General features: G+C 72.3%; 87 protein-coding genes and 3 pseudogenes. 42 read left to right on the top strand and 48 right to left on the bottom strand.

Annotated elements, in window-relative coordinates; genetic code table 11:
- Positions 1 to 107 precede the first annotated feature (107 nt).
- The 15 genes from rdgB to clpS all read right to left on the bottom strand — a co-directional run bounded on the left by rdgB (position 108) and on the right by clpS (position 10,513).
- Positions 108 to 698, bottom strand: coding sequence for an RdgB/HAM1 family non-canonical purine NTP pyrophosphatase (rdgB, locus tag HF577_RS06145; RefSeq protein ID WP_169394747.1), 591 nt, complete (start codon positions 696 to 698; stop codon positions 108 to 110).
- Positions 695 to 1,477, bottom strand: coding sequence for a ribonuclease PH (rph, locus tag HF577_RS06140; RefSeq protein ID WP_169394746.1), 783 nt, complete (start codon positions 1,475 to 1,477; stop codon positions 695 to 697). The genes rdgB and rph overlap by 4 nt, the downstream gene beginning before the upstream one ends.
- 53 nt (positions 1,478 to 1,530) lie before the next feature.
- Entirely contained in the window at positions 1,531 to 2,316 is a 786-nt protein-coding gene (locus HF577_RS06135) for an MBL fold metallo-hydrolase (protein WP_169394745.1), read from the bottom strand.
- Positions 2,317 to 2,326: 10 nt separating this feature from the next.
- Complete coding sequence (locus HF577_RS06130; protein ID WP_169394744.1) at positions 2,327 to 2,728, bottom strand: hypothetical protein; 402 nt, start codon at positions 2,726 to 2,728, stop codon at positions 2,327 to 2,329.
- Positions 2,721 to 3,083, bottom strand: a complete 363-nt coding sequence (locus tag HF577_RS06125) for a hypothetical protein (protein WP_169394743.1) — start codon at positions 3,081 to 3,083, stop codon at positions 2,721 to 2,723. Before HF577_RS06125 ends, HF577_RS06130 begins: the two co-directional genes overlap by 8 nt.
- 49 nt (positions 3,084 to 3,132) lie before the next feature.
- Positions 3,133 to 3,975, bottom strand: a complete 843-nt coding sequence (murI, locus tag HF577_RS06120) for a glutamate racemase (protein WP_312858968.1) — start codon at positions 3,973 to 3,975, stop codon at positions 3,133 to 3,135.
- A gap of 10 nt (positions 3,976 to 3,985) precedes the next feature.
- Positions 3,986 to 4,618 (bottom strand): rhomboid family intramembrane serine protease, encoded by a 633-nt coding sequence (locus HF577_RS06115; RefSeq protein WP_169394742.1) that lies wholly within the window; start codon positions 4,616 to 4,618, stop codon positions 3,986 to 3,988.
- Between the two features lie 167 nt (positions 4,619 to 4,785).
- Positions 4,786 to 5,610, bottom strand: coding sequence for an alpha/beta fold hydrolase (locus HF577_RS06110; RefSeq protein ID WP_169394741.1), 825 nt, complete (start codon positions 5,608 to 5,610; stop codon positions 4,786 to 4,788).
- 135 nt (positions 5,611 to 5,745) lie between these two features.
- Positions 5,746 to 6,603, bottom strand: a complete 858-nt coding sequence (locus HF577_RS06105; protein ID WP_169394740.1) for an alpha/beta hydrolase — start codon at positions 6,601 to 6,603, stop codon at positions 5,746 to 5,748.
- A 108-nt stretch (positions 6,604 to 6,711) separates the two neighbouring features.
- Complete coding sequence (locus HF577_RS39610) at positions 6,712 to 7,701, bottom strand: helix-turn-helix domain-containing protein (RefSeq protein WP_169394739.1); 990 nt, start codon at positions 7,699 to 7,701, stop codon at positions 6,712 to 6,714.
- A gap of 117 nt (positions 7,702 to 7,818) precedes the next feature.
- The gene (locus HF577_RS06095; protein WP_169394738.1) at positions 7,819 to 8,769 is read right to left on the bottom strand and encodes a PLP-dependent cysteine synthase family protein; all 951 of its coding nucleotides are present in this window, start codon (positions 8,767 to 8,769) and stop codon (positions 7,819 to 7,821) included.
- Positions 8,770 to 8,800: 31 nt separating this feature from the next.
- Positions 8,801 to 9,073: a MoaD/ThiS family protein gene (locus HF577_RS06090; RefSeq protein ID WP_169394737.1), complete on the bottom strand. Its 273-nt coding sequence runs from the start codon at positions 9,071 to 9,073 to the stop codon at positions 8,801 to 8,803.
- A gap of 49 nt (positions 9,074 to 9,122) precedes the next feature.
- Positions 9,123 to 9,602, bottom strand: coding sequence for a Mov34/MPN/PAD-1 family protein (locus HF577_RS06085; RefSeq protein ID WP_169394736.1), 480 nt, complete (start codon positions 9,600 to 9,602; stop codon positions 9,123 to 9,125).
- A 66-nt stretch (positions 9,603 to 9,668) separates the two neighbouring features.
- Positions 9,669 to 10,220, bottom strand: a complete 552-nt coding sequence (locus HF577_RS06080; protein ID WP_169394735.1) for a DUF2017 domain-containing protein — start codon at positions 10,218 to 10,220, stop codon at positions 9,669 to 9,671.
- Positions 10,217 to 10,513 carry an ATP-dependent Clp protease adapter ClpS gene (gene clpS, locus HF577_RS06075; protein WP_169394758.1) on the bottom strand — a complete coding sequence of 99 codons (297 nt, stop codon included), beginning with the start codon at positions 10,511 to 10,513 and terminating at the stop codon, positions 10,217 to 10,219. The genes HF577_RS06080 and clpS overlap by 4 nt, the downstream gene beginning before the upstream one ends.
- A gap of 155 nt (positions 10,514 to 10,668) precedes the next feature.
- On the opposite strand from clpS, the gene HF577_RS06070 reads away from it, so the two are divergent.
- Both HF577_RS06070 and HF577_RS06065 read left to right on the top strand, forming a co-directional pair.
- Positions 10,669 to 11,976 (top strand): nicotinate phosphoribosyltransferase, encoded by a 1,308-nt coding sequence (locus HF577_RS06070; RefSeq protein ID WP_169394734.1) that lies wholly within the window; start codon positions 10,669 to 10,671, stop codon positions 11,974 to 11,976.
- Complete coding sequence (locus HF577_RS06065) at positions 11,973 to 12,545, top strand: isochorismatase family protein (RefSeq protein WP_169394733.1); 573 nt, start codon at positions 11,973 to 11,975, stop codon at positions 12,543 to 12,545. The genes HF577_RS06070 and HF577_RS06065 overlap by 4 nt, the downstream gene beginning before the upstream one ends.
- A gap of 47 nt (positions 12,546 to 12,592) precedes the next feature.
- Here HF577_RS06065 and HF577_RS06060 read toward each other — a convergent pair whose 3' ends face one another.
- Entirely contained in the window at positions 12,593 to 13,498 is a 906-nt protein-coding gene (locus HF577_RS06060; protein ID WP_169394732.1) for an acyl-CoA thioesterase, read from the bottom strand.
- Between the two features lie 140 nt (positions 13,499 to 13,638).
- Between HF577_RS06060 and HF577_RS06055 the strand changes: the two genes are divergently transcribed.
- Positions 13,639 to 15,672, top strand: a complete 2,034-nt coding sequence (locus HF577_RS06055) for an ATP-dependent DNA helicase (protein ID WP_169394731.1) — start codon at positions 13,639 to 13,641, stop codon at positions 15,670 to 15,672.
- Positions 15,673 to 15,684: 12 nt separating this feature from the next.
- Here the strand turns inward: HF577_RS06055 and HF577_RS06050 are convergent, their stop codons facing one another.
- The 6 genes from HF577_RS06050 to HF577_RS06025 form a co-directional block, all read right to left on the bottom strand.
- Positions 15,685 to 16,422, bottom strand: a complete 738-nt coding sequence (locus tag HF577_RS06050) for a peptidyl-tRNA hydrolase (protein ID WP_169394730.1) — start codon at positions 16,420 to 16,422, stop codon at positions 15,685 to 15,687.
- Entirely contained in the window at positions 16,419 to 17,657 is a 1,239-nt protein-coding gene (gene serB, locus HF577_RS06045) for a phosphoserine phosphatase SerB (protein ID WP_169394729.1), read from the bottom strand. Before serB ends, HF577_RS06050 begins: the two co-directional genes overlap by 4 nt.
- A gap of 19 nt (positions 17,658 to 17,676) precedes the next feature.
- Positions 17,677 to 19,431: an aa3-type cytochrome oxidase subunit I gene (gene ctaD / locus HF577_RS06040; protein ID WP_169394728.1), complete on the bottom strand. Its 1,755-nt coding sequence runs from the start codon at positions 19,429 to 19,431 to the stop codon at positions 17,677 to 17,679.
- A 168-nt stretch (positions 19,432 to 19,599) separates the two neighbouring features.
- Complete coding sequence (locus tag HF577_RS06035; protein ID WP_169394727.1) at positions 19,600 to 20,409, bottom strand: PIG-L family deacetylase; 810 nt, start codon at positions 20,407 to 20,409, stop codon at positions 19,600 to 19,602.
- 147 nt (positions 20,410 to 20,556) lie between these two features.
- Positions 20,557 to 22,419 carry an AAA family ATPase gene (locus HF577_RS06030; protein WP_211173855.1) on the bottom strand — a complete coding sequence of 621 codons (1,863 nt, stop codon included), beginning with the start codon at positions 22,417 to 22,419 and terminating at the stop codon, positions 20,557 to 20,559.
- 91 nt (positions 22,420 to 22,510) lie between these two features.
- Entirely contained in the window at positions 22,511 to 23,632 is a 1,122-nt protein-coding gene (locus tag HF577_RS06025) for an NDMA-dependent alcohol dehydrogenase (RefSeq protein ID WP_169394725.1), read from the bottom strand.
- Positions 23,633 to 23,846: 214 nt separating this feature from the next.
- Here HF577_RS06025 and HF577_RS06020 point away from each other — a divergent pair, with 214 nt between their 5' ends.
- Both HF577_RS06020 and HF577_RS06015 read left to right on the top strand, forming a co-directional pair.
- Positions 23,847 to 25,451: a benzoate-CoA ligase family protein gene (locus tag HF577_RS06020; RefSeq protein ID WP_169394724.1), complete on the top strand. Its 1,605-nt coding sequence runs from the start codon at positions 23,847 to 23,849 to the stop codon at positions 25,449 to 25,451.
- Positions 25,448 to 25,867: a GNAT family N-acetyltransferase gene (locus HF577_RS06015; protein WP_169394723.1), complete on the top strand. Its 420-nt coding sequence runs from the start codon at positions 25,448 to 25,450 to the stop codon at positions 25,865 to 25,867. The genes HF577_RS06020 and HF577_RS06015 overlap by 4 nt, the downstream gene beginning before the upstream one ends.
- A gap of 20 nt (positions 25,868 to 25,887) precedes the next feature.
- On the opposite strand, the gene HF577_RS06010 is transcribed toward HF577_RS06015, so the two are convergent.
- From HF577_RS06010 to HF577_RS06000, 3 genes are read right to left on the bottom strand one after another with little or no spacing between them, the layout of a single operon-like run.
- A complete protein-coding gene (locus HF577_RS06010; RefSeq protein ID WP_169394722.1) occupies positions 25,888 to 26,121 on the bottom strand; it encodes a ferredoxin in 234 nt (77 codons plus the stop codon).
- Positions 26,121 to 27,425: an NADH-ubiquinone oxidoreductase-F iron-sulfur binding region domain-containing protein gene (locus HF577_RS06005; protein WP_312858967.1), complete on the bottom strand. Its 1,305-nt coding sequence runs from the start codon at positions 27,423 to 27,425 to the stop codon at positions 26,121 to 26,123. The genes HF577_RS06010 and HF577_RS06005 overlap by 1 nt, the downstream gene beginning before the upstream one ends.
- Positions 27,422 to 28,099 (bottom strand): ferric reductase-like transmembrane domain-containing protein, encoded by a 678-nt coding sequence (locus HF577_RS06000; protein ID WP_169394721.1) that lies wholly within the window; start codon positions 28,097 to 28,099, stop codon positions 27,422 to 27,424. The genes HF577_RS06005 and HF577_RS06000 overlap by 4 nt, the downstream gene beginning before the upstream one ends.
- Before the next feature lie 769 nt (positions 28,100 to 28,868).
- Here HF577_RS06000 and HF577_RS05995 point away from each other — a divergent pair.
- Genes HF577_RS05995 through HF577_RS05975 form a run of 5 tightly spaced genes read left to right on the top strand, consistent with a single transcriptional unit; the run spans position 28,869 to position 34,132 of the window.
- Positions 28,869 to 30,215 carry an ABC transporter substrate-binding protein gene (locus tag HF577_RS05995; RefSeq protein ID WP_169394720.1) on the top strand — a complete coding sequence of 449 codons (1,347 nt, stop codon included), beginning with the start codon at positions 28,869 to 28,871 and terminating at the stop codon, positions 30,213 to 30,215.
- Positions 30,212 to 31,198 carry a carbohydrate ABC transporter permease gene (locus HF577_RS05990; RefSeq protein ID WP_211173854.1) on the top strand — a complete coding sequence of 329 codons (987 nt, stop codon included), beginning with the start codon at positions 30,212 to 30,214 and terminating at the stop codon, positions 31,196 to 31,198. Before HF577_RS05995 ends, HF577_RS05990 begins: the two co-directional genes overlap by 4 nt.
- Positions 31,195 to 32,085, top strand: coding sequence for a carbohydrate ABC transporter permease (locus HF577_RS05985; protein ID WP_211173853.1), 891 nt, complete (start codon positions 31,195 to 31,197; stop codon positions 32,083 to 32,085). Before HF577_RS05990 ends, HF577_RS05985 begins: the two co-directional genes overlap by 4 nt.
- Positions 32,086 to 32,093: 8 nt before the next feature.
- A complete protein-coding gene (locus HF577_RS05980; protein WP_211173852.1) occupies positions 32,094 to 33,281 on the top strand; it encodes a Gfo/Idh/MocA family protein in 1,188 nt (395 codons plus the stop codon).
- A 23-nt stretch (positions 33,282 to 33,304) separates the two neighbouring features.
- A complete protein-coding gene (locus HF577_RS05975; RefSeq protein ID WP_169394718.1) occupies positions 33,305 to 34,132 on the top strand; it encodes a sugar phosphate isomerase/epimerase family protein in 828 nt (275 codons plus the stop codon).
- An 82-nt stretch (positions 34,133 to 34,214) separates the two neighbouring features.
- On the opposite strand, the gene HF577_RS05970 is transcribed toward HF577_RS05975, so the two are convergent.
- Positions 34,215 to 35,066 (bottom strand): sugar phosphate isomerase/epimerase family protein, encoded by an 852-nt coding sequence (locus HF577_RS05970; protein ID WP_169394717.1) that lies wholly within the window; start codon positions 35,064 to 35,066, stop codon positions 34,215 to 34,217.
- Positions 35,067 to 35,097: 31 nt separating this feature from the next.
- Complete coding sequence (locus tag HF577_RS05965) at positions 35,098 to 36,090, bottom strand: LacI family DNA-binding transcriptional regulator (RefSeq protein ID WP_169394716.1); 993 nt, start codon at positions 36,088 to 36,090, stop codon at positions 35,098 to 35,100.
- Between the two features lie 161 nt (positions 36,091 to 36,251).
- On the opposite strand from HF577_RS05965, the gene boxC reads away from it, so the two are divergent.
- Both boxC and boxB read left to right on the top strand, forming a co-directional pair.
- On the top strand, positions 36,252 to 37,949 hold the full coding sequence (gene boxC / locus HF577_RS05960) for a 2,3-epoxybenzoyl-CoA dihydrolase (RefSeq protein ID WP_169394715.1): 1,698 nt from the start codon (positions 36,252 to 36,254) through the stop codon (positions 37,947 to 37,949).
- 14 nt (positions 37,950 to 37,963) lie between these two features.
- Positions 37,964 to 39,376 carry a benzoyl-CoA 2,3-epoxidase subunit BoxB gene (gene boxB, locus HF577_RS05955; RefSeq protein ID WP_169394714.1) on the top strand — a complete coding sequence of 471 codons (1,413 nt, stop codon included), beginning with the start codon at positions 37,964 to 37,966 and terminating at the stop codon, positions 39,374 to 39,376.
- Between the two features lie 84 nt (positions 39,377 to 39,460).
- On the opposite strand, the gene HF577_RS05950 is transcribed toward boxB, so the two are convergent.
- Entirely contained in the window at positions 39,461 to 39,892 is a 432-nt protein-coding gene (locus tag HF577_RS05950) for a VOC family protein (RefSeq protein ID WP_169394713.1), read from the bottom strand.
- Positions 39,893 to 40,106: 214 nt separating this feature from the next.
- Here HF577_RS05950 and HF577_RS05945 point away from each other — a divergent pair, with 214 nt between their 5' ends.
- The 3 genes from HF577_RS05945 to HF577_RS05935 are packed head-to-tail and all read left to right on the top strand — an operon-like array spanning position 40,107 to position 41,319.
- Positions 40,107 to 40,640: an RNA polymerase sigma factor gene (locus HF577_RS05945; protein ID WP_312858966.1), complete on the top strand. Its 534-nt coding sequence runs from the start codon at positions 40,107 to 40,109 to the stop codon at positions 40,638 to 40,640.
- On the top strand, positions 40,637 to 41,134 hold the full coding sequence (locus HF577_RS05940; protein WP_169394711.1) for a transmembrane transport protein: 498 nt from the start codon (positions 40,637 to 40,639) through the stop codon (positions 41,132 to 41,134). Before HF577_RS05945 ends, HF577_RS05940 begins: the two co-directional genes overlap by 4 nt.
- Before the next feature lie 47 nt (positions 41,135 to 41,181).
- Entirely contained in the window at positions 41,182 to 41,319 is a 138-nt protein-coding gene (locus HF577_RS05935; RefSeq protein WP_169394710.1) for a hypothetical protein, read from the top strand.
- A gap of 95 nt (positions 41,320 to 41,414) precedes the next feature.
- Here HF577_RS05935 and HF577_RS05930 read toward each other — a convergent pair.
- A pseudogene (locus HF577_RS05930) lies at positions 41,415 to 41,558 on the bottom strand (transposase); the annotation flags it as partial.
- 1 nt (position 41,559) lies between these two features.
- On the opposite strand from HF577_RS05930, the pseudogene HF577_RS05925 reads away from it, so the two are divergent.
- Positions 41,560 to 41,915: pseudogene (locus HF577_RS05925) on the top strand (transposase); the annotation flags it as partial.
- A gap of 19 nt (positions 41,916 to 41,934) precedes the next feature.
- Here HF577_RS05925 and HF577_RS05920 read toward each other — a convergent pair.
- Together HF577_RS05920 and HF577_RS05915 are read right to left on the bottom strand one after the other, a co-directional pair.
- Entirely contained in the window at positions 41,935 to 43,503 is a 1,569-nt protein-coding gene (locus tag HF577_RS05920) for an alpha/beta hydrolase (protein WP_169394709.1), read from the bottom strand.
- A 278-nt stretch (positions 43,504 to 43,781) separates the two neighbouring features.
- Positions 43,782 to 44,534: a D-2-hydroxyacid dehydrogenase gene (locus HF577_RS05915; RefSeq protein WP_246265906.1), complete on the bottom strand. Its 753-nt coding sequence runs from the start codon at positions 44,532 to 44,534 to the stop codon at positions 43,782 to 43,784.
- Between the two features lie 424 nt (positions 44,535 to 44,958).
- Here HF577_RS05915 and HF577_RS05910 point away from each other — a divergent pair, with 424 nt between their 5' ends.
- The 7 genes from HF577_RS05910 to HF577_RS05880 all read left to right on the top strand — a co-directional run bounded on the left by HF577_RS05910 (position 44,959) and on the right by HF577_RS05880 (position 51,833).
- Positions 44,959 to 46,020 carry an alpha/beta fold hydrolase gene (locus HF577_RS05910; RefSeq protein ID WP_246265888.1) on the top strand — a complete coding sequence of 354 codons (1,062 nt, stop codon included), beginning with the start codon at positions 44,959 to 44,961 and terminating at the stop codon, positions 46,018 to 46,020.
- Positions 46,021 to 46,121: 101 nt separating this feature from the next.
- The gene (locus HF577_RS05905) at positions 46,122 to 46,655 is read left to right on the top strand and encodes an RNA polymerase sigma factor (protein WP_169394707.1); all 534 of its coding nucleotides are present in this window, start codon (positions 46,122 to 46,124) and stop codon (positions 46,653 to 46,655) included.
- Positions 46,652 to 47,980 (top strand): VOC family protein, encoded by a 1,329-nt coding sequence (locus tag HF577_RS05900; protein ID WP_169394706.1) that lies wholly within the window; start codon positions 46,652 to 46,654, stop codon positions 47,978 to 47,980. The genes HF577_RS05905 and HF577_RS05900 overlap by 4 nt, the downstream gene beginning before the upstream one ends.
- A 155-nt stretch (positions 47,981 to 48,135) precedes the next feature.
- A complete protein-coding gene (locus HF577_RS05895; RefSeq protein ID WP_169394705.1) occupies positions 48,136 to 48,501 on the top strand; it encodes a metalloregulator ArsR/SmtB family transcription factor in 366 nt (121 codons plus the stop codon).
- Positions 48,501 to 49,922, top strand: coding sequence for an ABC transporter substrate-binding protein (locus HF577_RS05890; protein ID WP_169394704.1), 1,422 nt, complete (start codon positions 48,501 to 48,503; stop codon positions 49,920 to 49,922). The genes HF577_RS05895 and HF577_RS05890 overlap by 1 nt, the downstream gene beginning before the upstream one ends.
- A gap of 105 nt (positions 49,923 to 50,027) precedes the next feature.
- Positions 50,028 to 51,575 carry an amidase gene (locus HF577_RS05885; protein ID WP_169394703.1) on the top strand — a complete coding sequence of 516 codons (1,548 nt, stop codon included), beginning with the start codon at positions 50,028 to 50,030 and terminating at the stop codon, positions 51,573 to 51,575.
- Between the two features lie 39 nt (positions 51,576 to 51,614).
- Positions 51,615 to 51,833 carry a hypothetical protein gene (locus HF577_RS05880; RefSeq protein WP_169394702.1) on the top strand — a complete coding sequence of 73 codons (219 nt, stop codon included), beginning with the start codon at positions 51,615 to 51,617 and terminating at the stop codon, positions 51,831 to 51,833.
- A 65-nt stretch (positions 51,834 to 51,898) separates the two neighbouring features.
- On the opposite strand, the gene HF577_RS05875 is transcribed toward HF577_RS05880, so the two are convergent.
- Entirely contained in the window at positions 51,899 to 52,372 is a 474-nt protein-coding gene (locus HF577_RS05875) for a GNAT family N-acetyltransferase (protein WP_169394701.1), read from the bottom strand.
- A 62-nt stretch (positions 52,373 to 52,434) separates the two neighbouring features.
- Between HF577_RS05875 and HF577_RS05870 the strand changes: the two genes are divergently transcribed.
- The 4 genes and pseudogenes from HF577_RS05870 (at position 52,435) to HF577_RS05855 (ending at position 54,859) form a co-directional block, all read left to right on the top strand.
- Complete coding sequence (locus HF577_RS05870) at positions 52,435 to 53,061, top strand: class I SAM-dependent methyltransferase (RefSeq protein WP_169394753.1); 627 nt, start codon at positions 52,435 to 52,437, stop codon at positions 53,059 to 53,061.
- A 10-nt stretch (positions 53,062 to 53,071) separates the two neighbouring features.
- Positions 53,072 to 53,899: an MOSC domain-containing protein gene (locus tag HF577_RS05865; RefSeq protein ID WP_169394700.1), complete on the top strand. Its 828-nt coding sequence runs from the start codon at positions 53,072 to 53,074 to the stop codon at positions 53,897 to 53,899.
- A gap of 29 nt (positions 53,900 to 53,928) precedes the next feature.
- Positions 53,929 to 54,228 (top strand): annotated as a pseudogene (locus HF577_RS40080) (hypothetical protein); the annotation flags it as partial.
- A 349-nt stretch (positions 54,229 to 54,577) separates the two neighbouring features.
- Positions 54,578 to 54,859, top strand: coding sequence for a hypothetical protein (locus tag HF577_RS05855; RefSeq protein WP_169394673.1), 282 nt, complete (start codon positions 54,578 to 54,580; stop codon positions 54,857 to 54,859).
- Between the two features lie 88 nt (positions 54,860 to 54,947).
- On the opposite strand, the gene HF577_RS05850 is transcribed toward HF577_RS05855, so the two are convergent.
- From HF577_RS05850 to HF577_RS05835, 4 genes are all read right to left on the bottom strand, one after another.
- Positions 54,948 to 55,577: a TetR/AcrR family transcriptional regulator gene (locus HF577_RS05850; RefSeq protein WP_169394699.1), complete on the bottom strand. Its 630-nt coding sequence runs from the start codon at positions 55,575 to 55,577 to the stop codon at positions 54,948 to 54,950.
- 92 nt (positions 55,578 to 55,669) lie between these two features.
- Positions 55,670 to 56,869, bottom strand: a complete 1,200-nt coding sequence (locus HF577_RS05845) for an alpha-D-ribose 1-methylphosphonate 5-triphosphate diphosphatase (protein WP_169394698.1) — start codon at positions 56,867 to 56,869, stop codon at positions 55,670 to 55,672.
- Entirely contained in the window at positions 56,866 to 57,030 is a 165-nt protein-coding gene (locus HF577_RS05840) for a hypothetical protein (RefSeq protein ID WP_169394697.1), read from the bottom strand. The genes HF577_RS05845 and HF577_RS05840 overlap by 4 nt, the downstream gene beginning before the upstream one ends.
- Positions 57,031 to 57,080: 50 nt before the next feature.
- A complete protein-coding gene (locus HF577_RS05835) occupies positions 57,081 to 57,818 on the bottom strand; it encodes a GntR family transcriptional regulator (RefSeq protein WP_312858965.1) in 738 nt (245 codons plus the stop codon).
- 308 nt (positions 57,819 to 58,126) lie between these two features.
- Here HF577_RS05835 and HF577_RS05830 point away from each other — a divergent pair, with 308 nt between their 5' ends.
- The 4 genes from HF577_RS05830 to HF577_RS05815 all read left to right on the top strand — a co-directional run bounded on the left by HF577_RS05830 (position 58,127) and on the right by HF577_RS05815 (position 60,182).
- Complete coding sequence (locus tag HF577_RS05830; protein WP_169394696.1) at positions 58,127 to 58,480, top strand: type 2 periplasmic-binding domain-containing protein; 354 nt, start codon at positions 58,127 to 58,129, stop codon at positions 58,478 to 58,480.
- On the top strand, positions 58,477 to 59,304 hold the full coding sequence (gene phnC / locus HF577_RS05825; RefSeq protein ID WP_312858964.1) for a phosphonate ABC transporter ATP-binding protein: 828 nt from the start codon (positions 58,477 to 58,479) through the stop codon (positions 59,302 to 59,304). Before HF577_RS05830 ends, phnC begins: the two co-directional genes overlap by 4 nt.
- Positions 59,305 to 59,439: 135 nt before the next feature.
- The gene (locus HF577_RS05820) at positions 59,440 to 59,634 is read left to right on the top strand and encodes a PhnE/PtxC family ABC transporter permease (RefSeq protein WP_246265886.1); all 195 of its coding nucleotides are present in this window, start codon (positions 59,440 to 59,442) and stop codon (positions 59,632 to 59,634) included.
- A 29-nt stretch (positions 59,635 to 59,663) separates the two neighbouring features.
- Positions 59,664 to 60,182 (top strand): HD domain-containing protein, encoded by a 519-nt coding sequence (locus tag HF577_RS05815; RefSeq protein ID WP_211173850.1) that lies wholly within the window; start codon positions 59,664 to 59,666, stop codon positions 60,180 to 60,182.
- Positions 60,183 to 60,188: 6 nt separating this feature from the next.
- On the opposite strand, the gene HF577_RS05810 is transcribed toward HF577_RS05815, so the two are convergent.
- From HF577_RS05810 to HF577_RS05785, 6 genes are all read right to left on the bottom strand, one after another.
- Positions 60,189 to 60,506, bottom strand: a complete 318-nt coding sequence (locus HF577_RS05810; RefSeq protein WP_169394695.1) for a hypothetical protein — start codon at positions 60,504 to 60,506, stop codon at positions 60,189 to 60,191.
- Positions 60,503 to 61,027, bottom strand: coding sequence for a DUF3291 domain-containing protein (locus HF577_RS05805; protein ID WP_169394694.1), 525 nt, complete (start codon positions 61,025 to 61,027; stop codon positions 60,503 to 60,505). Before HF577_RS05805 ends, HF577_RS05810 begins: the two co-directional genes overlap by 4 nt.
- 105 nt (positions 61,028 to 61,132) lie before the next feature.
- On the bottom strand, positions 61,133 to 61,891 hold the full coding sequence (locus HF577_RS05800; RefSeq protein WP_169394693.1) for a crotonase/enoyl-CoA hydratase family protein: 759 nt from the start codon (positions 61,889 to 61,891) through the stop codon (positions 61,133 to 61,135).
- Between the two features lie 710 nt (positions 61,892 to 62,601).
- Positions 62,602 to 63,462: an amino acid ABC transporter permease gene (locus HF577_RS05795; protein WP_169394692.1), complete on the bottom strand. Its 861-nt coding sequence runs from the start codon at positions 63,460 to 63,462 to the stop codon at positions 62,602 to 62,604.
- Positions 63,463 to 63,470: 8 nt separating this feature from the next.
- On the bottom strand, positions 63,471 to 64,118 hold the full coding sequence (locus HF577_RS05790) for an amino acid ABC transporter permease (protein ID WP_169394691.1): 648 nt from the start codon (positions 64,116 to 64,118) through the stop codon (positions 63,471 to 63,473).
- Positions 64,119 to 64,125: 7 nt separating this feature from the next.
- A complete protein-coding gene (locus HF577_RS05785) occupies positions 64,126 to 65,064 on the bottom strand; it encodes a glutamate ABC transporter substrate-binding protein (RefSeq protein WP_169394690.1) in 939 nt (312 codons plus the stop codon).
- 138 nt (positions 65,065 to 65,202) lie between these two features.
- On the opposite strand from HF577_RS05785, the gene HF577_RS05780 reads away from it, so the two are divergent.
- Positions 65,203 to 65,958 (top strand): SDR family NAD(P)-dependent oxidoreductase, encoded by a 756-nt coding sequence (locus HF577_RS05780; RefSeq protein ID WP_211173849.1) that lies wholly within the window; start codon positions 65,203 to 65,205, stop codon positions 65,956 to 65,958.
- Positions 65,959 to 65,974: 16 nt separating this feature from the next.
- Here the strand turns inward: HF577_RS05780 and HF577_RS05775 are convergent, their stop codons facing one another.
- Positions 65,975 to 67,675 (bottom strand): bifunctional metallophosphatase/5'-nucleotidase, encoded by a 1,701-nt coding sequence (locus HF577_RS05775; RefSeq protein ID WP_169394689.1) that lies wholly within the window; start codon positions 67,673 to 67,675, stop codon positions 65,975 to 65,977.
- A gap of 253 nt (positions 67,676 to 67,928) precedes the next feature.
- Between HF577_RS05775 and HF577_RS05770 the strand changes: the two genes are divergently transcribed.
- On the top strand, positions 67,929 to 68,552 hold the full coding sequence (locus HF577_RS05770) for a superoxide dismutase (protein ID WP_169394688.1): 624 nt from the start codon (positions 67,929 to 67,931) through the stop codon (positions 68,550 to 68,552).
- Positions 68,553 to 68,696: 144 nt separating this feature from the next.
- Here HF577_RS05770 and nicT read toward each other — a convergent pair whose 3' ends face one another.
- The gene (gene nicT / locus HF577_RS05765; protein ID WP_246265884.1) at positions 68,697 to 69,776 is read right to left on the bottom strand and encodes a Nickel transporter NicT; all 1,080 of its coding nucleotides are present in this window, start codon (positions 69,774 to 69,776) and stop codon (positions 68,697 to 68,699) included.
- 216 nt (positions 69,777 to 69,992) lie between these two features.
- Here nicT and HF577_RS05760 point away from each other — a divergent pair, with 216 nt between their 5' ends.
- The 7 genes from HF577_RS05760 (at position 69,993) to fdhD (ending at position 78,157) form a co-directional block, all read left to right on the top strand.
- Entirely contained in the window at positions 69,993 to 70,928 is a 936-nt protein-coding gene (locus HF577_RS05760; RefSeq protein WP_169394686.1) for a LysR family transcriptional regulator, read from the top strand.
- A gap of 69 nt (positions 70,929 to 70,997) precedes the next feature.
- On the top strand, positions 70,998 to 71,480 hold the full coding sequence (locus HF577_RS05755) for a formate dehydrogenase subunit gamma (RefSeq protein ID WP_169394685.1): 483 nt from the start codon (positions 70,998 to 71,000) through the stop codon (positions 71,478 to 71,480).
- Positions 71,477 to 73,054 (top strand): formate dehydrogenase beta subunit, encoded by a 1,578-nt coding sequence (locus HF577_RS05750; protein ID WP_169394684.1) that lies wholly within the window; start codon positions 71,477 to 71,479, stop codon positions 73,052 to 73,054. Before HF577_RS05755 ends, HF577_RS05750 begins: the two co-directional genes overlap by 4 nt.
- The gene (fdhF, locus tag HF577_RS05745) at positions 73,051 to 75,876 is read left to right on the top strand and encodes a formate dehydrogenase subunit alpha (protein WP_169394683.1); all 2,826 of its coding nucleotides are present in this window, start codon (positions 73,051 to 73,053) and stop codon (positions 75,874 to 75,876) included. The genes HF577_RS05750 and fdhF overlap by 4 nt, the downstream gene beginning before the upstream one ends.
- 3 nt (positions 75,877 to 75,879) lie before the next feature.
- Positions 75,880 to 76,104: a formate dehydrogenase subunit delta gene (locus HF577_RS05740; protein WP_169394682.1), complete on the top strand. Its 225-nt coding sequence runs from the start codon at positions 75,880 to 75,882 to the stop codon at positions 76,102 to 76,104.
- Positions 76,104 to 77,297 (top strand): molybdopterin molybdotransferase MoeA, encoded by a 1,194-nt coding sequence (locus HF577_RS05735; protein WP_169394681.1) that lies wholly within the window; start codon positions 76,104 to 76,106, stop codon positions 77,295 to 77,297. Before HF577_RS05740 ends, HF577_RS05735 begins: the two co-directional genes overlap by 1 nt.
- The gene (gene fdhD, locus HF577_RS05730) at positions 77,285 to 78,157 is read left to right on the top strand and encodes a formate dehydrogenase accessory sulfurtransferase FdhD (RefSeq protein WP_169394680.1); all 873 of its coding nucleotides are present in this window, start codon (positions 77,285 to 77,287) and stop codon (positions 78,155 to 78,157) included. The genes HF577_RS05735 and fdhD overlap by 13 nt, the downstream gene beginning before the upstream one ends.
- An 18-nt stretch (positions 78,158 to 78,175) precedes the next feature.
- Here the strand turns inward: fdhD and HF577_RS05725 are convergent, their stop codons facing one another.
- The 4 genes from HF577_RS05725 to HF577_RS05710 all read right to left on the bottom strand — a co-directional run bounded on the left by HF577_RS05725 (position 78,176) and on the right by HF577_RS05710 (position 83,850).
- Positions 78,176 to 79,624: an MFS transporter gene (locus HF577_RS05725; RefSeq protein ID WP_169394679.1), complete on the bottom strand. Its 1,449-nt coding sequence runs from the start codon at positions 79,622 to 79,624 to the stop codon at positions 78,176 to 78,178.
- Between the two features lie 81 nt (positions 79,625 to 79,705).
- The gene (locus HF577_RS05720; protein WP_169394678.1) at positions 79,706 to 81,430 is read right to left on the bottom strand and encodes an alpha-keto acid decarboxylase family protein; all 1,725 of its coding nucleotides are present in this window, start codon (positions 81,428 to 81,430) and stop codon (positions 79,706 to 79,708) included.
- 179 nt (positions 81,431 to 81,609) lie between these two features.
- Positions 81,610 to 82,806, bottom strand: a complete 1,197-nt coding sequence (locus HF577_RS05715; RefSeq protein ID WP_169394677.1) for an FAD-dependent oxidoreductase — start codon at positions 82,804 to 82,806, stop codon at positions 81,610 to 81,612.
- A 27-nt stretch (positions 82,807 to 82,833) separates the two neighbouring features.
- Entirely contained in the window at positions 82,834 to 83,850 is a 1,017-nt protein-coding gene (locus HF577_RS05710; RefSeq protein ID WP_246265883.1) for a hydroxymethylglutaryl-CoA lyase, read from the bottom strand.
- A gap of 119 nt (positions 83,851 to 83,969) precedes the next feature.
- Here HF577_RS05710 and HF577_RS05705 point away from each other — a divergent pair, with 119 nt between their 5' ends.
- Positions 83,970 to 84,806, top strand: a complete 837-nt coding sequence (locus tag HF577_RS05705; protein ID WP_169394676.1) for an IclR family transcriptional regulator — start codon at positions 83,970 to 83,972, stop codon at positions 84,804 to 84,806.
- 243 nt (positions 84,807 to 85,049) lie between these two features.
- Positions 85,050 to 85,874 (top strand): MFS transporter, encoded by an 825-nt coding sequence (locus HF577_RS05700; protein WP_246265881.1) that lies wholly within the window; start codon positions 85,050 to 85,052, stop codon positions 85,872 to 85,874.
- Positions 85,875 to 85,901: the final 27 nt, after the last annotated feature.

Genomic DNA, 85,901 nt, shown 5'->3' with positions numbered 1-85,901 from the left:
TTCCCGCCCCGCGAGTCGCCCACTCCCACCCCGCGAGTCGCCCGTTCCCGCCGCGCGAGTCGCCCGTTCTCGGTCCGCGAGTCGGCCCCGCCGACCGGGTGCGGGTCTCAGGTGAGGTCGCGCAGGTGCGGGATCAGGGCGCGCAGGGCGCGGCCGCGGTGTGAGGCCGCGTCCTTCTCCTGGGGGCTCAGCTCGGCCGAGGTGCGCTGCTCCCCGTCGGGCACGAAGATCGGGTCGTAGCCGAACCCTCCGGAGCCCCGCGGCTCGCGGACGATCCGGCCGGTCCACTCGCCGTGCACCACGGTCTCGAGGCCGCCGGGCACCACGAGCGCCGCCGCGCAGACGAACGCCGCGCCCATCCGCTCGTCGGGGACGTCGGCGAGCTGGCCGAGCAGCAGCTTCAGGTTGGCCTCGTCGTCCCCGTGCCGGCCCGCCCAGCGGGCGGAGAGCACACCGGGCATGCCGTTCAGCGCGTCGACGGCGAGCCCCGAGTCGTCGGCGACGGACGGGAGCCCGATGGCCGTCGCGGCGTCGCGGGCCTTCGCGAGTGCGTTCTCCGCGAACGTCGCCCCGGTCTCGGGGGCGTCGGGGAACTCCGGGACGTCGGCGAGCCCGACCACCTCGACCGGTCCGTCCGCGAGCATCCGCCGCAGCTCGGCCAGCTTGCCGGCGTTGCGGGTGGCGACCAGTACCTTCACGACTGCTCCGGCAGCGTGCCGGGGTAGGGCTCGGCGAGGACGGCGGCCTGCAGGTCGGAGAGCTGCCGGATGCCGGCGAGCGCCACGTCGAGCATGGAGTCGAGCGTGCGCCGCGTGAACGTGGCGCCCTCGCCGGTGCCCTGCACCTCGATGAGGGTGCCGGTGTCGGTGGCGACGACGTTCGTGTCGACCTCGGCGCGGGAGTCCTCCTCGTAGGGCAGGTCCAGACGGACTCGCCCGTCGACCACACCCACGCTCACCGCGGCGACGCGGCAGGACAGCGGCTTGGGATCGGCGAGGCTGCCGCGTGCGCCGAGCCAGGTGATGGCGTCGGCCAGCGCCACGTAGGCGCCGGTGATCGCCGCGGTGCGCGTGCCGCCGTCGGCCTGCAGGACGTCGCAGTCGAGCGCGATGGTGTTCTCGCCGAGAGCGGCCAGGTCGATGCACGCCCGCAGCGAGCGGCCGATCAGCCTGCTGATCTCGTGGGTCCGCCCGCCGATGCGTCCCTTGACCGACTCACGGTCGCTGCGGGTGTTGGTGGCCGAGGGCAGCATCGCGTACTCCGCGGTGACCCAGCCGAGACCGGAGCCCTTGCGCCAGCGGGGCACCCCTTCGGTGACGCTCGCCGCGCACAGCACCTTGGTGTCGCCGAACTCGACGAGCACCGATCCCGCGGGATGCTTCTGGAACCCGCGGGTGATCGTCACCGGCCGTAGCTGGTCGTCCGACCGTCCATCTGCCCTGGTCCCGTCCTGGGGGGTGCCATCCGTTCGCGTCACCGGGCCAGCTTAGGTCGCCGGTCGGGTAACCCCGGCGTCAGATCGGACGAGGGTCAGATCGCGTAGGCGGCATCGGGCGCCACCAGCTCGACGGGCCCGCTGAACGCGGCCTTGGCCTCGGCGAGCAGCTGGTCGCCGTCGAACCAGGCCGGGACGTGCGTCAGCAGCAGCCGCCCGACGCCGGCCGCCTCCGCGTGCTCACCTGCCTGCCGTCCCGACAGGTGCACCCCGGGCGGCGGTTGCTCCCACCACTCGGTGACGTGGGGCCACGTGGCCTCGCAGAGCAGCACGTCGGCGCCGCGGGCGAGCTCGACGAGGCCGTCGCACGGGCCGGTGTCGCCGCTGTAGACGAGGCTGCGCTCGCCGTGCTCCAGCCGCAGCGCGTACGCCTCGCACGGGTGGTCCACCAGCCCGGACCGCACCGCGACCCCGGCCACCGTGACGTTCCCGCCGTCGGACAGCGGGTGGAAGGTGAAGACGTCACCGAGGTCGGTGGCGGCGCGCTCGGCCGCCGACGGCGCATAGGCCGCGGCGAACCGGTCGGGCGCCTCGGCGGGGGCGTGCACGGGCAGCGGCCGGGTGGTGGGGTCGAACGGCGGACGCGGATGGAAGCGGCGGTGCACGACGAGCGAGGCGAAGTCGGCGCAGTGGTCGGGGTGCAGGTGGCTGAACAGCACGCCGTCGAGTGCCCACGGGTCGAGGTGGCGTTGCAGCGCACTGAGCGTGCCGTTGCCGAGGTCCATCACCAGCCGCGTGTCGCCGGCCTCGAGGAGGTAGCCCGACGCCGGCGAGTCCGGGCCCGGGCCGCTCCCGGAGCAGCCCAACACGATCAACCTCATGGGCTGCACGCTAACGCGCGCGCGTGTGCCGCAGCCACCACAGCCCGATGAACGGGAGGACCAGCGGCACGAAGCCGTAGCCCCGCCCGTACACCGACCACACGGTGTCGTCGGGGAAGTCGGCGGCGTCGAGCACGGTGAGGGTGCCGACGATCAGCACCCCGGCCAGCTCGAACCCGACAGCTGCCCAGGCCAGCCTGCGGGCGCCTGGTCCACGGCCGTTGAGACCGATCGTCGCCAGGATGTAGACGATGCCCGCCACCAGGGAGAGCAGGAAGGCGAGCGGAGCCTCGTGGAACTTCGTGGCGATCTGCACGAGCGCACGTGCGGTGGCCGACAGGGCGAAGACGCCGTAGACGGCGATCAGCACCCGGCCAGGGCCGGACGAGGTGGCGCGGGCGGGCTCAGGCACCGGCGAGCCACAGTCCCTGCAGCCTCCACACGGCCACGGCGGTGGCGATCGCGCCGACGGCGATGACGGTGCCGCCCCAGCGGGTGGGCTCGGCCGTGGCGAACTGGGTGGCGATCGGCAGCACGCACACCGACACGACCAGATAGATCAGGAACGTCTGCGTCTCCGGCAGCGCGGTGCCGGAGAACACCCGGACGGCCGCGATGGCCGCCTGCACGACGAGCAGTACCTCGACGGCACCGACCGCGAGGCGCATCGTGCGGTCCGGGGGGCGGTTCAGGATCGTGAGCACCACTCCGAAGACCGCCAGGGCACCGGTCGCGACGAGCACCAGTATCTCCAGGGCGTCGATCACGGTGGGTGACGCTACCCGCCGGCCGGCCGCGGAACCTGGTCAGCCTCCCTCAGCCCGCGGTCGAAGCAGGCACGACGGCGGGGTGGGTGGCCAGCGCGGACACCGTGCCGATCTCCGGGCCGAGGAAGCGGCGCCCGAGCCTGCGGAACGGCTCCGGGTCGCCGGTGGCGAGGAACTGGTGCGGGCCGGGTCGCGGCCCGGCCGGGTCGCGGGCGAGGTCGCTGTCCATGAGCACGCGCACGAGGTCCTTGGCCGTCTCGTCGGCACTGGACACCAGCGTGACGTCGGGGCCCAGCACGATCTGCAACACGCCCGCGAGCAGCGGGTAGTGGGTGCAGCCGAGCACGACCGTGTCGACCTCGGCCCGCTGCAGCGGCTCGAGGTAGCTCTGGGCGAGGCCGAGGATCTGCCGCCCGCTGGTCATGCCGCGCTCGACGAAGTCGACGAAGCGCGGGCACGCCACGGCCGTGACCTCGACGTCGCGGGCCGCCGCGAACGAGTCGGTGTAGGCCCCGGACACGATGGTGGCGCGGGTGCCGATGACCCCGATCCGGCCGTTGCGCGTGGCCGCGACGGCCCGGCGGACGGCGGGACGCACGACCTCGACGACCGGCACCGGGTAGCGCTCGCGGATGTCGGGAAGGCAGGCCGCCGAGGCGGAGTTGCACGCCACGACCAGCGCCTTGACCCCGCGCTCCTGGAGCGCGTCGCCGACCTCGAGCGCGTAGCGGCGGATGTCGGCGATCCGCAGCGGGCCGTAGGGGCCGTGCGCGGTGTCACCGACGTAGACGACCTGCTCGGCGGGCAGCAGGTCGATCACCGCCCGCGTCACCGTCAGACCGCCGACGCCCGAGTCGAAGATGCCGATCGGCGCGTCGATCCCTGGGGTCACGGCGGGAATTCTAGGCGCCCAGGGCAGGGGCCGGCCGGGAGCGGCGGCGGTCGGCCTGCGCCACGAGCCGGGCGGCGAGCAGGCCGGCCAGCGCCCCGAACAGGTGGGCCTGCCAGGAGATGCCCGGCTGCCCGGGCAGGATCCCGAACAGGATGCCTCCCCAGATCACGAACAGCACCACACCCAGCACGATCTGGCGGCCGCTGCGGGCGAAGAACCCGCGGGCGAGCAGGAACACCAGCCACCCGAAGATCACCCCGGACGCCCCGATCGTGGACGTGTTCGGCGGCCCGATCAGCCACACGCCGAGCCCGCCCAGCAGCCAGATCGTGGCGGTCACGAACACGAACTGCCGGATCCCGCCCGCCATGGCGAGGAACCCGAAGACGAGGAACGGGATGGTGTTGGCCAGCAGGTGCGGCCACCCCGCGTGGAGCAGCGGGGCCCACAGGATCCCGTCGAGCCCGTCCACCGAACGCGGCACGATGCCGTCGTTGTCCAGACGCAGTCCCGAGAGCTGGTCGACGGCCTCGGACACGTAGAGCAGCCCGGCGAAGAAGAGCATCGTGAACAGCGCGAGCACCGGCGAGGGCGGGAGCACCCGGGCGATCGACCGGCGGGACGCGGGCGCAGGGACGACCATGTGACCGAGGCTACCCGCGGATCGCCGGTCTTCCAGGGCCTTTCAGGGTTCCTTCAGGGGGGCCGGCCGGCGGAACCCGCCGTCGGACGGCCGGCCGCCGCGCCGAGCGACGCGGCCACCGCACCATCCGGTGACCGCGCCGCGTCAGGTAGGCCTGACGGCCCGGATCAGGACTGCAGCCACTCCAGAAGATCGGCGTTGATCGTCGCGGCTTCGGTGGTCGGCATGCCGTGCGGGAACCCGGGGTAGCTCTTGAGGGTCCCGTTCTGCACGAGTTCCGCGGACAGCGGCCCGGAGTCGGCGTAGGGGACGATCTGGTCGTCCTCGCCGTGCATGACCAGGACGGGCACCGTGATCCGCTTCAGGTCCTCGGTGAAGTCGGTCTGGGAGAACGCGACGATGCCGTCGTAGTGGGCCTTCGCCCCGCCCATCATCCCCTGCCGCCACCAGTTCTCGATGATCGCTTCCGATGCCGTCGCGCCGGGACGGTTGTAGCCGTAGAACGGCCCCGTCGGGAGGGCCCGGTAGAACTCGGACCGGTTGGCGGCCAGCTGGGCCTGCAGGTCGTCGAACACGCTCTTGGGCAGGCCGCCCGGGTTGCTCTCGGTCTGCACCATGATCGGAGGCACCGCGCTGATGAGCACCGCCCGGCTGACGCGCTCCTCACCGTGCTGCCCGATGTAGTGGGCCACCTCGCCACCGCCGGTGGAGTGGCCGACGTGGATGGCGTCGCGCAGATCGAGGTGTTCGGTCAGGGCGGCCAGGTCGGCGGCGTAGTGGTCCATGTCGTGCCCGCCGCTGGTCTGGGTCGAGCGGCCGTGCCCACGCCGGTCGTGCGCGATCACGCGGTAGCCGTGCTCGAGGAAGAACAACATCTGGGTGTCCCAGTCGTCGGCCGAGAGCGGCCAGCCGTGGCTGAACACTATGGGTTGCCCGGACCCCCAGTCCTTGTAGTAGATCTCCGTGCCGTCCGTCGTGGTGATGGTGGTCATGGTTTCCTCCGAGGAATGTGGTGCCGTCGCTGCTGTGTCGGCTGCTGATCCCGGCTTCGCACGTCGCACACCGGGCGAAGCGGCTGCCCCGATCCTGCTCTCCGCACCGTTGCTTGTCAGGGTGAACCGCGCTGGTCAGCTGAGCGACGACGGTGTGAAGCGGTCGAGGAAGGCGAGCGAGACGTCGGCCACCTCGGCCCAGCCGTGGTCGATCGTGAGCGAGTGACCGCGGCCGGGGATCTCGGCGATCTCGGTGATGCCGTCGTTCTTCTGCTGCAGCTTCACCATCGCGTGGGTGATGGCGAGCGGAATGGTGTTGTCCGCCTGTCCGGCGATGATCAGGAGCGGCCCGCGGTCGGGGTTGTGCACGTCGACCTGCGCTTCTGTCCAGGGGTTGAGGTTCGCCGTGACAGCCTGGAAGAGCGGCGCGCCTGCCGCGGCCACGTGGTACTCGTCGTACAGTCGGCGCGCCTCGTCCTCGCCGAGGTTGTTCACCCAGGCGTAGGAGAACTGCTCGAAGGTGAGCGACACCGCCCGCCCGGCGTTGGCCGGGTTACCCAGGATCGGGGCCCCGGACCTCAACGCCGACCACGGGACGGGCACGACGCCGCGGAAGGGTGCGGGGTCGATGGCGACGGTTGCCGTGGCCGCGCCCTCCCCCGCGAGCTTCTGCGCGATGAGTCCGCCGAAGGAGTGGCCCACGAGGCCCGGCTTGCGCTCCAGCCGGCTCAGCGCGTCGAGGTAGTGGTCGGTGACGACGCCGATCATCTTGTGGGCGAAGACCGAGGGGTCCTGCCGCGCCTCGGCGACGGTCTCCGGGTCGTCCGGCCAGCCGGGTGCGATGGTGGCGTAGCCGCGCTCCTCGAAGTGGGCGCGCCACTTGTCCCAGCTGCTCGACAGCAGCCAGAGGCCGTGGACGAAGGCGACCGTCGGGCGGCCCGAGGCGTTGGCGCTCTCGATCTCGGCCAGTTCGCGCTCGGTGAGTGTCGGCATGGGGAAGCTCCTCTTGTCGGGACACGGAGACGGTAGGAGCGGTGGCGGCAGCCGGTCTTGCACCAGCGCGCACAGGGTGTCTCCACCCTGCGCAGCACCTCGTTCGCGCTAGGCGTCGTTCTCGACGCCTGCCCGCGTTCGCGCTGTCGCGCGGAGCCGCCACTCCCGCGGAGGGACGTCGAAGCGCCTGCCGAAGGTTCGCGAGAAGTGCGCCTGGTCGGCGAAGCCGGAACGGTAGGCGATCTCCGCGATGGACAGGTGCGCCGCGGCGGGGTCGCTCAGCAGCTTGGCGGCGTGGTCGAGCCGTCGGGAGCGGATGTGTTCGCCCAGGCTGACCTCGCGCCGGCGGAGGATCAGGTAGAGGTATCGCACGGAGATGCTGTGAGCTGCCGCGATGTGTGCGGCGTCGAGCGATCCGTCGAGGGCGTGCCGATCGATGTAGGCCACGATGCGCTCACCGAGGCTCTCCGCGAGCGGCCCGCTCGCGGCCCGCTCGTTCCCGGTGGTGAGGAGCACGAGCGCACGCATCAGCCCGATGACCGCCTGTTCCATCACCTCCCATGGCTGGTCGGGCGCGTCGGCCAGGTCGGTCGTCAGGCGGTCGACGAGGGCCACGACGGTGGCCGCGACGGGTTCGGAGTCGTCGAAGGGCCGGTTCAGGGCCGCGCGGATGACGGAGACCGGAAGCCGCAGCTCCTGGTACGGCACGGTGATCGTCGTCATCACGCACTCGTGGTCCTGAGTCATCCGCAGCGGCAGGTCCGCGCTGGTGAACGACATGGATCGAGGGGTGAGGGAGAACGCCTGATCGTCGTGGTGGATCGTGAGCGCCCCCCGGTGGAGCCAATGCAGGGTGACCGCCGGCTCGACAGCGGTGTCGTCGGTGGTGAGCTCACGAAGAGCCGTCCCGGTGACGCCCTGGACGTTGAAGCGTTCGACACGCACCCGGCCCAGTGCGGCGGTCGCGAACGCGGCCCGGACGTCGGTGGTCCGGCGGAACCGGACCTGGACGGGCATCGGGTTCTGCGCGAACGCATCACGTAGCGCCTGCGGCCGAAGCGGCGCCGGCACGGCGTCGAGTGAGAACCTCGAGAGCACGCCAGCTCCTGTCGGCCGTCCCTCACCGACGGTGAGTGCATCAGAGTGGCGAGATCATATCGGCGCCGGCGCGCCCACCCACAAGAGATCGTCGCTTGTTCAACCACTCGTCGGCGGCTAGGCCCAGAGCTGGCCCTCGATGCCCTCAGCGGCCTCGTCGAGCTCGCCGGAGTAGGCGCCCGTGGACAGGTACTTCCATCCCGCGTCGCACACGACGATGACGATGTCGGCCATGTCGCCCACGCCCGCGGCCTTCTCCGCGACGGCGAGGGCGGCGTGCAGGATGCCGCCGGTGGAGATGCCCGCGAAGATGCCCTCCTTCTCCACGAGCAGGCGGGTGCGGCGCAGCGCGTCGCGCGAGCCCACCGAGTAGCGGGCGGTGAGCACCTCGGGGTCGTACAGCTCGGGGACGAAGCCCTCGTCGAGGTTGCGCAGGCCGTACACCAGCTCGCCGTAGCGCGGCTCGGCCGCCACGATCTGCACGTCCGGCTTGTGCTCGCGCAGGTAGCGCCCGGTGCCCACGAGCGTGCCCGTGGTGCCGAGGCCGGCGACGAAGTGGGTGATCGTGGGCAGGTCGCGCAGGATCTCCGGGCCGGTCGTGCGGTAGTGCGCGTTGGCGTTGGCCGGGTTGCCGTACTGGTAGAGCATCACCCACTCGGGGTGCTCCGCGGCGAGCTCCTTGGCCATGGCGACGGCCTGGTTGGAGCCCCCCGCCGCGGGCGAGGAGATGATCTGCGCGCCGTACATCTCGAGGAGCTGCCTGCGCTCGATCGAGGTGTTCTCCGGCATCACACAGATCAGGTTGTAGCCCTTGAGCTTGCAGGCCATCGCGAGCGAGATGCCGGTGTTGCCGGACGTCGGTTCGAGCACCGTGCAGCCGGGCGTCAGCAGCCCGTCCGCCTCGGCCTTCTCGATCATGGCGAGGGCGGGGCGGTCCTTGATGGAACCGGTGGGGTTGCGGTCCTCGAGCTTCGCCCAGAGCCGTACCTCCGGGGTGGGCGAGAGGTTCGGCAGGCCGACGAGCGGGGTGTCCCCCACCGCGGCGAGCAGTGAGTCGTAGCGGGCCATGCCCGGCCTTCCTTCCGCTCCGCCCGCGCTCTCAGCCGCCGGCGACGGCGGGCAGGATCGTGACGGTGGAGTTCTCGCCGACCGGGGCCTCGAGGCCGCCGGCGAAACGCACGTCCTCGTCGTCGACGTAGATGTTGACGAAGCGGTGCAGCGAGCCGTTGTTGACCAGCCGGCCGGCGATGCCGCCGTGGCGCGCCTCGAGATCGTTGATCACCTCGCCGACGGTGTTGCCCTTCGCCTCGACGGACTTCTCGCCGCCGGTGTGCGTACGGAGGATGGTGGGGATGGACACGGTGACGGCCATGGTGATGCTCCAGGTCGGATCGTTCGGGCGGTCGCGGAAAGGGCGGGCGTCAGACCGACGCGTCCCTGTCGGGGACGTCGTCCGCGCCCGTGTGCGCGAACATGTAAGTCTCCACGACGTCGACCTGTTCCTCGGTGACCACACCGTCCACGATCCGGAACGACCGGAGCTCGTGCCCCGCGTGGTTCGGCTCGGCCTCGTCACGCGTGGACACGAGCACGTAGTGCGCCTCGGGCTCGGAGGCGAGGGAGATGTCGGTGCGCGACGGGTGGGCCTCGGTGGCCGTGTGCGAGTGGTAGATCACCACGGGCACCTCGCCACGGGCGTCCATCTCGCGGTAGAGCCGGAGCAGATCGCCGGAGTCGAACTCGTAGAAGGTGGGCGACCGGGCCGCGTTGAGCATCGGGACGAACCGCTCCGGCCGGTCCGAGCCCTCGGGTCCGGCGATGACACCGCACGCCTCGTCGGGGTGGTCCCGGCGGGCGTGGGCGACGATCTCCGCAACGAGATCGGCTCGAATCACCAGCACCACACCAGCGTACGGCTCGACACCGCCTCGGTGCACTCCGCACGGGACGGCTCACACCCCGTACCGCTACCGGATCTGCATCCTCGTCTGCACCAGCGCGTCCTGCACGAAGGTGAGCCAGTGGTAGACGCCCATGTGGGTGGCGCGCGGGTCGTCCGACGGGAGCTGCTCGGGCATGTCCTCGCTCACGTCGAGTGCGGTGCCGAGGGCGAGCCGCACGTCGTTGAGCGAGGCGAGCCAGGCGTCGGCCTGGTCGGGGGTGAGCTCCACCCGGCCGCCCGACTCGGGCAACGTCTCGAGCACCACGGCGGCGTTGGAGTCCTTGGCCTCGATCAGCTCGGGCTCGTGCAGGGAGCGCAGGCCGGCGGCGAGGTCGGTGTCCTCGGTGGTGAAGTCGGGCAGCAGCCGCGCGAGGACCCGGTCGGTGGGCCGGGTGGAGGGCCCGGTGCGCATGCCGGTGAGGATCGCGAGCTCGTCGGCCGGGTTGTCGTCGGCACGGCCGGCGAGGATCTGCCGGACCTCGCCCACCAGGCCGCGCAGCACGGCGGCCTCCTGTGCCTCGAGCGACGCGACCAGCCGGGCCTTGGCTCCCCGCCCGGAGCGCTTCCAGCCGTTCATGCGCGCTGCATGGTGGCCCAGAGACCGGCCGCGTGCAGTTTGGCCACGTCGGCCTCGATCTTGTCCTTGTCGCCTGCCGAGACCGCAGCCTTGCCCTTGTGGTGCACGTCGAGCATCAGCGCGGTGGCCTTCGGCTCGGGGTAGCCGAAGAGCTTCTGCAGGACGTAGGTGACGTAGGACATGAGGTTGACTGGGTCGTTCCACACGATCGCCTGCCAGGGCGTGTCGACCACCGAGTCCTCGGCGAGCTCCGGGTCCACCTGGCGCGTGGGTGCGGGTAGCGGCGCGGCCATAACGTCCATGGTGACACCCCGGGTCCAGAAGGTGCACGGCAACATAGGGTCGGGACATGGTGAACGCCATGGGGTTAAGCGATGAGTGAGCCTGCGAGCGAATCATCGGCACAGCGCCACCGCGAAGCGTCGCCCGAGCGCAGCGAGGGCATGCGATGAGTGGTAGCCCGTCGACTGCGGGGGTCAGCACCGCGCTGCTGACCGACCGCTACGAGCTGACGATGGCGGCTGCCGCGCTCGCCGACGGCACCGCGCAGCGGCACTGCGTGTTCGAGGTGTTCGCCCGCAGGCTCCCCGACGGGCGCCGGTACGGCGTGGTGGCCGGCACGGGCCGGCTGCTGGAGTCGATCGAGCGGTTCCGGTTCGGCGACCAGGAGCTGCAGATGCTCGCCGACGTCGTCGACCGCGAGACGCTGGCGTGGCTCGCCGAGTACCGCTTCTCCGGGGACGTCGACGGCTACCCGGAGGGCGAGCTGTACTTCCCCGGCTCGCCCGTGCTCACCGTCAGCGGCACCTTCGCCGACGCGGTGCTGCTGGAGACGCTGGCCCTGTCGATCCTCAACCACGACAGCGCGATCGCCTCGGCCGCGTCGCGGATGGTGACGGCCGCGGCGGGCCGTCCCATCATCGAGATGGGCTCGCGGCGCACGCACGAGGCCGCCGCGGTGGCCGCCGCCCGCGCTGCGTACCTCGCCGGGTTCGTCGCCACGTCGAACCTGGAGGCCGAGCGCCGCCACGGGATCCCCACCACCGGCACCGCCGCCCACGCGTGGGTGCTCCTGCACGACGACGAACTGGGCGCGTTCAAGAGCCAGGTGGCCGCACTCGGGCCCGACACCACGCTTCTCGTCGACACCTACGACATCCGCCGGGGCATCGAGCTGGCCATCGAGGCCGCCGGCACGGGGCTCGGGGCGATCCGCATCGACTCCGGCGACCTCGGTGAGCTGGCGCGGCAGGCCCGCGACCAGCTCGACGCCCTCGGGGCCACGGACACCAAGATCGTGCTCTCCGGCGACCTGGACGAGTACGCGATCGCGTCGCTGCGCGCCGAGCCCGTCGACTCCTACGGCGTGGGCACGTCGGTGGTCACGGGTTCCGGGGCGCCGACCGCGGGCATGGTCTACAAGCTGGTCGAGGTCGACGGGCGGCCCGTCGCCAAGCGCAGCGCGGCGAAGGAGTCCCGCGGCGGACGGAAGTCGGCGCTGCGGCGTTACAAGCCGACGGGCACGGCCATCGAGGAGGTCGTGCATCCCGTCACCGTCACGCCCGAGACCGGACCGCACGACCGGGTGGTCCCGATCCCGCTGATGCGCGGCGGCGAGCTGGTGGCCGGGCTGGCGACGCTGGAGGAGTCCCGCGGGCACCTGCGCACCGCTCTCGTGTCCGTGCCGTGGGAGGGGCTCAAGCTCTCCCGCGGCGAGCCGGCACTCCCCACCGTGTTCGAGGGGACCGCACGGTGACGCGGGCGCTGATCGTCGTCGACGTGCAGAACGACTTCTGCGAGGGCGGCTCCCTCGGCGTCGCGGGCGGGGCCGCGGTGGCAGCCGCGATCTCGGCGGCCCTGCAGGCCGGGGACCGCGAGCACCGCTGGGACCACGTCGTGGCCAGCCGCGACCACCACATCGATCCCGGCGCCCACTTCTCCGACGCCCCCGACTTCGTCGACACGTGGCCGCCGCACTGCCGGCACGGCTCGCCCGGCGTGTCCTTCCACCCCGATCTCGACGTCGCCCGGATCGAGGCGGTGTTCGACAAGGGCCACCACTCCGCGGCCTACTCCGCGTTCGAGGGCACCGAGCCCGGCGGCACGGGGCTGGCCGAGTGGCTGCGCGCCCGCGACGTCGACACGGTGGACGTGGTGGGGATCGCCACCGACCACTGCGTGCGCGTCACCGCGCTGGACGCCGCCGCGGCCGGCTTCGCCACGACGGTGCTGCTGGACATGTGCGCCGGAGTGGCCGAGGAGACGACGAGCCGCGCACTTACCCAGCTGCGAACCGCGGGCGTCGCCCTCGTTGCGGAGCCGTAGTGCTGTCGGACGGCGTGCGCTGACAGCACTACGGCTCCGAGGTGGGGTCAGACGTTGCGCATGCGGAAGGGCTCCAGGCGCGCGGCCAGGTCGCCCGGGTCACCGGCCTCGTCCTCCAGGCGGTGGGCGCCGACGGCCTCGGCGAGGCCGATGCAGCGGGGGCCGTCGAACAGGCCGCACGCGTAGCGCACCTCGGTCTCGTCGAGGTCGAGCACGCCGACGCGCAGCTGGTAGATGCCCGGGTAGCGGACCTCGTCGAGGTAGTCGACCCGCAGCGAGCTCGGCGAGAGCCCGTCGAGCGGGCCACCGACCGGGTAGCCCAGCACGTCGAGGTGCAGCTCCGCGAGCCCGTCGAGGTACCAGCCGGCCAGCGCCACGTTGTTGACGTGCCGGTTCGGGTCGAGGTCGCCGAAGCGGGTGCGCACGTCCAGCCTGAACGGGTACGCCTCCCGGATCAGCCGGGACGGCCCGCGCTCGAGGCGGGTGGGGGCAGGAGCGTCGGTGCGGAGGGTCTCCAGCGCGGCGCGGACCGCCTCCGGGAGCGGGGCCGGCCCGCCGACGGTGGCGTGCACGCTGACCGACTCGCCGGTGGCGACGCACTCGTCGCCCGCGAAGACGCCGTAGGTGTAGGCGAACGACGAGTCGCCGATGTGGCTGACCCCGATGCCGATGCGGTACTGGCCGGTGTCGATGCGGGCGCCGGTCGCGCTACGGGGGATGACCTGCAGCGGGGCGAGCACGTCGACCCGTACCGAGGCGAGCAGCAGCCGCATCCGGGCGGTGAGGCCCGCACCGAAGACGTCCCGTTCGACGGCGATCCGCGCGTCCTCGAACCAGCGCACGATCGCGTCACGGCCGATTCGCCGGCTCGGGTCGAGGTCGTTGTAGCGGGCGGGGTGCTCGATCAGTACCGGGTAGGACGACGAGCGGAGCAGGAGGTGCGTGGACGTCACTCTGTTCATGATGGCCGACGCCGCCACGCCCGTTGCAGGCACCCGTGATGGATCACGTGTGAGCCTCACTACCTGGTGCCGTCCGCGCCGGATCGGCGGTTCGACCTCGGCCCGTCGGGCCCTCCGGGTAGCCTCCCGGGGTGCCCACCGCGACCCGACTGCCCGGCGTGGCGGAGCTGTTGGAGGCGGCCGTCGCCGCGGTCGGCGGGCAGCGGCGCGAGGGCCAGGATGCGATGGTCCAGGCCGTACGCAAGGCCATCACCACCGGGGAACACGTGGCCGTGCAGGCCGGCACCGGCACCGGCAAGTCGCTTGCCTACCTGGTGCCCGCGATCCACCACGCCGTCGCGAAGGACTCCACGGTCGTGGTGTCCACCGCCACGATCGCGCTGCAACGCCAGCTGGTCGACCGCGATCTCCCGCGGCTCGCCAAGGCCCTCAAGCCACTGCTCGGCCGGGCGCCGACCTTCGCGATCCTGAAGGGCCGGCGCAACTACCTCTGCCTCAACAAGCTGCACGGCGGCGACGACGCGGACCCCGCCGACGAGCTGTTCGACCCGTTCGCGATCTCGGCGATGGGCCGCCAGATCAAGCGGCTGCACGAGTGGGCCGACACCAGCGACAAGGGCGACCGCGATGAGCTCGTCCCCGGCGTGCCCGACGCCACGTGGCGGCAGGTCTCCGTCACCGCACGGGAGTGCCTCGGGGCCGCGAAGTGCCCGGTCGGCGACGACTGTTTCGCCGAGAAGGCCCGCGCCGAGGCAGGCAAGGCCGACATCGTCGTCACCAACCACGCGCTGCTGGCCATCGACGCGCTGGAGGGCCGCCCCGTGCTGCCCGAGCACGACGTCGTGGTGGTCGACGAGGCCCACGAGCTGGTCGACCGGGTCACCGGCGTTGCCACGGCCGAGCTGACGTCCACCTCGATCGGCATCGCGTCGCGGCGGCTGGGCAAGCTCGTCGACCAGGCGGTCGCCGACCGGCTCGCCGAGGCGGGCGAGGGCCTCGCGATGGTGCTGGAGGACCTGCCGCCCGGCCGCTGGGACAGCCTCCCGCAGGCCGCGGTGGGCGCGCTCTCGGCCGTCCGCGACGCCGCTGCCTCGTGCAAGCAGTCGCTGGGGTCGGAGCGGCGGGAGGAGCCCGACGCCGCCGCCGGCCGCAAGATCGCCCAGGCATCGCTCGACGAGCTCGCCGACACCGCCGTCCGGCTGCTCGCGGCGTTCGAGGAGCCGGACCCGGCGAAACGCCGCGACGTGGTGTGGCTCGCGGAGCAGGGGCCCGACGGTGCCCGCCACAAGGTGCTGCGAGCCGCGCCGCTGTGGGTGGGCGGGCTGCTGCGCGAGCGGCTCTTCGGGCGGTCCACGGTGGTGCTGACCTCGGCGACGCTGGCCCTCGGTGGCAACTTCGACGCACTCGCCCGGCAGTGGGGCCTGCCCCCGGAGAAGGGCTCCGACGCGAAAGCGGACAGCACGGTCGAGGACGACCCGATCCCCGACCCCGACGCTCCGAAGTGGTCCGGCCTGGACGTCGGCTCGCCGTTCGCCCACGGCCGCAGCGGCATCCTCTACGTCGCGAAACGGCTCCCGCCCCCGGGCCGCGACGGGCTGCCGCCGTCCTACCTCGACGAGATCGCCGGCCTGGTGGAGGCCGCCGGCGGCCGCACCCTGGGGCTGTTCTCGTCGATGCGGGCGGCCAAGCAGGCCACCGAGGCCCTGCGCGACCGGCTCGACACCCCCCTGCTGTGCCAGGGCGACGACTCCACGATGCAGCTGGTGAAGAAGTTCGCCGAGGACGACGCGACGTCGCTGTTCGGCACGCTGTCGCTGTGGCAGGGCGTCGACGTCCCGGGGCCGTCGCTGTCCTGCGTGATCATCGACCGCATCCCGTTCCCGCGGCCGGACGATCCGCTGGTCGCGGCGCGCCAGCGGGCCACCGATGCGCGCGGGGGCAACGGGTTCCTCACGGTGTCCGCCACCCACGCCGCTCTCCTGCTCGCCCAGGGCGCGGGGCGGCTGCTGCGCGGGATGGACGACCGCGGCGTCGTCGCGATCCTCGACCCGCGGCTGGCCACGGCCCGCTACGGCGGGTTCCTGCGCGCGTCGCTGCCCCCGTTCTGGCCCACCGACGACCGGGAGAAGGTGCACGCCGCGCTGCGGCGGTTGCGCGGCGCCTGACCCCCGCGGAGCTCAGGCCGGCGGCGTGGCGATGCAGGTGATCGTGCCCGGCGCCACCTCGGTGAAGCCCGCGTCCCGCACGGACACCGCCTCGCCGCGCTTGACCTGGTCGCACAGCTGCGCCCACTGGGCCCCGCCCACCTCGCGCACGGCGAACTCGGGCACGGCCGTCAGGCGAAGCGCTGCCGCGTAGAGCATCGACGCGTGCCCGACCTGCGCCGCGGCCTTGCCCACCGTCATCTTGAGGTCCACGTTCACCCAGATCACCGGCCTGCCGGCCGGGAGCGGCCCGGGGTCGTCCGGCTCCAGGTCGGTGCCGCCGATCTGGAGCCGCGAGACCGTCCTCGGCACGTCGTCCACCGGTCCGGGCAGCAGCGCCCTCGCCTCGGCCCCGTCGACCTCGCAGGTGACGCCGGGCAGCTCCTGCACCGCGGCCCAGTGGGCGCCACGGGCCCGGCGGGCGATCTTGCGGATGCGGCCGCCCACCCAGGTGGCGACGGCGTCGCGCCACTCGCCGCCGGGCTGGGCCCGCGGGTCGAGGCAGACGGCGAGCGCCGCGGCGGCGGCCGCCTCCAGCACCGGGGTGCGGGGGGCCGGCGGCCGCTCCAGGCGCAGGACCACCGGCATCGCCCGCACGATGCCGTCCGCCTCCGGTGGGATGGTGGTGGCGGCGGGCCGCCGCAGGAAACGGGCGGCGAGGGGCTCCAGGACGTCGGAGGGAGCCGTCTCGGTGGGCGCCGGGTCGGTCATGCGATCGGTACGCGGCGGACCATGCCTTCGGCGGCGTCCGCGCGTTCCACCTCGTCGCGTGTGATGCCCAGGACGAACAGCACCACGTCCAGGTACGGGAGGGAGAGCGCGGCGTCGGCCACCTCGCGCAGCGCTGGCTTCGCGTTGAACGCGATGCCGAGCCCCGCGGTGGACAGCATGTCGATGTCGTTGGCACCGTCGCCGACGGCGACGCACTGCTCCAGTGGGATGCCGAACGTCTCGGAGAACCGGCGCAGCGCCACCGCCTTGCCGGGCCGGTCGATGATCTCTCCGAGCACGCGCCCGGTCAGCCGGCCGTCGACGATCTCGAGCTCGTTGGCGGCGCAGAAGTCCAGCCCCAGCTCCGCCACCAGGCCGCTGATCACGCGCGTGAAGCCGCCGGACACCACCCCGCACCGGAAGCCGAGCCGCTTCAGCGTGCGGATCGTGGTGCGGGCGCCGGGGGTGAGCTCCAGCTCCCCCGCGACCTCACCGAGCACCGACTCCGGCAGCCCGGCGAGCACGGCGACCCGGCGCCGCAGCGACTCGGCGAAGTCGAGCTCGCCGCGCATCGCCGCCTCGGTGACGGCCCGCACCTCCTCCTCGGCACCGGCGCGGGCGGCGAGCATCTCGATGACCTCGCCCTGCACCAGCGTGGAGTCGACGTCGAACACGATCAGCCGTTTGCTGCGACGGGCGAACCCGGCCCGCTCCACGGCGACGTCCACGCCCGCGGTGCGCGCCACCTCGACCAACCGGGCGCGCAGCGTGCCGGGCGGATGGGCGGAGCTGCCGCCGCTGGGGTCGGGAGAGACCATCAGCTCCAGCCCGGTGACCGGGTAGTCGGCCACGCGGCGGATGGAGTCGATGTTGGCTCCGACCCCGGCCAGCGCCTGCGCCACCGCCCCGAACGCCCGCGCCGTGATCGGGCGCCCGATCACCAGCACGACGTGCGTCGGGTGCCGCCGCTCCGCGGGGTCGTCGCCCACCTCGAGCGAGGTGTGCACCTGCATCGAGATGCTCGCCATCGCCTGCTCGACGGCCTCCTGGAGGCCCTCCGGGTCGTGGTGGGCCACCACCAGCGCCCCGAGCGTGAGCCGGCCCCGGATCACGACCTGCTCGATGTCGACCAGGTCGACCCCGTGCCGGATGAGCGCGGCGAACAGCACCGAGCTCACCCCTGGCCGGTCGGGGCCCGTGACCGTGATGAGAACGCTGGTGCCGGTGTCTGTCATCCGGGGTGCAGGTCGTGGGTCAGCGCGACTTCGGGTCGCCGTTGGGCTGCGTCTCCCCGCCCGTGCCCTGGGCCGCCACCTCGTACGGCGACGGCTTGTGGCCGACGTGCGCCTCCTCGCGGAAACGCTCGACCAGGTGCGGGTAGTGCAGCTCGAACGCCGGCCGCTCCGAGCGGATGCGCGGCAGCTCCGTGAAGTTGTGCCGCGGCGGCGGGCAGCTCGTGGCCCACTCCAGCGAGTTCCCGAAGCCCCACGGGTCGTCGACGGTGACCACCCGCCCGTAGCGGTAGCTGCGGAACACGTTCCAGATGAACGGCAGCGTGGAGGCCCCCAGCACGAACGCCCCGATCGAGGAGATCATGTTCAGCGTGGTGAAGCCGTCGGTGGGCAGGTAGTCGACGTAGCGGCGCGGCATGCCCTCGGCACCCAGCCAGTGCTGCACCAGGAACGTCAGGTGGAACCCGATGAAGGTCAGCCAGAAATGGACCTTGCCGAGGGTGTCGTCCATCATCCGGCCGGTCATCTTCGGGAACCAGAAGTAGATGCCGGAGTACGTGGCGAACACGATCGTGCCGAACAGCACGTAGTGGAAGTGCGCCACCACGAAGTACGTGTCCGAGACGTGGAAGTCGAGCGGCGGCGACGCCAGCAGGATGCCCGTGAGGCCACCGAACAGGAACGTGACCAGGAAGCCCAGCGCGAACAGCATCGGGGGCTCGAAGGTCATGTGCCCCTTCCACAGCGTGCCGATCCAGTTGACGAACTTGACGCCCGTGGGCACCGCGATCAGGAACGTGGTGAAGGAGAAGAAGGCCAGCAGCACCGAGCCGGTGGCGTACATGTGGTGCGCCCAGACCGCGGTGGACAGCGCGCCGATGGCGATCGTGGCGTAGATCAGGCCCTTGTAGCCGAAGAGCGGCTTGCGGGAGAACACCGGGAAGACCTCGGACACGATGCCGAAGAACGGCAACGCGACGATGTAGACCTCCGGGTGGCCGAAGAACCAGAACAGGTGCTGCCACAGGATCGCCCCGCCGTTGGCCGGGTCGAACACGTGGGCTCCCAGCTGCCGGTCGGCCAGCAGACCCAGCAGGGCGGCGGTGAGCACCGGGAACGCGATGAGGATCAGGATCGCGGTGACGAAGATGTTCCAGGTGAAGATCGGCATCCGGAACATCGTCATGCCGGGTGCGCGCATGCAGACGATCGTGGTGATGAAGTTGACGCCACCGAGGATCGTGCCGAGCCCGGAGATCGCCAGGCCCACGATCCACAGGTCGGCACCCGCTCCCGGGGTGTGGATCGCGTCGGACAGCGGCGTGTAGGCGAACCAGCCGAAGTCGGCAGCGCCCCCCGGGGTCAGGAAGCCCGAGAGCACCGTGAGCCCGCCGAACAGGAACAGCCAGTACGAGAACGCGTTGAGCCGCGGGAACGCGACGTCAGGGGCCCCGATCTGCAGCGGCACGATGTAGTTCGCGAAGCCGAAGAGGATCGGCGTCGCGTACAGCAGCAGCATGATCGTGCCGTGCATCGTGAACAGCTGGTTGTACTGCTCGTTGGACAGGAACTGCTGCCCCGGCTCCGCCAGCTCCGCTCGCATCAGCAGAGCCATGGCTCCGCCGGCCAGGAAGAACCCGAACGACGTCACCAGGTACAGGATGGCGATGTCTTTCGGATCCGTGGTGTGCAGCATCTTGAGCAGCGTGGATCCCTTGGCCGACCGGCGTGCCGGGTACGGCCGCGCCGTGATCGGCTTGGGGGCGACGGCTGTCACTGAGCCTCCTGAGACTGCCTGGCGACTGCGTTGGTCTTGCCGAACTGGTGGGCCACTGGTCATCCGCGCCCGCCGGGAATCGTAGCTCTACCCGTCGTCGAAGGCGCGGCCCGGGCCTGGTCTGCGGGCATGACCCACTCCGCATGGGAGCCGCTTTTCCGGCATCGGCTACCGGAGCGGGATGAACAGCTCCTCGAACAGCTCCGGGGTGGCCGCCGGGCTCGGCAGCGGGTCGACGACGTAGAACTCCACGCCCATGCCCATCGCGAACAGCGGATCGGGCATCGTCAACATGAAGTGGTCGGGCCCGATCTGGCTCGCGTGGGCCCGCATCGACGCCTTCTTCTGCTCGACGAAGTCCACGGCATCGACGCGGTGGGTGATCTCGGACTCCGGCTTGCCGAAGGTCGGCTCCTCGATGAGCGGTGCCTCCCAGCCCTCCGGCAGCTGTCCCGCCCTCGCCATGCCGCGCACGCCGCGGGTCATCCAGTCGCGGTTGACGGTGCTCTGCGCCACCACCGGCACGGCCGAGAGCTCGGCGGCGCGCCTGCCCACGCGGTGCACCTGGATGTGGTCGGGGTGCCCGTAGCCGCCGTTGTCGTCGTAGATCGTGAGGACGTCGGGCTCCTCCTCGTCGAGGATCACCGCGAGCTCCCGGGCCGCGTGCTCGACGTCGGCGCGCCAGAAGCAGTACGGGGCGTCGTTGGTGGGCTCGCCCATCATCCCGGAGTCGGTGTAGCCGAGGAACTCGACGCGCTTGGCCCCGAGCGCTTGCGCGGACGCGTAGCACTCCGCCGAGCGGCGCAGGACCAGCTGCTCTCCCGGCTCGAGGACGCCCGGCACGGGTTCGCCCAGCTCACCGCGAGTGGCGAAGACGAGCACGACCCGGTGTCCAGCGGCCGCGGCGCGGGCGAGAGTGCCTGCCGACCCGATGGACTCGTCGTCGGGATGTGCGTGGAAGGAGACGATGGTGCCCACGCGGCGAGCCTATCCGGCGCCCGGAACGCGGCTTGCGTCGCGATGACGTCGATCATCCGCGGCCGTTCGCCGCTGCTCTCCGCGGGTGCCTGCTCCCGCCGCGGACGGGCGACTCGGGCGCCGGGAACGGGCGACTCGCGGGGTGGGTCACGTCAGGATGCGGGTCAGGGCCGGGCCCACGTCGGCGAGGCGGCGCACGGTCTGCGCGCGGCCGGCCGTCCGGGCCGCCAGCCCGGCTGCCGCGGCCTCGGCCTCCGCCCCGCCCAGCGGCACGAGCACGTGGAGGCGGTCGATGCCGGCCAGCGCCGCCGCCGGCTCCCCGCCCACGGTGTGCCGGCAGTCGGACAGCAGCACCACGAGCCGCTCGTCGGCCACCGCGCCGGCGAGCTGGCGCGACGCCTCCCGCAGCGCCGCCGCCAGGTCGGTGAGGCCGTGACCGCGCAGGGCGACGAGGTCGGACAGCAGGTCCTCGGGCGGACGCCGGACGCCCTGCGCCTGCAGCACGCGGACCCCGGCGCCGAACGCGAGCACCGAGGGCTGGAGCCTCCCCTCGGCCGCGACGACGACCCCGGCCGCGGCCACGGCGGCCAGCGCGACGGCGAGGCCCTGCATCGAGCCGGAGATGTCGACGACGAGGCAGATCGCGCGGCGGTGCGCCGTCCAGGTGCGGGTGACGATGTCGTCGTGCTCCGGTCGCCGCGACGGGCCGGGCGCCCAGCCGTCGAGGGTGCGGTCGAGATCGAGGTCGCCGTCGGCACCCTTCGCCGGTCCGAGCCTGCGGGTCCCGCGGGCCCGCGCCGGCCCGACCCGGCCGAGCTGGATGAACACCCGCCCGGCCAGCCTCCTGGCCGCGGCCCGTAGCTGCACGTCGGTGGCCACGGCGAGGTCGGCCAGCAGAGCGGCCGCCGCCTCGGGTGCGGCCGCCAGCGCCTGGTCGAAGGCCTCGGCGTCGAGGGCACCGAGCTCCGGTGAGACCGCCGCGAACTGCTCGTGGCGGGCGCCCAGCTCGCCGCGGCCGAGCGTCCGGTCGGCGCGGTTGCGGTGCGGGCGCTCCCGGGGCCGGCCCGCCCCGGGCGGCGGGCCGTCAGCTTTTCCCCGGCGATCCCCCGTCTCCGGGGGGTCGGCCGGATCCGCGGGAGCCGGTCCGTCCTCCGGCCACAGCGTGTCGAGCAGTTCGTCGATCACCGACTCCGGGGTGCGGTCGACACCGTCGGCGACGCGGATCCGCCCGGACAGCGCCGCGTAGGCGGCGTCGCGGGCCGTCTCACGCGCCGCCACCTGCTCGCCGCGCAGCTCCGCCAGGCCGGTGAGCACGAGTGCCAGGTCGATGGCGCCGCGCACCGACGACCCCATCCGCACGTCGCGGTGGGTGCGGGTGGCCCGGGTGAGCGCCACGGCGAAGCCGGTGACCCAGCCGGTCACCCGGCTGACCGAGCCGGTGATCTCCCGTTCCCCCGCCTCGTCCTGGTAGCCGAGCACCACCCGGCACATCCGGTCGGCGATGGCCTGGCTGACCCGCGCGGTGCCGACCGCGTCGAACGGGTTCATCGCGGCGATGAGCCGGAAGCGCGGACCGGCGCGCACGGTCCCCAGCCGCGGGACCGCGATCTCGCCCTCGGTGAGCACCGTGATGAGGACGTTCAGCGTCTCCTCGGGGACCCGGTTGAGCTCCTCGAGGTAGAGCAGCGCTCCCCCGCGCATCGCGGTGAGCAGAGGGCCGTCCACGAAGCTCGCCGGCAGGTAGCCCTCCGCCAGCACCTGTGACGGGTCGAACGCCCCGACCAGCCGGGCCGGCGTCAGCTCGGCGTTCCCCTCGACGAACACGAACTCCTGGACCGCGTCGCGGGCGATCGAGCGCAGCAGCGTGGACTTCCCGGTGCCGGGCGGCCCCTCGATCACGACGTGCCGTCCGGTGGCGAGCGCGACCGTCAGCACCTCCCGTTCCCGGCGCAGGCCGACGACGGGTACGGGCACGGCAGCGGGCGACGGCGGCGCGGTCGCGGGCGTCACGGGCGGTACCACCTCCGGGGACGGCCGTGCCGGGCACCGCGATGGACGGTGCCCTGCACGACCACGGCTGCTGACGGCCGTCCGGCCGGCGTCAGGCGTCGGGGTCGTGGATGATCACGCCGCGGATGTTCACGCCGTTGACCAGGTCCTCGTAGCCCTTGTTGACGTCGGCCAGGCTGTAGGTGTTGGTGATCAGCTCGTCGAGCTTGAGCTGCCCGGCCTGGTACATGTCCACCAGCCGCGGGATGTCCTTGAACGGGTCGCCGGACCCGAACAACGAGCCCTGGAGGCGCTTCTCGAACAGGGTGAGCAGGGCACCGGGGATCTCGATGGTGGTCTTGGCCGGGTCGGCCAGGCCGGTGATGACGACGGTGCCGCCCTTGCGGATGGCGTGGAACGCGTTGGTGGTGACCTCGGAGTCGACGACGCCGACGGTGATGATCGCCTTGTCGGCGCCCACCCCGTTGGTGAGCTCCTGGATCACCGCGTGGGCCTCCTCCGCGGTGGGGCAGGAGTGGGTGGCGCCCATCCGTTCGGCCATCTCGCGCTTGTTCTCCAGCGGGTCGATGGCCACGACGTTCGCCGCGCCGGCCAGCGCCGCGCCCTGCACCGCGTTGATGCCGATGCCGCCGATGCCGTAGATCGCGATGGTGTCGCCCGGCTCGGTGGCGGCGGCGTGCACCGCCGAACCGAAGCCCGTGGGGACGCCGCAGCCGATCAGCACGGCCTTGTCGAGCGGCACGTCGTCTGCGACCTTGACACACGAGTTCTCGGAGATCGTGGCGCGCTCGGAGAACGTGCCGAGCATGCACATCCCGCCGAGGTCCTCGCCGGAGTCGGAGTGGAAGCGATAGGTCCCGTCGGCCAGCATCCCGTCGAGGATGGTGGCGCCCATGTCGCAGAGGTTGGTCATGCCCGCCGCGCAGAACCGGCAGTGCCCGCAGACCGGCAGGAACGAGCAGATGACGTGGTCACCGGGCTTGAGGCGGGTGACACCGGGGCCGACGTCCTCGATGATCCCGGCGCCCTCGTGACCCCCGACGATCGGGAACCGCGGGACGATGTCGCCGTGACGCAGGTGCTCGTCGGAGTGGCAGAGCCCCGCTGCGACGTACTTGATCAACACCTCCCCCGCCTTGGGCGGGTCGAGGGTGAGCTCCTCGATCTCGAACGGTTGGCCCACTCCGCGCAGTACCGCTGCCTTGGTCTTCATCGACCCTCCAGACATCAGCCGCCGTTGGCCGATCGTGAGTGTGAGTGGCTCCGGCATTGGTAGCAGCACGGGCAGGTCATGGGAAGGGGCCGGAACCCGACGGACAGGGCCGTTCGGAGGACACCGCGGGCCGAATCGATCTTCTACTGATCTGTAACGGCAATGGATCTGGATGTAGAGTCCGCCCACCCGAACCGGCAGGGGAGCCCCCTTCATGACCGACCTCTTCAACGCCGCCGAGTACCTGGTCGGACGGCGTGTGGACGCCGGCGACGGCGACCGCGTCGCGATCATCCACCCCGGCGGCACCCTCACCTACGCAGAGCTCTCGGTCGAGGTCCGCCGGGTCGCCGCCGGGCTCGTCGCGATCGGCGTGCGCCCCGAGGAACGGGTGCTGATGTGCATGGCCGACGACGTCGAGCTCGCCACCGCGATCCTCGCCGCCATGTACGTCGGGGCGATCGCCGTGCCCTCGTCGACGATGCTGACCGGCGGGGAGCTGCGCAAGCTCGTGCTCGACTCGCGCGCCCGGGTACTGCTGGGGGACACCCGGTTCGCCGGCGCGGTGGCAGGGGCCGCGACCGACGCCCCCGATCTGCGCCATGTCGTGCTCACCGGCGACACCGCCCCGCAGGTGGCCGGGCCGGCCGCGCTCACCTGGCAGGGCCTGCTCGACGCGGGCGCCGCCACCGCCGTCCCCACCCCGTACGGGACGTGGGACGAGTCGCCCGCGCTGTGGCTCTACACCTCGGGCACCACGGGCACGCCCAAGGGCGCCATGCACCGGCATGCCGACATCCGCTACGTCTGCGAGACCTACGGCACCCAGGTGCTCGGGGTCGGCCCCGGCGACGTCTGCCTGTCGGTGGCGAAGCTGTTCTTCGCCTACGGCATCGGCAACTCCCTGTTCTTCCCGCTGGCGGCCGGCGCGACGGCGGTGCTGGAGCCGTCGCGGCCGAACCCGGCGCTGTACGCCGACCGGGTGGCCGAGCACGGCGTCACGCTCTTCTTCGGCGGCCCGAGCTTCTGGGGCCCGCTGATGGCCGCCGGCCTGCCGCGGGAGCGGTTCGCGACCGTCCGCAACGCGGTATCGGCCGGCGAGACGCTCCCCGCGCGGATGTTCCACGGGGTACGCGAGCAGTACGGCTTCGAGATCCTCGACGGCATCGGCTCCACCGAGGCGCTGCACATCTTCATCTCCAACGTGGCGGGCAAGGTCGTCCCCGGCAGTTCCGGGTTCCCGGTGCCGGGCTACCGGGTGGAGCTGCGCCGGCCCGACGGCAGCGTCATCGAGGGCACCGGCGAGCCCGGGATGCTCTACATCGCGGGCGACTCGATCTGCACCGGATACTGGTGCCGGACCGAGGTGAACCGGGCGGTGTTCCAGGGTGAGTGGATGCGCACGGGCGACCAGTACGTGCGCGGCGAGGACGGCAGCTACACGTGCCTCGGCCGCGCCGACGACGTGCTGAAGGTGGGAGGGATCTGGGTGAGCCCCACCGAGGTGGAGACCAGGCTGCTGGAGCACCCGGCACTGGCCGAGGCCGTGGTCGTCGGCGTGCCGGACGCGGACGGGCTCGACAAGCCGGTGGCCTACGTGGTCGCCCAGCCGGCGCAGCGGGTCGACCCGGACGAGGTGATCGCGTTCTGCCGGGCCGGGCTCGCCTCGTTCAAGCGGCCGCGGGTGGTCATCGAGGTGGACGAGCTCCCGAAGACGGCCACCGGCAAGATCCAGCGGTACCGGTTGCGCGCGCAGGCCGCAGCCACCGAGGCCCCCGTGCCCACCACGGCAGCCGACGTCGAGGAGGTGCAGTCATGAGATGGGTGCGCGACACGCCGGCGCACTGGGACGCCGACAAGCAGCGCGTGCTCGGCGACCTGCCCCCGGAGCTGTTCGGGTTCGGCTCCCCCGCCGACGGAGACGTGCTCGGCGACGAGTGGTGGCGCGTGGAGGACGGCGACCGCGTCGTCGGCTACGGCCGGCTCGACGACACCTGGGGTGACGCCGAGATCCTCGTACTGGTCGACCCGCAGCGGCGCGGGTCGGGGGTGGGCGCGTTCATCCTCGAACGGCTGGAGCACGAGGCCGCGGCCCGGCACCTGAACTACATCTACAACGTCGTGCCCGACCGCCATCCCGACCCGGAGCCCGTGACGGGCTGGCTCAGCGCCCACGGGTTCGTCCCGAACGACGTGGGCGAGCTGCGCAAGCAGGTGCCGGCCGGAGCGGCCTGACCTCACCGACCGGCGCGAGCTCAGGAGGGGCGGGCCCCTCCGTCGAGACGTTGCAGCCGGAGTGCGAGCGTGGGGCAGGCGTTCACCGCGGCCCGCGCCTGCGCCCTGAGCGACGGCGGCACCTCCGGGGAGGCGAGCTGCGGGTAGCCCCATTCGTCGAGCACGACCTGCTCGGGGAGAAGCTCGGCGCAGAGCCCGTGGCCGCGGCACATGATGGGATCCACCTCGAGTCCGACCCGGGCGCCGTCCCCCATCACTTCCTCGCATCCTGACTGGTCGGGGCGGGCACCGGCAGCCACGGTGCGGCGTGCGACCACGGGCACGGGCGGCCGGCGGCATGGTCGGCGATGTCGTCGGCGAACACGCGCAGAGCGGCGGCAGCGAACCGGGTGGCGCCGTCCGGATGCGCGCACGCGCCGCGGCCCTGGATCGTCCCCAGCCGGTTGCGCAGCCGGTCCAGCGTGTCGCCCGAGGCGTCGCCACCACGGACGAGGTCGTCCACGTCGTCGGCGATCGCCGGCAGCCCGAACATGCACGGCCCGCACTGCCCGGCCGACTCGACCGCGAGGTAGCGCAGGGTGCGGGCGGTCTCGGCGATGCCGCAGGCGCGTTCCGGCAGGGCGACGAGCGCTGCCGAGCCCATCACCGTTCCCGCTTCCCGGCAGTCCTCGTGCGCGAGTGGCAGCGCGTGTGTCTGCTCGATCGGCATCCAGCTGCCACCCAGGCCGCCCATCTGCACCGCCTGCAACGGCTCGGACTCACCGCCCGCCTCGGCCAGTACCGCACCGACCGGAGTACCGAGCTCGACCTCGTACACGCCCGGCCTGCGCACGGCACCCCCGACGGTGACCAGCGTGGTGCCCGGGGACTCCGCCGTGCCCGCCGCCCGGAACCACTCCGCGCCGAAGCGGGTGATCAGCGCCAGGTGAGCCAGCGTCTCGACGTTGTCCACCAGCGTCGGTCGGCCGCCGACCCCTCGCTCGGCCGGACGGGGCGGTGTGACGGTGGGCCGGGCGTCGCCCGTGTTCAGGAAGTTGACCAGGGCCGACTCCTCGCTGGCCACGTACCGGTGCGGCACCTGCGCCACCCGGATCGTGATCTCCTCGTGGCGCCGCGCCTGGAGGGCTGCGTAGACGTACCAGGCGTGGGCATCTCCCTCACCCACGCAGATGGTCGCCTCGTCCGCGCCGACGGCATGGCAGGCGAGCAGGACCCCGTCGATGACCAGATGGGGCGCGAACTCGAGCAGCTTCGCGTCCTTGACGGTGGCCGGGTCGCCGTCGCAGCCGTTCGCGACCACGACCGGTCGCCCCCGCCCGGCCGCGACCGTCCGCAGCTTGCGGCTCATCGGGAAACCCGCCCCGCCGCGGCCACGCAGGCCCGACCGGTCGACCAGATCGATCAGCTCAGCCGGCCCGTCCACGCCCACCGGGAGCGGCCCGTAACGGGCGAGGTGGTCGGCCCACTTGGCAGGGGCCCCGCTCTCGACCGAGCCGGCCAGCAGGCGCACGCTCCCGGTCGGCGCGTCCGGACGGGGCATCCGTGCAGCCGCGGTCACCGCCTGGCCGCCTTCGCGGCCCGTCGCGCGTCCCGGTCTGCGTCGACGCTCAGCCATCGCCGCACGATCGCTGCCGCGACCGCCACCCCGCACCCGGTGTAGATCGCCACCATCCAGCCGAGTCTCCTGTCGTTCGTGCCGAGACCCAGCCCGTGCGCGATCGCCAGCGGCCAGCTCGCATACGCCATGACGTGCACGGCGCGCCAGTAGCGGAAGCCGATCCTGGGCCGCAGCACGCTGGTGACGATCGCGGCGAGCAGCAGTTCGAGCGCCACGGTTCCCATCCCGAGCCAGATCGGGTGGGGGACGGCGGAGGAGTACGGCACCAGTGCGACCGGCCAGGAGAGGCCGGAATGGGGTTTGCCGATGGCGATCACGACGTGCATGAGGAGGAAGGCGACCGCCAGCAGCGACGCGTTGCGGTGTACGGCGTGCATGGCGAACCGGGGAAAGCTCGCGCTCGAGGCCCGTCCGGCGTGCATGGTGCCGAGCACCACCGTGACCGTCAGGAGAAGGGTCGCGACGAGCCCCGTGGCATGGCCTGCGGCCGTGAACACGTCCTCCGTCGCTACCACGCCGGTCGGGCGCGTTCCGGTTCTGCCGAACCAGTGGGGAGCAGAACTGTCGACGTCCATCGGGTTGGGGTCCTGGTCATGATCGAGGGGGAGGTCCATCCGCGCGAGGGACCGACGGGGGTGCGGAGCGGGGCGCTGCTCCGCCCGGGACCACCGTCGCGGATGAGGGGTTGTCGATCTGTATCTCGTCTCGTGGGGGCGAGTAAGGCGGCGCCGCGGACAGCTCCGTCTGCGTGAGCACGACCCAGAACAGGATCGCCAGCGCTGCGCTGGTGACCGCGCTCGCGGCCGTGACGATCGCGATCAGTTTTCGGGCCCGGGCGCGGCGGAAAATGCGGCCGCGCAGGGCCGCATTCGACGGTGGAGAGTTGTCGCGACAACGACTCTCTCGCGATTTCGGGGAGCGCATTTCAGCGCCGTCGGGGAGGAGACCAGCCGGTCGGGGAGCGGCCACCACTCGATCTATATCCGGTACGTGTTCGCGCTGCCACTCATATCTCAAGCTCCTTTCTTCGATTCAGCACAACGCCCATGAGGTTAGCAACGGGTGGCCGATATCGAAAGTCTGAAGTCGATTTGATCATTCCTCCGGACAATATTTCCAGATCCGAGGTAAAAATACCCCGACGATTTCGGCAGAATTGGGAGATTCGTCTGCAGTGCGGCCGATTCGCCCGAAGTCCAGGCCGCTGCCGGACTGCCGCCGACCACCAGGACGGCCGGGGGCGGGCTCGCCGCGCACGCCCGGCATCGGGCCGCCACGCCGCACTGCAAATTCCTGCAAGGGATTGTGCCCGCGATGCACCCTGCCTATCTTCGGGCCAGCAGAGGCGGGTACGCGGCTGCGATCAGACAAGGAGGTCTGACGATGTCCACTCGCAGGTTCCTGGCGGTGGCGGGTGCGCTCACGGTGGCGGTGTCCCTGGCGGCGTGCGGTGGCGGGTCGAGCGGCGGGGGCGGCGGTGACCACGCCGGGCAGACCCTGCAGGTCTACCTCAGCAAGCAGTCGCAGTACCCCGACGAGCAGCAGCAGTGGATGCAGCGCATCAAGGACGAGTTCCGGAAGAAGACCGGCGCCGACGTCGAGTTCGAGACCTACACCTCGGCCTCCGAGGAGCAGCAGAAGATCCAGACCTCGGTGGTCTCGGGGCAGGGCCCCGACATCTACGAGATCGGCACGACGTTCACCCCCACCGCCTACTCCAGCGGGGCCTTCCTGAAGCTCGGCGACGAGCAGTGGAACGCCGTCGGCGGCCGGGACCGGTTCGTGCCCTCCACGCTGGCGATGTCCGGCCCGGACGAGGCCGACCAGATCGGCGTGCCGTTCTCGTCGATCCCGTTCGTGCTGGTCTACAACACCCAGATGTTCGCCGCCGCCGGGATCGACGGTCCTCCGTCCACCTGGGACGAGCTGGTGGCGGACGCGAAGAAGCTGACCCAGGGCGACACGTACGGCCTCGCGATGGACTACAAGGACCCCTTCTCGCCCTGGAAGTACATCTGGATGTTCGCCCAGCAGTACGGCAACCCGCTGGTGCAGGGCACGACCGCCCGGATCGACGACCCCACGGTCGCCCGGGCCTACGACGCCTACTTCGGGTTCCTCACCAAGGACAAGATCGTGAACCCGGACGCGGTCAACTGGGCATCGGCCGACGCGACGGCCAACTTCGCCTCCGGCAAGTCCGCGATGTTCACCATGACCAGCGCGGGCGTCATCCCGACGCTCGCGAAGTCGCCGGTGGCGAGCTCGTACGCGTTCGCACCGATGCCGACCGTCCCGCCGGGTGAGAGCGCGCTGCCCGCAGGTGGGGTGCCCGCCACCACCATCGTGTCCGGCCAGAACCTGGTGGTCGCCTCCTACTCCACGCAGCAGGACCTCGCCCTGCAGTACGTCGACCTCGTCACCTCCGAGGCCGAGCAGCAGCACTTCTCCGAGGTGTTCGGGGTGCTGCCGGTCAACGCGGCGGCCGCCGACGCGGTGGCCAGCGGGAAGGAGCAGTACGCGCCGGTGCTGGAAGCGGGCAAGCAGGCCAAGCCCACGCCGTTCACCGGGGCGTGGTCGGAGATCCAGCTGGGGCTGACGAACATCACGGTGCAGGCGCTCGCCGGCCTGAGCTCCGGCTCGGTGCCGCCGGACCAGGTGCAGCGGCAGCTCACAGAGCTCCAGCAGACGGCCCAGACCGCGGTCGACAAGGCGGCGGCCGCCCGGTGAGCCTCACCAGCCCGACGGACCGCCCGCCCACCGCGACCGCACCGACCGGCGACGTGGGCGGGCCGGTGGGGGCCGGTGTCCGGCCGGCCGGCCCGACGCGGCGCCGCCAGGGGCCACTCTGGCTGATGACGCCGGGCGGCCTGCTGCTGCTCGTGGTGGTCGTGGTGCCGTTCGTGCTGGCGCTGTGGATGTCGGTCACCGACCTCGACCAGTACACGCTGCGGCAGTGGGCGGGGGCGCCGTTCCTCGGCCTGGGCAACTACGTCGAGGCCGTCACCACCGGCCCGCTGCTGCACAGCGTGTGGCTGAGCGTCGCGTTCAGCGTCCTGACCACGGTGCTGACGCTGCCGCTCGGGCTCGCCGCGGCGTTCGCCGCGCACGACCGGTTCCGGGGCCGTGCGCTCGTGCGCTCGATCTTCCTCATCCCGTACGTCCTGCCGACGTTCGTGGTCGGCACCGTGTGGCGCATCGCGCTCGGGCCGGACGGCGCCGTGAACACCGTGCTCGGTTCCGTCGGGATCGCGGGGGGCAACTGGCTGATCGGCGACCGCACCTTCTGGACCCTCGTGCTGGTGGACACCTGGGCGGCGTGGCCGTTCGTGTACCTGCTGTGCCTGGCAGGCCTGCAGTCCATCGGCCGCGAGGTGCACGAGGCCGTGGCCGTCGACGGGGCGACGTGGTGGCAGAAGACGGTGCACATCGTGCTGCCGAGCCTGCGCGGGCCCCTACTGCTGGCCGTGATCATCGCGACCCTGCACCACCTCAACAACTTCACGCTGCCGTTCGTGCTGTTCGGCTCGCCCGCCCCCGACCAGGTGAACGTCCTGCCGCTCGCCATCTACTCGGCCTCGTTCCAGACGTTCCGCTTCGGCCTGGCCGCGGCGATGTCGGTGGCCTCGCTGGTGCTCGTGCTGATCCCGCTGCTGTTCTACCTGCGCGCCGTGCGGCTGGACACCGGGCTGGAGAAGGGGGCGCAGGCGTGACGGCCGGCATGCAGGCCACCGACCGCAGGCGCTCCGGGGTGGACGCCACCGCGATCCTGCCGCCGGGCCTGCGCCGCGCGGTGATCGCCGTGCTGGTGCTGCTCGTGCTGGCGCCGTGCGCCTACATCCTCGTGGCCTCCCTGATGCCGGACATCGAGGTGGCCTCTGGCGCGGTAGTTCCCAGCAGCGTGACGCTGGAGAACTGGGTCGCGATCTGGACGACGGTCCCGCTGGCCCAGGGGCTGGGCGTCAGTCTGCTGGTCTGCGGGGTCGTCGCCGTGCTCTCCGCGCTGCTGGCGGTCGCCACCGCCTACGTCCTCGTCCGGTTCACGTTCGTCGGGCGCATCACGTTCCTGCGGGCGCTGGTGGGCCTGCAGAGCGTGCCCGGCACGCTGCTGCTGCTCCCGCTGTTCGTGGTCTACGCCTCGGCACCCACCTACCTCGGGATCACGGTGGTGGGGACGACGTGGGGCCTGATGATCACCTACCTGACGTTCGCGCTGCCGTTCGCGACCTGGGTGATGGTCACCTACCTCCGCGGCATGCCGGTCGAGCTGGAGGAGGCCGGGCTCCTGGACGGGCTCAGCCGCATCGGGGTGCTCCGCCGCATCGTGCTGCCGCTGAGCGCACCCGGGCTGATCGTCGCCGCGATCTTCTCCTTCCTGCTGGGCTGGAACGACGTGCTGTTCGCGAGCGTCCTGACCCAGCCCCGGACCCGCACCGCGGCGGTCGTCCTGCAGGCGTTCGGGGCGTCGCAGGAGGGTGGGGCACTCCCGCTCTACGGGCAGGTCATGTCCTCCGCCGTGGTCTGCGCCGCGCCCGTCGTCGTCCTGTACCTGATCTTCCAGCGCTACCTCGTGGGTGGCCTGACCGGAGGGCTGAAGTGAACGATTCCGTGCCTGCACCCGTACGGTTCGCCGTCGTCGGCTGCGGGGTGATCGGACGCCTGCACGCGGAGGTCATCGCCGCCGGGCACGACACCGCGCTCAGCGTGCTCGTGGACACCGACGCGGCCGCCGCCGACGCCGTGGCCGACCACGTCGCGGGGCTCTTCGGTGAGCGCCCGGCCGTCACCACGTCGCTGGCCGAGGCGCTGGCCCGCGACGACGTCGACGCCGTGGCCGTCGCCGTGCCCAGCGGTGCGCACGCCGCCGTGTCGGTCCCGGTGCTCGAGTCCGGGCGGCACCTGGTGGTGGAGAAGCCGCTCGACGTCAGCGTGGCCGCGGGCCGCGACGTCGCCGAGGCCGCGGCGCGGCACCCCGGCCTCGTGGCCGCCGTGATCAGCCAGCACCGGTTCGACCCGGCGAGCGTCGCCGTCCACGAGGCCGTCTCGCGTGGGGAGCTGGGCCGGGTCACCTCGGCCGTCGCGACGGTGTCGTGGTGGCGCAGCCAGGGCTACTACGACTCGGGCGACTGGCGCGGCACCTGGGCGCTCGACGGGGGCGGCGCGCTGATGAACCAGGGCGTGCACACCGTCGACCTGCTGCTGTGGTTCCTCGGCAGGCCGATCGACGTGGTGGCCCACACGGCGCTGCTCGCCCACGAGCGGGTGGAGGTGGAGGACACCGTGGCCGCCGTGGTGCGCTTCGAGTCCGGCGCGCTCGCGACGCTGCACGCCACGACCGCGGCCTACCCCGGCCTCACCGTCCGCCTGCAGGTCATGGGGGACGCCGGCTCCGCGGTCGTGGACAACGACCGGCTCTACTACTTCCACAGCGCCCGCCGCGCCACCGAGGAGGCGGCGGGCGACGCCGGCGTCGGACCCAACCGCGGGGTCGGCGGCGACGGCAACCAGGCGGCCCAGCTCCTCGCCGAGGAGGAGACCGGGCGCCACGTCGGAGGCGGGCCGGGCACCAGCGCCATGTTCGACGGCCACCACCGCCAGTACCTCGACATCGTCCAGGCGATCCGGACGGGCGGCACGCCCGGCGTGACCGTGGCCGATGCCCAGCTCGCCCTGGCCACCGTGCAGGCCGTCTACGAGTCGGCCCGCACCGGAGCCCCGGTCCTCATCGCCGACGTCCTGGAGGGCCGGGTCGTGCCCGTCCCCGAACCCCCTCGGCGGCCGGCCACCGTCAACTGACCCCGACCGAAGGAGCCCCAGCCATGTGGACCCTGTCCGGCTTCGCCGACGAGATCTCCCCCGACCTGGACGAGCAGGTCCGCGTGCTCACCGAGCTGGGGATGTCCCAGCTGGAGCTGCGCGGCGCCTGGGACACGAACATCGCCGACTTCGACGACGAGCAGGTGGAGCGCATCGCCCGCACCCTCGACGGCGCCGGCATCGCGGTGTCCTCGATCGGTTCCCCCATCGGCAAGGTGCCGGTCACCGCCGACCTGGACGAGCACGTGGCCCGGTTCCGCCGCTGCGCGCAGGTGGGGCGCCGGCTCGGGGCCCCGTACGTGCGGGTCTTCTCCTTCTACCCGAGGGACGCCCACGACCCCGCCGCCGACCGCGACACCGTGCTGCGCGGCATGTCGGCGCTGGCCGCAGCGGCCGAGCAGGAGGGTGTCGTGCTGCTGCACGAGAACGAGAAGGCGATCTACGGGGACGTTCCCGAGCGCTGCCTCGACCTCGTCGAGTCCGTGGGGTCGCCCGCGCTGCGGCTCACCTGGGACCCCGCCAACTTCGTGCAGTGCGGCGTCCGGCCGTTCACCGAGGGCTACGAGATGCTGCGCCCGTACGTGGACTACATCCAGATCAAGGACGCGATCGCCGCGACCGGCGAGGTGGTGCCGGCCGGGAAGGGCGACGGCGAGGTGGCCCGGACCGTGGCGGCCCTGCGCGCCGACGGTTTCGACGGCTGCTTCTCCCTGGAGCCGCACCTGGCGCAGGCCCACGCGGGCGGCGGGTTCAGCGGGCCGGAGCTGTTCGCCACGGCCCACGCGGCGTTCACCGGGCTGCTGCGGGAGCAGGACATCCCGTTCCGCTGACGCCCTCCGGGGTGGCAGCAAAGCCACGTTGCGGCAACGAGGTTGCGTCAAAGTGGCTTTGCTGCAATCCGGCGGCCCCGCCTCAGGCCGGCACGCCCGCCCGGGCGGCGCGGAGGTAGGAGAGGTTCGCGGCCGTCCGCTCGGCCAGCGGCCGGTCGGTGGAGAAGTCCTCGACGGTGACCCAGCCGTCGTAGCCCAGCTCCGTCAGGTGCCGCAGGTACCCGGCCACGTCGGCCTGGCCGGTGGGCAGCTCCGCCCACGCGTGCTCCCAGCGGACGGTGCCGTCCACCTCCGTCTCCGCCGGTCGCCAGGCGCAGTTCTTGACGTGCACGTGCGCCAGGTACGGGCCGAGCATCTCCAGGCCGGCCCGGATGTCCTCCCCGCCCTCGATCACGAGGTTGCCGAGGTCGTGGATCACCCCGACGGCGTCCGGGTCCACCCCCTCGAGCAGCCGCAGCGCGGCCGAGGAGCTGGAGACGACGGTCTGGTGGTGCAGCTCGACGAGGACCTTGACGCCGTGGCGGGCGGCCCGCCCCGCGATGTCGGCGAAGCAGCGGCGGGCGTGGGCGAACAGCTCGGGGTAGGGCGCCGCACCGAGGGCGGGCGTGCGCACCCGCACCCGCTCGGCGCCGAGGGCGGCGGTGGCGGCGAGCAGCCGGTCGACGTCGGCGTGCTCGTCACACAGCGCGTAGCCGCCGATCCCGGAGAACGCCAGGCCGGCGCCCACGGTGAGCTCGCGGATCCGCGGCACGTCCTCCTCGAGGGTGGCCAGCGGCCAGGTGCAGCGGTTCCCGGCCCAGAAGCCCGGTGTCGGGGCGTCCTGCTGGTCGACCACGCGCCACTCGACGCCGTCCCAGCCCTGCGCGGCCAGTTGCTCGACGGCCTGCTGGGGCGTCCACTGCGGCAGTGCGGCGGTGAAGACCGAGAACCTCAAGGTTCCTCCCTGGTGTCGCTCATCTGGGGTGTCACTGCTGGGGCCGGGCGGGAGCAGGTCCGGTGGAGCCGCGGATCGTCAGCACGGCAGGCACGGTGTGCACGCGCGGCGGGGGTGGCACCGGCCGCAGCTGCTCCAGCAGCATGTCCGTGGCCAGCCGTCCGACCTGCTCGATGGACGCGGTGACGGTGGTCAGCGGGGGGTGGCAGAAGTCGGCGCCGAAGGTGTCGTCGCACCCCACCACGCTCATGTCGTCCGGCACCGCGAGCCCGCGGGCGAACAGCCGCTGCAGCACACCGAGCGCGATGAGGTCGTTGAAGGCCAGCACGGCCGTCACCCCGGCGTGCACGGCGGCGTCGGCCGCGGCCGCACCGGCGGCGCGCGTGGGCGGGAACGGGCCGAGGCGCCGCACCGACAGCCCGGCCCGGCGCGCCGCCATCTGCACGGCGCGCCAGCGCCGCCCGTTGGACCACGAGGAGCGCGGGCCGGACAGGTAGGCGACGTCGCGATGGCCGAGCGAGGCCAGGTGGTGCAGGGCCTGGACCATGCCCGACGGGGTGTCGATGACCACCGAGGCGACGCCGGGCGTGCTGCGGTTGACGGCGGTGAGGGGCACCGACCTGGCCGCCTCGCGCAGCGCGTCGTCGCTCAGCCGCGACGCACCCAGTACCAGCCCGTCGGCGCCCCTCGCCGCGGTCGCGATGTGCTGGCGCTCCAGCTCCACCGACTCGTCGGTGTCGATCAGGATCTGGCTGTAGCCGGCGGCGGCCGCCTGGGCCTGGGTGCCGCGGACCAGGTCGAAGAAGAACGGGTTGGTGATGTCGGGGACGAGCAGCGCGAGCGTCATGGACCGGCCCGACATCAGTGACCGGGCGGCGGTGCTCGGCTGGTAGCCCAGCTCGGCGACCGCGGCGAGCACCCGCTCCCGGGTGGCGGGGTTGACGAGGTCCGGCCGGGAGATCGCGCGCGACACCGTGGAGATGGAGACGCCGCAGGCGCTGGCCACGTCGTGGATGGTCGCCATGCCCCCGCCCTGCTCGCGTCATTGCGATGGGCGGGAGAGCGTCCCGCCCGTCACTGCACGTTAGTGCAAGCGCTTGTGCCGGGTAACCCTCTTCGAAGTTCTACAGCTATGGCGCGCTTCGACTTGATGTTGTAGAGTATCGACGACCTCCGGAGGAGCCGATGACGACCACCGCAGATCCCGACCAGGCCGCGATCCCGGCGGTCTCGTTCGACACCGACCCGTCGTCCTACCGGCACTGGACGCTCGAGCTCGACGGTGAGGTCGCCTACCTGCGCCTCGACGTCGACGAGTCCGGCGGCATCGTCCCGGGCTACGAGCTCAAGATGAACAGCTACGACCTGGGCGTCGACATCGAGCTCTACGACGCCACGCAGCGGCTGCGCTTCGAGCACCCCGAGGTGCGTGCCGTGGTGGTCACCAGCGCGAAGGACCGCAACTTCTGCGCAGGCGCCAACATCCGGATGCTCGCGCAGAGCTCGCACCCGTGGAAGGTGAACTTCTGCAAGTTCACCAACGAGACCCGCAACGGCATCGAGGACGCCACGGAGCACTCCGGCCAGACCTACCTCGCGGCCGTCAACGGCACCGCGGCGGGCGGCGGGTACGAGCTCGCGCTCGCCTGCGAGGAGATCCTGCTGATCGACGACAACTCCTCCGCGGTGTCGCTGCCCGAGGTGCCGCTGCTGGGGGTGCTCCCCGGCACCGGCGGACTCACCCGCGTCGTCGACAAGCGCCGGGTGCGCAAGGACCGCGCCGACGTGTTCGCCACGAGGTCCGAAGGGGTCCGCGGCAAGCAGGCGGTCGAGTGGAAGCTCGTCGACGAGGTGATCCCGAAGCGGGTGTGGGACGAGACCGTGCGCGAGCGGGCCGCCGCCGCGGCGGCGCGCTCCACCCGGCCCGCCGGTGCGCAGGGCATCCCCCTCCCCCCGCTGCAGCGGGAGGAGACCGAGCAGGGCATCCGCTACCGGCACGTCGAGGCCCGTTTCGACCGCCCGCTGGGCGTCGTCGAGATCACCGTCCACGGCCCCGAGGGCGACCTGCCCGACACGGTCGAGCGCGTGCACGCGCTCGGCGCCGACTTCTGGCCGCTGGCCATGACCAGGGAGCTCGACGACCTCGTCCTGCGCCTGCGGGCCAACGAGCTGGAGCTGGGCACCTGGGTCATCCGCACGAAGGGCGAGGTCGAGGACGCGCTGGCGTTCGAGCGGGTCATCGTCGAGCATTCGCGCGGCGACTGGCTGGTCAACGAGATCCGCCACTACTTCAAGCGCGTGCTCAAGCGCCTCGACGTCACCTCGCGCTCGCTGATCGCGCTGATCGAGCCGGGGTCGTGCTTCGCGGGCGCGCTGCTGGAGCTGGCGCTGGCGTGCGACCGGCAGTACATGCTGGAGGGGCTGCTCGAGGAGGACGCCCAGGAGGGTGAGCCCGCGCAGATCGTCCTGTCGGACTCCAACTTCGGCGCGTTCCCGATGAGCAACGGGCTCTCCCGGCTCGGGTCGCGGTTCTACGGCGATGACGACCACGTCGCCAAGCTCCACCAGGAGACCGGACGCCGGATCGAGGCCGCGGAGGCGATGGAGCTGGGCCTGGTCACCGACGCCCCCGACGACATCGACTGGGAGGACGAGATCCGGATCATGCTGGAGGAGCGCGCCTCCCTCTCCCCCGACGCGCTGACCGGCATGGAGGCCAACCACCGGTTCGTCGGACCGGAGACCATGGAGTCGCGTATCTTCTCGCGGCTCACCGCATGGCAGAACTGGATCTTCGTTCGACCCAACGCATCGGGCCCCGACGGCGCGCTGCGCAGGTACGGCACGGGACGCAAGGCCGACTTCGACCGCAAGCGAGTCTGAGAGCAGAGCGAATCATGTCAATCGACTACTCCGAGAAGATCCCGAACAACGTCGATCTGGCCGGTGACCGCAAGCTCCAGCGCGCGCTGGAGAGCTGGCAGCCCAACTTCCTCACCTGGTGGAAGACGATGGGGCCGGCCGTCCCGACCGAGGACGTCTACCTGCGCACGGCGGTCGCCGTCGGCCGGGAGGGGTGGGCGCACTTCGACCACGTCGCGATGGAGGAGTACCGCTGGGGCGTGTTCCTCGCCGAGCGCAACGCCGACCGGCGCATCGCGTTCGGGGAGCAGAAGGGCCAGCCGGTCTGGCAGCAGGTCCCCGGCGAGTACCGCGCCGACCTGCAGCGCCTCATCGTCATCCAGGGCGACACCGAGCCCGCGTCGGTCGAGCAGCAGCGCAGGCTCGGCGAGACCGCGCCGTCGCTGTACGACCTGCGCAACCTCTTCCAGGTCAACGTGGAGGAGGGCCGCCACCTCTGGGCGATGGTCTACCTGCTGCACGCCTACTTCGGGCGCAACGGGCGCGAGGAGGCCGAGGCGCTGCTGCAGCGCAACTCCGGCGACCTCGACAGCCCGCGGATCCTCGGGGCGTTCAACGAGGAGACCCCGGACTGGCTGTCGTTCTTCATGTTCACCTACTTCACCGACCGCGACGGGAAGTACCAGCTCGGCACGCTCAAGGAGTCGGCCTTCGACCCGCTGAGCCGCACCTGCGAGTTCATGCTCAAGGAGGAGGCGCACCACATGTTCGTCGGCACCACGGGTGTCGACCGCGTGGTGGCCCGCAGCGCCGAACTGATGCGCGAGCACGACACCGAGGACATCGCCCCGCACGGCGGCATCCCGCTCGACGTGATCCAGAAGTACATCAACTTCCACTACTCGGTGTCGCTGGACCTCTTCGGCTCCGAGCAGTCCACCAACGCCGCCAACTACTTCACCGCGGGCCTCAAGGGGCGCTGGCAGGAGGAGCGGCGCAAGGACGACCACGTCCTCACCGAGGACGCGGCGCGGATCGAGCTCGTGCGCGACGGCGAGCTCACCACCGACGAGGTCCCGGCACTGCTGGCACTGAACAACGACCTGCGCACGGAGTACGTCTCCGACTGCCAGAGCGGGCTCAAGCGCTGGAACCGGGTGCTCGAGCAGGGCGGCATCGACGCGCGCCTGTACCTCCCGCACGTCGGCTTCAACCGGGACGTCGGCCTGTTCTCCGACCACCACATCACACCCAAGGGCGACCTCGTCGGCCCCGACGTCTGGGAGGCCAACCGCGACCGGTGGCTGCCCACCGAGGCCGACAAGACCCACGTCCGGTCCCTGATGCGGCCGGTCTACGAGCCCGGCAGGATCGCCGGCTGGATCGCCCCGCCGTCCCACGGGATCAACGACAAGCCCTTCGAGTACGAGTACGTGCACTTCCCCTGACCCACCTCGTTGCAGCCCTCGTTGCAGCAAAGCCACTTTCATGCCATCTGGTTGCGTGAAAGTGGCTTTGCTGCAATCCGGGGGCTACAGGGGTGCCGTCAGCTCCAGGTGGACGCCGTCCGGGTCGCTGAACGACAGGATCGAGATCCCGAAGTCGCTGAGGTCCTTGACCGAGCCGTGCGGGATACCGCGCTCCTCCAGCCGGTCCGCGGCGTCGGTCAGCGCCTCGCGGGAGGGCACGGTGAAGCTCAGGTGGTCGAGCCCGACCCGCTCGGCGACGAACCGGTCGGTGCCCGACGCCACGGGCCGCAGCCCGAACAGCATCCCGTGGGCCCGGAACACGACACCGCCGTAGAGCCGGCTCGGATCCCGCAGCACCGCGGGATCGTCCGGGCTGCCGTCCGACTTCGCGACCACCTCGAAACCGAGCACATCGGAGTAGAACTCCTGCGAGCGCTCCAGGTCGGTGACGGTGAGCCGGAGATGGTGGATGCCGGCGGTGTCGATCAGTCCCATCACTCCAGTGTCCGCCCGCCCGGTACGGGACCGGGCCGAGCGGCGTGTGGGGCCGGGTACACCTGGGCGCACCCAGGGCCTGTCTGAAGTCGAGATCAAGGGGTGAGATTCCTCTTACGACCGGCGTTTCGACCGCATGCTCAGGATTCCGTGAACCTTTCCGCCCGGAATGCCGACTGCCTGTGTGACGGATGGTGCAGAGCAGGGAGGTGTGGTGGGCAACGACGGGTTGCTGGTGGTGCGCTGCCAGCTTGGGGAGCGGGAGGCGTTCCGCGAACTGGTGGCCATGTGGCACCCCGTGCTGTGGCGCTATGTCCGAGGCATGGTCGGCTCTCCGCACCTCGCGGACGATCTTGCTCAGGAGGCGTGGGTCGCTGTGGTGCGCGGCCTGCCGCGGCTGCGGCAGCCGGAGCGGTTCGCCCCCTGGCTGTTCACCATCGCCCGGCGCACAGTCACTGACCATCTGCGGCAAACGTACAAGGCTCCGGAGACGGCCATGGAGGAAGCCACGACTGTCGTCGCCGACGACGAGCTCAGCGGCGTGCTCACCACGATGCAGATCGAGGCAGGTCTTGCTGCTCTGCCGCCCTTGGAGCGCAAGGTGCTGATCCTCCTCCACCTGGAGGACCTGCCACTGGCTTCCTGCGCGGAGGTGCTTGGCGTACCGGCCGGCACGGTCAAGAGCAGGCTGCACCGCGCCCGGCGCATGCTGCGCAACCTCCTTGCCGAGAAGGGATACGAGGCATGAGCGAGCAGAGCCGCGCAGCGCAGCGGGATGTGCCCGAGCAACTGGAGCGCACGCTGGCCACAGAGGTGTCACTGCGGTCCAGGCTGCGCCACGTGGCAGTGGGCCTGGCCGGGGGATGCGGCGCGGCCATGATCGCGGTGCTGTGGGCCACCGAGCCGAATGCTCTGCCGACGCGTACCCAGGCCGTCTACGCCGGACTGATCGCCATCGGGCTGGCCTGGGCCGTCTTCGCCGGCTGGGTGCTGAGCAGGCGTCGGCCGCTGTTCGCCCGGGACCGGGTGCTGTCTGCCCGGATCGCACTGGCGGCGACCGTGGTGACCGCCCTGGCCGGGGTGGCGCTGGCTGCAGTCCGCGGCAGTACCACCGACCTGGTGGCCACCGCCGCGGGCGGAGTCGTCTTCACCGCCGCCGCGATGCTCACCCTGGCACGGGCGCGGCGCCGCCGACGCGAACTACTGCGACTGCGGGATGCCCTGCGACAAGACGCCCCCTGAACAGCCGATTTCATCTAAAGATCACCCAGATCATCAGGGAGACAGACATGGACAACAAGACTCCTCCGATCGGCCCGCTGGCCCTCGCGCTCCGCCTCCGCGGTGGAAGCAAGCGCACCGTCCTGGTCGTCGCGGCCCTGGCCTGTACCGCCCTGCTGATCGGCGTCGGCCTGCTCCTGACCTGAGCTTGCGACCCGAGCCGAGGTTCCACCGCTGAGACCTCGGTGACACGCCCAAGAATTCAGTGACACTGGGCAGCTGACAGAGGACGGGGATGGCTCTCCCGCCACCGGGCACCCGAGCGGAACTTCCAGATCACGCCCTCGAACTGCTCCCGCAGATGCTCCGGATACGGGCCGGACGTGCCTATCGGCAGGAACGGCTCGATCGACTCCCACTCATCGTCTGTGAGTTCCCAGGTCAAGGTCCGAGGCCCGGTCGGCCGCCCCCGCACCCGACCCGACGCGGTCGCCGGCGACAAGGCGTACTCCTCCCGCGCCAACCGCGCTTACCTGCGCAGACGGAACATCAAGGCGGTGATCCCGGAGAAGGCCGACCAGGTCGCCAACCGCAAGGAGAAGGGGAGTGCCGGAGGCCGCCCGGTCAGCCACGACGCCGCGCTCCACAAAGATCGCAACACTGTCGAGCGCCTAATCAACAAGCTGAAAGCCGCGGCGCGGCATCGCGACCCGCTACGACTGTGAGGATCAAAACACCCAAGAGCTACCTCGCCGGCCTCCATTTGCGAGGAGCAGTGATCTGGATGCGCAGCCTCCAATGATCACGACTTCAGACAGGCCCTAGGCCGGGCCCGCCGCCACCAGCGCCGTGGGGGTCGGCTGCGGGAGCGGGTCGCACTGCGCGTCGGAACCGTCTCCCGGCACCCGCTTGGGCAGCGTTCCCTTGCCGAGGTAGTCCGCGACGTGGCCGTCCACGCACTGGTCACCCGAGAGCGACGCCGCGTGCGTGGTGCCCCCCACCCCCTCGACCAGCGCGGAGTTCGGGAACAGCCGGCGGGCCTGGAGGCTGCCCTCGAACGGCGTGGCACCGTCGAGCGTCTCGTCGATCAGCAACAGGCTCTTCACCTTGCTGCCGTCGACCTGTACCGGCTTGGCCGGCTTCGCGGGCCAGAAGGCGCACGGCGCGTTGTACCAGGCGTTGGCCCAGGTCTCGAAGGGCGCCTGCACGGCGACCTTCGCGTTGTCCTCGCGCCACTGGTTCCAGTCGGTGGGCCACTGCGTGTCGGTGCACTGCACGGCGAGGTAGACGGCGTAGTTGTTGTCGTCGGTCGTCGACGCCGACCCGCTGTAGACGGTCTTGAGCCCCGCGGCGTCACCGCCGTTGACCCACTGGGAGAAGGCACTCGCGACGTTCTCCCAGTTGCGGACGTCGTAGCCGGCGCCGAGGAAGAGGTCGGTCAGCTCGGACGGGCCGATCAGCCCGCCGGCCGGCTTCTGGCGCAGCTTCTCCTTCTGGCTGTAGAAGAGCTTCTCGACGTCCTCGCCGCTGTTGCCCAGCCGGTAGACGCCGTCGTTCTTGGCGATCCAGTCGAAGAAGATCTGGATGTTGCGCTCGAACGCGACGTCCTGCTGGAGGTTGGCCTGGTACCAGACGTTCCGCTCGTCGACCACGCTGTCGAGCACCATCCGCCGCACCCGGTCCGGGAACAGCGTGGCGTACACCTGGCCGAGATAGGTGCCGTAGGAGAAGCCGTAGTAGTTGATCTGGTCGGCGCCGAGCGCCTTCCGGATGCTCTCCATGTCGTCGGCGGAGTCGACGGTGGTGATGTGGTTGAGGAGATCGCCGTTCTTCGCGCCACACGCCTTCGCGTAGGACTCGGCCCGTTTCAGCCACGCGGCCTCGCTGCCGGGGGTGTCCGGGTCGTAGTCCGGGCGGTTGTAGCCGGCGTAGTCGGGGACGCAGCTGAGTGCCGGCTGGCTCGACCCCACACCGCGCGGATCGAACCCGACCCAGTCGTAGCTCGCGCCGACGTTGTCCGGCACCGCGGAGCCGAGGAGGGAGAGCCCGAACCCGGAGCCGCCCGGCCCGCCGGGGTTGACCAGCATGACGCCCTGGTACTGGGCCTGCGGGGTGGTGTGCTTCACCATCGACACCGCGAGCTTGATCTTCGCCTGCTGGGGTGCCGAGTAGTCGAGCGGCACCTCGACGAACCCGCACTGCGCCGAGACGGCCTGCAGCTGCGCCGCGGAGCAGGGACCCCACGCCACGGGCGGAGGCGTGTAGTCGGGCTCGGGATCGGCGACGGGCGCGACCTCCGCCGCAGGAACCGCTATGGCCGTGCCCGCGAGACCGGGATGCGCAGTGGGCGCAATGACCGCGCCGACCAGCACGAGGCCGGCAGCCGCCATGACCGTCACGATTCTGCGCACGCATGCCCCCCAGTTCCGCCCGAGAACGAACGGAAAGACCCCTCAGACGAGTGACTTGTCACTCTGCGCTATCACCACGCAAACCTCAATCGGGAGGACGACTGCACGGGGGTGTTCAGCGCCACGTCGCGCACGGGGCTCCCGGCCGAGCCCGACAACGGGGACAAACCGCCGGTCAGAGGGTCGAGAGCGACGCACAGGGGGTACGCGGCCGGGGCCGGATGCTCACGGCGGCCCTCGGCCGGGCCCGGGAGCGGCTAGTAGAACTCGACGGTGTTGACGACGTTGCGCAGCGGCCGCCCGTCGAGCAGCCGGCCGGCGTTCTCGGCGAAGAGCTCGGCGATGCGGCGGTCCTCGGCCGGCGTCAGAGTGGCGGTGTGCGGGCTGATCAGCACGTTCGGCAGGTCCCACAGCGGGCTCGCCGGGTCGAGGGGCTCGGCGGCGAACACGTCGAGCGCCGCGAAGCCGATGCGCCCGTCGCCCAGTGCCTCGACCAGCGCCTCCTCGTCGATCACCGTGCCCCGCCCGACGTTGACCAGCGTGGTAGCGGGCCGGACGGCGGCGAGCACCTCGGCGCTCACCAGCTTCTCCGTGGCCGCCGTGCCGGGCAGGGTGACGACGACGGCGTCGACCCGCGGGACGACGGCGGCGAGCTCGTCGGGGTGCACCAGCTCGTCGACGCCGTCGACGGGTTCGCCGCGCCTGCTCGTGCCGATCACCGTGGCGCCAAGCGCCGCGAGCACCCTGGCCACCTCGCTGCCGATCCCGCCGAGCCCGACAACCAGCACGGTCTGCTCGCGCAGCTGACCCATCGGCCAGCGGTCCCACCGGCGTGAGGCCTTGTCGGCGAGCAGCTTCGGCAGGTTCTTCGCCCCGGCCAGCAACCCGAGGAGAGCGAACTCCGTGAGCGGGGCCGCGTGGACCCCCGCCGACGTCGTGAACGTGACGCGGTCGAGCTGCTCCTGGGTGAGGCCGGCCGCCTTCACGTGGGCACCGCCTCCGGCGGCCATCGTCTGCACCCACCGCAGGCCGGGGTTGGCCTCGACGGCCCGGCGCAGCTCGGCGGGCTTGTCGTCCGGGATCCCGTAGAGCGCCTCCGCCTCGGCCAGCATCTTCTCGAAGCGCTCCTGCTGCTCCGGGGTGCGGACGAACGACGGGTCGCCGGAGTGGTCGGCCGGGTACCGGACGGGCGGCAGCAGCTCCTGGTCGCGCACCAGCTCGATGCGCGGTTCCCGCTGCTCGATCAGCCCGCACAGCTCCTCGCTCAGGGGTGTCGCCACCGCGACCCGGAGCCGATCCTGCACCTGCCACCTCCCGTTCTCGCACCACCGCGGTCGTCCACGGCAGTGGGCACAAGCCTGACACGACCGGCTGCCCTCCCCGCCGGCCGCTCCCGACCTTGCCGGGGCGGTCGGGACCGACGAGCATCCGGTCATGACCATGTCCCCGGTGCCGCTGCTCCCCGGCGTCCGTTCCGCGAGCGTCGACACCGACCGCATCCGGATGCACTACCTGGAGTCGGGCCCGGCCGATGCCGTGCCGATCCTCATGGTGCACGGCAACCTCTCCACCGGCCGTTTCTTCGAGCACCTGATGCCGGAGCTGCCGCAGTACCGCGTCATCGCCCCGGACATGCGCGGCTTCGGCGACTCCGAACCCGCTCCGGTGGACGCCACCCGTGGCCTCGGCGACTGGGCGGACGACCTCGCCGCGCTCACCCGGGCCCTGCGGATCGACCGGCCCCCGCATCTCGTGGGCTGGTCGACGGCGGGCGCGGCGATCGCCCGGTACGCGATGGACCGGCCGGTCGCGTCGCTGACGTTCCTCGACCCCGTGCCGCCCTACGGCTACGGGGGTGTCCGCGCCGACGGCACACCGTGCTTCCCCGACTTCGCCGGGTCCGGCGGCGGCACCGTCGAGCGGGAGATCGTGCGGCGCATCGCCGCGGGCGACGACTCGGCCGAGAGCCCCTTCTCCATCCGCAACGTGCTGAACACCTTCTACTTCGCCCCGACCCACCGGGAGCTGCCGGAACGCGAGGACCTGCTCGTCGCGGAGATCCTGAAGACCGTCACCGGGGACGCCAACTACCCGGGCGACTCCACCGCCTCGCCGAACTGGCCGGGCATGGCGCCGGGCACGTCCGGTCTCATCAACGCCCTGTCGCCGAAGTACTGCGACTGGACGGGCCTCGTCGACCTCGACCCCAAACCGCCCGTCCTGTGGACGCACGGCAGCGCCGACCTCGTGGTGGCCGACGGATCGCCGCTGGAGCTGGGCACCCTCGGCGCGTCGGGGGCCGTCCCGGGATGGCCCGGGCCGGACGTGTTCCCCCCGCAGCCGATGGTGACCCAGATCCAGGAGGTGCTGGAGCGCTACGCGGACGCAGGCGGGGTGGTGCGGACCGAGATCTTCGACGGCGCGGGGCACGGCCCCCACCTCGACTCCCGGGAGAAGTGGCTGGCGGTGTTCGCCGAGTTCCTCACGTCCGTCTGACCCGCGAGTCGCCCGTTCTGCGCACGCGAGTCGCCTCTTCTAGCTGCTCCGATGGGGTGAAACGCCGTCGGAGAACCGGCGCTTCGGCCGATGTATGAGGTGTGCAGGAGAGCAGCGGGAGGACCCGGCCGGACGCCGGTTCCGCGCTGCTCGATCTGTACGACGAGGCGCTCCCCGAGGTCTACGGGTATCTGCTCGCCCGCTGCGGCTGGCAGGCCCTCGCCGAGGACCTGACGGCCGAGACGTTCCTGAGCGCCGTCGCCGCCTGCCTCGGCGACCGGCCCCCCACGCCCAGCACGGCATGGCTCGTGGGCATCGCCCGGCACAAGCTCGCGGACCACTGGCGCGCGGCCGAACGCGAGCAACGGAACCTGCGGTCCGTCGACGGCGGACCGACGCCGGTGGACGACCCGTGGGACGAACGGCTCGACGCGATGCTCGCGCACGAGGTGCTGGACGCGCAGTCCGGCACCCATCGAGCCGTGCTGACCCTGCGCTACCTCGACGGGCTGCCGGTGCCGGAGGTCGCACAGGTGCTGGGACGCAGCGTGCACGCCACCGAGGCACTGCTCGTCAGGGCCCGGACGGCGTTCCGCCGCAGCTACTCCATCCGCGGGGAGGGCGGCCCGCGATGACCGACGCCTTCGACGCCCTCCGCATCCCCGACGCCCCGGCCACCCCCGACCCGGAGTTCGCCGACGGCCTGCGCGTCCGCGTAGAGCGCGCGGTGCTGGACCGGCCGGACGACACCGTGACCGCCACCGGGGCGACCATCGCCGAGCCGACCACCCCCGAGCCTGCCTCCACCACCGACACCACCGTCGGCGACGCCACGACCGACGCCACGACCGGCACCGCGACGGCCGCCGCGGTCCTGCCGCTGCACACCGTCACCCCCTACCTCGCGGTGTCGGATGCGCGCGCCGCCGTGGAGTTCTACATCGGCGCGTTCGGGGCGGCGCGCCGCGGCGAGCCGGTCCTGATGCCGGACGGCCGCATCGGCCACGTCGAGGTCGTGCTCGGCGACAGCGTGCTGATGATGGCCGACGAGTTCCCGGAGCTGGATCTGCTGGCCCCGGTGACCCGCGGTGGTTCCACCCAGTCGCTGCGCCTCGAGGTCACCGACCCCGACGCGGTGGTCGATCGTGCGCTCGCGGCCGGTGGCGTGCTGGAGCGTCCTGTCACCGACTCGCCCTACGGCCGCGGCGGCGTCGTGCTCGACCCGTTCGGGCACCGGTGGATGGTGTCGCGGGAACCGGCGAGACCGCGCACCGGCGACATCGTCCACGCCTCGCTGTGGACGGCCGACGTCGAGCGCGCCGAACGCTTCTACGCCGCCGTACTCGGCTGGACGGTGGAGCCGGGCTCCGGGCCGCAGCACCGCCGGGTGACGAGCGCGGGCGCCCGGCTGGGGCTGTCCGGCGGCCACGACCGGAGCACGCTCATGCTCTGCTTCGCCGTGCCCGACGTGGACGCCGCCGTCGCGGTGGTCCGCGCGGCGGGCGGCACGGCGGGCGAACCGGCCGACCAGCCCCCCGGCCGCGTCACGGACTGCGTGGACGACCTGGGGGTGCCCTTCGCGCTCCGGAGCGGGCCGCCCGGACCCGTGCCCGGGTCGGACGACGCGATCGCCCATCTCGTGCTCCGGGTGCCCGACGCCGGCCGGGCCAGGGCCTTCTACGGCACGGTCCTCGGCTGGGGGTTCGTGCCCGCCCGCGTCGCCAACGGGTGGAACGTCCGCACGGCGGCGGGTGAGCCGCGGCCCCGCACGTCGATCTGGGGCGGGCGGTCCGAACCCGCCGTGGTGGTGCCGTCGTTCGCCGTCCCGGATCTCGCCGCCGCGGTGCAGGCCGTCCGGGCCGCTGGCGGCACCGGCGCCGGACCCGAGCGGCGCCCGTTCGGGAGGGCGGCCGAGTGCACCGACGACCAGGGCGGCCGGTTCCAGCTCGTCGAACGCTGAGAGACCACCGACGACCGGCTCAGCCGCCGCCGGAGGAGGCCACCGGGACCCGATCGGGCTACTCTCATCCCGCGGGGCCGACGGACGCTCGCTCCTCGGCACCGGATCAGGGGACCGCTCAGGGGGTGCGGCAGTGGCCAGGGGGGACGACCGAGATGGGTGCTGACGCGGCGTTCGACGCCCTCGCGGATCCGGTTCGCCGCGAGATCCTGACGCTCTTGGCCCAGCGCGACGAGTGCAGCGCGGGCGAGCTGTCCGAGCACATCAACCGGGTGGGACGCACCGCCGTGTCCAGCCACCTCCGCGTGCTGCGCACCGCAGGCCTCATCACCGAGCGCCGCACCGGCCGCTTCCGCTACTACTCCGTGGACGCCACCGGCCCCGCGCAGGAAGTGATCCAGCTGCTGCAGGAGCTGTTCCAGGGGTCGCTCGACGCCACCAAGGCCGCCGCGGAACAGGGCGCGGCGAACGACGCCGGCACCGGTACCGCCGCTGACGGGCCCGTTCGCAGAGCCATGTGATGAGCCGGCTCGCCCTCACGGCCGAACAGCACGTCGACGCACCGCCCGAGGCGGTGTTCGCCCTGTTCGGCGCGGGCACGGGTGCGGGATGGGTCTTCGATGCCGTGTGCGACCGGGTCGGGGTGGGCGCGGTCGTCACGTTGAACGCGCCGATGTTCGGCGCGGCCTCCGGGCCCGTGGAGATCCTCGGCCGGATCTCCGCCGTCCGCTCTCCGTCGCGCATCGAGATCCGGCACGACCAGCCGTGGCGGGGCCGCCTGCGCGTGCACATCGACCCGAACGGCGGCGGCACCAGGGTGCGCCTGATCGCCGACCTCGACGACGCCGGTCTGCACTGGCTGATGCGCCGCCGCGGCTTCCCCGTGCCCGACGGGCCCGTGGCGGGCACCCATCCGGTGGGCCTCCTGACGAGCAAGTCCGGCTCCGCCAGCGTGTTCGCCTCGGCCACCGAGAACCTCGCGGCCATGGCCGTCGAGGAGATCAACGCCGACGGCGGCATCGACGGCAGACCGATGCGGCTCATGGTCGGGGACGACGCCACCGACCCCCGGCTCGGCACCATCGAGGCGTGGCGGCTGGTGCACGCGGGCTGCCGGGTGATCATGGCGAGCACGACGTCGGCCACCTTCTCCCGCGCCGCGCACGAGCTGCGCGACTCCGGCGTGCTGATGGTGCAGCCGGTCATGAACGAGGGTGGCCTCGACGGCGGCCTGCGCGTCCAGCTCGGGGAACGCCCCGAGCACCAGCTGCGTGCCGCGGCGGCCCCGATGATGCAGATGGCGGGCGGGCGGCGCTGGTTCCTCGCCGGCAACGACTACGTGTGGCCGCGCGCGGTGCACACGACCGCGCGGCGGGTGCTGGCCGACGACGGCGGCACCGTGGTGGGGGAGAACTTCGCGCCGCTGGGCACCCGCGACTTCGCGCCGCTGATCGAGAGCGTCCTGCAGTCGGGGGCGGACGTCGTGCTGTCCTCCTTCGTGGGCGCCGACCTCGTGCACTTCGAGCGGCAGTGCCACGCGATGGGTGTCCGCGACCGGTGCCGGTCGCTCGCCCTCGCCCTCGACGAGCCCACCCGCGAGCGCATCGGCGACGACGCCGCGGCCGGGATGTGGGGCGTCTCCGGCTACTTCGAACAGCTCCCCGGCCCCGTCAACGAGGCGTTCCTGCAGCGCTACCGCACCACGTTCGGGCAGTTCGCGCCGCCGGTCTCGAGCATCTCCGAGTCGGTGTACGAGGCGATGCACCGCTACGCGGCGGCCGTCCGGCGGGCGGGCGCCGACCACCTCGGCGCCACGGCGCGCGAGCTGCGCTACAGCCGGGAGGACTTCCCGCGCGGCGAGGCCGCCGTGGGCCAGGAGCCGCAGCGCATGTTCCTGGCCGAGGCCACGACCGGTGGCTTCCTCGTGGACCTCCCGCGGTGACGGTCGGCTGCCCGACCCCCGCCTGATCAACGTGCCAACTGTCGTAGACATGTCGATCTCCCGCTCGTTACGGTGCGTGGGCCACCGACCGCGAGGAGACACACGATGCCCCTTGAGCCCCCTGACCAGTCGGAGATCGCCGAGGTGGCCGTCGGCTACGGCCTGGGCCTGACCGACGCCGACGTCGAGTCGTTCGCCCCGCTGGTGCACGGGGTGCTCGCGTCGTGGGACGCCGTCGAGGCGCTCCACGCGCAGGTGGAGCCCGTCGCGCCCGACCGGGCGTGGGCGCGGCCCGAGGCCGCGGACAACCCGCTGAACGCCTGGTACGTCACCTGCAACATCACCGAGAGCAGCGAGGGCCCGCTCGCCGGCCGCACCGTGGCGGTCAAGGACAACACCGCAGTGGCCGGCGTGCCGATGATGAACGGCTCCACCACCCTGGAGGGCTTCGTCCCGTCCCGGGACGCCACGATCGTGTCCCGGATGCTCGCCGCCGGCGCCACGATCGCCGGCAAGGCCGTCTGCGAGGACCTCTGCTTCTCCGGTGGCTCACACACCTCGCGCACCGGCCCGGTGCAGAACCCGTGGGACACCAGCCGGTCGTCGGGCGGGTCGTCCAGCGGAAGTGCCGCACTCGTCGCGTCCGGTGTGGTCGACTTCGCCACGGGGGGCGACCAGGGCGGCTCCATCCGCATGCCCGCCTCCTTCAGCGGGATTGTCGGGCACAAGCCCACCCACGGTCTGGTGCCCTACACCGGCGCGTTCCCGATCGAGCAGACGATCGACCACGTCGGCCCCATGACCCGCACGGTGGCCGACGCCGCGCTGCTGCTCGGCGTCATCGCCGGACCCGACGGGCACGACCCGCGCCAGCCGGGTGACCTCGTCGTCCAGGACTACGTCGCGGCACTTTCCCGGTCCGCTGAGGGGTTGCGGGTCGGTGTGGTCGGCGAGGGCTTCGGCCACCCAGGCTCCGAACCCGATGTGGACGACGCGGTGCGCGCTGCGGCCGAGACGCTGCGCGAGGCCGGCCTCACCGTCGAGGACGTCTCGATCCCCTGGCACCTGCACGGCCTGAAGATCTGGGACGTCATCTCCATCGAGGGCGCCACGGCACAGATGGTGGACGGCAACGGCTACGGCCTGAACTGGCAGGGCCGCTACGACCCCGAGCTCATCGAGTTCTACGGCAACAAGTGGCGTGCGGACGGCAGCCAGTTCTCCGAGACCGTCAAGCTCGTGCTGCTCTCCGGCCGCTACGCGCTCGACCGCTACCGGGGCAAGCACTACGCCATGGCGCGCAACCTGGCCCCCCGGCTGCGAGCGGCCTACGACGAGGCGCTGGCCCGCTACGACGTGCTGGTCATGCCCACCACGCCGATCCAGGCCTCGCTCATCCCGGCCGAGGACGCCCCGCGCGAGGAGCAGATCGTGCGGGCGCTGGAGATGGTGACGAACTGCGCGCCGCTGGACGTCTCGGGGCACCCGGCGTGCAGCGTGCCCGCCGGGCAGGCCAACGGCCTCCCGACCGGGATGATGATCATCGGGAAGCGGTTCGACGACGCCACCGTGCTGCGCGTGGCCCACACCTTCGAGCAGGCGGTCGGGGGATTCCCCGCGCCGCAGGCCTCAGCGGTGGCCGGCGCGAGCTGACGAGCTACGGCATGCTCGCCCGCCCCCTACCGGGCGAGCATGCCGTTCCCCCGGCGCCGGCAGCTCAGCTCGTGCGACAACGGACTTCCGGGCCGCGCCGGGCGCCTGCGGGTCGGGCTCCGCGGGTTCCTCCGCGTCCGCAGGGCGCGGCAGCGGCACCGCGGCGAGCAGCGGAAGCTGACCGTCCTCGGCGGTGGTGGGGCGCCGGACATGGGCCATCACCCAACCGGTGGCCCGCGCGTGCCCGTGGACGAATGACACGGTCATCACCTCCCTGCCCCAGTGGAGCACGAGGCACCGACAGGACCCCCGACCGGACCGGCCTACCCGAGCGTGCGGGCCATGCAGAGGCTCAGCGGCGAGTCGGCGTACTCCCCGAAGCACTCGATCTCGACGTACCCGGCGTGCCGATAGAGCCCGACGGCCTCGACCTGTCGCGCACCGGTCTCCAGCACCACCCGGTCGGCGAACAGCGCCGCCGCCTCCGCCTCGAGCGCAGCCAGCAGTGCCCGGCCGACCCCGCGGCCGCGTGCCTGCGGCCGGACGTACATCCGCTTGATCTCGCCGACGCCGGGCTCGCGCAGCCGCACGGCTCCGCAGCCGAGCATGTGGCCCGTCGAGTCGTCGACCGCAACGAGGAGCACCCCGTGGCCCGGCGCCACCTCGGCCGGGTCGAGCCGGTCGTGGACCGCGCCCTCCTCCGGGTACATGTCGTGCAACTCGGCGTCGAGCTCACCGATCAGCTCGCGGACCGCGGGCTCGTCGAGGGTGACGGTCTCGATCCGTACGGACGACATCGGCGCAGGATATCGGGCGACCATGATCCCGATGGTCACCTACGATCCCGGCGGTGACCGAGATGGCCGCCGCCTTCGACGCTTCCGCCCCCACCTACGACGACGACCTGCACCACGTCACGATCGCCGACCAGCTGGTGCGCGGCCTGCAGCCGGATCCCCCACCGGCCCTGGTCGTCGACGTGGCGACCGGCACCGGGTTCGCCGCGTTCGCCGCCGTGGCCCTGCTCGATGCGCGCCGCGTGGTGGGCGTGGACGTCTCACGGGGCATGCTCGAACGGGCGCGGGCCAAGGCCGGGCGCGACGATCCCGACGGCCGGATCGAGTGGCGGCACGCACCGGCGGTGCCGCTCGATCTCGGTGACGGCGCGGCCGACGTCGTGCTCTGCGCCTCGGCGCTGCACCTCGTCGGCCGGGACGCGGTGCGCGAGTGGCGGCGCGTGCTGCGCCCCGGCGGACAGGTGGCGTTCAGCGTGCCGATGGCGGCCGACTTCCACCCGTCACCCGAGTTCCGCCGCCTGGTCGAGAGCCACCTGACCATCCCCGCCGATGATCGGGCCGCGGCCGGGATCGCGGCCGAGGCCGGTTTCGTCGCGGCGCGCACCCAGATGACGGCACCGGCCGCGGGCGAGCGCACCCGCCGGTCGTTCCTCGTGTGGGCGCAGGTCCCGGTGGCTGGGCGACGGTAGCGTGGTCGGGGTGGCCAGGGTCGCGTCGCTACTGCACTATCCGATCAAGGGCTGTGCCGGCACGGCGGCGTGCGAGTCCGCCCTGACCGCCGCCGGGCTCGCCCACGACCGGTCCTTCATGATCGTCGACGCCGACGGCGTCTTCCGCTCGCAGCGGCGGGATCCGCGCCTCGCCCAGATCCGGCCGGAGGTCGACGGCGACCTCGACCTGCTCACGCTCCGCGCCCCCGGCATGGACGCGCTGCCCGTCGAGGTGCGCACCGAGGGGCCGCGCAACGCGGTCGATCTGTTCGGCGTGCCCTACGCGGGCATCGACCAGGGCGAGCGGGCCGCCGAGTGGTTGACGGCGCTGCTCGCTGCCCCGAGCCGGCTGGTGCGGGTGCCGCCCGACCACGACCGCGTGACCGGCGGGGAGACCCCGGGCACGGCGGGCTACGCCGACAGCTCCGCACTGCTCATGACCAGCGTCGCGTCCCTGGACCTGCTGCACGCGCGGCTCGTCGAGCTGGGTGGGGAGCCGGTGCCGATGAACAGGTTCCGGCCCAACATCGTGGTCGACGGGTGGGACGAGCCGCACACCGAGGATCGGGCCCGCCAGGTCGCGATCGGGGACGCGCTGCTCGGCTACGCCAAGCTCGCCGTCCGGTGCGCCGTCACGACGGTGGACCAGGAGACCGGAGTCCGGGTGGGCCCGGAGCCCCTGCGCACGCTGGCCGGCTACCGCCGCGCCGAGGGGGGCGGGGTGACCTTCGGCGCGAAGTTCGCCGTGCTGCGGCCGGGCAAGCTCTCGGTCGGTGACGAGGTGCTCGTCGAGCGCTGGGCACAAGCGGAGCCCTAGCGCCGACGGCACTGCCGGCGCCTGTCGCGGTGCACGTGGCGGACGCCGGGAGTTCACCCGGAGTCGCTTGTCCCCGCTCGCCGGCGCGATCGAGGATCGACGCCGTGACGCCCGCGCCCGAGCACACGCTGATCCAGTTCACCGACCTGCATCTCGTGGCCGACGGCGTCCGCTACGCGATCGACCCGGCCGAAGCGCTCACCCGCGCCCTGGCCGCGGTGGAGGAGTCGGGGGTGGCACCGAGCGCGCTGCTGTTCACCGGCGACCTCACCGACAAGGGCGAGCCCGCCGCCTACGAGCGGCTCCGCGCGCTCGTCGAGCCGGTGGCCGCACGCCTCGGGGCGCCCGCGCTGTTCGTCATGGGCAACCACGACGACCGCGCCGCACTGCGGACCCACCTGCTGGGCATCCGCCCCACCGGCGGACCGGCCGACACGGCCCCGCTCGACCACGTGACCCGGATCGGCGACCTGCGGATCGTCGTGCTGGACAGCACCGTGCCCGGGCACGCCCACGGTGAGCTCACCCCGGACCAGCTCGCGTGGCTGGAGGCCGAGCTGACCGAGCCCGCGCCGGCCGGCACTGCACCATCCGCCGCTGCCGTCCCCGTCGCGGCTGTCCGCGGCCATCGAACTGCAGCGCCGCACCACCCTCGGCGCGGTCCTGTCCGGCACCGACGTGCGCATCGTGCTCGCCGGCCACACCCACCTCGTCAGCGCAGGCGCGGTGGCCGGCGTCCCGGTGTGGACCGGCGGGGCCACGTCGTACGTGTCCGACGCGCTCGTCCCGGCGGGCGAGGAGCGGGCGCTGAACGCACAGACGGTCAGCCGGATCGACCTCTTCGCCGACTCCGTCGTGGCCGCCGCCGTGCCCGTCGGCGCGGACCGTCGCGGCACCCTCTCCGCCGCCGAGGTGGAACAGCGGGTCGCGGAGCTCCGCTCCCGGACAGACGCCGCCTGACCCGCACTCCCGCGAGTCGCCCGTCCCGGCCCCGCGAGTCGCCCGTCCCGGCCCCGCGAGTCGCCCGTTGCGCGCGCGTCCGGCGCGGTCAGCCAGCCGGGCGGCGGTACACCCCGTGCCACTGCGAGAGGGCGAGCTCCCGCGCGATCACCGCGTCGGCGCTCGGATCACCGCCCACGACGTGCCGGGCGATCACCTGCGCACCGCCCACCGCGAGCGTCCAGCCCGCGACCGCCGGGTCGACGTCCGGCGCCAGCCGGCCGGCCTCCCGCTCCTCCTGCAGGCGCGCCACCGCCCGCTCGGCGAACCGGCTGATCTCCTCGGTCCAGTAGTCCCGCACGACCGTGTCGTAGGCGGCCGTCTCGCTGATCGCGGCGAGCACCGCGCCGTGGTCGCGGTAGTAGCGGATCATGCGCTCGAACAGCGCGGCGAGCCCGTCCGGGCCGCCGCCCGGTCCCGTCGGGCGCCAGTCCTCCCCGAGGTCGAACAACTGCTCCTTGAGCGACTCTGCGAGCCGTACCAGCAGCTCCGTCTTGTCGCGGAAGTAGAGGTAGAACGTCGAGCGCGCGATGCCCGCCTCGGTGGCGATGCGCTGCACGCCGAGCTCGGTGAACGGGACGCCCTCGACGAGCAGCTTCTCGGTGGCGGCCAGCACCTGGGCCTCGACGGCAGCGCGACGGTCGGGGCCCTGCGGGCGCGGGCGCGTGATCGAGGGCACCCGCGGATCCTAGGACGACCGTGCACACCGGACGGCCACCGTGCACACGTCCTGACGTGTGCACGGTGGCCTCCGGGTGTGGGCGGTGCCGGTCAGAGCGTCTCCGCGCGCAGCACCGACCGGATCACCGGCCACGGTTCCCCCGGCTCGACCAGCACGAGGTCGGCCCGCACGCCGGCGCCGAGCCGGCCGCGGTCGGTGAGCCCCGCCACCTCCGCAGGCCCCGCCGTCACCAGCGCCACCGCGGCAGGCAGCGAGACCACGCCGCGCGCGGCGAGCAGGAACGCGGCCGGGACGAGGCCGGACGGGAGGTAGTCCGACGCCAGCGCGGTGAGCAGGCCGCGGGCCGCGAGCTCGCCGCCCGACACGTTGCCGGCGTGCGACCGGCCACGCAGGACGTTGGGCGCACCGGCGACCACCGGCAGGCCCCGCTCCCGGGCCGCCGCCGCGGCCTCCAGGGTGGTCGGGAACTCGGCCACCGCCCCGCCCCTCGCCACCAGGTCGTCGATCTCCGCGGCGCTCGCCGGGTCGTGCCCGAGCAGCCGGATCGCTCCCGACCGCGCGAGCCCACCCAGCCAGTCGAGGGCCTCCGCGCGGATCGGCAGCCGGTCGTCCCGCTCGATGATCAGCCGGTCCACGTGGTCGCGCGCCTCGCCGTCGGACAGGCCCCGGGTGCCCGCCACGTACCGCTCGTAGTGGCTGCGGTCGGCGTACTGCCCCTGCCCCGGGGTGTGGTCCTCGTGGGAGACCAGCGCGGGCACGTCCCCCGGGGACGCCCCGGCGAGCCGTTCCCGCAGCGCGGCCAGCCCTTCCGGGGAGCGGACGTCGAGGCGGTGCAGGATGCGGTGGTCGACGGCCGCGACGCCGCGCTCCGCGACGGCGGCGCACAGCTCGCGCGTGGTCGCGACCGTGCGGACGGTGGACGGCGAGGTGCCCTCCTCGAATGACGCGCCGTGGAAGACCGTGGTGACCCCGGCGGCGCGCAGCTTGCCCTCGAAGGACAGGATCGCGAACTCCCACGGCAGCCGCGCACCCGGCCGGGGCAGCACCTCCCGCTCCAGGCCGTCGGAGTGCACGTCCACCACGCCGGGGACGCACAGCAGGCCGGCCCCGTCCACATCGGCCTCCGACCCGGGCGGATGCGGCCCGACCTCGGCGATCCGCCCGTCCCGGACGGCGACGCGGGCGTCGTCGACGACCCGGTCCGGCAGGACGGCCCGGACGTGGCCCAGCACGTAGTCGAGCGGGGGCGCGCCGAGCGTCCACCGCACCGCGGTACGGGCGTGACTCAAGCCGCGCTCCCGAGCAGCTCAGTGGCAGCACCGTGGCGGTGGACCCGGCCCGCACCCAGTTCGACGACGCGGTCGGCGAGCCTGCGCATCGCGTCGGCGTCGTGGGCCACGAGCTCGGCACTGCCCGCCAGCGCGAGCAGCCCGGCGCGTTTCTCGCGCACCCCCTCCTGTGTCTGTCGTGATGTCGTGTCCTGCGTCGTGCTCCTACCGCTCATCCCCGTCCTTCCCCGAGCTCCACGACCACGCGGAGCGCGTCCGCGCGCATCCATGAACTGCTGCACATCACCGGGAGGCCGGTCTCGGCGTCCCGGCTGAGGCTCTCCACGAGCCACACAGGTGCCGTCGACTCCATCCGCAGGCCCACGATCACGTCGACAGGTGGCACGTCGAGGCTCACCCGGCTCCACGACCGCACCGGTTGGACCCGTCCGACCTGGCGCAGGACCAGGTCGACGGACTCGGCCGCGTGCAACGCCGCGCCCAGCTCCGGGACGGTCGCGACCGGGATCCACTCGTGCGACGTGGCCGCCAGCAGGTCGTCGATGTAGGACTGGCGGCGCAACCGGTGCGCGGGCGTGCCGAGCGGCAGGTCGAGCAGGGCCGCCGGCTCCTCCGGCAGGGCCACCACGTCGACACCGAGAACCACCGTGCGCGGCTGTGCCCCCGCGGCGGCGATCGTCTCGTGCCATGACGGGCGCCGGTCGTGGGAGATGACGTAGTCGATCCGCCGGTTGACGAAGGTGCCCGCGCCCTGGATCCGGCGTACCAGTAACCGCCGCTCCAGTTCCTGCAGCGCCGCCCGTGCCGCGGCTCTGCCGACTCCGAACCGCAGAGTGATGTCGTGCTCCCCGGCGACGCGGGCTCCTGTCGGCAGGTCGGCCAGCTCGGTCGCGAGCTGCTCGGCGATGTCCAGGTAGCGCGTTCCGCGCGAGGTGATGGTCGTGCCCACGTTCACGTCCCTTCCGAGGTGACGTTCCGCGACCCGACGCTGCCCCGCCGACTTGTCCGGACAACTCCACGAGCGCGAACGGCAGGAGGTCGCTGGGTGAACCCCACCGGCTGTTGTCGAGATCAGGTGGGCAAAGGGGACCAGCCGGGAGTTGAGCGGGCATGACAACGGAACCGTTGCCGCGCGTTCAGCCTCCGGCCACCCGGGGGACCGGCCGTCAGCATCGCCGACTCGGAGCCTCGGTCGTGATGTCGGACAGCCGGACGGTCCGACGCATCGCGCACCTGGACAGGGAGACCCGACCTGGTATGAACCGCACTCTCCGCTGTGTGCTCCCCGAGGACTCGATGGTCGACACGACGCTCATCCAGAAGGGCCAGCTGAAGCCCGGGGAGATCACCACCGTGCTGAAGTCGGACATCATCCCCGGCTCCCCGGTCGCGATCAGCACCAGCCTGTCCCCCGCGTTGCAGGCGAAGATCTCCGAGGCCTTCCAGACCAAGGCCAACGTCGACTACCTGAAGGCCAACGGCTACTGCTCGGGGGCCTGCACCCTCGACGGGAGCTCGTGGGGCTACGCACCGGTGAACAACGCCTTCTACGACCCGATCCGCAAGGTCTGTGACGAGACCAAGAACAAGAACTGCACCTCGACGTCGTGACGGTCAGGGACAGCACCAACGGCAGCACACGACGCGCGGCCACCCCGCCGGTGGTGGAGTTCGCCGGGGTCACGAAACAGTTCGGTCCGGACGTGCTCGGTCTCGACGACGTCTCCCTGACGGTGCACGCGGGTGAGGTCGTGGTCCTGCTCGGCCTGTCGGGCTCGGGGAAGTCGACCCTGCTGCGCCACGTCGACGGCCTGCATCTGCCCACGTCGGGCAGCGTGCGGGTGCTCGGGCTGGACGTCGGCTCGGCCCGCGGGGGTGCCCTGCGAGGGCTGCGGCGCCGCATCGGCTTCGTCTTCCAGCAGTTCGACCTGGTGGGCAGCCGCACGGTCCTCGAGAACGTCTGCACCGGCGCGCTCGGTCGCCTCCGTGGGCCCCGCCTCGGCCTGCCGACGTACCCGAGGGCGTTGCGCCGCGAGGCGCTGGAACACCTCGACCGGGTGGGGCTGGCCGACCGGGCGTTCCAGCGGGCGGACACCCTGTCCGGCGGGCAGCAGCAGCGGGTGGCGGTGGCCCGTGCGCTGATACAGCGGGCCGAGGTGCTGCTGGCCGACGAGCCGGTGGCGTCGCTGGACCCCGAGTCGTCCGAGCAGGTGATGACCCTGCTCAAGACGATCAGCCGGGAGAACTCGCTCACGGTGGTGTGCAGCCTGCACCAGGTGGATCTCGCCCTCGGCTGGGGCGACCGGATCATCGGCCTGCGGACCGGCCGCACCGTGCTCGACCTGCCGACCACGGGGCTGGACCGCGACCAGGTGATGGCGGTGTACTCCCGCGTCGGTGCCGATGCGAGCGCGCTGCTGGCGACCGCAGGCTGATGGCCGTCCGCGCGCCGTCGGCCCCGGCGCCCCGCCCGCCGGCGCGCGAGCGGCTCGCCACGCGGCCGTCGGCGGGGACGGCGGCCGCGGTGCTCGTGCTGCTCGTGCTGCTGGCCGCGGCGCTGTGGTGCGCACGTGCTCTACCTGCTCGACACGAACATCCGCGCGGCCACGCTGCTCGGCATCGTCGGCGCGGGCGCGATCGGCTACTACCTGCTCAGCGCCTCACGCGTGCTGGAGTTCGGCGTCGTCACCACGATCCTGATCATGATCTTCGCCACCGTGATGCTGGTCGAGCTGCCGGCGATCTGGCTGCGCGACCGGTTCTGACCCCCCCTTTACCGAGAAGGGCGCTCTCCATGACCACCCGCGACACCATGCGCAGCGATCTGCTGGCGATGGCCGACCTCCCCTACGACGGCGAGGACGTGGACCAGCTCGCCCACGCCCTGCAGGCCGGCACCCTCGCCGTGGCGGCGGGCAGCCGTCCCGCACTGGTGGCCGCCGCGTTGCTGCACGACGTCGGCAGGCTGCCGCACGTGGAGGCCACGTTGCCGCAGGCCCCGCACGAGCGGGCGGGCGCCGCGTACGTCACCGGTCTGCTGGGTGCCGAGGCCGGCTGGCTGGTCGGGTCGCACGTGCTGGCCAAGCGGGCCCTGGTGGCCACCGACCCCGACTACCTCGCCCTGCTCTCCCCCACCTCGGTGCGCACGCTCGCCGAGCAGGGCGGCCCAGCGAGCGGGGGCGAGGTGGAGCGTTTCCTGCGTCACCGGCTGGCCGCCGACGCGATGGACCTGCGGCGGTGGGACGACCGGGCCAAGAACCCGGCCGCCCGTCCGCTGCCGATCGAGCAGCTGTTGGACGCCGCGCTCGGCTGAGCCCGCTCAGGGCCGGACGCGCACCACGACCTCGGCGTCGGTGACCCGCTCGACCCCGACCGTGAAGCCCTCGGCCTGGGTCTCCCCGCCCACCGGTACGGCGATCTGCTGCCCGGCGACCTCCAGCTGCGCGGTGCCCCCTTCGACGCCGACGACCCTGGCCTCGATGCCCAGCACCGACACGGCGGCGGCACCGCTGCGCGGGAAGGTGATCGTGCAGCCGTCGAGCCCGCAGTCGGTCTGCGAACCCTCGCCCCCACATCCGGCAACGAAGACAAGCGCGATCAGGGCGGTCAGGACGGGCGCGGTCGCGCGACGGGTCATGATCCGATCGTACGGGCCCAGTGGTCCGTTTTGTCCGGTACCCGGGCCGGTCCACCCCGACGGGCGGCGCGCACCGGCCTGCCGTCGACGGTGAACCGCCTGCGGAGCGAGAAGGCCCGCCCCGACGGGCCGTGGTCGCGGAGATGGCGCAGGCGCCGGAGGGCGTCGTCCACGGTGGGCTCGGAGCCGGCCGGCACCCACCACAGCGCCGTGGAGGGCTGCGGGGTGGGGTCGAACCAGCGCGACCGTCGCTTGAGGTAGCCCGCGTGCGGGCTGCGGTAGACGAACTGGTGCAGCGCGTCGTAGTCCCGCCACACCGTCAGGTTGACGAAAATCGGGCCGCCCGTCTCGGGCTGCACACACACGCCGTGGACGCCGTCCGAGGTCAGCCGCCAGACGAACCCGGGAGCGACCGCGGCCAGCCGCTCGACCGGCCCGAGCGCCGCCACGAACTCCCGCATCGACGGGTCGTCCAGGGGTCGTCGCAACCGCGCGACGTTGACCTGGGCGAGCTGATGCACCGGCGGAGAATAAGGCGCCCCGCAGCGCCCCGCCAGGTTCAGGAAAGCCACTTTCCTGCCCTGAGGGTTCTGCAAAGTGGCTTTCCTGAACCTCGGGCGCCCGCGTCACGTCCCGTGGCGGCCGGCTCCGTTCGTGAACCGGGCGGCTCCGTCCAGCGCGTCGGCGGCCAGCGACACCTGGCCGTGGGCGAACTCCACGGCGAGCGCATCGGCCTCCGACAGCCCCTCCTGGTCGAGCACGGACAGCCGGTCGTGCCGCAGGCACGGCTGCGGGAGCCCGGCCAGCTGCGCCGCGAGCTCCTGCGCGGCCGCGAGAGCCTCCCCCGCCGGCACGACGCGGTTGGCCAGCCCGATCGCCAACGCCTCCGCCGCATCGACCGGCCGGCCGGTGAGGATCAGGTCCATCGCGCGGCTGGTGCCGATCAGCCGGGGCAGCCGCACCGTCCCGCCGTCGATCAGCGGGACGCCCCAGCGGCGGCAGAAGACGCCGAACACCGCGGTCTCGTCGGCGACCCGCAGGTCACACCACAGAGCCAGCTCCAGCCCACCCGCGACGGCGTAGCCGGACACCGCGGCGATCACCGGCTTCGACAGCCGCAACCGGGTCGGCCCCATCGGGCCGTCGCCGTCGGGGGCGACGCGGTTGCCGCGCTCGGTGCCCACGGCCGTCAGGTCCGCGCCTGCGCAGAAGACGCCACCCTCGCCGTGGAGCACGGCGACCGCGGCCTCGTCGTCGGCGTCGAAGGCGCGGAACGCGTCGGCGAGTGCGGCGGCGGTGGCCCCGTCCACGGCGTTGCGGCGGGCGGGGCGGTGCAGGAACACCGTGGTGACCGGAGCCGTGCGCTCCACCCGGACCGCGGTCACGACCTCTCCCACAGCGGGTCGCGCAACGCCCGGCGCATCAGATCCACGGCCGGCATCCGGACCTCCTCCTCGTCGAGGCGTCAGAACCTGTCTGTCGCATGATCAGTAGAGCTCACCTGCGGTCGGCGGAGAAGCACCGCCGCAGCATGGCCCGACAGGCACCGGGCATCGGACCCTACGGGCGGCTCCGATGCCCGCAGGCACGCGAGCCCCAACCGGGTGAACATGGTCTCGCCGGCGAACGGGCCCGATGGGCCGGAGAGACGGGGACGCCGACCGAGCCGACGTCGTTCCGGCCGGATGTGCCGGCGCCGGGAATCCCGAGCCTGCGGTCGATCATGGTGGCCCGATAAGTGCTGGTCAGAGCAGTATTTAGCTGGCGTGCGGGCCGGCTGGGCGGCCCGGTTTCCCCGCCCTGTCCGGCAGGCGGACAGCCGCGGAGCCGCGCACCTCGTCGCTGCGGGCACCGACCGGGAAGCCTGACAACTGTCCAGGTTTCCCGTAGGCCGCGGTTAACGGTTCGATGCCGTCCTGCGAGCCCTGAGAGAACCGCTCGGCGCCAATCCCCCCGGGAGCCGAGCGGCCAGTCACGGTCCCGCTGGACTTCGGTCCGGCGGGACCGTGGCGCATCAGCCCGCAGCCGTTGCAGCAAAGCCACGTTCACGCAACCTGCTGGCATGAAAGTGGCTTTGCTGCAATGTGCCGGGCGGTCACGCCATCGTCGGCGGCGCGGCTCCGGCGGGTTCGGCCCGGGCGACGTTGCGGCGCACGCGGGTGCCGAGCCTGCGCTCCAGCCACACGGCCAGCCGCGACAGAGCCACGTTCACGACGACGTAGATCGCGGCGACGATGAGGTAGGTCTGGATCAGCAGGTGGGTGTAGACGGTGAGGTTGTTGCCCTGCTTCATCAGCTCCGGGTAGCTGACGACGTAGCCGAGCGTGGAGTCCTTCAGCAGCGCGACGAGCTGGGTGACCAGTGTCGGGATCACCAGCCGGACGGCCTGCGGAAGGATCACCGTGCGCATGGCGGTGCCCTCGCGCAGCCCGATCGCGGCGGCGGCCTCGTACTGCCCGCGGTCCACCGCCAGGATCCCGGCCCGGAAGATCTCGGCCAGCACCGCGACGTTGACCAGGACGATCGGCACCACCAGCTTCCAGAGGATCGGGAGGTTGATCCCGAACCGGGGAAGCGCCAGCAGGAAGGCGTAGATCAGCAGCAGCAGCGGGATGCCCCGGAACAGCTCGATGTAACCCTTGGCCGGCCAGCGCAGGATCCGCCGCTTCGAGAGCCTGCCGAGCGCGAGGACCACGCCGAGCGGGAAGGAGATCACCGCGGCCAGCGCGGTCGCGACGATCGTCCCGACGATCCCCTGCCAGAGGAACCACAGGTAGGACACCTGGACGAACGGGGCCCACCGGCTGAGCCCGAGCTGGCCGTTGCGGCCGAACTGCCACAGCGCCAGCGCGAGCAGCGCGGCGATCACGATCAGCCCCAGCACCGTGAACAGCCGGATCCGGGCCCGCCCGCGGGGTCCCGGTTCGTCGAACAGCACCCGTGCGGGCTCGCCCACGACCGTTCTCACCGGGACCGCACCGACAGCCGCCGTTCCAGGGCTCCCCCGACCAGGCCGCCGAGCAGCGCGATCGCCAGGTACATGGCGCCGCTCACCAAAAACAGCACCACCGCCTGCGCCGACTGGAGGTTGAGCACCTGCGTGCGGTTGGTCAGCTCGCTCACCCCCACGGCCGCGGCGAGCGACGACCCGAGCGCGATCCCGATGAAGATGTTGACCAGCGGCTGCACCATCGTCCGGAATGCGGGCGGAAGGATCACGTGCAGCAGCGTCTGGGTGAAGGTGAGACCGAGCGACCGGGCGGCCTCGGCCTGCCCGACCGCCACCGTGTTGATCCCGCCGCGCACCGCCTCGCAGACGAACGCGGCGCCGAACGCCGCCAGGCAGACCGCCGCCGACGTGAACAGCGAGAAGGTCAGGCCGATGTCGGGGAGCCCGAACACGAACAGCACGAGCAGGCTGAGCAGCGGCATGTTGCGCAGCACCTCGACGTAGACGGTGCCCGCCACCCGCAGCGGCGGGATCGGGCTCACCCGGAACACCGCCAGCACGGTGCCCAGCAGGAGCGCGCCGGCGAACCCGAGCGCGGTCAGTTCGAGGGTGACCAGCAGTCCGCCGAGCAGGAAGCCGATGTTGTCGGTGACGACCTGCACCGCGTGCTCAGGAGCCCTCGACGGAGCCGATCGCCGGCGGGGCGGGCGGATCGCCACTGACGACCGTGCCGATGGTGGCCTTCCACAGGTTCGCCCAGCTGCCGTCGGCGTAGATCGCCTCGAGCCAGTCGTTGACGAAGGCCTTGGCCGTGGGGTCGTTCAGCGGTAGCCCGATGCCGTAGGGCTCGGTGCTGAACGGCTCCCCGACGACCTTCACGGCGGGGTTGGTGCTGGCGTCGGAGATCAGGATCCCCTGGTCGATGACGTACGCGTCGGCGCGGCCCTGCTGCACGGCGGCCACGCACTGGGCGTCCTCCTGGAACAGCAGGACGTTGGCCCCCGGAGCGGCTTTCTGCAGTGCGAGCACGGCGGTGGAGTTCGCCTGGGTCGCCACCGTCCTGCCGTTGAGGTCGGCGGCGGTGCGGATGGTCGTGTTGTCGGCCTTCACCATGATCGCGTCGCCCGAGGAGTAGTACGGGCCCGCGAAGGCCACCTTGGCCGCGCGCTGCGGAGTGATCGTGTACGTGGCGAAGACGGCGTCCACCGTGCCGTTCTCGAGCAGGGTCTCGCGGGTGTCCACTGTGGTGATGGTGAGCGCCGTGTTGTCGGTGGGCTTGCCGGTGATGTAGTGCGCCAGCATCTGCGACAGGCCGGCGTCGAAGCCCGTGACCTTGCCGGTGGCGGGGTCCTTCAGGGAGAACAGCGGCCCGGCGTCGGTACCGCCGACGTTCAGGGTGCCGCGCTGCCTGACCTTGTCGGCCCACGATCCCGGGGTGATCGCCGCCGGGTCGGCCACCGGTGAGGCGGCGATGACGGCGTCGTAGCGGCTGGTGTCGGCCGAGCCCGGCAGCGGGGGCGCCGTGCCCGAGTCGGCACAGGACGCGAGCGCGACCATGAACGTCACGGTCGCGAGCGCAGCGAGAAACCGACGGATCGTGGTGCGCATCAGCCGTCCCACCCCCAGACGAAGCCGTTCGGGGGAGCGTAATCGTCCGCGAGGTGACCGGCAGGGCGTTCGGAGATGTCCACCCTGGTCGTACCGTCGATGTCCGGGGGCTCGTCAGGACGACCCAGGAGGACGTACGTGGCCGACAGCGGCATCGACACGGTTCTGCGCGATCGGGTGGCCCTGGTCACCGGAGCGTCCGGTGGCATCGGCCAGGTGCTCGCCCGGCGGCTCGCCGAGAGCGGAACCGATCTCCTGCTCACCTACAGCGGACACGCCGCCGAGGCCGAGCAGGCAGCCGACCACGCGCGCACGCTCGGCCGCCGCGCCGCGGTGATGCAGGCCGACTTCGCCGACCCCGCCACCCCGGCCCGGGTCGTCGACGCGGCCACCGAACGGCTGGGCGGCCTCGACGTGCTGGTCGCCGCGGCGGGCGCCGGCACGCAGACGTCGTGGGAGGACGTCGACGGGCCGCTGTGGGACGAGACCATGACCGTCAACGTCCGGGCACCGTTCTTCCTCGCCCAGCGGGCGCTGCCCCGGATGATCGAGCGAGGGTTCGGCCGGATCCTGCTGTTCTCCTCGGTGGCCGCGCTGACCGGTGGGGTGATCGGGCCGCACTACGCCGCGAGCAAGGCGGCGCTGCACGGCCTCACCCACCATCTCGCGGCGCGCGTCGCCGGGTCCGGGGTGACCGTCAACGCGATCGCCCCGGCCCTGATCGCCGGCACGCGGATGCTGCCGTTCGGACCGGACGACCCGGTGCCCCCGAACATCCGGGTCGGCCGCCTGGGCACCACCGAGGAGGTGGCCGACCTCTCGCTCGCCATGCTCCGCAACGGCTACCTGACCAGCAAGGTCATCGCCCTCGACGGCGGGTCGTACCCGACCTGAGGTGCCTGAGGGGAGCTCAGGCCACCGTGATCCGGTCGGTGGCGGGCGGCGCCACCGGGCCCACCTCGGTGAGGTAGGCGGCGAAGCCGTCGATGTCGAGGCCGCCGACCACCCGGTTGGTGCCCTGGGTGAGCACCGAGAAGCCGTCGCCGCCGTCGGCGAGGAAGCTGTTGACGGTGATCCGGTAGGTGGCTGCGGGGTCGACGGGCGTGCCCCCGATGCTGAGTGCTCCGACGCGGGTGCCCGAGCAGGGGTCGGCCGCGGTGCCCACCGAGCCGTTCGGGTCGACGGTGTAGGCCACCGAGGCCGAGGGCTGCAGCGTGCGCTCGGTGACGAACTGCTGCTCCAGCAGGCAGTCGAGCTGCGCGCCGGTGAGGTCCACCGTGGTCAGGTAGTTGTTGAAGGGCTGGACGGTGAACGCCTCCTCGTAGGTGACGGGGCCGGCGTCCAGGTCGGCGCGCACGCCGCCGGGGTTCATGAACGCGGCCACCGCGCCCTGCTCCTGGTCGGTGGCCGCGAGCTGGGCGTCGGCGATGAGGTTGCCGAGCGACGACTCCCCGGCCAGCGACCCCACGAGCGGTTCCTGTGCGCGGGTGACGGCTGCGGTGGTCTCGCCGACCTGCCGCGAGGCGATCGGGCCGAGCAGCGTGCGGTAGCGCGCGATCAGCTCGGTCTCGGCCGGCTCGGCGGGCACGTCGCGCCCGACCACGACGTTGGTGGCCGTGGCGGTGAGCACGTTGCCGGTGGCGGGGTCGATCTGCAGGTCGATGTCGGTGACCAGCCGGCCGAACGAGCTGGCGCTGGTGACGACCTTGCCGCCGATCACGCAGTTGTAGGCCTGGTGGGTGTGGCCGCTGACGACCACGTCGATCGCCGGGGAGAAGCCCTCGGCGATGGGCACGATCGGGCCCTGCAGGCCGGTGCAGTCGTTGATCCCGGCGTTCGTGGCCTGCGTGCCGCCCTCGTGCAGGAGCACCACGATCGCCTCGACGCCCTGCTTCTGCAGCTCGGCCGCGTACCGGTTGCCCGTCTCGATCTCGTCGCGGAACTCCAGTCCGGCCACGCCGGACTGCGTCACGATGTCGGGGGTGCCCTCCAGGGTCATGCCGATGAACCCGATGCGCACGCCCGCCACCTCCTTGACCGCGTACGGCGCCAGCAGCGGCTCGCCGGCGTCGGTGACGAACGCGTTGGCCGAGAGGTACTGGAACTCCGCGCCCTTGTAGGGCTGGTCCGGGTCGGCGCAGCCGTCGGCGTGGCAGCCGCCGTTCTGGATGCGCAGCAGCTCGTCGGCACCCTCGTCGAACTCGTGGTTGCCGACGCTTGCGAGGTCGAGCCCGGCCAGCCCGAGTGCCTCGATCGACGGCTCGTCGTGGAACGCGGCCGACAGCAGCGGGGACGCGCCGATCAGGTCGCCTGCGGCCACCGTGATCGTGTTCTCCTGCTGCACCTGGCCCGCGAGCTGCGCGAGCTGGGTGGCGAGGTACTCGACGCCACCTGCGGGCGCCCCGGCGATCGTCCCGCTGGATCCCGACGGCGGTTCGAGGTTGCCGTGGAAGTCGTTGAGCGCCAGCAGCTGGACCGCGACCGGCGCGCTGCCAGTGCCGTCGCCCGGACCGTCACCCCCACCGGTGGTGGCGGCGGTCAGGGTGGCGGCGAGCACGACGCTCGCCCCCACGAGGACCGCCCGCCGGACCGGAGCGGAAGTGCGAGGCATGCGAGGTCCTCCCCCTGTCGTTCACAGATGCGACGCAACGCCACAACGGGATCATGCTCGCACGATCGGATGAACGGCACAGGAAGATCGGGTCACAGCTACTCGCGGGACCCGACACCTCTGGCGTCGGGCCCCGCGGCCGATCCCGAGTCGAGCTGCCAGAACGACCACCGGAACGGAGAACCTCACACTGCCACCCGACTCTCCCTGTTGCAAGATACTGGCGACTGCACATCATCAGCAGAGGAGAACCATGGCCGAGTACACGCTTCCCGACCTCCCCTACGACTACGGCGCACTGGCGCCCCACATCGCGGGCGAGATCATGGAGCTGCACCACAGCAAGCACCACCAGACCTACGTCAACGGGCTGAACGACGCCCTCGAGAAGCTCGCCGCGGCCCGGGAGTCCGGCGACTTCGGCGCGATCGTCGGGCTGGAGAAGTCGCTCGCGTTCAACCTCGGCGGCCACATCAACCACTCGGTGTTCTGGCACAACCTCTCCCCCGACGGCGGCGGCAAGCCGACCGGCGAGCTGGCCGCCGCCATCGACGAGCAGTTCGGCTCCTTCGACGGGTTCCAGGCCCAGTTCACCGCAACGGCGACCACGATCCAGGGCTCCGGCTGGGCCGTCCTCGCCTGGGACGCGCTGGGCAGCCGGCTGCACATCGTCCAGCTGTACGACCAGCAGGGCAACGTGCCGATCGGGCTCGTCCCCGTGGTCATGCTCGACATGTGGGAGCACGCGTTCTACCTGCAGTACAAGAACGTGAAGCCGGACTACGTCAAGGCCTGGTGGAACGTCGTGAACTGGGCGGACGCGCAGGCCCGCTTCGACGCCGCCCGCACGCAGACCGGGTTGATCGTCCCGGCCTGACAGCTCCGACGCGCTGTCCCGTCCGGTCCAGCGGACGGGACAGCCTTCCAGCCTCTCGGGCCAGTGCCTCCGGCTCGACCGGAACGGGCGATTCGCGCGCGGGAAACGGGCGACTCGCGGACCGGGAACGGGCGACTCGCGGGGTCAGGGGGTGTCCGTGGTCCGGTCCGACCACCGCTGCTCCACGCGTCCGAACTTCCAGACGGCGAACGCGACCAGCCAGGCCAGGGCGAAGAGCGCGACGATGCCGTAGCCCGCGTAGTCCAGGGGGATCGCGGCGATGGCCGCGAGCGGGCCGGAGGTGATCCCCGCCTGCTCCGTGACCACCGACAGCAGCTCGATCGTCCCGATGACCAGGGCGACCGCGACGGACAGCGCGGTGATGGTGATGTTGTAGAAGACCTTGCGGACCGGCCGGGCGAAGGCCCAGCCGTAGGCGAAGTTCATGAAGATGCCGTCGATCGTGTCGAGCAGGCTCATTCCGGCGGCGAACAGGATCGGCAGCACCAGAATCGCGTAGAACGGCAGGCTGAACGCCGCGGCGCCACCCGCCAGCACCAGCAGACCCACCTCGCTGGCAGTGTCGAAACCCAGCCCGAACAGCACGCCGACCGGGTAGATGTGCCACGGTTTCGAGATCGAGCGGGTGAGTCCGCCGAGAAAGCGGTTCATGAAGCCGCGCTTGTCGAGCTGCTGCTCGAGCTCCTGCTCGTCGTACTCCCCGGTGCGCATCCTCCGGAAGATCCGGACGATGCCGACGAGCACGACGAGATTGAGGATCCCGAGGATCCACAGGAACGCCCCCGAGACCGTGGCACCGAGGATCCCCGTGATCGAGTGCAGCTCCGAGCTCTCGTCCTCGACCGGCCCCACCAGCGCCTTCACCCCGACGGCGAGCAGGAACGCCAGCCCGAACACCACGGTGGAGTGCCCGAGGGAGAACCAGAACCCGACCGACAGCGGGCGCCGCCCGCCCCCGGCGATGAGTTTGCGGGTGGTGTTGTCGATCGCGGCGATGTGGTCGGCGTCGAACGCGTGCCGCATTCCCAGCGTGTAGGCCAGCACGCCGACGCCCAGCCCGTACGTGCCGGTGCTGCCGAGATCGTAGTGGGCGGGCACCACCAAGACGATCAGCACGACTATTCCGACAAGGTGTAGAAGGAGCACGAACCCGAACATCCCGCCTATTGCGGACCGATCCGCGGGAGTGAGCGCCGAACGCATGGTCGCCCACCGCGAGGACGCGGCAGAAACGGTCGGGGAGGTCATGGCACACCTTTCACGGGGAACGCTCCTGCAAGATATCGGCAATTGCCCCGCCCCTGCCGGTGGCACACGTCACCACGACCCGGACCGGCGGCTCGGCGGCGGCGCCCGGGCATCGCCACGGAGCGCGCAGCGCTGTTTGCGCTCCGGGGCCGTCGCCGGTATCCCTGTCCGGTGCTCCTGCGCCAGCTCGAATACCTCAGCGCTCTGGCGCGGGAGCGGCATTTCGCGCGGGCGGCTGCCGCCTGCCACGTGTCGCAGCCCGCACTGTCGGCGGCCATCCGCCGGCTGGAGTCCGACCTCGGGGTGCAGATCGTGCGGCGGGAGCGCCGCTTCGGCGGGTTCACGCCGGAGGGCGAGCGGGTCGTCGTATGGGCCCACCGGATGCTCGCCGACCAGGACGCGATGCGCCAGGACCTCGACCGGATGGCGGGCGGCCTCACCGGCAAGCTCCGCATCGGCGCCATCCCCACGGCGCTCACCGCGGCACCGCTGCTCACCGCGCCGTTCAGCGACCAGCACGGACGGGTGCGGATCTCCATCGAGTCGCTGTCCTCCCGCGAGATCGTCCGCAAGCTCGCGGAGTACGAGCTCGACGTCGGCATGACCTACGTCGACGGGGAGGGGCTCGGCGGCTCGGTGCGGACCGTGCCGCTCTACCGGGAGCGCTACCTGCTCCTCACGCCCGAGGACTCGCCGATCGCCGAGCGGAGCAGCGCCCCCTGGGACGACGTCGCCACCCTGCCGCTGTGCCTGCTGTCCCCGGTGATGGAGAACCGGCGGATCCTCGACCGCGCCTTCGCCGCGGTGGGGGTCGCGGTGGAACCGATGCTGGAGGCGGACGCGGTGTCGGTGCTGTACGCGCACGTGGCCACCCACCGCTGGTCGACGATCATCGCCCACGCCTGGCTGCACCTGTTCGGGGTGCCCGACGGGATGCGGATCGTGCCGATGGTCGCGCCCGCGCAGAGCCACCGCATCGGACTGGTGCTGCCCGACCGCGTCCCCGAGCCGATGCTCGCGCGGGCCGTCCTCGACGTGGCGGCGCAGGTCGATCTGCGGGCCGAGCTGGACGAGCTGCTACGGCGGCACGTCCGTAGTCGCTCATAGACGGCGGTTATCACGGGATAGCCATGATTGCTTTGACCTGAGACACCTCAGACCGCGACAGTCATGTTCATGACGACGGACGTCACGGATCTCGCGGCGGTGCGTGCCGAGCACGTGCGGCACATCGCGACCACGCTGCGCGACGTGCGCGGCCCCCTCATCCCGATCCTCCACGCGGTGCAGGAGGACCTCGGCCACGTCGACCAGGCGGACGTCCCCGTGATCGCCGACGTGCTCAACCTCTCGGTCGCCGAGGTCCACGGCGTGGTCACCTTCTACCGCGACTTCCGGCGCGCCCCGGGCGGCCGCACCACGGTGCGGGTGTGCCAGGCGGAGGCCTGTCAGGCGGTCGGGGCCGAGGCGCTCGGCGAGCACGCGAAGCGGCGCACCGGCGTCGGCTTCGGTGCGACCACCTCCGACGGCGCCGTCACGCTCGACGAGGTCTTCTGCCTCGGCAACTGCGCGCTCGGTCCGGCCGTGCAGGTGGGCGACCGGCTCCACGGCCGGGTCACCCCCGCCCGTCTCGACGCACTGCTGGGAGAGGCCCGATGAACGCAGTGACGGTGCGGGTGTTCGTCCCGCGCGACGCCGCGGCCCGGTCCGTCGGTGCCGACGAGGTGGCCGAGCGGATCGCCGCGGCCGCCGCCACCGCGGGCCGGACGGTCGAGGTGGTGCGCACCGGCTCCCGCGGGATGCTCTGGCTGGAGCCGCTGGTCGAGGTCGAGACGCCCGCGGGCCGGGTCGGCTACGGGCCGGTCGCGCCCGAGGAGGTCGACGGGCTCGTCGCCGCGGGGCTGCTGGACGCCACCCCGGAGGGGCTCGGGCTCGTCGAGGACCTGCCCTGGATGCGCCGCCAGCAGCGGCTGACGTTCGCCCGCGTCGGGGTCGTCGACCCGCTCTCGGCCGACGACTTCGAGGCCCACGGCGGCTACGCCGGGCTGCGGGCCGCGCTCGCGATGGAGCCGGCCGCCGTGGTCGAGGAGGTCGTGTCCTCCGGGCTGCGCGGCCGGGGCGGCGCGGGGTTCCCCACGGGGATCAAGTGGCGCACGGTGCTCGGCGCCACCGCGGACATCAAGTTCGTCTGCTGCAACGCCGACGAGGGCGACTCCGGCACCTTCGCCGACCGGATGCTGATCGAGGGCGACCCGTTCACGCTGATCGAGGGCATGACGATCGCGGCTCACGCGGTGGGCGCCACCGAGGGGTACGTCTACCTGCGCTCGGAGTACCCGGAGGCCGTCGAGACGCTCAGCGCCGCGATCGAGATCGCCCGCGCCAGGGGCTGGCTCGGTGAGCGGATCCTCGGCTCGGAGCTGACCTTCGACCTCCACGTGCGGGTGGGCGCGGGCGCCTACATCTGCGGCGAGGAGACCTCGATGCTCGAGAGCCTCGAGGGCAAGCGCGGCATGGTGCGGGCCAAGCCGCCGATCCCGGCCCTCGAAGGGCTCTTCGGCCGCCCCACCGTGGTCAACAACGTGCTCTCGCTGGCCACGGTGCCCACGATCCTCGCGGGCGGCGCCGCCGCCTACGCGGCCTACGGCATGGGTCGCTCGCTGGGCACCAACGTCTTCCAGCTCGGCGGCAACATCGCCCGCGGGGGGATCGTCGAGACTGCCTTCGGGATCACCCTCGGCGAGCTCGTGGAGGACCTCGGCGGCGGCGCCGCGTCCGGACGTCCGGTGCGCGCGGTGCAGGTGGGCGGCCCGCTGGGCGCCTACGTGCCCACCACGCAGTTCGACCTGCCGATGGACTACGAGTCGTTCGCCGCGGCCGGGGCGATGGTCGGCCACGGCGGGATCGTCGTCTTCGACGACACCGTCGACATGTCCTCCATGGCCCGCTTCGCCTTCTCGTTCTGCGCCGAGGAGTCCTGCGGCAAGTGCACCCCGTGCCGGGTGGGTGCCGTGCGGGGCGTCGAGACGATCGACCGCATCCGCGCAGGCGAGGACCGCTCGAAGAACCTCGTCCTGCTCGACGACCTGTGCGAGCTGATGACCGACGGCTCGCTCTGCGCCATGGGCGGCCTCACCCCCTTGCCGGTGCGCAGCGCGCTGCGCCACTTCGGCGAGGACTTCGGCGTCCCGGCGACCACCACCACAGGATCAACCGACGGGGGCACGGCATGACGTTGCTCAAGGAGCCCGACTTCGGCACGCCCGCCCGCGAGGGTGCGGCCACCGTCGAGGTGACCATCGACGGGGTGGCCGTGACCGTGCCACCGGGCACGTCGGTCATGCGCGCAGCGAAGGAGGCCGGGCTCGACATCCCCAAGCTCTGCGCCACCGACAGCCTGGAGGCGTTCGGCTCCTGCCGGCTGTGCGTCGTGGAGATCGACGGCGCGCGCGGCACGCCCGCGTCCTGCACCACGCCCGTCGCGCCCGGCATGGTCGTACGCACGCAGACCGAGAAGCTCGGGAAGCTGCGCCGCGGGGTCATGGAGCTCTACATCTCCGACCACCCGCTGGACTGCCTGACGTGCTCGGCCAACGGCGACTGCGAGCTGCAGGACATGGCCGGGGTCACGGGCCTGCGCGAGGTCCGCTACGGGTCGGGTGTCGAGGCCGGCGCCAACCACATGGACCTGCTCAAGGACACGTCCAACCCCTACTTCGACTTCGACGCCTCCAAGTGCATCGCGTGCTCGCGCTGCGTCCGCGCCTGTGACGAGGTGCAGGGCACCCTGGCGCTCACGATCGAGGGCCGCGGCTTCGACTCGAAGGTCGCCGCGGGCGCAGGCGTGTCGTTCATGGAGTCCGACTGCGTCTCCTGCGGCGCGTGCGTGCAGGCCTGCCCCACGGCCACGCTGCAGGAGAAGTCGGTGGTGGCGCTGGGCATGCCCACCCGGTCGGTGGTCACCACGTGCGCCTACTGCGGTGTCGGCTGCTCGTTCAAGGCCGAGCTGCGCGGCGACGAGCTGGTGCGGATGGTGCCCTACAAGGACGGTGGCGCCAACGAGGGTCACTCGTGCGTCAAGGGCCGGTTCGCGTTCGGCTACGCCAGCCACCCGGACCGCGTGATGGCCCCGATGCTGCGCGAGTCGATCACCGACCCGTGGCGCGAGGTCTCCTGGGACGAGGCCATCCAGTTCACGGCACGGCGGCTGCGCGAGATCCAGGCCGAGCACGGTCCGGGCTCCATCGGCGCGATCACCTCGTCGCGGACGACGAACGAGGAGGTCTACGTCGTCCAGAAGATGGTGCGCGCGGTCTTCGGCAACAACAACGTCGACACCTGCGCCCGCGTCTGCCACTCCCCCACCGGCTACGGCCTCAAGCAGACCTTCGGCACGTCCGCGGGCACGCAGGACTTCAAGTCCGTCGCCAAGGCCGACGTGATCCTGGTGATCGGCGCCAACCCCACCGACGGCCATCCGGTGTTCGCGTCGCGCATGAAGCGGCGGCTGCGCCAGGGCGCCAAGCTGATCGTCATCGACCCGCGACGGATCGACCTCGTCCGCTCGCCCCACATCGAGGCCGAGCACCACCTGCAGCTCGCGCCCGGCACGAACGTGGCGATCGTCAACGCGATCGCGCACGTCATCGTCACCGAGGGGCTCGCCGACCGCGAGTTCATGCGGGAGCGCTGCGAGGGCGTCGAGGAGTGGGAGACGTTCATCGCCCGCCCCGAGAACAGCCCCGAGGCCGTCGCGGACATCACCGGGGTCCCCGCCGCCGACGTCCGGGCCGCGGCCCGGCTCTACGCGACCGCAGGCAACGGCGCGATCTACTACGGACTCGGCGTCACCGAGCACAGCCAGGGCTCCACCACGGTCATGGGCATGGCCAACCTCGCGATGGCCACCGGCAACATCGGCCGCGACGGTGTGGGCGTCAACCCGCTCCGCGGGCAGAACAACGTGCAGGGCTCCTGCGACATGGGCTCCTTCCCGCACGAGCTGCCCGGCTACCGGCACGTCTCCGACGACGGCGCCCGTGACGTCTACGAGCAGCTCTGGGGCGTGCCGCTGCTCGATGAGCCCGGCCTGCGCATCCCCAACATGTTCGACTCGGCCATCGACGGCTCGTTCCGGGCGCTGTTCGTGCAGGGCGAGGACATTGCCCAGTCCGACCCCAACACCACGCACGTGCACGCCGCGCTCGCCGCGCTCGACCTCGTCGTCGTCCAGGACCTCTTCGAGAACGAGACGGCGAAGTTCGCCCACGTGCTGCTGCCCGGCACGTCGTTCCTCGAGAAGGACGGCACGTTCACCAACGCCGAGCGGCGGATCAACCGGGTGCGCCCGGTGATGGCGCCGAAGACGGGCAAGCAGGAGTGGGAGATCATCTGCGAGATCTCGCAGGCGATGGGCTACCCGATGCACTACGACTCGTCCGCCCAGATCATGGACGAGATCGCGATGACCACCCCGACGTTCGCCGGCGTCTCGTTCGCCCACCTGGACAGGGTGGGCAGCGTGCAGTGGCCGTGCAACGACGCGGCTCCCGAGGGCACGCCGATCATGCACGAGAACGGGTTCGTGCGCGGCAAGGGCCGGCTCGTCGAGACGGTCTACGTGCCCACCCAGGAGCGCAGCACGCGCAAGTTCCCGCTGATCCTCACCACCGGCCGGATCCTGTCGCAGTACAACGTGGGCGCGCAGACCCGCCGCACGGCCAACTCCGCATGGCACCCCGAGGACCTCCTCGAGCTGCACCCGCACGACGCGGAGGTGCGGGGGATCAACGACGGCGACATGGTCGCGCTCTCCAGCAGGGTCGGTCAGACCACGCTGCGGGCCGTCGTGTCGGAACGGATGCCTGTCGGCGTCTGCTACACGACCTTCCACCACCCGGTCACCGGAGCCAACGTGATCACCACGGACAACTCCGACTGGGCCACCAACTGTCCGGAGTACAAGGTCACCGCTGTGCAGGTGGCGCTCTCGTCGGCGCAGGTCGCCGTCCGCGAGGAGCTGGCGCAGCGGCCGGTCGTCACGGCAGGGGACTGATCGATGTCCACCACCACCGTCCCCCCGCACGTGCGGCTGGCCAATGAGGTCGCCGTGCAGTTCGCCCACCAGCCGTTCGAGGTGGCGGCCGCCGCGGTGGCCACGCACCTGCGCGACTTCTGGGAGCCGCGGATGAGGGCAGCGCTGCTGGCCCACGTCGCTTCCGGCGGCGAGGGGCTCGACCCGATGGCCGTGCGGGCGGCGGAGCTCCTCCGCCCGGCGGCCTGATGAGCACCGCCTTCGCACCGCCCGTGACGTCGCTGTCCTGGGACGGCGCGCGGGAGCGGGCCCACGCGGCCGCGCGGCCGCTGCCCGTGCGGTGGGTCCCGATCGCCGACGCGGAGGGGGCGGTGCTGGCCGCGCCCGTGGTGGCGCCGTCCGCCGTGCCGCCGGTGGACCGCTCGGCGATGGACGGCTACGCGGTCTGCGGCGCGGCGCCGTGGACGCTCGTCGGCCGGGTCGGTGTCGCCACCTCCGCGCCCGCTCAGCTGCGTGCCGGCGAAGCGTTCGCCGTGGTCACCGGGGCGGCCGTGCCTGCAGGCACCACGGCCGTGCTGCCCGACGAGGACGCTGTCGTGGACGGTCGCCGGGTCGCCGGGTCGGTCACGCCGGGCAGGCACGTGCGCCGCGCCGGCGAGGAGTGTTCGGCGGGCGATGAGCTGCTGCCGGCAGGCATCGTGGTGCACCCCGCCGTGCTCGGGCTCGTCGCCACGCTGGGCCTGGACCGGCTGCCGGTGCATCCGCACCCGCGGGTGGCCGCGCTGGTCACCGGCGACGAGCTGGTCTCCGAGGGGCCCTCGGGGCCGGGCCGGGTGCGCGACGCCATCGGTCCCATGCTGCCCGGCCTGCTGGCCGGCGCCGGTGCCCGGGCGGTGGCCACCGCCGCGTTGCCCGACTCCCGCGCCCTGCTCCTCGACGCCATCGCCGACGCCGACGCCGACCTGGTGCTCGTCTCCGGCTCCTCGGCCTCCGGTCCCGCCGACCACCTGCGTCCGGCGCTCGCCGCGCTCGAGGCGGACCTCCTCGTCGACGGCGTGACCTGTCGTCCCGGTCACCCGCAGGCCCTGGCCCGGCTGCGCGACGGGCGGCTGGTGGTGGGGTTGCCCGGCAACCCGTTCGCCGCGCTCGCCGCGTTCCTGACCCTCGCGGTCCCCGTCATCAGCGGGCTGCGCGGTGAGCCGCTGCCCGTCCTGGTGGCGGCCCCGGTTCCGGGCGGGCTGCCCCGCCACGCCGTGTGCACCCGGCTGGTCCCGGTGCGCGTCGGCCCCCACGGCGCGGAGCCGGTGGGCCACAACGGGCCGGCGATGCTCCGGGGGGCCGCGGTCGCCGACGCGCTCGCCGTGGTCGACCCCGGCCCGGCCGCGGCGATCGCCGCGCGTCTCCTGCCCTTCGACCAGGGAGCACGACCATGGGGCGTCTGATCGCGCGGCGCGCGGTACTGCGCGTCACCCCGAACGGTGTCACGCGGCGGCCCGACTCCATCGCCGTCGAGGAGCCGCTGGAGCTGCGGGTCGCGGGCAAGCCGCTGGCCGTCACGATGCGCACGCCGGGCCACGACGTCGAGCTCGCCCACGGCTTCCTGCTCACGGAGGGCGTGATCGGCAGTGCCGCGGACATCAGCACCGCGCGCTACTGCGACTCCGTCGACGCCGACGGCCGCAACACCTACAACGTTCTCGACGTCGGGCTCGCGCCGGGTGTGCCCGCCCCGGACCCCGGTGTGGAGCGCAACTTCTACACCACCTCGTCGTGCGGGGTGTGCGGGAAGGCGTCGCTCGACGCCGTGCGCCTGAAGTCGCGGCACTCCCCCGCCGCCGACCCCACGCAGGTGTCCGCGGAGGTGCTCGCCGGCCTGCCCGACGCCCTGCGGCGGCGCCAGCAGGTCTTCGACCGCACCGGCGGGCTGCACGCGGCCGGGCTGTTCACCGCCGACGGCGACCTGCTGGTCGTGCGCGAGGACGTCGGGCGGCACAACGCCGTCGACAAGGTCCTGGGGTGGGCGTTGCTGCAGGGCCGGATCCCGGCGAGCGGCTGTGTCCTCACGGTGTCCGGGCGCACGTCGTTCGAGCTGGCCCAGAAGGCCGTGATGGCCGGCGTGCCGGTGATCGCTGCGGTCTCGGCGCCGTCGTCGCTCGCGGTCGAGCTCGCCGAGGAGTGCGGCCTCACCATGGCCGGCTTCATCCGCGACGGCTCGATGAACATCTACACGCGCACCGACCGGATCCTGCTGCCCGAGAGCGCGCCGGCCACTCCGCGCGACCCGGCCTTCGCCACGCCCTGACGGCGCGGGGCCGACCGGCTACCTCGCCGGTGCGGCCACCGTCGTGCCGGCCGGCCGGTCGCCGGGCTCGTCGAACACCTGAGCGGTGCGCAGTGCCCACTTGCTGGTGGTCACCAGGCCGATCACGAACATCGCCACACCGATCGCGGTCATGATCAGCCAACCGAGATGCGCCGCGGTGACGAAGCCGGTGGACAGCGGCCCGACGATCCGGGCGGTCACCACCGATCCGAGCACCGCCACCCCGAGCGTCGCGCCCACCTGCCTGCTCGTGGACGCCACCGCCGCCGCCACGCCGGCCCGCGCCATCGGCATCCCGGAGACGGCGGCTGTGGTGATCGGCGGGTTGATGAAGCCGAACCCGACCCCGAACACGGCGTAGGCGAGCACCACCGTCAGCAGCGAGGTCTGTGCGGTGAGCCCGGAGAGCAGGAAGGAGCCCACCGCGATCGCCAGGCCACCCGCCAGCAGCGGCAGCCGGGGGCCGCGCGTTCCGACGAGGCGTCCCGAGATCGGCGACAGCACCGCCGTCATGACGGCCATCGGCAGCGTGAGCAGGCCGGCGTGCAGCGGTGTGAACCCGCGCACCTCCTGCAGGTACAGGGCATTGAGGAAGAGGAAGCCCGCCATCACGCCGAACGAGCCGACGGCGATGAGCGTGGCGCCGGTGAACGGGGCGCTCCTGAAGAACTTGATGTCCAGCAGCGGCTGGTCCTTGCGCTGCTCGTAGCGGACGAAGGCGATCGCGGAGGCGACCGTCACGACCGCGCAGCCGATGATCCACGGCGACCGGACGCCCAGGCCGGGCGCCTCGATGATCGCGTAGGTCAGCGTGGCCAGCAGCACGATCAGCAGCACCTGCCCGACCGGGTCGAGCGGCCGCGGCCGTGCCGCCCGGGAGTTCGGCACGAACCGGGCCACGAGAAGCACGGCGGCGATCCCGATCGGCACGTTGATCCAGAAGACCGACCGCCAGCCGATGCTGTCCACCAGCACGCCGCCGAACAACGGGCCGAGCGCCCAGCTCAGCCCGACGACCGAGCCCCAGACGCCGATGGCCTTCGCCCGCTCGCGGCGCTCGGTGAACGTGTTCGTGATGATCGACAACGCGACCGGGTTCAACATCGAGCCACCGACGGCCTGCAGCATCCGGAACACGATCAGCAGCCCGATGCCGGGGGCGATGCTGCACAGCAGCGACCCGAGGCTGAACAGGACCAGACCGATCTGGAACACGCGCTTGCGACCGAACCGGTCGCCCGTCGAGCCCGCCAGCATGAGCAGGCTCGCGAGCACGACGGTGTAGGCGTCGATCACCCACTGCAGGCTCGACACCGAGGCCTGGAGCTCGCGGCCGATCGAGGGCAGGGCCAGGTTGACGATCGTGTTGTCCAACCCGACGATGAACAGCCCCATGCAACAGATCCACAGGATCGCCGTCTTGTGGCGCCGGTCAAGTTCGGGCATGTCCACCCCAAGAAGCTCGCTAGGTAGTTAGCACGCTACAACTACCTGGCCGGCGAGGAGCATTTCCGAATGGGACATCGGTCACCCGGCGGGTGGCGGCGCCCCGTTCGCGCGCGCGGCACCGCGGCCCAGCTCGACGAGGAGCTCGGGGGCGTCGGACGGGTCGAGGACCGCCTCGACGAGCACCAGCCGGTCGGTGCGCTCCCGGGCCTGCACGAGTGCCAGGGCGAGGGCCTCCCGGGTGCGGACCGTCGTGGTGAGCACCGGTACTCCTGGGGCGAGCACGGACGGCAGTGCCGCCCAGTCCCAGCTGGTGATGTCCTGGTAGACCGCATGCGGGCTCTGGATGGCCCGCTCGATCGTGTACCCGGCGTTGTTGATGAGCACGATGATCGGCGTGTGCCCACCGTGCAGGATCGTGGCCAGCTCCTGGATGGTCAGCTGTGCGGCACCGTCACCGATGAACAGCACGCTGCGGTGCTCCGGCACGGCGAGAGAGATGCCGAGGGTCGCGGGCAGGGTGTACCCGATCGACGACCAGACGGGTTGGGCCAGCAGGTCGGAGTTGTGCGGCATGTGCAGGGCCAGCGCCCCGAACAGGGCGGTACCGGCGTCGGCGATCGCGGTCACCCCCTCGGGCATCCACTGCTGGACCTCCGCCCAGAACTGGCCCTGCGTCAGCACGTCGGAGTCCGGCGCATCCGGGACGCCGGGCCGGGGCTCCTTCGGCAGCGGTGGCAACGGTGGGAAGCCCCGCTCGGCCACCACCTCGTGCAGGATCCGCAAGGAGTCGTCCATGTGCAGGCCGTGGAAGAGGGAGGCGCCGATCCGGGCGCTCTCGAAGCCGAGCTCGACGGCGTCCTCCGGCGAGAACCGGTGGGTGAACAGCCCCGTGAGCACGTCGCTCAGCGTCGTGCCGGCCAGTACGAGCAGCGGCGCGCCGTCGACGGCGTCCCGGGTGGCCGCGGACCTGGTCATGGCGCCCATGTACGTGCCGAGGCTCGCGGGGTGGCGCTCGTCGAGCATGGCTTTCGCGCCCGCCTGGGTCGCGATGCGGACGCCCGGCAGATCGGCCAGCTTCGCGAGCTCGCCCTCCAGGCGCCGCCGGTGCACCCGCGGCCCCGCGAGGACGGTCAGTGAGGGCTCTGCCGCGAGCAGAGCCACCAGCGCGGCCCGGAACTGCTGGATCGACGTCGGGTCGCTGGGCGAGCGGCGCAGGGGCAGCGCCAGGTTCGCGGCCGGGACGCGCGCGACCGCCACGTCGGCGGGGATGCCCAGGTAGACCGGCTTGCCCTCGTTGATCGCGGTGAGCAGCAGCCGGTCGATCTGCCCCACCGCCGTCGCGGCGCGCAGGACGGTGCCCGCGGCGGTCACCTCGCGGTAGGCACGGACGAAGTGGTCGTGGTCGCCGTCCACCAGCGTGTGGTGGAGCAGGAGACCCTCGGCCCGGGCCTTCGTGGGTGGCATTCCGCTCACCAGCACGACCGGGACGTCCTCGGCGTAGCTGCCGGCGATGCCGTTCATGGCCGACAGCTCGCCGACCCCGTAGGTGGTGACCACCGCTGCCAGCCCGCGACGGCCGCGGGCGTACGCGTCGGCGGCGTAGGCCGCGTTCAGCTCGTTGGTGCAGCCGACCCACTCGATGCCGGGGACGGCGAGCATCTCGTCGAGCAGGCCGAGGCTGAAGTCACCCGGAAGACCGAAGACGTGGGGACCGTCCAGCTGGCGCAGGCGGGTGGCGAGGTAGGCGCCGACGGTGACGGTTGCGTCCGGTGCGGGGAGGACGTCTGGCGTGGGGACGGACATGGTTCCTCTCGGGGTACGAGGGCTGCCGAAGGCTGCGGTGGAACGAGCCTTGCTGGAACCGTGGCTCCTGTCGCCGGTCCGTGACGACGATCGCAATCCGGGTGCTGGCGCACGTACGCCCCGGCGGGCCGGCCGGGTGCCGGGATGACGCTACCGGCCCGGCGCCACGGCGCAGGCCGTCAGCCGCGGCCGTAGTCGGGGAGTGCGAACTGCCCGACCCGGCCCAGCTGCCGGGCCAGGAGGCCACGCAACGGCCGGCTCGTCGCGCAGCGGATCGACGCGGCCTGCAGCCGGATCACGCCCGCACCGGTGGGTGCGAAGCCGTGCATGCCCAACGGCAGGCTCTGCCCCCTCCTGACGTACGGCCGCAACACCTGCTCGTAGCGGGCGAACCCGGTGCGGTGGTCACCGCCGGCCGTCGCGAGCTCGCCTGCCAGCACATAGGCCCCGACGATGGCGAGACTGGTCCCCAGCCCGGTGAGCAGCGTCGGGCAGTAGCCCGCGTCACCGACAAGGCCGACCCGGCCCCGTGACCACCGGGCGAGGCGGACCTGGCTGATCGAGTCGAACCGGAAGTCGGACGCCGCGCGCATCGCCCCGAGCAACGCCGGGGCCTTCCAGCCGACCCCGGCGAACCGGCGGGCGACGAGGTCCTGCTGCGCGGCGACGTCGTGCCGGTCGTGCTCCCCCGGCGCCGAGGTGAAGCTCAGCCGGGCCTTCGACTCACCGGGCGAGCGTCCGGACCGCAGCGAGACGGCGCGGCCACCGGGAGCGTTGTGCGTGACGAACCAGCCGTCGAGATCACCGGCGTCCGGAGCGGTGAACCACGCGGTGTACCCGCCCACGGCCCGGACGCAGCGCGCCTCCGGGCCGAAGACCAGGCGACGCACCACGGAGTGCACTCCGTCGGCCCCGAGCACCAGGCCGTACCGGCGGCGACCCGCCTTCCGGAACGAGACGGTCACGCCGCCGCCGTCCTGCACGATGGCGGAGATCGTGTCGTCGAACAGGTACTCGACCGCACCGACGCCGACGTCGTGGAGCACCCGGACGAGATCACCCCTCAGCACCTCGACCTTGGACATCCGCTCCGGAGTTCCGAAGAGCTCCGCCGGAATCCGGGCGGTCACCCGCCCCACGGCGTCGACCCATGCGAACCCTCGATGGTCGAGGGCCACCTCGCCCATCCGGTCGAGCAACCCCATCCGCTCGACCACGGCGTATCCCGCCCCGCGGAGGTCCACGGACTGCCCGCCGGCCCGGAGCGCGGGTGCGCGCTCGACCACGGTGGTGGGGAACCCGTGCCGGCTCAGCCAGTAGGCGAGCGTGAGACCGGCGATGCCGGCTCCGCACACCAGCACGTCGGGCAGCCCCACGCCTCGAGCTTACGAGCGTCCCGATCTTCATGGGACCAGCGGCGGCCCGCACCACGCCGGGTCACCTCCGGCGGCTCCGGGCACGTCCGGAGGAACACGCGACAGTGCCGAGAGGGGCGCATGACCGAGGACGACCGAGAGCTCGTCGCGGACGCGACGCAGCTTCTCCGGGTCGATGCCCGTGCGGATACCCTCGCGGTGAAACATCTGGACGAGGTCCTCGGTGGCGATGTTGCCCGATGACCCGGGGGCGAACGGACAGCCGCCGAGACCGCCGATCGCGGCGTCGAAGCGGGTGATACCGAGCTGGAAGGCGGTCCACGCGTTGGCCCGGGCCATCCCGTGGGTGTCGTGCAGGTGCAGGCCGAGCGGCACATCGGGAACCACATCGCGGACCGCGGCGACCGTGCGCGTGACGGCGCCGGGCTGGGCCGCCCCGACCGTGTCGGCCAGGTGCACCACCACGGCCCCGAGCTCGACCAGCCGCCGGGCCGTCGCCGCCGCCCGCTCCGGCGGGATGTCGCCGTCGAACGCGCACACGAAGGCCGGTGCGACGCACGCCTCGGCGGTCACGCCCGCGGCCTGCAACACCCCGAAGGCCGGGCCGAGGCGGTCGAGTGCCTCCGCGGTGGAGACGCCGACACTGGCGCTGCTGTGCCGGTCGGTCGCGGAGACGACGACCCGCACGGAGCGGGCACCGGCCTCGACGGCCTGCTGGGCACCGAACTCGGTGAACACGAGGGTGTACAGCGCGGCGGTGCTCTCTGCGACGAGAGTGCGCAGCACCGCGTCGGACCCGGCCATCTGCGGCACCCGGCGCAGGCTGGCGAAGGCACCGACCTCCAGCGAGACGAGGCCGGCGTCGAGCAGCCGGCGGGCGACGCGGACGCGGTCCAGTGGCGCGACGGAGATGGGCTCGTCCTGCAGGCCGTCCCGGAGCACGACGTCCGTGATCAGAACGTCTCGCTCGGCGTCCATCCAGGTCACTCCTCCTGCGCGCAGCCGCCGGACGGTGTCGTGTCCCGCAGCCCTCAGGATTGTCATGCAGTCATCCCTGACCCCCCACTATATGACTTCGATCTCTAGCATGTGGATACGACGATCTGGCGTCAAGGCAGAGATCGATACGATGCGTCATCTCACAGCGGGACAGGAGTGAAGGCATGCCGGACGATGACGGCCGCACGTCTGTGGTGCCGGTACTCGTGCTGCGCAAGATCACGCAGATCCTGCGGTCGTTCAGCATCGAGCAGCCGGAGCTGACCCTGCAGCAGATCATCAGGACGACCGGGCTGCCTCCGAGCACCTGCCAGCGACTGGTCCGCAACCTCGTGGTCGAGGGCTTCCTCGACCGCGACGACGACCGCTACCGGATCGGCCTGGACTTCGTGCAGTGGGCCGCGCCGGGCACGTTCGGCCTCGACATCGTCCGGCTCACCCGGCCCGCGCTGCAGGCGCTGCGCGACCGGACGGGTGAGACGGCGTGCCTCTACGTCCGGCACGGCCCCTTCCGCACGGTCGTCTCGCTCGCGGAGTCCCGGCATCCGGTGATCCGGCTGTTCGTGGTGGGGATGGTCATGCCGCTGCACGCAGGATCGGCCGGCAAGGTGCTGCTCGCCTGGGATCCGACCGCGCGCCAGGAGGCGGTCCGGCACGGCCTGGGCAGGTTCACCGAGCACACGACCGTCGACATCGACGAGCTCACCGGACAGCTCGCCGCCATCCGGCGCGCCGGCTACGCGGCCAGCTTCGAGGAGCGGGACGCCGGCGCCGCCTCCATCAGTGCACCGGTGTTCGGGCTCAGCGGAGAGCTCGTCGCCGCCCTGGGCATCGGTGCCCCGCTCCAGCGGCTGGGCCCGGCCGAGGCCGGCCGGTGGGCTCCGACCGTCATGGAGCTCGCTCGCGACGCCTCGCGGCGCATCGGTTTCCGCGCCGAGATGCGCGCCGAGAACCTCTCCGCCTCGGTCGCCGACGTCAGGGCCACCGCCACCGGCGACTGACCCCGCGATCCCCGCGGCCGATCCCTCCGCGGCCCCTCCGGACACCGCTCCCGGCACCGCCGGGGCCGGGCTCGGGGGCGTTCGCCACCGGCTCGTCCGGTCTGTCCCGTCCGCGTCCCACAATGCCGGGCACGGGTTCTTGACGGTCCCATCTTGCGGTCGCAGCATGGTGAGTCGACGTTCACATCGTGGGTTCCACTTCCATCAATGTGTCCGACTGTCCGACCGTTCAAGGAGGATCGATTGACCGAGACACGTGGGACACGGGGGCCACTCGAACAGGCCCCGCGCGACCAGCCAGGGGAGGTGGGTGAGCGGATCGACCGGCTGCCGGTCACCCGCACCCAGCGGCGGGCCACCGTCGCCGTGGGCCTCGGCCTGTTCTTCGAGTTCTACGAGGTCTTCCTCACCGGCGTGCTCAGCAGCGTGCTGGTGGGCGAGTTCGGGCTCTCCAAGGCCGAGCTCCCGCTGGTCCTCTCCTCGACGTTCATCGGGATGTTCGTCGGGGCGCTGGTGCTGGGACGGTTCGCCGACCGTCTCGGACGGCGCGGCGCGTTCCTGCTCAACCTCTCCATCTACTCGCTGTTCTCCCTGCTCGGGGCGTTCAGCATGAGCGCCGTGTGGCTCGTCACCACGAGGTTCCTCGCCGGGGTCGGCCTCGGGGCCGAGCTGCCGCTCGCGGACACCTACCTCACCGACCTGCTGCCGGCGCGCCGCCGCGGCCGGTACATCGCCTGGGCCTACACGCTCGGCTTCATCGGGGTGCCGGTGCTCGGTTTCCTCGCCCACTCGCTCGCCATGACGACGTGGCTGGGTGTCGCGGGCTGGCGGTGGATGTTCGTCATCGGCGCGCTCGGCGCCTTCGTCGTGTTCCTCCTGCGCCGCGGACTGCCGGAGTCGCCGCGATGGCTCGAGTCCGTGGGGCGCACCGAGGAGGCCGACCAGGTGGTCACCCGGCTCGAGAACGAGGCAGGCGGCCTGCCGTCGGAGCCCACCGGCCGGCCTCGGCCGGGCCCAGCCGCTGGAGCGGGGCACCGATGCCCAGGGCGGCGACGAGCTCTCCGCTGAGCCCGAACACCGGTGCACTGATGGAGG

The organism is Pseudonocardia xinjiangensis (genome assembly GCF_012911925.1).
GTDB lineage: Bacteria > Actinomycetota > Actinomycetes > Mycobacteriales > Pseudonocardiaceae > Pseudonocardia > Pseudonocardia xinjiangensis.
The sequence above is the reverse complement of the archived record's forward strand: the minus strand, read 5'-3'. Positions and strand labels throughout refer to the sequence as shown.

Coding starts and splice junctions, on each gene's coding strand:
- fdhF (WP_169394683.1), top strand. CDS start 73,051: ATGACGTTGCTCAAGGAGCCCGACTTCGGCACGCCCGCCCGCGAGGGT.
- HF577_RS05875 (WP_169394701.1), bottom strand. CDS start 52,372: ATGTCGTCCGTACGGATCGAGACCGTCACCCTCGACGAGCCCGCGGTC.
- HF577_RS05810 (WP_169394695.1), bottom strand. CDS start 60,506: ATGACCCGTCGCGCGACCGCGCCCGTCCTGACCGCCCTGATCGCGCTT.
- HF577_RS05770 (WP_169394688.1), top strand. CDS start 67,929: ATGGCCGAGTACACGCTTCCCGACCTCCCCTACGACTACGGCGCACTG.
- HF577_RS06020 (WP_169394724.1), top strand. CDS start 23,847: ATGACCGACCTCTTCAACGCCGCCGAGTACCTGGTCGGACGGCGTGTG.
- HF577_RS06095 (WP_169394738.1), bottom strand. CDS start 8,769: ATGGCCCGCTACGACTCACTGCTCGCCGCGGTGGGGGACACCCCGCTC.
- HF577_RS05740 (WP_169394682.1), top strand. CDS start 75,880: ATGTCCACCACCACCGTCCCCCCGCACGTGCGGCTGGCCAATGAGGTC.
- HF577_RS05705 (WP_169394676.1), top strand. CDS start 83,970: ATGCCGGACGATGACGGCCGCACGTCTGTGGTGCCGGTACTCGTGCTG.
- fdhD (WP_169394680.1), top strand. CDS start 77,285: ATGGGGCGTCTGATCGCGCGGCGCGCGGTACTGCGCGTCACCCCGAAC.
- HF577_RS05815 (WP_211173850.1), top strand. CDS start 59,664: ATGACCACCCGCGACACCATGCGCAGCGATCTGCTGGCGATGGCCGAC.
- HF577_RS05965 (WP_169394716.1), bottom strand. CDS start 36,090: ATGGCGACCATCCACGACGTGGCCAGCGCCTGCGGCGTCTCCATCTCC.
- HF577_RS06115 (WP_169394742.1), bottom strand. CDS start 4,618: ATGGTCGTCCCTGCGCCCGCGTCCCGCCGGTCGATCGCCCGGGTGCTC.
- HF577_RS05915 (WP_246265906.1), bottom strand. CDS start 44,534: ATGGCCGCCGGAGGCGGTGCCCACGTGAAGGCGGCCGGCCTCACCCAG.
- HF577_RS05775 (WP_169394689.1), bottom strand. CDS start 67,675: ATGCCTCGCACTTCCGCTCCGGTCCGGCGGGCGGTCCTCGTGGGGGCG.
- HF577_RS05830 (WP_169394696.1), top strand. CDS start 58,127: ATGAACCGCACTCTCCGCTGTGTGCTCCCCGAGGACTCGATGGTCGAC.
- HF577_RS05975 (WP_169394718.1), top strand. CDS start 33,305: ATGTGGACCCTGTCCGGCTTCGCCGACGAGATCTCCCCCGACCTGGAC.
- HF577_RS05920 (WP_169394709.1), bottom strand. CDS start 43,503: ATGGCGGCTGCCGGCCTCGTGCTGGTCGGCGCGGTCATTGCGCCCACT.
- HF577_RS05885 (WP_169394703.1), top strand. CDS start 50,028: ATGCCCCTTGAGCCCCCTGACCAGTCGGAGATCGCCGAGGTGGCCGTC.
- HF577_RS05725 (WP_169394679.1), bottom strand. CDS start 79,624: ATGCCCGAACTTGACCGGCGCCACAAGACGGCGATCCTGTGGATCTGT.
- boxB (WP_169394714.1), top strand. CDS start 37,964: ATGTCAATCGACTACTCCGAGAAGATCCCGAACAACGTCGATCTGGCC.
- HF577_RS06110 (WP_169394741.1), bottom strand. CDS start 5,610: ATGACCACCATCACCACGACGGACGGCACGGAGATCTACTACAAGGAC.
- HF577_RS06135 (WP_169394745.1), bottom strand. CDS start 2,316: ATGAGGTTGATCGTGTTGGGCTGCTCCGGGAGCGGCCCGGGCCCGGAC.
- HF577_RS05720 (WP_169394678.1), bottom strand. CDS start 81,430: ATGTCCGTCCCCACGCCAGACGTCCTCCCCGCACCGGACGCAACCGTC.
- HF577_RS05995 (WP_169394720.1), top strand. CDS start 28,869: ATGTCCACTCGCAGGTTCCTGGCGGTGGCGGGTGCGCTCACGGTGGCG.
- HF577_RS05950 (WP_169394713.1), bottom strand. CDS start 39,892: ATGGGACTGATCGACACCGCCGGCATCCACCATCTCCGGCTCACCGTC.
- HF577_RS06080 (WP_169394735.1), bottom strand. CDS start 10,220: ATGAACGGCTGGAAGCGCTCCGGGCGGGGAGCCAAGGCCCGGCTGGTC.
- HF577_RS05935 (WP_169394710.1), top strand. CDS start 41,182: ATGGACAACAAGACTCCTCCGATCGGCCCGCTGGCCCTCGCGCTCCGC.
- HF577_RS05870 (WP_169394753.1), top strand. CDS start 52,435: ATGGCCGCCGCCTTCGACGCTTCCGCCCCCACCTACGACGACGACCTG.
- HF577_RS06090 (WP_169394737.1), bottom strand. CDS start 9,073: ATGGCCGTCACCGTGTCCATCCCCACCATCCTCCGTACGCACACCGGC.
- HF577_RS05710 (WP_246265883.1), bottom strand. CDS start 83,850: ATGACAATCCTGAGGGCTGCGGGACACGACACCGTCCGGCGGCTGCGC.
- HF577_RS06000 (WP_169394721.1), bottom strand. CDS start 28,099: ATGGACCTCCCCCTCGATCATGACCAGGACCCCAACCCGATGGACGTC.
- nicT (WP_246265884.1), bottom strand. CDS start 69,776: ATGCGTTCGGCGCTCACTCCCGCGGATCGGTCCGCAATAGGCGGGATG.
- HF577_RS06015 (WP_169394723.1), top strand. CDS start 25,448: ATGAGATGGGTGCGCGACACGCCGGCGCACTGGGACGCCGACAAGCAG.
- HF577_RS05785 (WP_169394690.1), bottom strand. CDS start 65,064: ATGCGCACCACGATCCGTCGGTTTCTCGCTGCGCTCGCGACCGTGACG.
- boxC (WP_169394715.1), top strand. CDS start 36,252: ATGACGACCACCGCAGATCCCGACCAGGCCGCGATCCCGGCGGTCTCG.
- HF577_RS06010 (WP_169394722.1), bottom strand. CDS start 26,121: ATGGGGGACGGCGCCCGGGTCGGACTCGAGGTGGATCCCATCATGTGC.
- HF577_RS05895 (WP_169394705.1), top strand. CDS start 48,136: ATGGGTGCTGACGCGGCGTTCGACGCCCTCGCGGATCCGGTTCGCCGC.
- HF577_RS05735 (WP_169394681.1), top strand. CDS start 76,104: ATGAGCACCGCCTTCGCACCGCCCGTGACGTCGCTGTCCTGGGACGGC.
- HF577_RS05750 (WP_169394684.1), top strand. CDS start 71,477: ATGAACGCAGTGACGGTGCGGGTGTTCGTCCCGCGCGACGCCGCGGCC.
- HF577_RS05900 (WP_169394706.1), top strand. CDS start 46,652: ATGACCGACGCCTTCGACGCCCTCCGCATCCCCGACGCCCCGGCCACC.
- HF577_RS06050 (WP_169394730.1), bottom strand. CDS start 16,422: ATGACCGACCCGGCGCCCACCGAGACGGCTCCCTCCGACGTCCTGGAG.
- serB (WP_169394729.1), bottom strand. CDS start 17,657: ATGACAGACACCGGCACCAGCGTTCTCATCACGGTCACGGGCCCCGAC.
- HF577_RS05755 (WP_169394685.1), top strand. CDS start 70,998: ATGACGACGGACGTCACGGATCTCGCGGCGGTGCGTGCCGAGCACGTG.
- HF577_RS06070 (WP_169394734.1), top strand. CDS start 10,669: ATGAGTGGTAGCCCGTCGACTGCGGGGGTCAGCACCGCGCTGCTGACC.
- HF577_RS05890 (WP_169394704.1), top strand. CDS start 48,501: ATGAGCCGGCTCGCCCTCACGGCCGAACAGCACGTCGACGCACCGCCC.
- HF577_RS05880 (WP_169394702.1), top strand. CDS start 51,615: ATGCCGTTCCCCCGGCGCCGGCAGCTCAGCTCGTGCGACAACGGACTT.
- HF577_RS05940 (WP_169394711.1), top strand. CDS start 40,637: ATGAGCGAGCAGAGCCGCGCAGCGCAGCGGGATGTGCCCGAGCAACTG.
- HF577_RS06025 (WP_169394725.1), bottom strand. CDS start 23,632: ATGAAGACCAAGGCAGCGGTACTGCGCGGAGTGGGCCAACCGTTCGAG.
- HF577_RS05910 (WP_246265888.1), top strand. CDS start 44,959: ATGACCATGTCCCCGGTGCCGCTGCTCCCCGGCGTCCGTTCCGCGAGC.
- HF577_RS06105 (WP_169394740.1), bottom strand. CDS start 6,603: ATGCCGACACTCACCGAGCGCGAACTGGCCGAGATCGAGAGCGCCAAC.
- clpS (WP_169394758.1), bottom strand. CDS start 10,513: ATGGCCGCGCCGCTACCCGCACCCACGCGCCAGGTGGACCCGGAGCTC.